The following is a 115,343-nucleotide window of genomic DNA, read 5'->3' as shown; positions in this document are numbered from 1 at the left end:
ATCGCAAAGGCCGTTTCATTTACGTTAATGCGGCCGCCATTCGTATGTTAGGTGCGACCTCAGCAGACCAACTGGTCGGTAAACCGATCACAGAAGTGATTCACCCTGACTATCAGTACATTTTGAAGAATCGTGTGCCGAGCATCGGAGAGTTGGGCGCGCCGGATCAAAGCTATGAGTTGAAATTTGTAAAATTGGATGGCTCAGCCATTGATGTCATTGGCCAGGGAACCTTGATCGAATTCGATGGCGCTCCATCGATCTACATTGCGTGGCGGGATGTCACCGAGTTTAAACGCAGCGAGGAATCGCGCCGGATTGCAGCGACTGCGTTTGAGTCGCAAGAGGGAATGTTCGTTACCGACGCAGATTGGAATATCCTTCGCACTAATCAGTCTTTTAATTTGATTACGGGCTACTCATCAGAAGAGTTGGTGGGTAAGCCACCTCATTTCTTGAACGCAGATTTCCGTCAAGATGCTCTGTTTGAAGAGATGTTACTCAGTATCTCTGATCGTGGTGCATGGCAAGGCGAAGTGATGGATAGCAGGAAAGGCGGAGGGGAATTTCACGCCTGGATTAATATTTCTAGCGTCAAAGATGAGGCGGGGTCGACCACCCATTTTGTCGGTACGTTTAATGACATCACACTACGGAAAGCAGCCGAAGATGAGATTCGTAACCTCGCTTTTTATGACCCGCTTACGCAATTACCAAATCGACGATTATTGTTAGATAGATTGGAACAAGCGCTTGCTGCCGGTAATAGGCATAAGCGGAAAGGTGCGCTTCTATTTATCGATCTCGATAACTTTAAGACGCTCAATGATACCTTGGGCCATGATCATGGCGATCTCTTATTGCAACAGGTTGCCGAGCGTATTTCGCGTTGCACTCGCGAGGGAGATACCGTAGCGCGTCTAGGCGGTGATGAGTTTGTGGTGATGTTGGAAGATTTAGAAGAAAATCCATTTGATGCTGCAAATCAAGCTGAAGTGGTTGCCATCAAAATTTTGTCTGAGTTAAACCAAACCTATTGGCTTGGCGTCAATGAACATCATAGTTCGCCTAGTATTGGCGTTACTCTGTTTGGTGAGAAAGTTGAGACCATTGCTGAACCCCTTAAACGGGCGGATTTGGCGATGTACCAAGCCAAAGCGGCGGGACGCAATACGATACGTTTCTTCGATCCCAAAATGCAGATTTTAGTGTCACAGCGTGTTGCGCTCGAAGAAGATTTGCGCGATGCGATGTTAAGTGATCAGTTTGAACTGTATTACCAGGCGCAGCTGACTGACGATGGAAAATTATTTGGTGCTGAGGTGTTGATTCGCTGGAATCATCCAAGTCGCGGCATGATATCTCCTGCTGAGTTTATTCCCTTGGCTGAAGAGACCGGCTTAATTACCATTTTAGGGTATTGGGTTTTGCATACCGCCACCAACCAAATCGCCACCTGGAAAGAGCAAGATGAGTTTAAAGATCTGGTGATTGCGGTAAATGTGAGCCCGAGCCAGTTTCATCAAAAGAATTTTGTCGAACAGGTGACCGACATACTTGATTTGACTCAGGCCAATCCTTTGCGTTTGAAGCTTGAGTTAACAGAAGGTTTCTCGATTGCAAACATTGAGGATGTCATCAAAAAAATGAGTCGACTGAAAGAGGTTGGTGTTGGTTTTTCACTCGATGATTTTGGCACTGGTTATTCTTCATTATCCTATTTGAAGCGACTCCCACTCGATCAGCTGAAGATTGATCAAAGCTTTGTGCGCGATATTTTGGTCGATCCGAATGATGCGGCGATTTCCAAAATGGTGATTGTGTTGGCTGAGAGTTTGGGCCTCGCCGTTATTGCTGAGGGAGTTGAAACTCCCGAGCAGCAAGTCTTCCTCGCAGAGCAAGGATGTCACGCCTATCAAGGCTATCTGTACAGTAAGCCATTGCCACTGGCACAATTTGAGCAATTTGCGCGCGATGTCTATCACGGTCGCGCCTAATCCATCTCCACACTTTCCGAGTTTCCATTCAATTTTGTTATTCACTGTCTCTATTTTGAGATGTGTTCTGAGAATTGAACTTATTTCCCTGACATTAGTCCTAAGAACTTAGGCCGCGGTTTAATATCCTATGGCGGTTTGATTGGTGAGTTTCATATCAAGGGTTTGCGTAAGGCTGAGGTTGAGATTTCAGTGTTTGGCTGGATCTGGCCGGTAGTCTTACGGAATCTCTCACATTACGGTGGCTTTTTCGGCCAAATCAGGAGACATGATGGAACGACGTGACTTTCTTAATTTGAGCGGTGCCGCATTAGGCACTTTCCTATTGCCAGCATATGCGCGTGCAATTACGGCAGATGAGCTATTGAAACCGGTTTCTAACCAGTTTCGTAAAGCACTTGCAGATACCGCATTGAATGCTGCCACCAGTGCTGGTGCGAGCTATTGTGACGTTCGTATTGGTCGCTATTTGAATCAATTCATTTCTACACGTGATTTGAACGTGGAAAATGTCGCTAACACAGAATCGGCGGGTGTCGGTATTCGTGTTATCGCCAAGGGCGCTTACGGTTTTTCCGCGACCAATGATATGTCTCCTGATGGCGTGGCAGCGGCCGCGCGCCAAGCTGTGGCGATTGCGATGGCGAATGCTAAGTTGCAAACGGAGCCGGTCCGCTTGGCGCCCGTTAAAGGCGTAGGTGAAGTAAGCTGGGTGACACCGATTAAGAAAGACTGGCGTACAGTACCGATCAAAGAGAAAGTCGACTTGTTGATCGCGGCCAATAATGCTGGCATGGAAGGCGGCGCGAACTTCATGCAGTCCGTCATGTTCCAAGTCAATCAACAGAAATACTTCGCTTCCACTGATGGCTCCTATATTGACCAAGATGTGCATCGTTTATGGATGCCAATCGCCGCCACTGCGGTTGATAAGAAGACTAATAAGTTCCGCACCCGCCAAGGTTTATCCGCACCAGTAGGTCGTGGCTATGAATATCTGGATGCGCGTCCTGAGGATAAAGTCAAAGCGGCAGGTGGTGTTGCTACACTCTACAAAAATTCCTACGACTTGATTGAAGACGCTCGCGCTTGCGGTAAGAGTGCTAAGCAAAAATTAACTGCCAAATCTGTTGTCCCTGGGAAGTATGATTTGGTTTTAAGTCCAGAGCATATGTGGTTGACGATTCACGAATCGGTTGGGCATCCAACTGAGCTTGATCGTGTTTTGGGATACGAAGCGAATTTCGCGGGCACTAGTTTCGCCACGATTGATAAATGGGAATCCAAAAAATTCAAGTACGGTTCCGACAAGGTGAACATCATCGCGGATAAAGTCGTACCAGGTTCCTTGGGTGCCGTAGGCTATGACGATGAAGGCGTTAAGACCAAACAATGGGACATCATTAAAGATGGTATTTTGGTCAATTACCAGGCGACCCGCGATCAAGTGCATATGATCGGTCAAAATGAATCGCACGGTTGTTCTTACGCCGATAACTGGAGCAGTGTGCAATTTCAGCGCATGCCGAATATCTCTTTGGCCGCAGGTAAAAAGCCTTTGACACCAGACGAATTAGTCAAAGATGTGAAGAAGGGTATTTACATCGTCGGTGAGGGTTCTTTCTCTATCGATCAACAACGCTACAACTTCCAGTTTGGTGGCCAAATGTTCTTTGAAATTAAGAACGGCAAAATTGGTGAACAGTTGGAAGACGTTGCTTACCAATCAAATACACAAGAATTCTGGAATGCTTGCAGCGCAACTTGTGACGAGCGTGATTGGCGCATGGGTGGTTCCTTCTTTGATGGTAAGGGCCAACCTTCTCAATCGAGCGCCGTTTCGCATGGTTCTAGTACCACGCGCTTTAACGGTATTAATGTGATCAACACTGCACGTAAAATCGGCTAAGGAAATCCATCATGAAACATTTAACGCAAGAAGAAGCAAAGAGCATCTGCGATAAAGTGATGTCGTTCTCAAAAGCAGATGAGTGTAACGTCCAAATCGGTGGTAGTCGTACAGGCAATATTCGTTTCGCTCGAAATGCGGTGTCGACTTCAGGTGTGGTCGCCGATACGCAAATGGTAGTGGCGGTTGCTTTCGGCAAGAAACAAGGGATTGCCACCATCAATGAATTTGACGATAAATCCTTGGAAAAGGTAGTGCGACGTGCTGAGGATTTGGCACGATTGGCGCCAGAAAACCCTGAGTTCATGCCAGCAGTGGGCAAACAGAGCTACAAAGAAACGCCAACTTTTATCCAAAAGACCGCTGACATCGATCCAGAATTCCGTGCACAAGTGGCGGCATATTCGATTGAAGCCTGCCGTAAGAAAAACTTGGTGGCTGCAGGTTTTTTCACAGATGTGACCTCGTTCTCGACTATCGCCAACTCTAACGGTGTATTTGGTTATCAACGCGAAACTGGCTTGGACTTTACCTGCACCGTGCGTACCGAAGATGGCCGTGGTTCAGGTTGGGTGAAACGCTCCATCGGCGATGCAAATCGTTTTGATGCACGGGAAGCGGCCGACGTCGCAATTGAAAAAGCCTTGCGTTCAATGGAAGCGAAAGCTCTCGAGCCGGGTCGTTATACCGTCATCTTAGAACCCGCGGCCACTTCTGATTTGATCGGTAATATGCTCGGTGGTTTCGATGCACGCTCAGCAGATGAAGGCCGTAGCTTTTTATCGAAAAAAGGTGGCGGTAATCGTTTGGGCGAAAAGCTTTTTGATGAACAAGTGAATATCTGGGCAGATCCTTGGAATCCAGATGTAGCGGTGTTGCCATGGGACGGCTCGATGTTGCCACGTGAGCGTACCGAAGTGATTAAGAATGGACGAGTCAATTCCCTCGAATATTCTCGTTACTGGGCGCAGAAGCAGAAAGTCGCTATGCGCGCTGGACATGGCAACATGATCATGGGCGGTACTGATAAGACTACCGCTGAGCTGATCGCCAATACCAAAAAAGGGATTTTGGTGACGCGAACTTGGTACATTCGTATGGTCGATCCACAGTCTGTCTTATTGACGGGTTTAACGCGTGACGGCACGTTCTATATCGAGAACGGCAAAATCATGTATCCGGTGAAGAACTTCCGTTTCAACGAAAGCCCTGTAACCATGCTCAATAATATTGAAGAAATTGGTAAGCCTGTGGTCATCGCTGGTGATGAAGTCCCTTATCAAATGTTGATTCCGCCAATGAAGGTCAGAGATTTCAATTTCACCTCACTGTCGGACGCTGTTTAATCGAAGAAAATAATTCAGCAAATATCTTCATGATGTTTGCTGAATTACTCGACCTTGAAATGAGATGGGCCTTACCGTGTAAAGCAAAATCAGGAGCAAAGATGGAAAGACGTGACTTTTTAAAGATCAGTAGCTATGCGGCAGGCACCTTGTTAGTGCCAGTATTTGGTAATGCAATTGCCGCTGAGGAATTGATGAATCCGGTCGCTAAAGCTTTTAAGAAATCTTTAGCAGATGCCGCAATGAACGCTGCGACCAAAGCGGGAGCGAGCTATTGTGACGTGCGCATTGGTCGCTATATCAACCAATTCATCACCACACGTGATACGCGGGTTGAGAACATCGTCAATTCTGAATCGATGGGAGTCGGTGTCCGCGTGATTGCAGGCGGTGCCTATGGTTTCGCTTCGACCAACGATATGACAGTCGATGCCGTGGCAAATATCGCTAAACAAGCAGTGGCGATCGCTAAAGCAAATGCCAAGTTGCAAACCGAACCCTTGATCTTGGCACCAGTAAAAGCTTTAGGTGAGGTGAGCTGGACTACACCGTTCACCAAAGATTGGCGCAAAATTCCAGTCAAAGAAAAAGCGGATATGTTGATCGCTGCCAATCGTGCAGGTTTAGAGGCCGGTGCCAGCTTCATGCAGTCAAACTTGTTCCAAGTGAATCAAGAAAAATATTTTGCTTCTACCGATGGTTCGTACATCGATCAAGATATCCATCGTCTGTGGGCGCCAATGACGGCGACAGCGGTCGATAAGGCGACTAATAAGTTCCGCAGTCGTGAAAGCTTATCCTCACCGGTCGGCATGGGCTTTGAATTCTTCGATGCAAATCCCAAAGATAAAGTTGCTGCGGCAGGTGGCGTCACGACCTTGTACAACCGCTCGGTTGATTTGATTGAAGAAGCGCGTGAAAGTGGGCGTCAAGCGCGTGAAAAGTTGAGCGCGAAATCAGTCGAACCTGGCAAGTATGATTTAGTCTTGAGCCCAGAGCATTTGTTCTTGACAATCCATGAATCGGTTGGCCATCCGACAGAATTGGATCGCGTACTCGGCTACGAGGCGAACTATGCGGGAACGAGTTTTGCAACGCTCGACAAATGGCGTTCTAAGAACTTTAAATTTGGGTCAGATCGCGTTAATTTCTTCGCTGATAAAACCACGACAGGTTCCTTGGGCGCGGTTGGTTATGACGATGAAGGGGTTCCTAGCAAGCGTTGGGACATTATTAAAGACGGTGTTTTGGTCAACTACCAAGCGACGCGCGATCAAGCACATTTGATTGATGAAAAAGAATCGCATGGCTGCTCCTACGCTGATAGTTGGAGTAGTGTGCAATTTCAACGTATGCCGAATGTGTCTTTGGCTGCTGGTAAAGCGCCACTGAGTCCAGACGAGATGATTAAGGATGTGAAGAAGGGTATTTACATCCTTGGACGCGGCTCTTACTCCATTGACCAACAACGTTACAACTTCCAGTTTGGTGGCCAACTGTTCTATGAAATCAAGAACGGCAAGATTATTGGTCCGGTCGAAGACGTCGCATATCAATCGAATACCCAGGAATTCTGGAATAGCTGTAGCGCAATTTGTGATGACAAAGATTGGCGCATGGGTGGTTCATTCTTTGACGGTAAAGGTCAGCCAAGTCAGGTCAGCGCAGTTTCCCATGGATCGAGCACAGCTCGCTTCAATGGCATCAATGTGATTAATACGGCGCGTAAGATTGGATGATGGTCTTTGGTCATCTGAGTTGATCTTGGGCGAATACATATGAGTTTTTCCTGTGTCGAATAATAGAAGGAAAATAAGATGAAACAAATGAGTCAAGAAGAAGCAAAACGTATCTGCGATCGCGTGATGGCGTTGTCGCGTGCGGATGAGTGTCGGGTGTCGATTCAAGGTACACGTGCTGGCAATATTCGTACTGCGCAAAACAGTGTCTCGACTGCGGGTTTGAATCAAGATACGCAGTTATCAGTAAGTGTTGCTTTTGGAAAGCGCCAAGGTACAGCCACCATCAATGAATTTGACGATAAGTCTTTGGAACGTGCAGTCCGTCGCGCCGAAGATATTGCACGCTTGGCGCCGGAAAACCCAGAGTTTATGCCAGCGGTGGGTAAGCAGGAATTCAAAGCATCGCAGACCTACTTCAAAGAAACCGCGGCGATTGACCCTGAGTATCGCGCAGAGGTTGCCGCGCAAAGTATCAGTTTAGCGAAAAAGAATAAGCTCATTACAGCAGGATTCTTCCTTGATACCGTGGGCTTTGAAGTGATTGCGAATTCGAATGGCGTGTTTGGATATCAAGAATCGACGAATCTGAGCTTCAGTTGCACCGCGCGTACCGAAGATGGTCGCGGTTCTGGTTGGGTAACGCGTTCTGCGAATGATGCGCGTTTGTTTGATCCTCGTGAAGCGTCTGAAGTGGCAATCGAAAAAGCATTGCGCTCTGTCGATGCAAAAGCATTAGAGCCAGGTCGCTATACTGTGGTGTTGGAGCCAGCCGCTTCTTCCGACATTCTCAGTTTCATGTTCAATGCTTTCGATGCGCGTTCTGCTGATGAAGGTCGTAGTTTCTTGTCCAAAAAAGGTGGTGGCAATCGTCTCGGCGAGAAAATGTTTGATGAACAAGTCAATATTTGGACTGATCCGTGGGATAAAGATGCACCAGTGGCGCCATGGGACGCTGGTTCTATGCTGCCCCGTGAAAAAATGTCCATGGTCAAGAACGGTAAGATTGAAACTCTGCAGTATTCCAACTTCTGGGCCAAAAAACAGGGCGTTGCTGCCCGCGGTCGTGCGGGGAATACCATCATGTCGGGTGGCGATAAGTCAACGGAAGAGCTGATCGCTTCGACCAAAAAAGGCATCTTGGTGACACGCACTTGGTATATCCGCTCGGTTGACCCACAGTCTTTATTGGTAACCGGTTTGACACGCGACGGCACCTTCTATATTGAGAATGGCAAAGTGAAACATCCAGTGAAGAACTTCCGTTTCAATGAAAGCCCAGTAACGATGTTGAATAATATTGAAGACCTGGGCAAGACCCAAGTCTTTGGTGACGGCCGTAAGATGGTTGTTCCAGCAATGAAACTACGTGATTTCAACTTCACTTCTTTGTCTGACGCAGTGTAATCCAAGTCGACAGGCAGACTTTATCTGCCTGTCGCAAAAATGTAAGCATGAGCCGATACGATTTTTATTTCACGCGTTTGATGTACGACTCAGGTGACTGGGATGTGGACATCCGTATGCCCAGTAATGTGCTGAACTCCTTAGTGGAGTACACGACTTTACGCGTGGATACGGTTGAGCGTGTGATCGCCCTGTCCGATCCCAAAATGCTGGAGTCGCCGTTCTGTTATTTGGCGGGACACAAGCTTGTGCAGTTCAATTCACAAGAACGTAAAAATTTGGAACGCTATGTGAAGGGCGGTGGTTTCTTGTTTGTGGACGACTGTAATCATGATATCGATGGTCTGTTTGCAAAATCGTTTGAAGCCGAGATGATCAAGATTTTTGGGATCAAAGCACTCAAGAAAATTCCTAACAATCATCCTTTGTATTCTTGTTTCTTTAAATTTGACGGCCCACCGAATACCAGCGTTGAGCTTAACGGTTGGGGTGATGATTTGGTTCACGACTATTTAAAAGCTATCGAAATCGATGGCCGTATTCGTGTCTTGTATAGCAATAAGGACTACGGTTGCGAATGGGACTATGACTTTCGCAATAAACGATTTTTGGCGATTGATAACACCCGTTTCGCCGTCAATATTATTCAGTACGCATTAGGAGCATGAACGTGCAAGCCAGTTGGAATGAACAAGAAATTGCCGACCTAGGTCAAAAACTTTCTGGCCTTACGGCCAGCATGTCTCAGGTGATCGTCGGTCAGAAAGATGTGATTGATTCCTTAGTCATTTGCCTGATTGCGGGTGGCCATGCTTTGCTTGAAGGGGTACCTGGACTCGGTAAAACTTTATTGGTGAAATCTTTGGCGCAGGCAACTGACTTACAATTTCGACGCGTTCAATTCACGCCCGACCTCATGCCTTCTGACATTGTTGGTACGGAGATATTAGAAGAAGATACGACGACACGCCAACGCGTGTTTCGTTTTCAGCCTGGGCCTGTATTCACCCAAGTGTTGTTGGCAGACGAAATTAATCGAGCTCCGCCGAAAACACAATCAGCTTTGCTTGAGGCGATGCAAGAGCGTTCGGTGACATTTGCAGGACAGACGCATCGTCTACCGCAGCCCTTCTTTGTGTTAGCCACACAAAATCCGATCGAGCAAGCTGGCACCTATCCATTGCCAGAGGCGCAGCTAGATCGATTTCTTTTACGCATCGATGTAGGATATCCCACTGAGGAAGAAGAGATTGCCATGGTCTCGCGTACCACCAACGCGGGTATCGGCGAAGCGACGGCTGCGATGGATGTCGCGAGCCTCGTGCGTTTACAGAAGCTTGTACGCGAAATCGAAATTGGCGAACATCTCTTGCGTTATGCCACGCGCTTGATTCGAGCGACACGTCCACAAGAAACTCAGGTGGAGCGTGTACGCCAGCAGGTAGGCTGGGGTGCGGGGCCACGCGCTGGGCAAGCATTGGTGTTGGCTGCAAAAGCCAGAGCCTTTATGCAAGGGCGTTTGGCGGTAACGCGTGATGACATTGGCGCCATGCTTTTGCCGGTATTAGCGCATCGAGTATTACGCAATTTTGAAGCAGAGGCAGATGGCGTTGCAATAGCCGACATTTTGCTGGCGATTCGTGAACAGATTCAAGTTGCTTAAAGTCTTTAACCGCTGAAATCGCAGCTGATAGCCTCATCCCATTATGCTTGATATCGCCACCCTCCTGGCTCACAGTAAAGATCTTGAACTCATCGTCCGTCATGTCTTGGCGGGTTTGGGTCATGGTCTGCAAGCAGGTCGCGAACGCGGTGCAGGTGTCGAGTTTTCGGAGTACCGTGCCTATGCGCCGGGCGACGAATGGCGTCGAGTCGATTGGAAGCTGCTAGCACGTAACGATCGATACTATGTGCGTGAAGCTGAGCGCGACAGCCACGTGGCGGTGTGGTTTTGGTTAGATGCTAGTGCGTCGATGAATGAATTAAGCCAGCGCTTTCCTCATGTTTCCAAGTTAGCCTATGCGCGTGCTGTAATAGCTTGTCTTGCCGCAGTGGCCCAACGACAAGGTGATGCCTTCGGTTTATTAATCGCTCATCATGGGCGTATTGATTACACTCCTGCCTCGCGTGGTCCACGCCAGTTGCAGCGCTTGATGTCACGTTTGAATCTGATCGAAGCGGGCGGTGAATTACCCGATAGCGATACGATACGTTCACATCTGCATTTTGCACGAGCACCGAGCGTAGTATTTGCTATTGGTGATTTTATCGATGCGGCTTCGGCGACCACCGAAGCACTAATGCGTTTGCGCCGGATGCAGCATGATGTGAGAGCCTTGTGCTTGCGTACCGAAGCCGAAGTTAAGGCCGATTTTTCAGGGGATATCAGTTATTGTGATCCTGAGGCGCCAGCGCATTGGGTCGCCTTTGACCGTAATGCAAAAGACGCGTATTTGCAAAGGTCTCAAGCTCACTTTGATCAATTGCGCGCGAGCTGCCGTAGCACAGACATTCCCTATTTAGAAGCCTGCATTGAAGATGATCCAGCGAAGACCATACGTGCCTTCTTACGTCGGGCGGGACGCGTATGAGTCTGCTATTTACTTGGTGGTGGGTAGGTCTTCCCTTATTGGCTTTGCCCGTTTGGTGGCATAGACAGCGTCGACAACAACTGTCGGCGAAGTTCTTGGCGACAGCACGCTTTTTGGCACAGACAGATCCGCGTCTACAAACTGTATGGCGTTGGCGTCAGCTGCTGTTATTAGCAGTGCGACTGCTGATCCTGGTATGTTTGTTAGCGCTGGTTGCAGGTATTTTTTACCGTGGTCGTAGCGATACGATTTTTATTTCACAGAACGCAGATAAGAATTGGGTGCAACAGCAATTGACCCAGTTAGCAAAGGAGGAAGGCACAAAATGGTCATCGGCCACAATTGAGAATGTTTGTTCCTCGCCTAGCTGTTCGGTTCAAACCGATCAGATACTTTCGTGGCTTGCGCTGCATCAGCACGAGTGGAAGATCGGCAGTCGTTGGCTGGTGTTGGCGAGCGCAAAAGATGGCCAAATGAGTGCGTCTTTACCAAAGTTTGAACATGCACTTGAGCTGAGAGTTGCACCAAGTTCGCGACAAGATAAATCCGCCCAAGTCACTATTCCTATCGTCGTAAAGAGTGCGCGCTTCTCTGATTGGCAGGCATGGTTCAAAGTATTTGAACAAACGCTCGACGGCCAATTGCATTTCGAGGTGCGAGAGCAATGGGATAGGAATATACCTGCAAGCCTAGTGATTTGGGAAAGCGCCTTGGCACCCACATCGGAATGGCGAGCGCCTTTGTGGTGGGTCAGTGAGGCTTCAGCATTCTCGTCATCTAGCAAAGAGGCGAAAGAGACGGAAGTGTTGAGTGAGCTAGGACTTCAAACTTTCGATAGTTCTCAAGGGCGAGTGTGGCTGAAGTCGACAAAGGTCGATTGGCCACTGTATGACATGGCTGGGGCCAAACGGTTATTTGAAGCTTGGCGCAGTTTGCAAAACCGACCTCAAGGGTTTCCCCTGCAAGCGATGTCGGTGCCTGCATCGACCGCAGAAATCAGTAGTGTGAGCGACTTTCCAGTTGAAAAGAAAGCGAATTTAGATCGTTATTGGATTTTTGCCTTGCTGAGTTTGTTTTGCTTAGAACGGATAGTGAATCATGCACGACGCACTTAAGCATCTCCGTTCATCGCTATTTTTTGCTGTGCTGCGTCAGCGTGCCTTACTGTACATCGCGTTTGCAGCTCCTTGGGTAGTGGCCCAATACTGGCCTGTGCTCGTTGCCTTGCTGGTTGGTTTTGCTATTGATGGGTGGCGATGGCATAGACATGTCGAACACCATTTGGTAAGTTTTCTGAATGCCTCGTGTGCAGAGCTTGAAGATAGTAGCCAATTACTATGGCAGGCGGAGACTAGCATCGCACGTCTGCAGCAGCAACGTTTATGGCAACGCCTAGAGAAGGTTTTGAATAAAGAACGTATTCGGCTCATGGCGCAGCAATTGCACCAATTCGGATGGACGTGGCGCATAGCCTTAGTGTTTAATTTATTGTTGGCCGGAATTGTCTGGATGCAGTTTTTCCACACGCCAGTATTTTCAAAGACTTCGACTCCAGTGCGGTCGAGTGTCGCAATTGCCCCGTCAGATTTGCGTCTGAAAGTCGTGCCGCCAGCCTACACCGGCATAGCTGCTTTCGAATCCGAAGCGAAAGAGTTGAATATTCCTGAACACAGTCTAATCACATGGTGCGTACAGCAATCGCAACTTGGAAATACATCAAGCATGAGCCAAGAAATTCGTTTGAGTGATGGACAAACGCTCAGCCTTTATCCGGAAGCAAAAGAGAAGAGCGGAAATCACTGTGTCAGTTGGGAGGCGAGCGAGAGCGTATTTTGGACGTGGAGCGGAGACCCTAAGGCGCAACGTTGGAACTTGAAAGTGAAGTTGGATCAGGCGCCTATAGTTGAGATACAAAAGCCAGTCGAGATGCTGCAAGTGCTGAGTGTCGACACTAAACAATTCACCATCGCCGTGCGCGTAGCCGATGACTATAAAATCAGTAACGCTACTTTGCATTTAACATTAGCCCGTGGAAGTGGCGAGAATATTCGCTTTAGTGATAAAGAAGTCGCCTTGCCGCAAGGGACTGATCCGCGCGTTCGAATTTGGCAGAAGCAGTGGACACTGAACGAACTTGGCATGGAAGCTGGCGATGAATTGTATTTCTTTGTGCGAGCCAGCGACAATGCGATGCCCGCGCCGCATATCACCACTTCCGCAACTTACACAGTGCGCTTACCTTCACCGGAAGCGAAAGAAGAGCAGACCTCGGTCTTGCCGATCTTGGTGAAGCCAGAATCACTGCGCAGCCAGCGACAAATTATTATCGACACTGAGCAATTGGTGGCCGATATGAAAGCTAATTCAAAGATAAATCCTGATGCCATTCGTGCTCGTAGTGAAACCATTGCAAATGATCAGGCGGCCTTGCGTCGTCGTTATGGCCGATTCTTAGGCGAAGAGTCAACTTTGTTTGGCGAAGAAGCTGAAAGTGAACACGAGGAACATGGCGATCAACATAATGCGGGTGAATATAAACCGGTCGATATGGCAGCTGCTTATGGTCATGCGCATGATCAAGCGGAAAACGCGACCTTGTTTGATGAAGCGACTAAAAAGATTTTACGGAAAGTGCTGGCAGCCATGTGGGACGCTGAAAAATCTCTACGCTCCTTAAACCCCACAACAGCCTTAGCGCCTGAGAATAAAGCTTTAGAAGGCATTAAGCAATTACAGCAAGCGGACCGCATCTATCTACATAAAGCAGCTTTTACGCCACCAGTAATTAAGGAAGAAAAACGGTTGACCGGAGATGTGCTGGAAGCGAGAAATTGGAAATCTAAGCCATCGAATCTTGTGGATCATATTCCATTAGAGATTCGCGAATTGATACAAGACCTGTCACAAGCTAAACCGTTGCCAGCTCTTTGGAGTAAAACGACAAGATCTTGGTTTGCTCAAACATTAAAAGATGAAGAGCAAAGATTGGCCGCACAAGCCGCTGTACAAGATGTACTCGATGGATGTGAGCCGTGCCGCGCACCGCTACGGGCTTGGCTACGTTTGTCTTTAGGCGAAGGGCGCTTGCTCTTGCAAGCCCCAGAGACCCTGCGTGTACTCGATGAGCAATCTGCGAACAAAAGTCGCATGCAAAAGGCATGGAAAGACTCAGGCTTATTGCTTGAATCAAACGTAGGAGCGAGCAAATGAATTGGCTCAACGGCATGCTGAGTATCATTCTGCTTGTGCTCACTGGGTGGTCGATGAGGCGCTATGTGCACTCATTGGATAGGGCATTAGTCTTGTCAGCAACTCTGTGTTTACTTGCGATATTGTGGCAAGAGCAATGGGAGCCGTGGATACAGAAGCAATTGCCACAAAGTGCGTCTACCACCTTGATTCTCGATAGCGATAAAGTATCGGAAGTAACCCCGAATTTGCTATTGCAAATCGAACACGCTCAGCAAATTCAACTGAAAGGTGAGGGCTATCGTCAAAGTCAGTGGCATGACATTCCGGCGAAGCGTTTGCAATGGCAAGTGCCCACCAATAAACCAGCATTGCAATTGGATTCCGACCCTCGTGTGGCTCTAGGCCGCGAATTCGAATTGCGTATCAAACGTGAGACAGCAAGCATGAAACCAACGGGTACTTGGCGTGCGCAACTTTTGGCAGAAAATGGAGTACTCTTAGTTGAGGAAAAAAGCCGAGAATCGAGCGTGAGCTTAAGATGGTTGGCGCCCGTTGCGGAGCGTATGGTTCTGCAAGCCAAGGTGTTTGATGAGAACGACCAACTGATCGACTCTGGGCCAATTCCTGTCGAAGTTAAGGCGCTTGATGCTTTGCAAGTATGGGGCCGTTTTGATGCATCGTCATTTGATGCTCGATCGCTACAAAATTTACTGCGGCAAAGCCAAGCCGTACTCGACTGGCAAACGCGTTTGGGTAAAGACATTCAACACATAGAAGCACCTATCGCTGATGTCACCAAGATGGACTTGATGATTACTGATGCTGCGTTTCTTGAGCAGCAAAGTGGAGCATCGCTGCAGAAAATATTGGCGCAAGTCGCACAAGGAAAGACCTTGATAGTGTTGGGCGCCAATGCGAATCAGACTAGCTTTTGGAACCAGCGTTTTGAGCTAGCCTTGCAAGCGGTAAATCAAACAAAGGATGCTGAGGTCGTGGTCGATGTGAGTGGGTTTGGCAGTATGAGCTTAAGCCCGAACGCTTTTGCGGTAACGCCAAGTGCGGCAAGCAAGCGCGCTATGTGGCAGGCATATCCGCAAACAAAGGGAAGCTCAGCTTGGCTATGGCAGCGTTCATGGCTGCGAGGGCGCATTGCTTGGATCGCCGTTAGTGATTGGCATCGTCACGCTATCGCGACACCCCAAAAATTGACAGCTTGGTGGCAGCAGGTTCTTGACCAAGTTCATCAAAGTGAAGACGAGCAAGTGCGGTGGGCATTGCATGAAAAAATGCCGATCGCCGGTGAACGACAAGTCGTTTGTGTGCAGGGAGTTAGCCAAGGAACAGTGGCAACAGCCGAGACTGAAAAGCTTGCTCTCAAAATCTACGATGGAGCGATAGATCAATTGTGCGCAGCATGGCGACCGAGCCAAGCAGGCTGGCAGGACTTCAGTCTATCAGCACCAGAATTGAAGGAAGCCAAACATAATGCATTCTATGTTTATCCAAATGAGGCTTGGCCAAGTTGGCAGCGGCAATTGAAAGTACAAGCCACACGGACATTTGCGCAGCGCCTGCCTGCAAATGCGGCATCGACTATGCCACAGGTTCCACTATGGCCTTTGTATTTACTGACTGCATTACTCTTGTTGGCACTCTGGAGGCGCGATACGCGCCGTACCTAGCTCTTGGCAATTTAACCGGCACTCATTAAATTTAATTTGCTGAAAGCGAATTCGTTAAAATTTAGTTCGAATTACTTTGATAAGATAGAGTGCTCGCTAAATAAAATTCATATTAACAAGCAAATCAGTTGTCATTTAACTACACTTGTTTTTATCATTATATCTTTGATGAAAACAGGATAAGTCCATAATAAAATTCATCGCCTAACCCAGCTGGATAAATCTTCTCTCTCTTTTTCGGTGTAAATACCCGTACCTTGAAATGCGGCAAGCTTCTTAACGATGTCTTCGCAGTTTCATGTGCGATGAACAGCTTTTCAATTCATCTCATTTCGATTCTACTCAAGCTCCGTTGGTGCGAATTCTCGAGCCAATACGTGATGCTGTGAGACGGAAAAAATTGTCCTTCTCTCCAGTATCTTTATTCTTCAGGGCCTACGTAAGAATGGGTCCGAATCTAGGAGGAAGTAACATGAATAAGAAGCTGAAAGTAGCATTGGCGTTAGTCTTTGGTTTGACTAGTGCCGCTCAAATTGCTTATGCGATGACCGTCAATTCAACCTACATCAACAATACGGGAAATGAGATCCGAGGAATTTTTGGGCGTTATTCCAATCCAACGATTTACGTGGATCGTAGAGCTTGTGGGGAATCTCAGCTGTCTGCATTTGCATGTGGACCTTATACCATCAGTGTAGGAAGTTCCTTTTTGCAAAATGCAGAGAATAACTACGGCAACTACGCAGCGAAAGCAATCTTGGGCCATGAGTGGGGGCACACGATTCAATTTACTTACAACATTAATCCAGGTCAGCCCTATATGGAGTTACAAGCAGACTGCGCTGGCGGCTCTTTCATCCGCTATGCAGTTGATAGCTTGCGTTATCCTAATTTCCTAGCAACAGCAGTCAGTACGGCGCGCGCGTATGCGGGTGGCGATCATGGCACCCCAGCTCAACGGGATTACTACACGCGATGGGGCTACACGAACGGCATTTCTAAATGCCTCAATAATTTACCGCGAGTTTAAGTCTTCAAATAGACGATGTAGGTAGATGGCGAGAACCGCTGACTCACCAGGCCTTCGGTTCTTGCTCAAGTAGAAAATTAAGAAGAATAAAGAAATCGAAAAACGAGGAGCATGACATGAATAAACTGAACATAGCACTCGCGGCGGTGGGCGTGCTCTTGGCCGGTTCAAGCTATGTGTTTTGGCAGTCGTTGAATGCCCAGGAACAACAAGAGCTTGCTGTCGCCAGCCGGAACGCCGCTACTGGGAAAGATAAAATTGAATCGCCGAGTAGCCTTATGCATGAAGCGGGAAATCATTCTCACTCACAGGGAAATTTGGCGAACCCATGGCAGGCATCGCCCTTTCAGCTTTCTGGCGACCAGGTAAAAGTCCCTGATTTCGGGCCCATAGCGAAGCTCGATCCAACGAAAGTGCCAGAACCAGAAAGAGAAGTGGTTTCAGCAGAGGAACTTGCACGGCGCAAGAAAATGTCGGATCTGGGGTACATGGTGCCAACCGATTATTACACCAAGGATCTTAAAACATTGAAGCAGTTGGCGAAGTCGGGGGATGCCTATGCCATGGTACATCTCGGCGAAAAATACTATTTTGAGTTGAATGGACAGACGAATAATCCCGAATTTGAGCAGGGTGTTGATTACCCAGCGGCCGCCAAGCAGTCGTTTAAAGATGCCCTAGTCGCAGGCAATGTGCGTTCAGCGGGCATTATCGCTGAGCTCTACTTTCAGGAGAAAAATTCGACCGAAGCTTATGCTTGGCATTTGATCTCAGATCAATTGGGCGATGACATCAGCGCCAATTGGTTTCGTCGAACCGACATGGCCCAACAAGCGACGCCACAAATAAAACAAGCCGCTGCTGCTCGTGCTGCGCAGATTATGAGTGAGTTGAAACTCACCAAAAAATCAAGCTAACTATCCAATAAAAAAGCGCGAACTTTTTAGGTTCGCGCTTCCTAGCTAGTTAGAGCTATTGCAATTCTTACTTGCCACCGCCCTTAACCACTTCGCCAGCTTTTATTACGACGGCGACATTTTCTAACAGACGCACGTCTTTACTTGGGTCACCTTTGACAGCAACCATGTCAGCAAAACGGCCCGCCTCGATAATGCCGACATCTTTGCTAGCCAATGCTTCTGCTGCGTTGATGGTAGCAGCTTGAATCGCTTGAACCGGCGTCATGCCATATTTGACCATGGTCGCGAACTGTTTCGCATTGTCACCGTGAGGATAAATGCCGGCATCGGTGCCGTACACCATTTTCACACCAGCAGCGTGGGCTTTGCGGAAGCCTTCGCGCTGAATGTCGGCAACTTCGCGGTCTTTACGCAAATTGTCTTCCAACACGCCGTTCTTTTTGCCTTCTGATTGCGTGTAGTCCGTGTTGTAGATATCCATCGACAAATAAGCGCCGTGCTTTTTGGCGAGGGCAATACCTTCGTCATCGATCAAACTTGCGTGTTCAATAGTGTCGACACCCGCACGAATCGCATCCTTAATTCCGGAACTGCCGTGAGCATGCGCTGCTACACGCAAGTCCCATTGATGTGCTTCTTCGGCAATTGCCTTCATCTCGGTCAAACTTAATTGCTGTTGACCAGGTTCCGTATTGTGTGAGAACACGCCACCAGTCGCACAAATCTTAATGACTTGCGCGCCGTACTTACGCAATTCACGTACGCGTTTGCGGCCTTCCTCTGGGCTATCTGCATTGTAAGGACTACGTTGATTCATCGAAGGCGGGAAAAACGTCGAGTCGCAATGGCCACCTGTAGCGCCGAACGAATAAGCTGCAGTGACAATACGCGGTCCGCGTACTTTACCTTCATCAATTGCTTCACGTAGGCCCACGTCATTCCAAGCGTCTGAACCCACATTGCGCACTGTGGTGAAACCTGCATCTAGAGTGCGGCTTGCGTGTGGAACAGTGATGATTGACCAGAAACGATCATTGAACTGTAGCGTGTTGTAACCGCCATAAGTTGGGTCACTATCAAGATGCACGTGCATGTCAATCAAACCAGGGACCAAGGTCATACCAGCGAGGTCGATCTTCTTGGTCTCAGCACTGACGCTTTGGGCACCCTGTTTAACGCTGACGATGCGACCATCACGCACGAGAATCTGCGGATTAGCGATCATTTTTCCAGTGCGAACATCGAGCATTTGGCTCGCTGAAATCAGCACATCGGCCGCTTGTGCGAAAGCTGAAAAACTCAAAGCTGCGGCAACCGCCGTCAAGGAAAAAGCAAACTTCATAGAAAACTCCAGTGATTAGGAAAAACTCAGCAAATGCTGAACGCCGCCCAGTATCGCGTGTGTGTGAAGTATGGTCAAACCATCGCAGCTAAATTGACGTGTGCTACCAACATTCTCATCGTAAATGAGTAAATTGAAAAGCAAAAAGCCCACCAAATGGCGGGCTTCGTGAACAACAATTAGTATAAAAAAGCATGCATCAACTTTCCATAACACCGATGCTATCTGCGAAGTGTGTCATGTGATCTCAAGCCCGTGCTATCTGCATGGTGCTCTTACAAAAGTTGATTGCGGCGGGTTCGTTCCGCTGTTCTTATTCTGTGTTGGGTGAGTCTGCCGCATCCGGTACGGCATACCGTTACACCATTTTCGCTTGCCCACACTATCTGTGTGGTGCTACACGCCGGTGAGAACGATGAGGCAAAGCCTCAATCACTTTTTCTTTGATTGCGATCTACGAACTATTGTCTTCCCAACGCTATCTGCGGAGTGGTTAACGCGAGTGCGAGATGCAATGGCGAATCTCTGTCTCAATTAAAAATTGATTACAAAACCTGAATATTGCTGGCTTTGTCGCCTTTTGGGCTGGCAGTGCGTTCAAAAGAGACGCGCTGATTTTCTGAAAGGCTTTTGAAACCATTGGATTGAATGTCCTGGAAATGGGCGAACAGATCCGCACCACCTGTATCCGGTGTAATAAAACCAAAACCTTTTGCGTCATTGAACCATTTGACGATGCCTGTTTGCTGACTCATGTTATTTCCTTCGTGTTGTCTGATCTAACTCGATTTCCTCACCGATCGAATCGGGATAGAAACAAGTTGAGATCTATTTTCTTGAAGCAAAGATGAAAAACGTTTCGCACAAAGTATGTGCGTACGAACTTCAGTTTGCCGTTGGACGAAATTGTCCGGTGGCACTGAGAACCAAGAGATGAAACCGAAGGAGAACAAACAGAACGACTAGAAGAGAACAGCCATGCGGAATTGGGACCAACAAGATTACGACCTGATACAAGTACAGGGCGGAATATACATGCCTTTGCGAAAATCACCTAATCTTTTTTAAAAATAATTGCGTGCGATGCGAAAAAAGCTATTCTCTAAGGGAGTGCCGCGCAAAAAATCTGTAGTTTTAGATAAGGCACTAATTGAAAAGTGCTGAATTAATGCTTTTTTGTTGCGATCTGACCCTAGCGATACTCTCTAAAGCGCGATTTCTTGCTGCTTTGAGTGATAATAGGCAGTAGAAAATCAGGCAATAAACATGGATTTTTTTGCCATGGCTTTGAGTGAGAATCTGAGGACCTCGATTTGAGTGATCCCCAATTAGAAATGCGAGAGACAAACAAAATGCAGGTGAAGCAAGCTTTTGTAACGGGAATGGATAAACCGCTGACTTCGGCACAGCGTTTAATTTTCTTTAAGCGTCTGCAAACTTTAACGAATAAGATCCATGCGACGAATGCGGTGGATCAGATCATGCTGGATCTCACAGCAGATATTTGTGATTTGTTTGATTGTGATCGCTTGACCATATACGCGGTAGCGCCCGATGGCAAAAATTTGATTTCAAAAGTGAAGAAAGGTCTTAACTCGTTCAAGGACATTCGCTTGCCGATTTCTGATCAGAGTATTGCTGGTTACGTTGCTGGGCACCGTGAAACTCTATGTATTCGCGACGTCTACGATGAAAATGAGTTATTACAGGTTTCTCCACAACTGCATTTCCAAAAAGCGATCGATCAAAAAACAGGGTATCGCACGCGTGAAATGCTAGTAGCGCCAATCATCGAAGCTAAGACAGGACAGCTGCTCGGTATTATTCAATTCATTAACAGCCGACATGGCGACCCATTTACGATCATTGCCCAAGAAGGCGTGAAAGAGTTATGCGAAACCTTATCGATTGCGTTTTCGCAAAAAAGTAAAAACGTTCAAATACCGCCCTCAAAACTCAATTATTTGGTCACGGAAGGCATAGTGTCGATTGCCGAGTTTGAGACAGCGATCGCCAACGCGCGACAAAAACAACTTGATCTAGAAGACGTGTTGATTGATGAGTTTCAAGTGCATCCAGAACAGATGGGTCATGCTTTAGCCAAGTTTTTTAACGTTGAATACGAGAGCTATCGTGCCGACCGGGTGGTTGATATCGAGTTGGTCAAGCGCTTAAAACGTCAATACGTGGACGAGACCGGTTGGTTGCCAATTGCCGATGAAAAGGGTGGCATGACTGTCTTGGCATTAGACCCCGAGCAGGTGAAAGCAACTCGAGTAGTGAGTATGATTTTCCCCGGCCTGCCATTGCATTTTAAGGTGACGACTAGACGCGAGTTCAAGCAAACGGTAGATCAATTTTTTGGTCAAACAGCGAATTCAGGATCGGTCGATGAACTGCTTTCGGGCTTAGAAGAAGACGATGAAGAGAGCAGCGGTACCAGCAGTAATGATGTTTCTGCTGCAGTAGAAAATGAGTTGGTCAAGTTGCTCAACAAGATTATCATCGATGCGCATCAACAAGGCGCTTCCGATATTCATATTGAGCCACGCCCCGGCAAAGAAAAAACACTGATACGCTTCCGTAAAGATGGTTCGCTGACGCCCTATATTGAGATTCCAGCCAGCTATCGCAATGCACTACTGGCGCGTATCAAGATCATGTGTGACCTCGATATTTCCGAGAAGCGCAAGCCACAAGATGGCAAAATCAAGTTTAAGAAATACGGCCCACTCGATATTGAATTACGTGTAGCAACGATTCCCTCAGCTGGTGGTATGGAAGACGTGGTTATGCGTATTTTGGCCGCGGGTGAACCTATTCCGCTCGATAAATTAGGCATCTTGCCGCACAACTTGAAGCGTCTCAAAGATGTGGTCGATAAGCCTTATGGGATTTTCTTTGTATGCGGACCGACAGGCTCGGGTAAAACCACGACCTTGCACTCGGTGTTGAATTATCTCAATCGCCCTGAAACCAAGATTTGGACGGCTGAAGATCCAGTCGAGATCACACAAAAAGGCCTACGCCAAGTTCAAGTGAATCGCAAAGCAGGGATGGATTTTGCGACAGTGATGCGCGCTTTCTTGCGTGCGGATCCTGACGTCATCATGGTCGGTGAAATGCGCGATAAAGAAACGGTATCGATTGGTCTGGAGGCTTCACTCACAGGTCATTTAGTGTTCGCGACTTTACATACGAATAGTGCGCCGGAATCGATCATCCGTTTGCTCGATATGGGCATGGACCCCTTCAATTTTGCCGATGCTTTACTCGGTATTTTGGCGCAGCGTTTAGCTAAGCGTTTATGCAGCAACTGCAAAGTCGCCTACCAACCAGGCAAAGAAGAAATCGCCAGCTTACTCAATGAGTATTGTGCAGAGCTTTTACCGACGACGGAATTCCAACAGGGACCAGATGCCGCAAAACTCAAAGTGCTCAAGCACTGGATGCGCACGTATGGCGACGAAAAAGGTCAACTCAAACTGTATCGTGCCCAAGGCTGTGACAAATGCAGCGGCGGTTATAAAGGTCGTGTCGGTTTACACGAATTGATGGTAGGAACTGATCCTGTCAAAAAACTGATCCAGGAACATGCACGTGTATCACAGTTGTTTACCGCAGCCTTAGAAGACGGCATGCTTACGTTAAAGATGGACGGTATTGAGAAAGTTTTGTCTGGAATTACGGACATGAAACAAGTGCGAGTTGTCTGTATCAAATGATGATCAAAGTGCGTTAAAGCTTTTCTTCACAAATTAACTCGGGTAGACGGTGAAGATTATTCCTCGGTTGCTGACGCAACTCTTAATGCGTTGGCATTATTGCTTTCTTCTGATATGTTTTTTTGAATTTTGATGCGTTCTCAATTGAAAATCCTTTCTTTTTTCCTCGTTCCACTACTTTTGGTATTTAGCACGATCAGTGGTGCACAAGTTATTGATCGGGCTCCACCTGCTCAATTAACGGAATCAAATACCACTACGCAAGTGCTAAGAAATTTCACAGACCTTGAACAAATGTTGGCGCAGGGCCCAAACCCCTTGGATCAACTAACCCCATACTCTCGTGAGAAAATTCTGCGAAATGTCGAGTGGCGAGATGGTCAAGTGATTCGGTTTGATTTTGCTGTGCCGATTGAGGAGTTGGAGCGCGATCAAGCCTTTCAGGTCTATAAATTGTTCGGAGTCGAGCGTTTTTTTCCTCAAAATTTTCCGATTGGCGCACCTCTTCGTTATGAAAATGTGAGCCCTGATTACGCAAGCCTAACAGAAAGTTTAAGGAAATCTTTGGATCAAGACACCGCACGTGAGAAGGATGAGAACTCTACGGCGGTGTGGAGAGAAACTGAGTCGTTTTATCGAACACAATTGTCTGCACTTTTGCAACCTTCAACCCTCGCTTCGACCAGTAAAGGTAATTTGTTATTGCTGTTTAAGATCGTTGATGAGGTCAATCTCATGACCGCAAGTTCGAGAGCATTTAGTGATTTAAAACGGCTTCACCTTGTGTTGAATCAACGTGGTATTGATACCCGAAGAAGTTTGGATGAGCGCCTCTTAAAGCATATGTTGGTTCAGCGAGATCTAGACGCGGCCCGGGCATTGGTGGCGAGTCGCCCTCACTTATCGAATGTAGCCATTCCAAAGCTAAATGAGGAAGGTCACTTTAAAACCTCGGATTTAAGTCTGATGGTCGAAAAGCGTGGCCAACTTTATCGTCAACCTATGCCGACAGTCAAAGGGAAAATTCAAGTATTACTTTTGGTGTCCGAGAACTGTGGATTCTGTCGGAAGTTGTTCGCAGATTTAGAACGAGATAGGCAACTTTATGCTCGGTTTTCAGAGGCTCATATGATTCTCATCTCCTCGCTTGAAAATGGTTTGCCAATGAATTTTGTGCGTGCTTGGAATGAGAAAAATCCGAGCCTCCCTATGTATATGCCCGGTAAAGATGAACAATGGAAAACAATCGATGCCGGCGGCTGGCCGCAATTCGTGTTCCTGAAAAACGGAAAAGTTCAAGAGCTGCTCTATGGGTGGCGTAACGATGGAAGTTCAAAGAATGCCATTTTTAGTGCGATAGAAAAAGCTGGGCTGTGATTTGCGTTGGCACATCGTTGTCTTCTCATGGATCTCGGTACGCTCGATTGACCTCGTTTCTATTGAGCGGCATTAAAAAATATAATTTTTTGGTCAAAACGTCAACCAAATCAACTACCAAGACGTTGCCAAAAGCAGCATTGGCAATTCGTATCTTATGTTGATCTATGATTGAACCTGCTTCAGTAATTCGACGAATAACAATTAACGAGAAAGAGAATACAGATGACAAAACAAGTGAAATTGGGTGAGCTGGCTCATATTAAGGCCACACCTTTGCGCGCTATCGCACAAGCAGTCTTGATTCTGGTGGCGACTCAGGCTACGCAGTTTGCGCAGGCCCAAGAGCAGGATGCCACACCAGCGAAACCAGTGACCCGTGTCGAAATCACTGGCTCTGCGATCAAACGTGTCGACAGTGAATCGGCATTGCCAGTGCAGGTGATTAGCCGTGAAGATATTCAAAAAGCGGGCGTGACCACTGCATCGGAATTGCTGTCGAAAGTGGCTGCCAATGTCGGCGGTTTGACTGATGGTATTAGCATTAACGTCGGTGGGGATCAGCGAGGCTTTAACTCCGCGAACTTGCGTGGTCTTGGTACTTCATCGACTTTGATTCTTCTCAATGGTCGCCGTATGGCGAACTTCGCGTCGCCAGGGGATGATGCAGGTGTGGATTTGAATAACATTCCTGCCGCTGCAATCGAGCGCGTTGAAGTTTTGCTCGATGGCGCTTCTTCCTTGTATGGAACAGATGCGATCGGCGGCGTCATCAACTTCATCACGCGCAAAGATTTCCAAGGGTTTGAAGCCAGCACTTATTGGGGGCGCACACAAGAAGGTGGAGCCTCTAAGCGAACCTTCACTTTGGGCGGCGGTGTTGGTGACCTACAAAAAGATGGTTATAACGTGTTTGCGGTGTTTGATAACCAGCACACGGGTAGTCTCTTTACATCGCAACGCAAGTTCATTCCTGCTTTGCAGATTCCTCAGCGATTAGGTCATCTGCTATCAAGTTACACCGATCCTGCGAATATCCGTTTAACTTCCAATCAACGTGATTACCTCCAGGAACAAGGTTTCAAAATCAACGGTAAGCCAATCACCAATCGTTTGATTAATCTCTCTGTGCCGAATTGCAAACCAGCCGCCAACTTGTATTTGCCCGCTGGTACGGGCGGTGTTGATGCCTGTACTTACGACTATATGGGTGATACGGAGCTGTACCCGAAATCTGAGAAAAGTAGCTTGTTGAGCCGTGCGATATTTCAAATTAATCCCAATCATCAGTTCTATGCAGAAGCTTCTTGGAGCCAAGCAAAGACGTATTACGTAGGTTCTTCTGCGCGCGTGACAGGCTACCTCGATTTCAAAAAAGTGCCGCAGTTGGCCAATACGGGGCTCGATACGTTAGTTGATGATGATGTTCCAGGTGAGCTGACTCTGCGTATGCGCTTGAAAGAAGCAGGCAATCGTACAAGTGAATTAACCAGTGAGGCACAACGCGTGGTCGCTGGTTTTAATGGTAATGTCGCTGGTTGGGATTACGATATCGGCCTCAACCAAAGCGTGAACACAGTGCGCGACAAAGATACGCATGGATATGTCTTATACGACAAACTGTTGAAAGGGATCGCAGATGGTTTGATCAATCCCTTTGGCCCATCAAGCGCAGCGGGCGTGGCATTGATAAACAGTATCCAAGTCAATGATGAAGTACGCCATGCACGCGGCACCATGACCAGCCTCGATTTCAAAGCCTCGCGTAGTTTGACGCGGTTGGAGGGCGGCGATATGTCACTCGCCATTGGCGGTGAATTGCGTCGTGAGCGTACGGTATTCACACCATCGGCTTTGCTGATGAGCGACAATATCAATAATGACTTCGCACCAGAAGGTGGTCGTGGTACGGACGATGCTCGCAATGTGGGCGGGATCTTTGGTGAGTTGCTGGTGCCGTTTAGCAAGCAGTGGGAAGCCCAATTGGCGGTACGTCATGACCACTATCAAGGTGTAGGCGGTGCGAATAGTCCGAAATTGGGTTTGCGTTACCAACCAAGTAAAGACTTGTTGTTCCGCGCTTCGGTGGGCAGTGGTTTCCGTGCACCATCGATGTCCGACTTGTATCGCCCATTGGTAGTCAGTTCGACTGCGACTTTGCCTGATCCTGTGAGCTGCGCGGCCAATGACAATGACTTGTCAGTTTGCGCTGATAATTGGACAACGCGTCGTTACAGCAATCCAAATTTAAAACCGGAGCGTAGTCGTCAATACACTTTGGGCATGATCTTTGAACCGAGCCGTCAATGGACCTTCAGTGCTGATTATTGGAATATCAAACGCACGGATTTGATTAGCGAAATTGGCGATGACATTATCTTGGGCAATCTCGCCAAGTACGGCAATTTGGTACATCGTAATGAAGATGGTGATATCGATTACATTGAGTTGCGCAAAGAAAACCGTGGCGCGCAAATTGCAACGGGTTTGGATCTAGCGGTCGAATTGCATGGGATTAAAACCGAGTTTGGCAAATTCAGTGCTCGTATGCTCGGTACTGTGATGCTCGATTCGAAAATTCAAACGAATCCTGGCGATAAGTATGTGAGTAACTTAGGGAAGTTTGTGACCGATGGCGTGGTACAACGTTGGCGTCATCGTTTGACCTTAGGCTGGGAGCAGGGTGATTATGGGCTGAGTCTTGGCAATACTTACTACTCGGGCTACGATGATCAAAACTCCGCGATTAATATCGACGACGGTAGCATCGTCGCTGCGAACAAGGTCAAGGCCTACTCGCTATGGGACTTGTCTGCGGCTTATAATTACAACAAATCCTTAACGGTACGTGCTGGCGTGCAAAATCTGTTGAACACGACACCACCGTTTTCAAATCAAGCGAATTTCTTTATTTCGGGGTATGACCCGAGTTATACCGACCCACGTGGGCGTTTCTTCTATGTGAGCGCGCAGTATTCGTTCAAATAGCCAGCAAGCCCACACGAGAAGCGCCTTTGCCCATGATGGGAAAGGCGCTTTTTTATTAGCACTTTGCGTGTAAAATGGCGTCCTGTCTATGTTTGCGGCGTGTTCTCATTCTGAATTGATCTATGGCTTATCTCATCTCTATTTCGCATATTCTCGCGGCTATTTTTTTTGCTATTCATGCAGTACGCAATCGTAAAGAATTGTACTGGGTGATGATTTTGATTCTGTTCCCATTGTTTGGCAGTGTGATTTATTTCTTTGCCGTTTACCTACCTGATTCAAGAATGCCTGGTCAAGTCCGTAAGGTGACCAACGCAGCGATTAATGTGCTCGATCCAGGACGCGAACTTCGTGAGGCGCAACAGGCATTTGATTTAACCCCATCAGCGCAAAATCAAATGCGTTTGGCCGCTGCCTATTTAGAGTCAGGTGATGCACAGCACGCCGCCCAATTGTATGAGGCTTGCTTACAAGGTCCATTCGCAAACGAGAAAGAAATGCTCTACGGCGCTGCGCGCGCACGTTTGCAAAATGGTCAAAGTGCGGCGGCTTTAGATTTGTTGCAAAAAATTCGGACTGCAGATGCAGGTTTTCGTAAAGAGGCAATGTATATCTTGTTTGGCAAAGCCTATGGCGCCGAGGGCAAACAAGCTGAAGCACGTATTGAGTTTGTGGAGGCGGTTTCGCAATATGGTAGTGTCGAAGCCTATGTCGAATATGCGATCTGGGCGCTAAGTGTGGGGGAGGTCGAAACTGCGCAAGCGCAACGCAGTGAAATCGAGAAGCTTAAAAAGCATTGGAATAAGCATCATCTGGCCTTTCACAAAGACAATCTACAACGTTTGGATCAAGCTTTCGTTAGTGCCAAGAAGTTAGCCTAACTCAAATAATTAAATAGAAAGGCGACCACTTGGTTATGGTCGCCTTTTTCATTCATACTCGATTAAATCCCAGTCAAGATTGCTCAACGCTTTAGTACGCCATGCAGACGTTCCGGTAAGTGGCTCGCCGGATGTTCAGCAGAAAAAACATAGTGCTCGAAAATACTGCCCCAAGCTTCACGCTGTGCGGCAGGCAAGTCTCTAAATCCTAATAAAGCTTGCATCAGCAGACCATACGGTGAGGTTTTATTCTCAGTTGAGAAGTTCGAACCACCCCACCAGTAATTCATCAAGATATTGATTTGGTCGAGCGACTCGACGTGGTGCCACCACAAATTCGGAATGAAGATCGCATCACCAGGTTCCAAAACTGCCGTTTGCGCATGTTTCAAGGCTTCTTGAAATTTGGGATAGCGTTCAACATCTGGCTCTCGTAAATTCACCATGCTAATGGGCGATGGCGTAGGCGCGAAATCGAGTGGACCAATGTACAAATTGGCGATTTGTTCAGGCGGGAACAAAACGAACTGACGTCGCCCGCTGACCACACAAGCAATGTTGTCTGACCCATCGATATGGGTCGGCGTTGTAATTTTATTACCCACCCAGATACGAGGGGTAATTTCTTCTGATAACACCGGCATGCGATGCTGTGGCAATAGACTAGGTAAGCAGTCTGACATCAATGCACTTTGCACCGCCACCGATGGCGGCGTCGGAAACTGGGCATAGCGAAATAACTGTTCGAGCACTTTTGTCAGTGGCAGACGGTTCTTAATAAAGTTAAAGCCATCGAGTGCTTCGTTATAAAACACTCGCCCCTGATGTTCAGGTCGCAACATGATGGCATCAACGTCAACGCCGCTATCGTGATCGGCCAAATATTGTAGTAGCTCTTGTGATGACCGCTTGGCTAGCTGCACTACAGGCCAGTCTTTGACTAAGCCGCGAATAATCGCTGGGCGATAAGAACTAATGACCTGTTTGACACCAATATCATCAAGCTCACTGTATTCTTTGATTGCTGAAAATTCTTGGCGCATAGGGATTTGAGTAAAAGTTTCGGTGGACTCAGACGATTGCCGTGGCACGTGATCATTCTAACCCTGCGCAAGGTAGTTAGCGCGGGTGGCTTACCAATGCTGAATGGTGTCGTGGAATTCCGACAGTGAAATCACGGAAATGTAAAATAAACTTTCGTATCTGGTATTTAAAGGCGAATCTGTTGAATCAGAATTGGTAAACCGCAAGAAATGGTCTAAAGTTTCCAATAGCTCAGTTTCGCTTATGTGATACTGTTATTTACGTGTAAAATAGTACTAGCATTTATTTCACAACAGCAATGATTTGCTGTTATAGTGAAAGTGCCTAAATTGCCGTTTTCATTGCACAAGGTGATTTTGCACAAGTTGCAATGAATGATTTGAATTATTTAAAAGCATACATTTGAGGAATTTATTATGAATACGAGCTCCAAACAACAAGGTTTTACTTTGATCGAATTGATCGTCGTGATTGTTATCCTGGGTATTTTGGCAGCGACTGCGTTGCCTAAATTTGCTGATTTTGGCTCTGACGCGCGTATTGCTTCTTTGAATGCTGCACGCGGCTCCATTTCTGCCGCTGCTGCTATGGCACATGGTAAGTATTTGGTGACAACACCGCCTCCAGCGACAACAACGATGGAAGGCGCAACAGTCACTTTCGCGACTGTGGTTGCTTCTGGATATCCGAAGGCGGATGCGGGTTTCGCAACAGCTTCCGGCCTCAATACAGCTGTCGGCGGTGACTACACCTTGATCGCTCCAGGTGCAGCTGCGACAGCCAATTCTCCAGCAACTACAGCAACTGAATTTGCGATTATCCCAAATAGCGTGGCAGGAACGACTAAAGGTCTGACGTGCTTCATCAAATATACAGAACCAACTTCTGTGACTGGTGCACCTTCCATCTCCGCAGCGCCATCTGCAGCTAGCTGCTAATGTCGATTGACGGATGACGTGTTCTGGAGTGAGTATGAAAGCGCAAGCAACTCGGCAACGAGGGTTCACATTAATTGAGCTCATCGTTGTTATCGTAATTTTAGGAATTTTGTCAGCAATTGCTCTACCAAAGTTTGCGGATTTTGGTGGGAATGCACGAATTGCCTCCCTCAAGGCAGTTCAAGGATCGCTGACAACAGTTTCTACATTGGCTAAGGGCAAGTACTTAGTTGCGAGTGCACCACCAGCAACAGTAGTTTTGGAAGGCGTCACTGTGACCTATTCGACAGCGTTTGCTTCTGGCTACCCTAAAGCGGATGCGAACTTGCCACTAGCGGCAGGTGTTGTTGTTGGTGCAACTGGGGACTACACTCTCGTCGCACCAAGTGCGGTCGCGACTGCAAACTCTCCATCAACCTCTGCCACCGAAATCGCCTTAATTCCAGCAAGTGTTGCTGGGACGATCAAGGGACTGAATTGTTACGTTCGCTACACTGAGCCGACGTCTGCAACCTCAGCCCCGACGATTGCAGTGACATCGGGCAGCTGTTAATTTTCTAATGGCCATCGTGAAAAATCCACCGCAAAGGTGGATTTTTTTGTTCAAGTGGAGAGTATTGCCCGAGGTCGCCGTTGATCTTGTTTTGAAGACCGCATTCTTTTTGAGCCCCCCTCAACAATCAAAAATTCAGTTGAAGAATTTTTGAGCTTGCTCAGCTTAAAGCTCGACACTGCTTGTGCTAAGACTTCAGCTTGTTGATGTAGGCTATCTGCCGCTGCAGCAGCTTCCTCCACCAAAGCTGCATTTTGTTGGGTAATCTCATCGAGTTGGCCAAGTGTGACATTCACCATTTGGATGCCTTCTCCTTGTTCAACGCTCGCGTGAGTAATTTCTTGCATGTTGCCTGAAACAGCGTCGATCGATAGGACAATCTTCCGCATGGTTTCTCCAGTTGCGAGTACCTGTTTATTACCCGCCTTGACCTGGTCGACGGAAGCAACGATGAGTTCCTTAATTTCTTTGGCGGCGGAAGCGGATCTCTGCGCTAGATTACGGACTTCGGTCGCAACCACAGCAAATCCACGCCCTTGTTCACCCGCCCGAGCTGCTTCGACGGCCGCATTGAGTGCAAGAATATTGGTTTGAAATGCAATGCCATCGATCACGCCGATGATGTCGTTAATTTTTTGTGAGGAGACTTGAATGGCTTCCATCATGATCACTAACTGATCGACCATTTCACCACCCTGTTTGGCAATTTCGGTCGCATTTCTAGCCTGCTTGTTTGCATCTTGTGCGCTGTTAGTATTTTGTTGAACGGTCGTCGTTAACTCCTCCATTGAATTTGAAGTTTGACCGAGTGAGTGTGCTTGTTGCTCTGTACGATTTGATAGGTCGCTGTTGCCGTTGGCGATTTCTTGCGACGCAAGCGCGATGTTACTTGTGCCGTCACGAATTTCTTCGACCAATTTTGCAAGCACAAGCCGCATTTGCTCGAACTCTCCTTGGAGTTGCGCAAGTTCATCCTTTCCGTCCGCGCTTAGGGTTTGACTCAGGTCGCCTTGGCTAATTTGGAGTGCCGCAGCACTTAGACTTCGCACCTGATTCGAAAAAGAGAAATAGAAACTCGCGAGAAGATAACTAGCAAGTATGAGCATGAGACAAATGCCCGCCACGATGGCGTTTCGGTCCCACAGATGGGCTCGCATTCTTTGTTCAAACTTGTCCTTTAAAATAACCGCCAGCGCCTCGTTTAACTGTTGCCATTCTTGGGAAACTGCAAGCCCACTTTCAAGAAAAGCGGTGCTGCTAGTTTGATTTAGAGTGTTGAGAATTTCATTCTTGGTGCGATCGAGAAAAACTTGATTGTGAGCATAGATTTCAGCACTCGCTTTGTTTAGATTCTGAAGGCTCGGCGCGACATTGATTGCTGCTTGTATTTGCGCTTGAAATCGTGGCAAGTCTCGTTGTGCCAGTAATATGTTGGCATTGATCAGGACATCTTCGTTGGCCTCCATTAAACCGGTATCAATATAGGGGGAACTTCTCGATGCTGTATCGAGGAGATTTGCGTTCAGTTCCGGAATGGTTTTGCTAAAGAGGTTGATTAGATAGTAGGTGTCTACCTGAGGATCCAAGCTTAATTTTTGGTCGTCGGCAATACGCGTGTGGAGCTTCTCTAGTTGTGTCAGCAACGCGCTGCTGGATTGGTATTGTTCGCGAGACTTTGAGTTCGGAGCAAGATTGCGAGTAGAACCCCATAGCGTGTTGACCTCAGCGAAAAGTTTCTCAATGGCTGGTGAACCTAGCGGCTTTATATTTAACTGCAAAGAAGATATTTTTTGTTCGATTTCGGTCGCGAGTTTTTGACTGCGCTCTTTTGCGTTGCCGTTGCCAGCCATGGCCAAATGCGTCCAAGCCCGGTAGGCTTGGACGCTCGATTGCAATTGCTGGACCTGAGTTAAACTCACTACACCAGCTTTCTCTTGTTCTACGAGGGTAATAGATTTGTTGAGCTCATGTACCAACAGGCCTGTAATCAAACTCGCAGGACCTGCAAATAAAACTGCCACAATTAAGAACTTGGGTAAAAGCCGGAAACGTCGAATCCAATGGATACCGGGTTGAAGTAAGGTTTGCATCGCGGTCTCGATAGTTGATTTGCGGAAAGAAGTTTTTACTTTACGCAGCATTTATGACCGGAATGTGACGCAGTCTTTGACCGTTGAATTAGTTCTTTTTGGGCTGTTTGGCTTGTGTTAATCAGTTATATCTGTCGGCTCCAGACTACAAGCGATGACCTCGGCGCCGAAAAAATCGGCTCGTAAATGGAAAGTCTTTAGTAGTCGTTGACGCCCTATCGCATCTGAGGGAAGCGCAAAGCTTACGTGCATGACCTCACGCTTACGATTTTGATGTGTAGCTGCAACTAGTGATACCGCATCGATGGCGCTATTACTCGGAGCATTGGATGCAGGGATAATCCCCAGTTTCTGCATTTCAAGCACAACTGCTGCCAATGGTATCGTCACACAGTCATGTGGCTCTAGCCAGCGCTTGGCGCCGCTAGCGGTACTCACAATCCCACCAGTCAATTCGACCGCTTGGTCAGATATGCGTTCATAGTGAAAGGCTTCCCAATCGGGGAGACCACGTTGGCGTTTCGCGATATCGGCCATAATTTGTGCAACTTGCCCACCGTGTGCGACCATGCCAACAGGTAACATTTCTGAAAAATCGAACATATGCATTCCTAATTTCTTGATTGGAGTGTGCTAACAAGCACAGCCAAGTCTTTTTGATCTTCATCCTTCGCGAGCTAGCTGCTTCTCCGAAGTGGCTAAAACTGAATGAATTTTACGTGCAATTCATAAATCACAGGTAAAATTCGCCATCGGTTTTTAAACGATTAATGTTGTCTTTTGTATTTGAGCCGCCAATGCAATATCGCGATGGCGAATGAACATAATGAAACTTAAAGGGAATACCAAGATGTTGATGAAATCTCGTGTCGTGATTGGAAGTGCAATCGCCTTGCTGGCATTGACAGCGTGTAATAAGGGCGGCGATAAGGCTGCAGATGGCGTTGAAAATGTGATCGCTGCAACCGTCAATGGTCAGCCAATCAGCAAAAAGAAAGTTGATTTCATTATCAAGCAACAAGCTGCACAAGGCATGCCTGATAATCCAGAAATGCGTAAGATGGTCATTGACAATCTGGCGCTGGAACAATTGGTTGCGCAAGAAGCGATCAAAAAAGGTTTGGATAAAAAGGGTGAAGTCGCTGACCAAATCGAAATGGCTAAACTCAGCATTTTGGCGCAAGGTTTTGTTGAAGACTATATGAAAAACAACCCAGTGACTGACGCAATGTTAGCTGCTGAGTACGACAAGATCAAAATCTCTATGGGTGGTAACGAGCTCTTAGCCCGTCATATCTTGGTTGAGAAAGAAGACGACGCGAAAGCGATTATTGCTAAATTGCAGAAAGATCCAAAACAATTCGCAGCGCTGGCTAAAGCACAATCAAAAGATCCAGGTTCGAAAGACCGCGGTGGTGATTTGGGTTGGTTTGATCCAAGCCGCATGGTGCCTGAATTCGGTGCTGCAGCAACGAAACTGGAAAAAGGAAAATTCACTGAAACACCAGTGAAATCACAATTTGGTTTCCATGTTATTTTGTTGGAAGATTCACGTGCAAAACCAGTACCAACATTGGAACAAGTGAAACCACGTTTGACACAACAAGTCCAACAACAAAGCTTGAAAAAATTGTTGGATGACTTGAAAGCAAAAGCGAAGATTGAAATCGTTGGTGCTTCAGCTCCGGCGGTATCTGCTTCTGCCCCAGCAATGTCAGTTGCACCAGCATCTGCAGCAGACAAACACTAATATGTGTTTGGCATTCGTGCCAATAAAAAAAGCCGTCTGACATTCATCAGGCGGCTTTTTTATTGTGGGTCACTTACTTATTCAGCACGAATAACTCGAGGTGGATAGTCTCGAATCAATTCCTTGCTATAGTTTTTGATATAGAACTCCAATGCATCGATATCCTGTCCAATGTCCTGACGTTCAATACCGTTTTTGAACAAAGTAAAACCATCACCTCCATCTGCGAGGAAACTATTCACAATCACAGTGTATAAGCGATCTGGAACTAAGGCTTGGCCGTTTAATTTGACATTGCTAATACGATCCGCTTCATTCGGGCTTGCTTTCCAGTGATAGCTAAAACCTGCTGAAACAAAGAGCTTCTTAGGATCAGTCAGGGTGCGACCACTCCATTGTTGTTGCAACACTTTGATGATTTGCTCTCCGCTGAGTTTCATGCGGGCAATACCATTGCCGAAGGGCTGAACTGCAAATAAATCCCCGTAGGTGAGTGTGATCGGCAACGGACGTTTACCGCTCGGTAAGTCATTGCGAATGCTACCGGAGTTCATCATGGCGATGTCTGCAGGCCCCAAGGTTTGAGCAAATTTGAGCTGGCCATCTACTGCGACGTTACCCAATAAAGAGTCCCATGTTTTTGGCAAGTATTGGCGGTTCAGAGGTGCTGGCAGCTGCGCGATCGGGCGGGATTGTACTTCGTTAGTCAGGGCAATGACCTTATCGACCAAGAGTTGTGCTTCTGGATCTGGCGTGATCTTTTCTTGATTAATAAGGTGGTTGACCGACGAGGCGTCGATCACTTTATTTTGCGCACGATCAATCTTTAGAGTCGTTTCGGTAAAGTAAGTGCCATAGCTGCGAGCTTGCACCAACAATCTACCTCCAACTTTGCATGTGTAGGCTTGATGCGTATGACCTGAAATTACCATCGTAATCGCGGGATCTAGTTTTTGCATCATGTCGACCATAGGGCCGCGCAAGCCATCACATTGATAGCTCGGATCGTTCGCCGCACCGCGGTGATTGGCGCCTTCGTGGATTAAGACAATGATGGCGGCAACCCCTTGTTGCTGCATTTCAGGAACATAGCGATTGATGGCCGTGGCCTCATCGTCAAAGCGTAGATTTTTAACGCCATCACCTGCAACCAAATGTGTGGTGTCCACTGTTAAAGCGCCGATAATCGCGATACGAACATCACCGACTTGGCGAACAATATAGGGTTTTACCCAAGGTTTGCCTGTGTCTTTATCGATCACATTGGCAGCTAGGTATTCAAACTTCGCTCCTCGGAAAGACGGATAGTGACATCCTTTCGGATCGCAAACGCCACGAATTTTGTCCATTAACGCTTTGCTGCCAATGTCGAACTCATGATTGCCGAGCGAGGTGGCGGTTAAATCGAGTTGGTTTAAGGCTTCAAACACTGGCTCGTCTTTCAGCAATGCGGAGCCAATCGGTGTGGCGCCTATCATATCGCCTGCGCCAAGCACGATACTGTGCGGCTTGGATTGGCGCGCTGCTTTGATTGCGCTACTCAAATAGGCATAACCACCAGCGGGAATGGTGCCGCCGTCTTTGCCATCTTCTGTAATCATCATTGGCACGGGTTTGCTCGCTTGCAAATGTCCGTGTAGGTCGTTAATACTGAAGATGCTAATTTCAGTTGTTTGCTGGTTCTTTGCCGTAGCTACAGGCGAGACGGTTTGCGTACTCGAACATGCGTTGAGTAGTACTGTAGAAATTATTATGCTGCTCAACAAACGCAGTTTCATATCGTTCCTTCAAAATGAAAAAATCTGCGACAGCACATGCGGCTGTCGCAGATTCGTATTAGAGCATCTAATTGCTTATATTAAAGCGATTAGAAGTCTGCGCTGAGTGTTACAGAAGTCAAACGTGGTGCACCCATATAGTAGAACACTGTGCTTGCAGCAAAACTTCCAACAGGTTTAGCGTTTGTAATGGAGTTTGAAGATGGATTACGATATTTCTCATTGAGCAAGTTGCTAATACTGAGACGCAATGTCAATTTCTTGTACCAATTGCTCTGAGGGAACTGATAACCAGCATCTAAACCAACCAGCGTATAGGCTGGTACGAGTTCGTCGTTCATCATCGTCGCTTGTTGTTCGCCAGTGTATTTAGCTTTCAAGCGTGTGTACCAGTTAGCTTGTTCGTAGCTGACCGATAAGCCATATTTCCACTTTGGTGTATTGGTCAGTTGATTGCCTGTGATAGGCAAAGTGATGACTTCACGTTTTGGAGAAGTGACCAAGAACTGCATGTTGTCACGGAATTCGCTCTTCGCATAGCCGATCGAACCATAGAAAGACCATCCATTAATAGGTTTGTTACCCGCCTCGAGTTCGAAACCTTGTGTTTTTACCTTACCGACGTTCATCAAGCTACGAGTATCAGTCACAGGGTTATACGCAGTTGCTTGACGATCACGGAAGTCCACAGAGTATAAAGTGACTTGTGAAGTCAATGCATCGCTTTGCAAGCGATAGCCAAGGTCGAGGTTGTAGGAAGTTTCAGCCTTGACGTCATTTCCTAATACAGGCGCACCATTAACAACCGGCAAAGCGGAATACACGAAGTTTGGTGGAGCTTTCATGTTTTTCGCCACGCTTGCGAACAATTGGTTGTTGTAGTCGATCTGGTAGCGTGCACCCAACTGTGGTAACACTTCGGTGTAACTACGAGAAATCTTATAATCAACGCCCGCGCCTTCGTTTGCGAAGTTTGTAAAGTCACGCTTCATCGTTGGTACACGTACACCAACGTTAATCAAAAGCTTGTCTTCCACGAAACTCATGGTGTCTTGAGCAAAGAATTGGTAAGCAGTACTGATCGTGCGCCAATTACGAGATTGGAACAAAGAGCCATCTGGACGCTTGATGCGATCAGATTCCAACCAAATGTCCGCTGCGATACCGTTGGCATCAACTGGAACCATAGGACCAAATTGTTCGTGTGTTGCACGTTCGCCCCAGAAACCGCCGAGCAAAGTGTGGTTGCCCCATTGGTGAGCGATAGATGCTGTGATACCAGGACGGTTTGTGCGTGTCACGCTGCTGTTGGCAACGATCACGCGGTCCAATGTGTCGCCGTCGCCATTCAAGTCAACTGCTGCAGTGTTTTTGCCAGTCGCAGTGTTCAAGAATGCGTTTTCTGCTTGCAAACGTTGTTGGTTGCCACCTGTACCGTAACCGAACCAGTAGTAAGGAACGATACGTACATCGGTGTTTTCGCCGATACGGAATTTACCAACGACAGACGCGATTGCATTTTCAAATGGGTTTTTGGACAAATTGAAGTAAGAGTCAGCGAATGCGACGCTTGGATCATTGTCTGCTTTACCCTTAGTTGGTGTTACATGACCTTGGAACTTAGATGCGAAGTCATAGTAGTAACCGAATTTATTCAAGTCAGCCAAGCTGAACGTTGCGAAGTTATTATTGATCGCGCGGTTGTACAACAAGGTTGCATTGATGGAGTTGAAGCGATCGAAATCAATACGGTAGCCCATGTCAACGTGGTCGCGCATCGCACGGCCTTCGCCTTTCCACTTACGAACGTTCGCATCGGAAACGGAAATGAAGAAGCGGGAGCGACCGTCAGACCACAAGCCAGTATCGTAACGTACAAAAGTTTTACGCAAGTTCAATCCACCAACGGTTTGCATGACACGAGTACGTTGAGTTTTGGATGGATCGCAAGTTGTAATACCGAAGTTACCGCCTGTTGCACCGATTTGTGGGGAGTCTACGTCAGTAGAACCTTGAGTCACGAATTGCGTACAAGTATTTTCTTGATCAACGAATTCTTGTGGGAAAACTGCGAAGTTACCAGAGTCATTGACTGGTACGCCATTGATTGTTGCACCAATCTGGTCGCTATTAAAGCCACGCAATGTCAAACCACCACCAAACAAACCTGAAGCATCATAGTTGAAGCTATTTACCGCTGGCATCAATTCCAAAGCTTCGTATGGGTTACCAGTTGGGCGTTGTTTCGCTAATTCTTCCGCAGTGATCGTGCTGCGTGCTTTTGGTGCGTTTTCTTCAACCATCAAACCCATACCGACTTTTTTGCCGGTAATAGTAATTTGGGTCGCACTGATTGGCTCAGTGGATTCAGAAGATTGCTTCTGCGTAGTTGATTGCGCGAAAGCTGCGCCGCTCAAGCAAGCTAATTGGCAAGCCATTGCAATGACGCTCAGACGGTAAGTTGTGCTCACCGTTTTAGATTGATGTTTCATTTCCCACTCCATATCCAAGTGATTTTTGTAAAATTAAATGCTCAAATTTTTGAGAACAGTGGAGTTTGCCGCCAGATTGTGACAGTTTGGTGACAAAGCGTTTTCATTATTGTGACAGACCACGATTTTATCACAGGCGACATGTCACAATTCAAAGTGCCTGGAGAGGGAAAGCCTTAATTTGCGGGGCATGGCGTTGAATAACTGGTATCGAACAGACGGGAATTATGTCATAAATTGCCGCAACGCAGCAATTAGAATGTTAACTCTAAATATGTTGTTTTTCCCGAAATTGCCAAATTTTATTGTCTTTGTTTAAAGTTTTTTGAAGATCTATTAGACAAGTGAGTGTTGACCGGTGATTGCTCTGAGGCACTGGTATGGATGGGGAATGCAGGGAGTTTGCTGTTGCCTACCCTAAAATCGATTGATTACATTGTTCCATCTGGAGGGCAATGTAATCAATCCTAGAGGCTACAATTGAAGATTAGAACTTCTTACTTTTACCGCCTTTGGCTGGTGCTTTGACGTTCTCAAAACGACTTCCGCTACCACCGCGCGCTGTGACAGGCTTCTTGGCACGAGGCGCCTCAGATTGACGATCTTTCTCTGCAACGCGGCGATTGCCACCCGTGACGCGTTCTTTCAGCGCCAATGGTGTAGTTGAATGGGCATTCACGAGCAAGCTGCTGCTGCCAATTTCTTTCATGTCGAGTTTTTTGCCACCGACCCAAACACTCTTCAAGTGCGTCAAAATCTCTTTCGGCATGCCGACCGGTAAATCGACAGTCGAGTAATCGTCAAATAAACCAATATGACCAATCAACTTTGCATCGAGACCGGCTTCGTTAGCGATGGCGCCGACGATATTGCCCGGCGTGATGCCGTTTTGTTTGCCAACTTCGATACGGAAAGTCTGCATCGGAATAGCGACCTTACCTTTAACTTCTTCGCGTTTCTTCTCTTTGCGGGCAGGTGCGGCGATCTCAGCAGCGATTTCTTCTTTACTGCTAGCAGCGCGTTGCACGACTTGGTCCAGTCGCGTGGCACTCGTTGTTCTTTCGCCGCGATCACTACGCTCAGTGCGCTCAGCGCGCTCGCGAGTCGGTTTCGCGCGGGATTCAGTGCGTGGTGCGTCGTCATGGCCGCCCGCACCCTCAGCACGAATATTCAGGGCCTGGCCTGCAACACGAACTGATTTCAGGTGCGCCAGCATATCTTTTGGCAAGTCATCGGGTAGATCTAAGACTGTGTAGTCGTCATAAATGTCGATGCGACCGATAAACTTAGATTCGATATTAGCTTCATTCGCAATCGCGCCAACAATATTGCCTGGTTTTACGCCATGATCATGACCGACTGCGATACGGAAGGTTTGCATGCCAGGCTCAGCGGTCCGAGGGCTATGCTCGCGGCGTGGGCCACGACTTTCACGTTCAGCGAAACGATCACCGCGTGCAGGACGTTCGCTGCGGCTATCGCGTCCAAAGTCACGACCACTATCGCGGCCGCTATCATTACGCCAGCTGTCGTCGGTTTTGACTTCGCGTTTATTTTTGTCGAGCAGCAGGGGTTCATCACCACGCGCCATTTTCGCGAGAGCTGCAGCGATTTCAATGGCAGGAACATTGTGTTCTTGCTCGTAAGCTTCGATCACGGACAAAAATTGTTCGAGTTCACCCTGCGCTAAAGTTTCAGTGATTTGATCTTTAAAACGTGAGATACGAACATTGTTCACAGCTTGGATCGTCGGTAATTCTAATGGTGAGACTGGCTGACGCGTAGCGCGTTCAATCGCTTTCAACAAATTTTTCTCACGTGGTGTGATGAACAAAATCGCTTCACCGCTACGACCAGCACGGCCGGTACGACCAATGCGGTGTGTATAGCTTTCAGGATCATATGGCACATCGTAGTTGACCACATGGCTGATACGTTCAACGTCCAAACCACGAGCCGCCACGTCAGTTGCTACCAAGATATCGATCTTGCCGTCTTTTAATTGCTGAATCGTGCGTTCGCGCTGCGCTTGTTGGATGTCGCCGTTGATCGCTGCTACTGAGAAACCGCGGGCAGCTAATTTTGATGCGAGTTCCTCTGTGCCCAGCTTAGTGCGCGCGAAAATAATCATGCCGTCAAAGGTTTCCGCTTCGAGAATGCGAGTTAATGCATCTAACTTGTGCATGCCGCTGACTAACCAATAGCGTTGGCGAATATTGTCAGCCGTGCCGGTCTTTGCTGCAACCGTAATTTCCGCAGGATTATTCAAATAAGTTTGTGCGATGCGCTTGATGACGGAGGGCATGGTGGCCGAGAACAAGGCAGTTTGGTGGCCATCTGGCGTTTCTTGCAAAATGCGCTCGACATCATCGATAAAGCCCATACGCAACATTTCATCGGCTTCATCGAGCACCAAAGTTTTGAGCTGAGATAAATCGAGTGAGCCTTTATCCAAATGGTCGATCACACGACCAGGGGTACCAACCACAACATGCACACCACGGCGCAAGGCAGATAATTGTGGGCCGTAACTTTGGCCACCATAGATAGGCAATACATGAAAACCTGGAATGTAACGCGCATAGGTTTGAAAGGCTTCGGCCACTTGAATTGCGAGTTCGCGCGTTGGCGCTAAGACTAACGCTTGTGGTGCTGTTTGACGAATATCGATGCGAGACAAAATTGGCAAAGCAAACGCAGCAGTCTTACCCGTGCCGGTTTGTGCTTGACCTAAGACGTCGCGATTCTCCAGCAAAGTGGGAATCGTCGCGGCTTGAATTGGCGATGGGGACTCATAGCCAACGTCGCTCAGCGCGCGTTGGATGGCATCGCTCAGTTTCAAATCAGCGAAAGTAATGTTGGGGACGAGTTTGGCTTCAGACATGGGACGGGCTCACAGGAGGGGGCGTTTTTCGCAGGATGCGAAAAAGCATAAGGCCGTAGTTTACTCTGTCGCGCCCCTTGTGGCTAATTCATTCGTTCAAAACCCGCTAAAAAGCGTTAAATCCTTTGAAATCTCCATTTTTGCGATGGTAAAAAAATAAGTTCAAGTGGATTTAACGCAGTTTTGAGTGAGTCGCTGGTCAATTGAGTTTGGTGCCTAAAGAAAACCAAGCTTCCGCTTATCGAGGTCAAAATGATGGAGGTTCGGTAATAGATCCAACAAACCAGAATCGGAGATCCCTAACCAGCTTCCTAAGGTTGCCGCATATTGATCGACCGAAGTCGTGGGTAATAAGCGACCTTGACCCACATCGTCATCACCGTTGCTGGCGACTATCGGCGCCGTACCATAGAAACGTTTGCCATTTACTGCGCCGCCCAACATGAAATGCATACTGCCCCAGCCGTGATCACTGCCGTCATTATTCCCGCTTAAGGTTCGGCCGAAATCAGAGGCGGTAAATGTGGTCACTTGATTGGCGACGCCCAGTTCGACCGTGCTGTTGTAAAAGGCAGCCATAGCATCGGCAACGGTTTTGAGCAAAGCCGGGTGGTCTGTGAGGAGCCCATCATGGTTGTCGAAGCCACCAAGCGATACAAAGAATACTTGGCGTTTAGCGCCGACCTTATTCGCCGTCGATATCATACGCGCCACCATTTTGAGCTGATCACCGAGGCTATTATCCGTCGGAAAAACAGTCTTGATTTCGGGGCCACTCGCCAAAGCAGCGCTCAGTACAGCATCGGCATCGATCGATCGCGATGTGACTCGGTTGTATTCATTTTCAAACAAGTGGCTTCGACTTTGTGTGATGATTTGGCGTAGTGCATCGGAGCATGCTGTCGAACCAAATAGAGGCGCTTTAAGTCCATTAAAAGGTACCGAACCCTTAGTCGTAATTTGGTATTGGACGGCCTGTTTTCCTGCTAGATAAACCGCGTTGCCTGAGACATTGACACAAGTGAAGGTGGCATTGCCATTTCCAGCAGCAAATAGATCGCCCATGCGACCGCCCCAACCTGATGCAGCACCTTCAGGAGAGGACGATTGCCACACTGATTGTTGATCGTTGTGTGAAAATAATTTCGGCGGCAAGGCGACACTACGATTCGTGTATTCAAGCTTCGTTGTAGGTTGAATCAGTGTCCCAAGATTGAGGACAACGCCCATCTTGCCGCTATCAAATAAAGGCAGCAATGGTGATAGTTCTGGCGCGAGTGCATATTCGTGTGCTGTACCATAACGATCCACCGGAGCAGTGATAGGTTTGAGAGCGGTTGCAGTCAGATTTGAACGTTGATAGGCTAAGCTGGGTCGCAATTGTTGGTAGGCGTTGTAGCTAGCCGTGTCGTAAGGGACAAGGGTGTTGGCATAGTCGTTTCCGCCATACAGGAATACACAAACAATGGCTTTGTAGTCGGTCGCCCCAGCAGCGGATGCCTCTGCAATAGTGGCTAGATTAAGAGCCCAAGGAGCCGCAACGCCCGACATGGAAAGTGCTGCCGCGCGTTGAAAAAAAGCACGACGAGATGCGTTCGGTTTCATATTGTTTTTCATGATCTACTCACTATTTCAAGACGATAAATTCAGGACTGGCCAACACCAGCGTTAAGGCCGCGTAGATGCGTTGGTAACGATATACGTCGCTACCACTACGCATACTATTGATGGCGTTCGCGATCAACGTGATCGACGCCGAACCAATTTGATTTGCGGCCAATAGCAAATTGAGTTCAGCGACTAAAGCATTGGCGTTATCGGCTAGCGCTAACAGCCCTTGATAATTGGCAGTGAGGTCACCTACACCCTTTGAGCCATTGATGGCTGCTTGCATGAAGTTGACGTAGCCCACCACAGAAGATTCATTGACGATTTGCATTTCGGGAGCGACCAAATTCGAATTTGCGATTGCAGTATTGGGTGGCACATAGCCAGGGCGGAAGTAATTGAAAACTGTAGGGGAGCGCAAGGGGCTTTGCCCAAGCTTTGTTCCCGCGTCACTGGTATCGCCGATGAGCCAATTATCGTTTTTCGACATAGCGGAAAAGCTTCGTGCCCATGCCAAGAAGCGCATCATGGGCTCTTTTATTTTGCCAAACTGTGGGTTATTTAAGCTGACAGTGTCGCGCGCTTCGGTATCAAGTAGGATAGCTTTGATGACCGCCTTCATATCCCCTTTGGTGCCCACGCCATTGTTATTAAAGACGGTGGCAACGCGAGCGATATAAGCAGAGCTAGGATTACTCGTGACAAAACGTTGTATCAGTTGTCGTGAAATGAAAGGCGCAACATTCGCATGGGCGAACAGGATGTCAAGACTCATACTCAAAGCGACCTCACCGCTTACACCTGCTGGAATAGTTTTACCCAGAAAGCTTGAGCTACCGAATTCGTGCTTATTAGGCACTTGGCGTAACGGACGCTTGTGATAGTCGGGCGTCGAAGTATTGCTTCCAGCGAGATCAAAGTCCCAGCCAGTGAAGACGCGGGCGAGTCCCGTGATATCGTCAAGTCCATAGGTCTCGACAGGCACCCCATGCTCTAATATTGGTGAGCCGTCCAGATTGAGTTGGATGAGACCGATGCTAAACAACTGCATGATTTCACGGGCGTAGTTCTCATCGGGTAGCGCACCAGTCGTGGGGTTGTATTTAGTATTGCCGCGATAGGTGAGATACAAACTCATCGTGGTACTTGTCGAGACCTTTTGTAAAATATCGCGATAATTCCCAAAGCAATTTGCTTCTAATAGGTCAAGATAGTTGGCAGCAGCAAAGGCTTTCCAGCCGCCTCCATTGACTAGTCCTTGTATGCTCGCCACTAATATTTCTGAAAGAGCGAGAGTGACGCGCTGTCTGAGTGTATCGGGAGAACTAATTAGTTTGCGCCACGCACAAGAATCAAAACCCGCTTGTGAGTTGCGATAATTGGACGCATTCATCCCTTTCTTTACCAGCCAATCCCAGCGCGTACCGTTTCCGGCAAAATTGAATTGCTCGTCTAGCCAGCCGCTATAACCCAAACTTTGCACACGTTGAATCTGTTCTCGTGTGACTCCCATGCTAGCTTGAAGCAAAAATCGTGCAGCCTCCGCGTCAGTGATGGCGGCTGCGGCGTTGGCAAAGGGCGCTCCAGCCATCGCGACGGGCGGTGGTGTATTGCTAGGCGGGTTCGACTCGCCGCCACAGGCACTCAGGGCAAGTGCAGTACTTGCGATACCGACCAGTGTCGTTGATTTTGTGACTAAGTTTTCATCGTGGCACGACAAAGGAATTTCTTTAGTTGGCTTTTGATCGTAAGGCATATGCACTCGCTTTCTTCATTGGTTTGCCGCGCACTGTAGGTCGTGCATGCAGCTTCACGTGGTCAATGAAGCTAGCGTAGTGAACACTGTGCACTGTGCCAAGGCAGCATTTGTAAGTAAATGTGAGCATTGAGTTTCGTTTGATGACCTCAAATAACTCGAGTAGATGTGAGTGAAAATGCGCTTGGAAAATGGGTGTTCCATTCAGAAATTTTGTTACAGTTCTTGCTTAAACACACAATTGCACGAGAAAAATAGGAAATGTAAAAGTAGGAAAAATTCAGGTTTTGCAATGCTTTGATACACGGCAAGCGCCCGATTTGAGGTATCCTTGCCAGCTTTATTGGTAAGCCAAGCAATTTGAAGCAGATCGCATGAAGTTGTATACAGAATCACAAGAGCGCGCATTAGAAGAGCAAGGGGTTGTTCAGATCCACATTCGATTTAGGCCACGTCGTCTAGTCTCGATTCTGTTCGTATTGCTTTTGCACGTCTTGTTCTTGTATCTGCTGCTCAAAATTGGAGCCGATATCAAAGATGGGCGGCCGTTGAGTAGCCCGATGGTTATGATTTTTGACAAGCTCAAACAAATCAAACAGGGTGAACCTGATGCCAAAAAGGCTGAAGTTAAGACAAAAACACCGCCTAATCCCAAAGCAATTCAAAAGCCTAAAGAAGTGCCTCCGCAACCTGTCGAAGAGCCGGCAGAGAAGCCTCCTGTAAAATACGAAGATATGCCTCCGCCTGATATGTCGGCGATGCTAAACGCTGCACGTGAACGGCGCCAAGCTGCGCGCGAAGCGGCCGCAGCGGAAAATCAGCCCGCTCAAGGTAATCGAGGCCGAAGTTCGCAAGAGATTGCTGAAGAAAATATTCGCCGCGCCATGGACCGTGCCAATGGTAAGAATGGCGAAGGTGGTTTATTTACCATTATTAATAAAGGCGTGCGCACGGCAACGTTCTCATTTCGAGGCTGGGAAGTGCGGGTCGGTAGTAATCGCCAAGTTTACGAAGTTGATGCGGGTCTCGGTGGTAATGTTGAGTTGGCAATCGTCAAGAAAATGATGGAAGTGATCCGCACTCGCTTTAAGAAACAAGCACCATGGGAATCGAATCGCCTTGGTCGTGTGATTATGATTTCCATGGCACCAGAAGACTCTGAAGAAACCGAGCGTTTCCTCATGAAAGAGATGTTCGAGTCCGATCATCCACGTCGCTAGCACTGCAGCTTACCATTAGGCTGATTGTGCTAGTGGCTGCTGTTTTGCATTAGTAGCGATTCGCCATAGACGCGCTGTGCGGCCAAGGAAGATGCCACTCAACGATCCGAAAAATAGCGTACTGCAAATGGTGAATGTAATGCTATGCGCCTGCTCTGCTTGCAAAGCTGTAAAAATCGCTAATGCATATTTGCCGATGAATATTGTCAAAATCAATACCATAGGAATCCAGCTACCTGCTACTTGAAGCGTGCCTGTGTCTCGTTTGTAGTGTGTTTTCTGATTGAGGGGAAGGCGCATGACCCAAGCAGCGACTAGTACGCAAGCAATAATCCAAGTCACGATGAGCTGAAGATGGTTGCCTTTGTTTTGCAATACGCTACTGGCAGAAAAGATGATCATGACCACAGGGAGAATCGTCGCACGCTTTAATGAAACTTCACGATCTCGTGTTTGACTCCAGCCGAGCGTCACTAAGAACGCCAACAGCGCCCAAACCCAAAGTGGTGTGTGTGTGATGATTTGTGTGAACATATGATCCTCTTGAAGGTTTGAATGTAGGCACACTATGCCGACGATCAATGCCCATATCCAGCATAAAGCGACGAAGTGTAAGCAGCTGGCGCCAATGGTTTTTTCATGGCGTCAAATGTAAATGAAGAACTCCCTGGGCCTTCAAGCGCAAAGACTTGCTGCTAAAATACATCCTCAACCAACACTCAGGCGCTAGACTTATCGTGATCAATCTGCATTTAGGAAATATTGGACAAATTATTCAATTGGCAATTGCCCCCGTATTTTTACTGACAGGTGTTGGAACGAACTTGACCGTGTTGACGAATCGTTTGGCGCGAATTATTGATCGTTCTCGGACCTTGGAAGATTTGGTCAATACGCAAGGGCAAGAAGTGTTGACGCCCAATATGCAATTGGAGTTAGATGAGCTTTATCAACGGATGCACCTAATTAATCGTGCGATTACGCTGAGCTCAACCTGCGCGCTGTTGATTTGCTTGGTGATCGCAGCTTTGTTTATGGGCGATGCGCTCGATATTCACCTCGATAAACTGATTGCGTCGATGTTTGTATTGGGTGTGTTTGCTTTAATCGGCAGCTTTATGTTCTTTTTGCGCGAGATTTTTGTGGCCACAAAAACCTTGCGTCGCCAGCGCGAACATGGTGCAAAATTCTTGCCATAGTGATATTAATTCTGTAGCGTTTTTTTGTGCCCCGCTTAGTCGTTCCTTAAATACCACGCTTCTGCGCTCTTCCACGTGAAACTCGCGTGGAACATCTTGCTTTGCTGCAAAATTGAGGCACAATGGGATGCAGCCGTATTCCCTATGTTTCGCCCAGCATAAGCTAATCAGCGTAGTGGATTGAGAGGAGTGTCCGATGATGACCGTGCCCATAATTATTGACTTTGAAGCCTCAGGCTTTGGTCAAGGCAGTTATCCGATAGAAGTCGGCTTCTCGGGGCGACATGGAGAGGGCTGGTGTTCGCTGATTCGTCCTGAAAATGATTGGACGCATTGGGATCCAGAGGCGGCTAAAGTCCATAACATCGCAAGAGAAATCTTAGTTGAGCGCGGCAATACAGCCCATTTTGTAGCCGAACAGCTCAATTTCTTTCTTGGTGGCCGCACTGTTTACACGGACGGCTGGGGGCAAGATTATGTCTGGATGGCGCGTTTGTTTGATGCCGCAGGCATCGTTCCCAAATTCAAATTAACAGATTTGTTTGAAATCATTGAAGACGAGCAAATGCCGATTTGGCAGTCGACTAAAGAACAAATCACAAAAGAGCTTTGCGTGGCTCGGCATCGTGCCAGTAGTGATGCTCGTGTGCTGCAATTGACCTGGTTGCGCACCTACGATGAAACGCGCAAGCAGACTGCATAGACTGTTTGACATCCTCCCCGCCCTACAGGACGGGGATTCCTACGGCGCTCCGCGATGATTTGCGAGTCGCTTCGGTGGGTTCCTGCTTCACTGAGCGACCTGACTGCACCGACTCTCCACAGGCTAACAAGCGGTATCCCCGCTCTAAAATATTGATCGCACCTACTACATCGGCGTGATTTTCATAGCTGCAATCGACACACAAGAATTTTGTTTGTGAGAGACGATTTTCTTTCGATACATGGCCGCAAGCTGGACACGTCAGGCTTGTATGGTGAGGCGGAACGGCCAGCAACATGCCGCCTTGCCACGCCAACTTATATGCCAGTTGCCGTCTGAATTCGCCCCAACCCTGATCTAGAATAGAACGGTTTAAGCCGGACTTCTGCGCTACTTTTTTGCCGTGCTGTTCGCTATTGCCCTTGGAAGACCTAGACATATTTTTGACCTGCAAATCCTCAATACAAACGAGCGCGTGGTTTTGGCTAATCGTCGTTGTGGTTTTGTGCAGGAAGTCTTTTCTGGCGTTAGCGATGCCCGTATGAATTTTCTGAACTTTGGCTTTCGCCTTTTTCCAGTTACTACTGAACTTCGTCTTACGGCTCATGCGGCGTTGATAGCGAGCTAGGCGTTGCTGATGCTTCTTGAAGCTGTTAAGCGGCGCGACGAAGCTACTATCGCTCATCGTAGCGAACCGTACAATGCCGACATCGATGCCGATGGCGCTTGTCGCCGTGGGTAAGGGCTGTTCAACTTCGTGCTGCGTCTGGATCGAGGCGAACCACTTGCCGCCTGATTGACTCACCGTCACATTGCGTACTTCGCCCAGTACATCACGGCTGTTGCGGTAGCGTATCCAGCCAAGTTTCGGCAGCATTATGCGATCGTTGGCCTGATCGAGCTTGATTTGTTTTGAATCTGGATAGCGGAAAGCATCGCCACTGCCTTTCTTTTTAAAACGCGGGAAGTCGGCACGTTTAGCAAAGAAGTTTGTGTAGGCTTTGTCCAAGTCTTTTAAAGCATGTTGCAATGCTTGAGAGGGTGTTTCTTTAAGCCATTCCGTATCTGATTCACGCTTCCAGATCGGCAGATTCGCCGCCATTGCCACGTAGCCGATGAACTTGCCACTTGCTTCATGATTTTCTTTTTGCAATGCTAAAGCCTTGTTATAGACGAACCTGCACGATCCAGCGAAGCGACGCATATCGCGCTGCTGTTTGCCGTCTGGCATCAGTTCGTATTTAAAGGCTTGAAGTCGTTGCATGAGTCGATCATACTCTGGCCTATGAGCGAAGACAACAACGATATTAGGACTGGAAGACACTGCGTTTTTAATTTGCACGTACATCTGGTCTTTGTAACAAAGTACCGACGCGGCGTATTTGCAAAAGAGATTCTTGATGATTTGCGCCCCATATTTGCTAGTGTCTGCAATGACTTTGAATCGGAACTGATAGAGTTTGACGGTGAGGACGATCACGTTCATCTACTGGTGAACTACCCACCGAAAGCGGCAGTGTCAAAGCTTGTGAACAGTCTCAAGGGAATATCGAATTTGATGATTCGGAAGAAAAAATATCCGAGCATTCAAAAGAAATTATGGTCAGGCGCTTTGTGGTCGCCTAGTTACTTTGCGGGAAGCTGCGGCGGTGCGCCTATCGCTGTTATTCGCAAGTACATCGAGCAGCAGCAAACGCCGCATTAAATTGAGAGTTCAAGGCAAGGAAGGCTTCGCCTTCCGCGCCTACATCCCCGCCCAGAATGGCGAGGTTCTACGCGCAAATCGGATAAAAAATCAGTTATCGCCGCTTACTGAACCTCGCTCTCCCGTATAATGACGGGATGCAAAATCTCTTACATAATCTAAATCCAGAACAGCTTGCTGCTGTTACTTTGCCACCTCAATCCGCACTCATTTTGGCGGGGGCGGGCTCCGGAAAAACTCGCGTCTTAACCACTCGCATTGCTTGGTTAATTCAGACAGGGCAAATTTCTCCAAACGGCGTTTTGGCAGTGACTTTTACGAATAAGTCTGCGAAAGAAATGCTGACGCGATTATCAGCAATGTTGCCGATCAATACGCGCGGGATGTGGATTGGTACCTTTCACGGTTTATGTAATCGTTTGTTACGTGCGCATCATCGCGATGCGGGTCTGCCACAAACGTTCCAAATTCTTGATTCGGGTGATCAACTCTCTTTTATTAAACGTCTGTTGAAAGCGAATAATATCGATGATGAGAAATACCCCGCGAAAAATTTGATGTACTTCATCAATAGCGCGAAAGACCAAGGTTTGCGTGCCGCCGCGGTCGATGCCTATGATGATTTCAATCGGAAGATGGTGGCTTTGTATGATCTGTACGATTTGCAATGCCAACGTGAAGGCGTGGTCGATTTTGCTGAGTTGTTGTTACGTACGTACGAATTGTTGAGTCGTAATCAGCCCTTGCGCGAGCACTACCAGTCGCGCTTTAAGCACATTCTTATCGACGAATTTCAAGATACCAATGACTTGCAATACAAGTGGCTGAAATTGATGGCAGGAACCCACGCTGCAGTGTTCGCGGTGGGTGATGACGACCAAAGTATCTATGCCTTCCGCGGCGCTAACGTTGGCAATATGTCTGCCTTCGAACGTGAATTTCAGGTCGAAAATCTCATTAAGCTTGAACAAAACTATCGCTCTCACGGACACATTCTTGATACCGCGAATGCCTTAATCGAACACAATAGCAAACGTCTTGGCAAGAACTTGCGTACCGATGCTGGGCATGGTGAGCCTGTACGCATTTTTGAAGCGAGTAGCGATATTCAAGAAGCGCAATGGATTACGGAAGAAGCGAAAAACTTGATACGCGACGGATCACTTCGCAGCGAAATAGCGATTCTTTACCGCTCCAATGCTCAATCACGAGTGATTGAGCATGCTTTGTTTACCGCCGGATTACCGTATCGTGTTTACGGTGGTCAGCGCTTTTTTGAGCGCGCGGAAATTAAACATGCGATAGCGTATTTGCAGTTGATGGATAATCCGCATAACGATTCAGCCTTTTTACGCGTCGTAAATTTTCCTACGCGCGGTATCGGTGCGCGTTCGATCGAACAGTTGCAAGATGCGGCACGCCAATACAATATATCCTTGTATGCCGCAGTTCCATACGTGGCAGGTAAAGCCGGTAGTTCATTGGCGTCCTTCGTTAAATTAATTGAAGCTGCGCGTTTCGAAACCCAAAACTTACCCCTGCCAGAAATGGTCCAAGTGGTGCTTGATTTGAGTACACTGATTACCCACTATCAAAACGAAAAAGAAGGTGCGGATCGCATCGAAAACTTGGAACAATTGGTGAGTGCCGCGACCCTCTTTGTTTCCGAAGAAGGATTTGGTCACGACGCGCCAGCATTGACTGGGCCCACGTCGCGACCAGCAAGCAGTCTGATTGCCAATGATCAAGGTATCGAGATTATTGATGCTGATGCGGCGTTGCCAACCGTGATGTCACCGCTGTCAGCATTCCTTTCCCATGCCTCTTTAGAGGCAGGCGATAATCAAGCGCAAGCGGGACAAGACGCTTTGCAATTAATGACTGTGCATGCGGCAAAAGGCCTGGAATTTGATTCGGTGTTTATTGGTGGATTGGAGGAAGGTTTATTCCCACACGAAAATAGTTCACAGGAAGAGTCTGGTGTAGAAGAAGAGCGCCGCCTGATGTACGTGGCGATAACTCGTGCTCGCAAACGCTTGTATATGACATTCTCGCAAACTCGCATGTTGCATGGCCAAACGCGCTACAACTTACGCTCGCGTTTCTTCGATGAGATGCCCGATGCTTCATTGAAATGGCTCTCGCCTAAGGTGCAGCCAACTTGGTTTGGTCGTACTAAATCTGCTTGGGATGACGCTCCTGAGAGTGGCGCCAATCAGATCGCACAAGGTTTCTCTAAAACGCAAACTGGCAGCGCATGGCGCATTGGAGAAAATGTCTCTCACGCAAAATTTGGTGAGGGCGTGATAGTGAATATTGAGGGCAGCGGAACGAATGCGCGTGCCCATATTAATTTCGGCAAATTCGGCATGAAGTTGCTCGATTTGGGCATCGCTAAATTAGAGCGGATGTAGAACGCATCTAGCTGCTGCCAGCGTCGAACTGCTAGCAGCTTAGCGCCTGGGATTAAACATGATAGGCTGTGCTCGTCATGACCTTCGCCATCACTTTCATCAAGCCCTTCACTGGAGCCGGTAAATCTTGTGCACCTAACTTGCTGGCAGCGTCACCGTGATTGATTTCGTCGATACGCATTTGGTCGACGATCGCTCTCGATTTTGCATCTTGCATCGGCAGTTTCTCCAAGTGGCTCTCAAGGTGTGCTTCCACCTGTTTTTCGGTTTCCACCACAAAGCCAAGGCTGACCGCATCACCGCATGCACCTGCGGCGAGTCCACATGCGTATGCTCCAACGTACCAAATTGGATTTAATATGCTTGTATGCGAATTGAGTTGCTGTAGTCGTTCGGCAGTCCAAGCTAAATGATCCTCTTCCTCGATTCCTGAATGCTTGAATTGCTCTCGCACTTTTTGATCGCGAGAAAACACGGCTTGAGAATCGTAGAGAGCTTGGGCGCAGATTTCACCAACATGGTTGACGCGCATCAAGCCCGCAGCGTGCTTTTGTTCATTTTCGGACAAAGTTGCTTCTTCAAGTGATGCAGCAGGATTGGCACGAGAGGCGCGCGCTTGGCCACTGATCACACGTAATGCGCGATCAAAGTTGCCAATGAGGATATCGATAGAGGGGGCGGTCATAAAAAGTGTCGAGAGGCCTTGAAAAGCTTATTGTAAGCCCTATATGAGGGGGCAGAGTTGTGGTATCGCAATTTCCTTATTTTCAGAAAGGTTGCTATAATTCACATTTTTGTGTGCCGATCTAGTGCTTTGTTGTTGCAATGCCACATAATCAAGAGATAGTTGCACAAAAACCGTGAATCCCTTTGCCCAAAAGGGTGCAATTTGTTCCAATGCCACTTAGTATACAAGGCAAAAAGCTGCCAAGGTTTGTTAGGTGGCAGGAACTTGGGACACCATTTTGAGTTGATATTTATATAGTAATAAAATCATTCAAGAAATTTTTTAACCTTTGGAGAGCTTTTCAATGAAAAAATCACTTATCGCTTTTGCAGTTTTGAGCGCATTCGCATCAGCAGCTTCTGCTCAGTCTTCTGTCGTTTTGTACGGTATCGTTGACGTGAACACTTCTGCTGCGACAAACCAAACAACAACAGGCGCTAAAAAAATCTCTATGGAATCAAGCGGTTTGAGCTCTGGTCGTTGGGGTTTCCGCGGTTCTGAAGATTTGGGCAATGGCTTGAAAGCAAACTTCAACTTGGAAAGCTCTTTGTCTGCTGACACAGGCGTGGCAGGTAACTTGTTTGACCGTAAAGCAACAGTAGGTTTGTCTGGCGATTTCGGTAGCTTCGAAGCTGGTCGTCAAACTAACTTGTCATACGACACATTGTCACAAGTTGATCCAATGAACTTCGCACATCCAGGCACAAATGCCAACGTGAACTTGGGTTCATTGAATAACACGACTTTGTACAGTGCACATGGTACTAGCAACGGTGTTTCATCCGCTGCTCGTGAAAACAACTCTATCAAGTACAGCGCACCAGCAATGTTTGGTGGTGTCGTTTTCTCCGCTATGTACGGTTTCGGTGAAAAAGCTGGCGACACAATGGCAAGCAGCTACGCTGGCGCATCTGCAACTTATTCACAAAATGGTATGACTGCTGTGTTCGCATACTCTCAATTGCGTGATGCTGCAAACAACTCCACTTTGCGTTCATACACTGGCGGTGGTAAATTTGTTGTTACTTCAGATTTGACAGTAAAAGTTACTTACACAGAAAACGAAGTGAACACAACAGGCCGTAACATCGGTGTAATGGGCGCTGGTTTTGACTACGCTGTTTCTCCAGCTGTGACGTTGACAGGCGGTTACTACTCTACTCACCGTTCTGGCGACTTGAAAGCAAAAGCTGACACATTCGTTGGTTTGGCTAAATATGCTTTCAGTAAGCGTACAGCTGCATATGCATCATTCACATATGCAAAAGCTGGCACAACTCAAGCTAAAGATACAGATTTGGGCTTGATCATCGGCGCAAACAACCGTTCTGCAACACGTACAGTTGTTGGTATCAACCACGCGTTCTAATTGACGGTCAGTCAATAAGTTCAAAAAAACTGCCTTCGGGCAGTTTTTTTTTGAACTAAAATTTACTACAGCGATCTATTTTGCCTACCGTCGATACAGACTAGCTTTACTGTGCTTCGCCCACCACTTGCTATTTTTTACATAAAAAGTCCCCATGAAAGTATTATTCGCCCCGTTATTTTTGAGCCTCATGTTTCTTTGTCATGATGCCAATGCTGGGTTTCAAGCGAAGCGCATAGCGGCAAGTGATGTAAAGCCAAGTATTGATGGTAAGTTGGATGAGAAGTTATGGAGTCAAACACAGCCACATGATGCTTTCTATCAAACACAACCATTTGATAAGCAAAAAGCGCATCTGAGAACTGAGGTCCGCGTTTTGTTTGATGAGAAGTATTTGTATGTCGGCATCACTGCATTTGATACCGATCCACAAGAGATCCGAGACTCTTTTGCAAGGCGCGACCGAATCACCATCGATCAAGATTTTTTTGCGCTGTATTTAGATCCCAGCAGCGCCCATAAGTCTGCGCAAATCTTTTATGTAAATGCCCGCGGTACGGTGATGGATGGCATTTATAGCGATTCTGCGGGAGAAGATTCGTCGCCAGACTATGATTTTGACGTGGCAACCGCTCGCTTCGAAGGCGGCTGGAGTGCTGAATATCGAATTCCATTTGCCTCTATTGCGTATGATAAAAATTCGACCACGCCATGGAGCTTATTGGTTTTACGAAATATGACACGCGATCAACGTTATCGCATGTATAGCGGTGGCGTCACCAGGGCGACCAATTGCAACTTGTGCTACTCCGACACGATCGATGGTTTAGTCGACTTACCTTCTGGCATGAACTGGAATTTGACGCCGCAAGTCGTGAGTCGTCGTAGCACCGATGCCGTTCAAGGCAAGCCAAGTCAGGCTATACACGCTAACCAGTTCAGTTTAGATTTTAAACTGCGCCCTGATTCGGCTACGACTTTGGATATGACATTGAATCCCGATTTTTCTCAAATTGAGCTGGATTCTCCGCAGTTGTCGGGCAACACCAGATTCAGCATATTTGTCCAGGAAAAACGTCCGTTTTTTCTGGAGGGTGCCGATATTTTGAGGACACCTTTCAACGCGATTAGTACGCGAAGTATTGCAAATCCAGATGCAGGCTTACGTTATACCCGCCGAGATGCAGAAAAAGATATCAGCTTGATCGTAGCAAAAGACGCTGCAGGCGGCTTGGTGCTGATTCCACATACTTACTACACCTCCACTGCGAATGCTAACGTAGCTTCTGTAGCAACCGATGCACGGATGAATCTGCGGTTTGGAACGATGTCCTTGGGGATGGTGGCAACCGACCGACAGTACGACGAAATTAACGCCTATAACCGAGTGTTTGGCCCCGACTTTGTGTGGCAAATAGATCGAAATCAGGGTTTACGTGCGCAACTTTTGCTGAGTAATACAACGGCGCAAGCCGACAGTCACGACAATTTAGCAAAAGGTGTATTGACCAGTGGGCATGCCTTTTATGCAGGATGGTCGAAAGGGGATGATGGTTGGGGGATAGGCTTAAGTGTGCGAGACTTAAGTAAAGACTTCCGTGACGATAACGGGTTTTTCTCCCAGGTTGGATTTCAAAGTGTGAACAATGACCTCACAAAGAAATGGGGCAAGCTGGGAATATGGAATGAATTCAACACCTACGTTTCGAGTGAATACAAGCTTGATAGTGAAGGCAATGTCTTGTCGAAGAGTATCTCACCCGGCATGAGTGTGGCTGGGGCGTATGACAGTTCTGTCTATGTCAATGTTAATCCTTCCGTACGTAGTCGCGTGAATGCAGATGGGGAGTTATATAAGCTGACGAGAGTATCGACGGGCTTTGCTCTAAGCCCAGGCAAGCGAATTGCACGCGTCAACGGCGATTTTAGTGTCGGTGATGTAATTGACGTTTCTGCTAATCGATTGGGTAAAGGCGGTTCGGCCTCTATGAGTGCTAAGCTAAGGCCGCTTGATCGTCTCGAGTTTGATTCTAGTTATGCCACTAGCTGGATTAATGCGAACGATGAGTTGCATAGCGGCGAGCGGGCATACACCGAAACAGCTTTGCAGATTAATAGCGTACTCCACCTTTCTGGTAAGGACACATTGCGTTTGATCCTTCAAGATTCTCGTACTAGTCGAAATCCTGAGCTTTACACGAGTATTGTCGCTCCCGAAAGCAGCCGGACCGTGAATTCTCTCGTCTTTACTCGAATTGCAGGGTTAGGTACCGCTAGCTATTTGGGCTGGACTATGACGAAGTCAGAAACGCCTGGCTTTGCACCAAAACGCAAACAGAGTGAAATTTTTGCCAAGTTGTCGTGGCAAATTTAACACATTAGATTTTTGTTTTGAGTTAAATCCAATTGAGCGACAGAGGATTTGCAGGCGTCATCGATTTGACGCTGAGCCCATACTTGGTTATCCTTCGCACATTGCGCCGATTTGAGATCAGCTTGCGGGCGCAGTCTGAATGTGTTTTCGAACATATTTTGACGAATAAATACGGCTAAAGCGAGCTCGAATGCTGCAATAACCCCTCCATTCAGCCCACCTTTTAGCCCCTAAGTGTATTGTGATTGTTGACGAACTTCGCGTTTGTCTCTTAAGGGAAGAACTTATGTCATCTGTTGGAATCGTTAAGCCCCAGGCTTATCGCTTTAGTGAGGCTTTGCAGCTGCAAAGCGGCGCTACCATAAGCGATTACACCCTGATGGTGGAAACTTACGGCACGTTAAATGCGGACAAATCAAACGCAGTATTGATCTGTCATGCACTGAATGCTTCGCATCATGTTGCTGGTTTTTATGAAGATCAGCCGAAGAATATTGGTTGGTGGGACAACATGGTGGGTCCCGGCAAGCCGGTAGACACGAATCGTTTCTTTGTCATTGGCATCAATAATTTGGGATCTTGTTTTGGTTCTACTGGTCCGATGCATACCAATCCCGCAACTGGGAAGCCCTATGGGGCCGATTTCCCGGTAGTTACTGTTGAAGATTGGGTACGAGCCCAAGCGCGAGTCGCCGATGAACTTGGCATCCAGCAATTTGCGGCAGTCATGGGCGGTTCGCTTGGTGGCATGCAGGCGCTGGCCTGGAGTATCTTGTTTCCTGATCGTCTACGTCATTGCGTAGTGATCGCTTCGACGCCAAAGTTATCCACGCAAAATATCGCGTTTAACGACGTGGCTCGTCAGGCGATTTTGACTGATCCTGATTTTCATGGCGGTGACTTTTACGCACACAATGTCGTACCAAGAAATGGGTTGAAAGTAGCACGCATGATTGGCCATATCACCTATTTGTCAAATGACGATATGGCTGAAAAATTTGGGCGTGAATTGAAAACCGGTGAGTACCAATTTGGTTATGGTGTCGAGTTTGAAATTGAATCTTATCTGCGCTATCAAGGCGATAAATTTTCGGATTACTTTGACGCCAATACCTATCTCTTGATTACCAAAGCGCTCGATTACTTCGATCCTGCCCGTGAATTTGACGGCGACTTGAGCAAAGCGTTAGCGGGTACAAAAGCGAAATTTTTGTTAGCCTCGTTCACCACTGATTGGCGTTTTTCGCCCGAGCGTAGCCGCGAAATTGTGAAGGCTTTGGTCGATAATAAACGCACTGTAAGTTACGCTGAAATCGATGCTCCCCATGGTCATGATGCCTTTTTGTTGGAGGATAGTCGCTACTTGAATTTTGTAGCGGCTTACTATGATCGTATTGCTAAGGAGCTGAAATGAACGTACAGGAATTAAAACAATTACGTCCCGATTTAGCGTTTATTGCAGACTGGGTAAAAGAAGAGTCACACGTGCTGGATGTTGGCTGCGGCGACGGCGTCATGCTCGATTATTTGCAAACCGATAAACAATGTAGCGGATACGGAATTGAAATTGCCGACGATAAAGTGCTGGCATGTACTGCTCGTGGTATCAATGTGATTCAGCAAGACATGGAAGACGGGCTGAAGATTTTTGGTGAAAAAGCATTTGACACCGTATTGTGTTTGTCGTCTCTACAGATGATGAAGCATGTCGAACCTTTGTTGCGTGATATTGCCCGTGTTGGCAATGAAGCGATCGTCTCTTTTCCCAATTTTGGTTATTGGCCGCATCGGACCGCACTTTTGCGTGGCAAAATGCCAGTCTCGAAATCTTTGCCTTATGAATGGTACGACACGCCAAACGTGCGATGCGCAACGATTTATGATTTCGCCGATTTGGCAGATGATGTCGGCTTAACCGTGATGGAATGCGTTGCATTACACGAAGGTAAGCAAATTCATTGGTTGCCGAATTTGCGCGGAAGTTTAGCTGTGTTTCGTTTAAAGAAACGGGCTAGTTGAAATAAGTTTAGTGTCGTTAATGGATCAACATTTATCCGCGACTTGAAATACACTAATGTGGTTTGACTTAATAACCCTCTCTAATCCGTGGTCTGAGCATTATGAAAAAAACTTTCGCTATTGGTAGTTTGCTGTTGTGCGTTACTACTTCCGGTCTTGCGTTTGCACAAGAGGCCACGTCGCAAGAAGGCGTGAAGGTCGGAAAAATGTCTCTGATGCGGAAGCTGGTGCCGACCGGTGCTCTTGAAGGACAAGCCGCCCAGCAGTATCTACAAACCATGCAAGACGCGCAGTCGAAGAAAGCCCTGGCACCAGATGATAATCCACAGGTTATCCGCTTACGTGCCATTGCAAAGAAATTGATTCCTTACGCCTTACCTTGGAATGACCGAGCTAAAGACTGGAAATGGGAAGTCAATCTTCTCGGTTCGAGTCAAATTAATGCGTACTGTATGCCAGGTGGCAAAATCGCCTTCTATACGGGAATTATCGATTCACTCAAATTAACCGATGATGAAGTCGCAATTGTGATGGGACATGAAATCGCCCATGCCTTGCGCGAGCATGGTGCTGAACGCGCAGGTAAATCAATCGCCGCAAATATTTTGGTGAAAAGCGCTGCTTTGTTCGCTGAATATAAGGGCTACGACGGACGTATGGTAGCGGGCGCAGGGAGTGCAGGTGCCAACTTAGCGATGCTCAAGTTTTCACGTGATGACGAAAGCGAAGCCGATGTCGTTGGCTTAGATATCGCTGCACGTGCCGGTTATGATCCCCGTGCTGGTGTCGCCTTGTGGCAAAAGATGGGTTACGTGAATAAAAATTCGCCGCCGAAATGGCTCTCCACGCATCCAGCCGGAACCGATCGTATTAATGAAATCCGTAAGCACTTCCCAGAAGTGATGCCCTTGTACGCCAAAGCCAAGAATGTAGATTTGGCGAGCTTGCCACCCTACAAGTCGAACGTAAAAGTGATTCCTGATGTGCGTTGATGGAGCTGACATCAACGCAATTCATAGGGAATAATTACTTATAGACGATAGTCAGAGGCGCGTGATCGCTAAAGCGCTCTTCTTTGTAAATGGCGGCACTGTGCGCCTTACTGGCGACGCCCGGTGTCGCCACATGATAGTCGATACGCCAACCGACATTGTTTGCCCAGGCTTGCCCGCGATTGCTCCACCACGTATAGGCCTCACCGGTTGTTTCTGGGTGGAGTTGGCGATACACGTCGACCCATCCCAATTCATCAAACAAATTTCCCATCCAAGTGCGCTCCTCAGGGAGGAAGCCGGAATTCTTTTGATTACTTTTCCAGTTTTTAAGATCGATTTCTTTGTGAGCGATATTCCAGTCGCCGCAAATGATTAGCTCGCGACCCTGTGCAATCAATTCCGCTAAGTGAGGGCGGAATTCATCCATAAATCGAAACTTCGCTTCTTGGCGTTCAGGTGATGATGAGCCTGAGGGGCAATATACGGAGATAATCGAGAGATTATCGAAATCGCAGCGCACATAGCGGCCTTCCGTATCAAATTCTTCGCTGCCAAAACCGATTACGACTTGGTCCGGCTTTTTCTTGCTATAAACGCCAGTCCCAGAGTAGCCTTTTTTCTCTGCATAATGAAAGTGGCCGTGATAGTCGTGTGGTCGTAAGAAGTCTTCAGTCATATCTGCTTCCTGAGCCTTGAGCTCTTGTACGCAGAGAAAATCCGGAGCTTCCTTCTTCATCCAATCGAAAAAGCCTTTTTTTGCAGCGGAACGTATGCCATTGAGATTGGCGGAGATTACTTTAATGGTCATTGTCTTCAATATAATTATTTAGGGCAAATTTTACGTAATTTTCTAGAATACCAGATGATCATCGATCAAGGTGGGGATGAATTCTTGGTTTAGCCAATTAAGCATGGTTTATACTTGCGGGTTTATTGGATGCGTGAAATTTGGTTTCTGCACTCGAATTCGTTATTGGCCGAGTCACGAGAAAACGAGATTACAACACGTGCCAGCTTTCCCCCGCAGAGAATCTATGAACGAAGAACAATTACGCGCGCAATTGAACGCGGTTTACTCGAGTACCTCTTGGCGCATTACTGCACCACTGCGTGCCATGTCTCGTATCGTTCGCGCCGGAGGAGTGTCGAAGGCGGAAGTTAAAGCACGGATAGTATCGATACTACGCTTTCTCTCAAAGTCAGATTTCATTCGGCGTACAGGGAAGCGTATTCTTAGTTATTTCCCAAGCTTGCGAGCTAAGGTTCAGGGCTTACTGCTCCAGCGTCCTTTACCTGCACCTTTCGTGAATATCGTCGCTGAACATGCTGCGACCAAGGTTTTAAGTGCCGAGACTGCGGCGATCTTAAAGCAGATTAAGATGTTGAGAAAAGAGTTTTAAGCATGCGTATTGTTTTAGACCTTCAAGCCTGCCAATCGACGGGCAGTCGACACCGCGGGATAGGACGATATTCCATGGCCTTGGCTAAGGCTATGTTGCGTAACGCGGGTTCGCATGACATTCACCTGCTACTCAGTAACGCTTTTCCGGAAACGATAGAGCCGATTCGTCGTGAATTCGCGAATTTAATTTCCCAGAATAATATTCACGTTTGGAAATTACCTTTGCCAGTTGCAGAGCTCTACCCAGAAAATGCTTGGCGTTTACGCGCTGCGCAGTTAGTGCGTGAACAAATGCTGGCTAGCTTGCGCCCAGACTACGTCCATATTACGAGTCTGTTTGAGGGCTCGGGAGATGATGCAGTCAGCAGCATTGGTTTGAATGGTGTCCATATACCAACGGCGGTTACGCTTTACGATTTGATCCCGCTTGTCTATGAAAAACAATATCTCGTCGATGAGCGCCAACGCGCTTGGTACTACCGTCGCTTACACCAGTTGAAACGGGCAGATTTGTTGTTGGCGATTTCCGAATCTTCGCGACAAGAAGGCATTCAATATCTGCAACTGGACCAAGAAAAAGTCGTCAATATTTCCTCCGCGGTGGATGAGTGTTTTCAATTATCCACGGCAAATGAATCACAAATGGCGGAACTACGTCAGCGATACCATTTGCACAAACCTTATGTGATGTACACCGGCGGCATAGACCTGCGTAAAAATATTGATGGTTTGATTGAAGCATATGCGAAATTGCCGTTGCCAGTCAGATCAACGCACCAACTTGCCATTGTGTGCAGCATTCGCCCCGAAGAGAAAGATCGTTTAAAAGCATTTGTCAAAAAAATTGGACTGGCAGAAGCCGATGTTATCTTTACTGGATTCGTGCCCGATCAAGATTTACCCTTACTTTATCAAGGCTGTAAGTTATTCGTTTTCCCATCATGGCATGAAGGTTTTGGTTTGCCCGCATTGGAAGCAATGTCCTGCGGTGTTCCCGTGATTGCTGCGAACACCAGTAGTTTGCCCGAAGTAGTTGGAAACCCAAATGCCTTGTTCGATCCACGTTCGATTACCTCGATTGCAGAGAAGATGCTTGAGGTATTGACTCAAGCGCCGTTGGCTGCCGAATTGGTCCAGCATGGTTTGGCGCAAGCGAAGCTTTTTTCTTGGGATGCTTCAGCGAAACGTGCGTTGGCGGCGATGGAGGAGTCATTCGCATCATTGGCAGAGAGATCGATGGATCAAAAGGCGAGCACGGGTAGACCGAAACTCGCCTATATTTCACCTCTGCCTCCGATAGAGTCAGGTATCGCCGATTACAGCGCAGAGCTTGTGCCCGCTCTTGATGAATTCTACGACCTGACCTTGATCGTTGAAGAGACCAAAGTCAGTGATTCCTGGCTGGCCGCCAATATGCCCATTCGGGATGCAAACTGGTTCAAGCAAAATTTGAATGACTTTGATCGGGTGGTCTTTCATTTTGGGAATTCCCCAGCGCATGCCTACATGTATGAGCTCTTTGAATGCCGACCAGGTATCGTGGTGTTGCATGATTTCTTCCTTGGTGACTCCCTCGCCTACCTCGACATGAACGGAATCCAACCGGGGATTTGGACTCATGCTCTGTACGGTGCACATGGCATATCTGCATTACTTGAGCAAAAAGAACCAAAGAATCATCCGCAATTAATTCAGCGTTTGCCCTGCAGTCCACACTATTTGCACAAGGCTGAAGGCGTGATTGTTCACTCCGAGTATTCGTTGGGACTTGCCAAAAAATGGATGGGGGAAGCAGAAACCCAAAATTGGAAATTGGTGCCTCACCTGAGGAAAAGTCCGATCATCAATGAAAAGAGTGAAGCTCGCCGCAAGCTCGGCATTGCTGATGACGAGATCTTGGTGTGTTCTTTCGGTATGTTAGGCGCCAATAAGCAAAATATCCGTCTGCTTGAGGCCTGTCTCGCCAGCGATTGGCTGAAACAGAATAAAGTTCGTTTGGTATTTGTCGGACAAAATGATGGTGGTGAGTATGGCCGCGCATTGACACAGTTGATCCAAAAAAATGATCTCCGCGAACGTGTTGTGATCACCGGATTTGCCTCTCAAGAACTGTACCGTGATTACCTCCAAGCAGCAGACCTTGCAGTCCAATTACGTACTGCATCTCGTGGCGAGAGTTCTGGAACTATTTTTGACTGTCTCTGTTACGGCTTAGCTTTGATCGCGAATAAAAATGGATCAATTGCTGAGTTGCCTGCAAATGTCGCCGTTTTGTTGGATGACGAATTTCAAACACAGCAATTGCAAGCAGCAATTCATCAGCTTTGTACTGATGCTTCTTTGCGGGCGCAGCTGTCGAAGGCGGCGCAACAATATATGTCGATCGATCGTTCGCCGCGCTATATTGCCAATCAATATTTCGAGGCGATCGAATCAATTTGTGTTACAGAACCAAATGCGATTTTACAAAGTAGCCTGCGTCAGTTGATTAAAGATTCGTCGCAAGCAAATGAAATTGATTGGTTGATGACAGCGGGTGCGATCGCAGCGAACCGTGCGCAGTTAGGCACGCCAAGCCTATATATCGATGTAACTGAACTCGTGAACACCGAATTAACGCCTTCACAGAAAAATCGTATAGCTGATGCCTTTTCTACTTTCATGAGAGAGACACCGACTCTACGCTTGGAGTTCGTGGTGCGTTCTGAGCTTGGTTTGTATTACGCACGAACATGGGCTACCCATTTCTTCGAGCTCTTGGCAGCATTTGGTGAAGATAATCGTGTCGAATTTCATGAAGGCGACTTGTATTTCTCATTAGATGCTGGGGTGAGCACGAGCCTAACAATCGAACCAACGGCTGCACCTTACCTATTGTCGATGGTCGACGACACAGAAAGTAATCGCGATCATTCAAATCGAAATGATGGGCTTCACGCTAGCTTAAGTGCGCTGCGTCAAGCAGTGGATGCCTTGCGGCGAGCTTTGTAGATCGTCAGACAAAAATCAAAAAATAAAGAACTAACATTATCAGGAAGAAAAAAATGAGTGCAAACTTAAAGCAAGAGTTTATTCAATTCGCCGTGGGTGCCCAAGTAATTCGCTTCGGTGAATTCATTACTAAGGCTGGACGGACGTCACCGTACTTCTTCAATGCTGGACTGTTCAACGACGGCGCAAATTTGGGCAAGATCGCAAACTACTATGCACAAACCTTGCTTGAGTCTGGGGTTGAGTTCGACATGTTGTTTGGCCCAGCGTACAAGGGCATTACTCTCGCATCCGCAACCGCTGTTGCCTTAGCAAACAAAGGCCGTAACGTGCCGTTTGCTTACAATCGCAAAGAAGCGAAAGATCATGGCGAGGGCGGCACTATTGTGGGAGCCAAACTGCAAGGTAAGATTGTGATCGTTGATGACGTCATTTCTGCAGGTACTTCAGTGCGTGAATCTGTCGAGTTGATTCGCGCCGCTGGAGCGATGCCAGCCGCCGTTCTGATCGCACTTGATCGCATGGAGCGAGCAGGTAAAGATGATGAGCTTTCCCCGCATTCGGCAGTGCAGGAAGTTAGTCGTTTATATGGAATTCCTGTCATCGCGATCGCCAACTTGAATGATCTTTTTGAGTGTTTGTCGAGCGCCAACGCAGATGCCTCGTTGGCTCAGTTTAAAGATGCGGTTGGAGCTTATCGCCAAAAGTATGGGGCGATTTGAAAAATCGAAGGATGAGTTTGAATCGCAAGTTTTGAAGTATTTCCTTACAAATAGATGACAAAAATTTACCGTTCATCAACTGAAGTACAGGTATACTGTCAAAATGTGATATTCATCACAGAATAAGTCGGCGCAACGTGAAAACATTCGTTATAGCGCTAAAATTAGCTAAAAATTAATATTCGCTTAGGCGAAAGGTTTTGCATGAATAAGAAAGCATTAGTCACTGGTATTACTGGACAAGACGGCGCCTATTTGGCCCAGCTTCTGTTAGAGAAGGGTTATACCGTATATGGTACGTACCGCCGCACCAGTTCTGTGAACTTTTGGCGCATTGAAGAATTAGGAATTCAAAATCATCCCCAACTGCATTTGGTGGAGTACGACCTCACCGATTTGTCTTCTAGTGTGCGTTTGATGCAGTCGACCCAAGTCGATGAGGTATATAACCTCGCGGCCCAAAGTTTCGTGGGCGTTTCCTTTGAACAGCCAGTCACAACGACAGAAATCACCGGCTTAGGTGCTTTGAATTTGCTTGAAGCGATTCGTGTGGTCAATCCTAAGATTCGCTTCTATCAAGCATCGACGTCCGAGATGTTCGGCAAAGTTCAAGCAGTTCCACAGGTTGAGACGACTCCGTTTTATCCACGTAGCCCGTATGGCGTGGCTAAGTTGTATGCCCATTGGATGACGATCAATTATCGCGAGTCTTATGGCATTTTTGCTTGCAGTGGTATTTTGTTTAACCATGAGTCACCATTGCGTGGTCGTGAGTTTGTAACCCGTAAGATTACTGATTCTGTTGCGAAGATTAAGCTGGGTAAACTGGATTGCCTTGAACTTGGCAACATGGATGCCAAGCGTGATTGGGGTTTCGCGAAAGAATACGTGGAAGGTATGTGGCGTATGCTGCAGGCCGATGAGCCTGATACTTTCGTTCTGGCGACAAATCGTACAGAAACAGTTCGTGACTTTGTGACGATGGCATTTAAGGCGGCTGGTTTCCAATTGAATTGGGAAGGCGCTGCTGAAAACGAGATCGCTCGTTGTGCTCAGACTGGCAAAGTACTGGTAAAAGTAAATCCTAAGTTCTATCGTCCAGCTGAAGTTGAATTATTGATTGGTAATCCGCAAAAAGCAAAAGATGTGCTGGGCTGGGAACCGACCACGACCTTAGAACAGCTTTGCCAAATGATGGTTGACGCAGACATTCAGCGAAATACGCATGGCAATTCCTTCTAAACATTCGCGCCCACGCGCTCTTATTACTGGCCTGCGAGGTTTTACAGGCGAGTATTTGGCGCGCGAATTGGAAGCATGTGGCTATCAGATTTTTGGGACCGCTTTTGGTAATGAACCATTAGGAGAGGGCGTTTATTACGTCGATCTATGTGACCCGGCTGCATTGCAGGCGGTGGTCAACGAAGTTCAGCCCGATATTGTGGCGCATCTAGCAGCGATCTCTTTTGTCGCGCATGGCAATGTTGAGGATATCTATCGTATTAATGTCGTTGGCACGCGAAATTTGCTTGAAGCTTTGTCGAAGTTGGAGACACCTCCGCGGTCGATTTTGGTAGCAAGTAGCGCAAACATTTACGGTAATTCAACGGCCGAAGTGATTAAAGAAACCGAAGCGCCGATGCCCGCCAATGATTACGCCATCAGTAAAATGGCGATGGAACATGTTGCTCGTTTATGGATGGATAAACTCCCTATCTTCATTACGCGGCCATTCAACTATACCGGTTTAGGGCAATCCGAAAATTTCCTTTTGCCAAAAATTGTGAGCCATTTCAAACGTGGCGCGAAGCACATCGAGTTAGGCAATCTCGACGTTGCGCGTGATTTCTCTGATGTTCGTTTCGTTGCACGTGCTTATCGCGAGTTATTGCAACTCATACCGCGTGGCGAAACCGTTAATATTTGCTCCGGAAAAGATTACACCTTGCGTGAAGTGATCGCTATGGTTGAGAGCTTAGCGGGCTACCGTATTGATGTTAAGGTGAATCCAGCGTTTGTGCGTGCCAATGAGGTGCGTAAGCTAGTTGGAGATTCCAGAAAGTTGATCGCTACCATTGGTGCTCTACCAGCTATTCCTTTGCAAGACACACTTGCATGGATGCTAGGAGAACATGTTAAGAATCCAGTTAAACAGTTGCCTAGCAAAGCAGCGCTTAAAAAGATTGAGGCGCTTGAGGTCCTGGGGTGAATGTCGTTTTATCGATTGAAGCCGTTCGCCCGCCTTTAGCTGGAATTGGTCGTTATGTCTGGGAGTTGGCCACTCGTCTGCCACACCATCAAGAAGTCGAGTCGCTCCGTTTTATTTCCGACGGTTTGTGGCGCACACTTCCAGATCTCTCTTTATCTTCTTCTCCCGTTTCGAGCGTTCGCCAAGGAATGGATTGGCGGCATGTACTCGGCAAAAATCCTTTGGTGTCCCGAGTGTATGGTGCAGTCATGCCCAAACTCGCCGCCATTCAAATAAATCGTTTGAACGATACGGTATTTCACGGGCCGAATTTTTTTGTCCCCAACGTCGGCATCCCAACGGTAGTGACGATTCACGATTTGTCAGCGTATTACCCAAGCAATTGGCATCCACAAATGCGAATTGAGCGTATGCAAACTTTGATACCGCATGCGGTGAATCGCGCCTCATTGGTCTTGACCGACTCCGAGGCAACGCGCTTGGAACTTTTGCAAGAATTTAATTTATCTGAAGATAAAGTGCAGGCTATTCCGCTAGGGGTGGATCAGGTGTATCATCCGCGTCCGCTGTCGGAATTAGAAGATGTACTTGCGCAATATGGCTTGCAAGCACAAGGCTACAGTTTGTTTGTATCCACTATCGAGCCACGTAAGAATTTAAGTAATTTGATTGCAGCGTATAGCAAACTTCCATCGGCAATGCGTCAGCGTTGGCCTTTAGTGCTGGTGGGAGGTAAAGGTTGGAATAGCGAAGAGATTCACGCGCAAATTGAGCAAGCGACAGCGCAATCTTGGTTGAAGTATTTGGGTTACGTGCCACAAGCACATTTACCTTTATTGTATGCAGGGGCGCGTTTGTTTACTTACCCATCTCTGTATGAAGGGTTTGGTTTGCCGATCGCTGAAGCGATGGCGAGTGGGGTGCCGGTATTGACTTCGAATTGCTCTTCGATGCCAGAAGTTGCTGGTACGGCAGCCTTGCTTGTAGAGCCCCGCGATGTTGATCAGATGTGTGTGGAGCTTGAGCGTGGTCTGAGCGATAACGTTTGGCGCACTTTGGCGATCCCAAAAGGTTTAGAGCGTGCATCCCAATTAACTTGGGATACTTGTGTTGATAAAACTCTGTTAGCCTATAAAATGGCGAAGTCTCTAGCAGAAAAATAAAAAGATGAAGGTTTTACACTTTTACCGAACGTACTACCCAGACAGCTTTGGTGGGGTAGAGCAAGTCATTCGACAGATGGTGGCGGGTTCTGCACGTCTCGGTATTGAGGCTGAGATTTTGACACTGACACGTGATAAGACCAAATTAGAAATCGAGTATGAAGGTCGTCCAGTGCATCGCGCCGCACTCGACCTCGAAATCGCCTCGACAGGTTTCTCTTGGTCTGCGTTAAGCCGTTTTAAACAGCTCGCTGCTGAAGCTGACATTGTGCATTATCATTTTCCTTGGCCCTTCATGGATGTGGCGCATTTTGCATGCGGCGTCAAGAAGCCAAGTGTCGTCACTTACCACTCCGATATCGTTCGTCAGAAGTATCTGTTGAAACTGTATCAGCCACTGCAAAATAAGTTTCTCAATAGTGTTGACCGCATTGTTGCCACATCGCCCAATTACTTAGCGACGAGCCCAACTTTAGGAAAGTATCGAGATAAAACCGAGATCATTACTTATGGACTCGATCGGAGTATTTATCCGCAAGCGGCAGAAGAAGATCTACAACGTTGGCGCACCCGCTTTCCGCAGCCGTTCTTTTTGTTCGTTGGTATGCTGCGCTATTACAAGGGTTTGCATGTGCTGCTTGATGCTGTGGCTGGCACACAAATACCAGTGGTCATTCTTGGTGATGGCCCAGTTGAACAAGAGTTGAAGCGTCAGGCACAGGCGCTCAATTTGCAGCACGTGCATTTCTTGGGAGCCTTACCCGAGAGCGACAAGGTCGCTCTGTTGAGTTTGTGTTATGCCTTGGCCTTTCCATCACATTTACGCTCTGAAGCCTTTGGCATTACTTTGCTCGAAGCGGCTATGTTTGGTAAGCCGATGGTCTCATGCGAAATCGGTACTGGTACGTCTTATGTCAATTTGGATCAGCATACTGGGATGGTAGTGCCAGCGAATGATCCTCAAGCATTCCGCGATGCCATGCAAAAACTGCTGTCACATCCTGAATTGGCGGCTCAGATGGGGCAAAGCGCGGCGGCACGCTATGAAGAACTCTTCACTGCTGAGCGCATGGCAAGCCGTTACCAAGCCCTGTATCAGCAACTGCTGAAATAAGTCACCTGCTTTAGTTAGATACTGTTTTCGTGTGCGATTTGTCGAGTGTGACAGCGAACGCGTTCGGTAACCACTGGCTACCAATGAAGATATTCTTATCGACATTGATCACATCAAAAACCAATAAATTATCCGACCATTCGAAGTTCTGATCGAGATGCGATTCACCGCGCGTTAATGCGGTTGTTACTGAATAAGATCCTGGTCCCAAGCGACATTCAAACGGCAGTGTATAACGTAGGCGGTCACCGGTTTCTAAATCAGTTTGTACTGCTTTGGTATGGAAGGTGTTTGAGCCCCAAATGACGCTACCTTGTTTGTCGCGCATCATCATACCGAGTACGAGCTCTGGTATCTCACCGTTGACTAGAACCTCGCAGACTAAATTCAATGCTTGTCCTACTTGGGCGGCAGCGACTTCTTCTTCGGTCTTAGCATCTTGTAACACGAGTTTGGTGACAACTGCGGTGCCAGAGCCCGAGCGGGTTTTGAGCCAACCTTGTTCATCACGCTTTTGTTCGATATTGAGTTTTTCGTTTTCTTTTTGCGCGATCATGGCATTGTAGTAATCGACTACTTCATCGGGCGCACCTTGCTTTAAGATTTGCCCTTTATCGATCAAAATCACATGGTCGCAAATTGCGCGTACATCACTCATGCCATGGGTGACGAGAATGATCGAAGTACCTTGTTCTTTGAACTGCTTAATGCGATCAAAACTACGATGTTGGAAGTAGCTGTCACCAACCGACAAAATTTCATCGACGATTAATACGTCTGGTCGCACCGCCGTGGCAACAGCAAATGCCAAGCGTGCTTGCATGCCACTTGAATAAACACGTAATGGCATTTCAAAGAAGTCGCCAATTTCAGCGAAAGCTTCAATTTCAGGCATCAAGGCATCCAGTTGTTTTTGACTGAGCCCCATTAGGCCACCAGCCATATAGGCGTTCTGACGACCCGTGAATTCAGGATTAAAGCCTAGGCCTAGCTCCAGCATTGCGCTGATGGTGCCACTCACCGCGATCGTACCCACGGTAGGGCGTACGGTACCTGTGATCATTTTCAGTAAGGTACTTTTGCCGGCGCCATTTTGCCCAATAATCGCAACCGCTTGACCACTTTGCACCGAAAAATGGATGTCTCGATTCGCCCAATATTCGGTTTTCGCGTTACTACTGAAACCTGCCCAGTGCATCAAACGCACGAAGCTACTATCAAATTTGGTATAGCATTTGCCGACACCATTAACTTGTAAGATGGTTTTACTCGGCGTAGAAGAATCGTGTGAACTCATAGGGCATCGACCAAATCAGCACTGGCGCGGCGGAAGATCCAGAAAGAAAATAAGAACAAGCTGGTTACACATATGAACGGCACGGTCAGACTGGCCCAGTCTGGAAATTTGCCATACAACAAAGCATCTTGATAAATCTTAACCAGACCCGCCATAGGATTGACCTCAGCCAAGAAGCGAAATTGTTTTGGTAGGCTCTCTGCCGTGTACACCACTGGTGTGAGCCAAAACCAAAGTTGCATCACAATGCCCAAGACTTGGCCAACATCGCGCGAGAAAACATTGAGTAGGCCGAGCAAAATACCAAGGCCAAAGGCGAACATGATGATTAAGGCCATCCCTACAGGTAACGCAAACCAGGATATTTGTGGATAGTGGTTGAAAAACAGGAACACCACACTCATCGCAATCAAAAGTAGCAGATGGTTGATGATCGCACTGCCGCCAACAATCATCGGCAAACACAAACGAGGAAAGGCGATCTTCTTTAAGGTATTCGAATAATCGATGAACACCGTTGTGCAGCGCGTGACGATTTCGGCAAACAGACCCCATGCCGCCGTTCCGGCCATTAGATAAATGGGGTAGTCTGCTTTGTTAGTGCTGTTGGGTAGGCGAGCACCGAGAAATTCGGCGAGTACGATGGCAAAAATCGTTGCTTGCGCCAAAGGATTGAGAATCATCCACAGTGCCCCCAACTTGCTGCGCGCGAAACGGCCGCGGAATTCGGCCTTGATCGACGACAGCATGAAATGCCGGAAACGCCACAGCGATAAAAGTAAAGCTTTCAATCGGATTCCTAAAGTGATCAGGCTAGCTTGCGTTCTTCTTGTTGCTCATTTTCATGGCGACCATCTTCATGGCGACCATAAATATCACCGAAGCGTACGATGTCATCTTCACCCAAATAGGTTCCTGATTGCACTTCGATCACTTCGAGGTCCACCGTGCCTGGGTTTTCTAAGCGGTGTTTCACACCCAATGGAATATAGGTCGATTCGTTGGCTTTGAGCGTCATCACGTCTTCGCCACGCGTGACACGAGCGACGCCAGTCACCACGATCCAATGTTCTGCTCGGTGCTGGTGCATTTGCATTGACAAGCTGCCGCCCGGTTTTACGACGATGCGTTTGACTTGGAAATGTTCACCTTTATCCACAGAATCGTAGTGGCCCCATGGGCGATACACTTTGCGATGGTTGTCGGTTTGCGCGTAGTTTTGATCCTTCAAACGTGTAATAACGCGTTTGATGTTGCTGGTATTCGCTTTGTTGGTAACTAAGACTGCATCCGGAGTTTCGACGACGATGACATCATCCAAACCTAAGCAGGCAACCAAGCGGCTATCCGACACCAATAGGCAGTTGCGAGAATCTTCGACGATGACGTCACCGCGCAAAGAGTTTCCATCGCCATCTTTATCTGAAACTTCCCAAACAGCATCCCACGCGCCGACGTCGGACCAACCAGCATCAAACGGGACCACGCAAGCGCTGATGTTGAGCTGCGGTGCGCTCGCTAGCTTTTCCATCACTGCATAGTCGATCGAGTCTGAAGGACATGCACTGAAATGATCTTTATGAATGCGAACAAAGTCGATATCGATGTTGGCGTTTTCAACCGATGATTTGCATGCTGAGAACATCGCTGGGTTGAAATGTTGAATCGCTTTGAGCCATACACTCGCGCGCATCATGAAGATGCCGCTGTTCCACACGTAGTTGCCACTATCAAGATAAGTTTGTGCCACCGCTGCAGATGGCTTCTCGACGAAGGTGCGTAGTTCTACTGCTTCACTATTGGCTAACTTGTCACCGACTTGGATATAGCCGTAGCCGGTGTTAGGGTGGTTCGGCACGATGCCGAATGTCACCATAGCACCATTGATGGCTTGCGGCAGACCTGTTGCGACCGCTTGATGAAATTTTGCAGTGTCAGCGATGTTATGGTCTGCCGGCATGATCAGCAATACGCTGTCTTCGTTTTTCTCCAATGCCGAGAGGGCAGCCAGGGTGACAGCTGGCGCGGTGTTGCGACCGATTGGCTCAAGCAGCAAAGTGCAGTTGTTGAAACCCACGGTTTGAAGTTGCTCTGCTGTAATAAAACGGTATTCCTCGTTACACACCACGATCAACTTGTCGCTGACTGCTACTTCGCCATGGAAGGTGCGTACCCGCGAGGCGGTTGCCTGCAGCATAGTTTCATCGTTGAACAAGGAGAGAAGTTGTTTAGGGTGTTTCTCACGCGAGAGTGGCCACAAACGAGTGCCGGAGCCACCCGAGAGAATTACGGGCTGAAGTAACATGTTGCCTTTCTTTGTAGGTCAGTTTGGGCGTAGGTGCTTGATTTACCGCGCGCTTCGTAAAGTGACCTAGTCAAGTCAAAAATCGGTACGCTGTGTATGAACTGCGCTGCACGATCTTTATTGTCTAAAAGTTGTTTATTGTACAGGGAGAATGCCCCTATGAAATCTCGAACATTGTATAAGTATTGTATTCATTTGAAAAAGAGATTGGATTTGCAAGGAAACCATGCCACATCCTTTATACTTCGTCATTCATGCTTATCGAGCAAATCCCTAGGATAGATCAAAAAAATTGCGGTAAGTAGCCCAATATGTCGTGTAGCCATGCAAAAGTAGCATAAGAAAATTGTATGAATAAGAAAATATCGCCTGAAGCGAACACTAAGCAAGCAGAACAACGTTTGCTCGAAAAAGCTTCTTCTATGCCTCGCGTGGACGCTAGTACGCAAGCTGTCAATGTCGATCGCTATCTTGGTGAGGTAGTGTCGATGGCGTCAGTCCAGGCCCATGTGCATGTGCCAGGGCCTTTGCCATTCTCTGCAGCGGCGCCAGATTTACATGTGAAGCAGGAACCGACCGAATCTGGTTCGTATATCAGTCGACGTCTGGCAGCGATTTTCCAACCGGGCATCGGCTTTAAACAAAGATTACGCGCCATTCCTTTATTGGGTTATGCGATATCAGTGGTGACTCATGTACTCCGTGCACCATTGATGCGCCAGCAACATGAGTTGCGCATACAAACGATAGAAAGTTTGCGGGCGCAGGTTGAACAATTAAACGCTGTTCTGAATCAGCGTATTAGCGCGCTTGAACCAGCCTTGCAGAAAACGGCACAGCTCAGCGATGAGAACTTTAGTGCGCTTGCTCATCGCATGCAACAGCTAGAACAGATTAATACAGAGACGCGTCTACATCCTTTAGAGATGTTGAATATTGGCCACCGTTTGATGAAACTGGAGCAGACTGAGGCCGAGCGAAAATTACGTCAATTCTCCCAGCTTCTCCAGTTTTCAGAGCGTGAAAATCTGCAATTGCGGGCACAGCTTCATGAATTAAGTAGTCAGGTACATGCCTTGACCCATGGTGGCCAACAAGCTTTATTTTTAAGCTCAGCACCGGTCGCGACCAGTAAGAAAGATGAACTTGGCGTCGACGCTTTCTTTAAAGATTTTGAAGATGCATTCCGTGGTTCTAAGGATGAAATTAAGCAGAGATTGAAAGTCTATTTGCCTTATCTGCAGTCGGCACAAATCGGATCTGCGGGGCAAGTGATTGACGTTGGATGTGGCCGTGGTGAATGGCTAGAACTTCTTGCCGAAAATCAAATTCCAGCGCTGGGCGTTGATTTGAATTTAGCCAAGGTAGAGTCATGCATCGAGCAAGGTTTAGCGGCAAAAGTGGCTGATGCAATTAGCTTCTTGCAGCAGCAAGAAGCCGGAAGTGTTGCTGCGGTGACGGGTTTTCATTTGATTGAGCATTTGCCTTTTGAAACCATGCTCGCCTTATTTGATGCCGCTTTGCATGCATTGCGTCCAGGTGGCGTTTTGATTTTTGAAACGCCGAATCCAGAAAATTTACTCGTTGGCGCGTGTAATTTTTATTTTGATCCTACCCATTTACATCCGATAGTACCGGCCGTGGCGCAATTCATTGCAACGCAAAGAGGCTTTGCGGAAGCAGAGATTTTGCGCCTGCATCCTTATCCTGATGATCATCGCACCACCGGAAATAGTGATGTTGATGTGGCCATTAATCGTTATTTCTTCGGTCCTCAAGACTACGCCCTGATAGCGCGAAAATAAGTAGTATGAATATTCATCGTATCCACCAATTTAGCTTCGCTACCAGCACCGGTAGTGGAGTGACCAATAGCCTTTTCTACACGCAAAAAATTCTGCGTGAATTGGGTTTCGAATCAGAAATATTTGCACGTGATGTCGCCCCTGAATTGCGCGAACTGGTTCGCAAAGCGAGCGAGTTGCAAGACGATCCGCATGCCCTGATCCTAGTGCATCATTGCTTAGGTTACGACGACACCGATTCGTTATTTGCCTTATCAAACCCGAAGGTGATGGTGTACCACAATATCACCCCGCCTGAATTGCTCCCCCCAAATAGCGAAATTGGTCGCTACGCAGTACTTGGGCGGGAACAATTGGCTCAATGGAATACGCGCTTTATTGGAGCGATAGGCGATTCTAAGCTGAATACGCAAGAACTTACACAGAACGCTTATCTCAATCCGGTCACAATTCCTATGCTCGTTGACTTAGAAAAGAATAGTCAACTTCGCATCTCAACTGAGACAGCCCTGCAGTGGAGTTTCTTACGTGATAGTTATAATATTTTGTTCGTCGGTCGTATTTGCGAAAATAAGAATCAAGCAGAGTTAATTGAAGTCTTGGCTCACCTGCGGACGATGGCTAGCAGTAAATGTCGTTTGATTTTGGCTGGCGAAACAACAAGTCCGGAGTATGAAGATTTCCTGCGACAAGAAGTGGCTCGTTGGAACTTGAGCGATCAGGTCGTCTTCACCGGCAAATTGAGTGAGGAGTCGTTACTGGCGCTCTACCGTCAATCCGATGTGTTCGTGTGTTTAAGTGCGCATGAGGGATTTGGTATGCCGATGATCGAGGCAATGCAGTACGGCTTGCCGGTGATCGCACGTCAAAGCAGTAGCATTGCAGATACGCTCGGTGGTGCCGGATGGTTGTTAGCGGCGGAAACGAATGCGCATCGCGTTGCTGCCGCCGTATTGACTTTGATGTCTGAGCCCGCATTGAGACGTCAATTATTGCAAACGCAAGCAACACGCTTGGCGCAATTTGCGAAAGGCGAAATCAAACGACAGTTAGCAAACTTCCTTGCTCAACTCAAGATAGCGGCGCCACAAACGGTGTCAGAAGATGCGCCGGTTTCGCATGAAGTGTGGCAAATCGAAGGACCTTTCGATTCTAGTTACAGCCTAGCGATTGTGAATCGAGAATTGGCCCGCGCTCTACATCGAGACGGCGCCTTTACAAGCTTACGTTCGCATGAAGGTCATGGCGATTTTCCTGCTAGCCCGCAGTTTCTAAGTGAAGATGCGGAATGCGCACAAATGCATGCACTGGGAGATCAGTATCTCGGCTCAGATCGCTACCCCAATGTCGCTTTACGTTTCTGCTACCCGCCCTATGCGAACGACATGCCCGCAGGCTTGCGTGCAGTACATTCTTACGGGTGGGAGGAGACCGGTTTTCCGCAAGCCTATGTTGAAGAATTTAATCGCCGCCTCGACTTGGTTACCGTCCTCTCAGAGTCGGTGGCAAAAGTCTTGCGAGATAGTGGCGTGCGTGTGCCTATCGCCGTTACAGGGGCAGGCGTCGATCATCTCTTGCATACCGCTGCAGAAGAATTACCGAACACGATCACTCAAGGGCTGAAGAAATTCCGCTTCTTACACATTTCCTCTAGCTTCCCACGTAAGGGAATCGATGTTCTTTTGCGGGCGTTTGGCCAGGCTTTTAGCGCGTCGGATGACGTCAGTTTGTTGATCAAGACTTTTCCTAATCCTCATAATCGCGTCGCCGATATGTTAGAAGAATGTCGTCGTGAGAATCCACATTATCCTCATGTTGAATTGATAAATGAAGATTGGCCGCAAGCGCGAATCGTGAGCTTGTATCGCAATAGTCATGCTTTTGTCGCACCTAGCCGTGGAGAAGGTTTTGGGCTGCCACTGGCGGAAGCCATGTTATTTAATTTGCCGGTGATTACCACAGCATGGGGCGGGCAACGCGACTTCTGCAGTGAAGAAACTGCATGGTTGTGCGACTACCAGTTTGCTAAAGCGGATACGCATTTGGGTTTAACGCATTCGTTATGGGCCGAGCCTGATGTACATCATCTGGCTGCGCAAATGAAAGAGGTATTCTCGACTGATCCGGTGCTCTATGCAGAAAAGTTGGCACGGGCAAAACGCAATATTGAGCAGAACTTTACTTGGGCAAAAACGGCGCACAAAGTGAAGTCGGCGGTGCAGGCCGTGCAAGCCCAAACGCGCTTGCGAGATGAACCAAAAATCGCATGGATTTCCACTTGGAACGCTCGTTGTGGCATCGCGAACTATTCTCAATTTCTAACACAAGCTCTGCCGCAAGATCGACTATTCGTACTGGCGAATCACATCCCAGAGCGCATGGGCATCGATCAAGATAATGTAATTCGCTGTTGGAATGCACAACAGAGTGAAGACTTTGAATATGCGTTGATGCACATTGTAGAGAAGGGTATCAAGGCGGTCGTTATTCAATATAATTTTGGGTTTTTGTCGGTTCCTAATCTGGCGGAATTTTTGAAGAAATTGAAGTCTCACGAGGTCGAAGCTTACGTCTTTTTCCACTCCACAGCGGACGTGAAAATTGGTGAGCAAATGGTGTCTTTATCGAGCATTCAATCGACGCTGTCTGAAGTAGAGCGACTGTTTGTGCATAGCGTTGACGATATGAATCGTCTGAAAGCATGGGGGTTGGTCGACAATGTTGTCTACTTCCCGCATGGTGTTGCCGCTGCACCTGAAGTGCCATTGGCGAGAGCGGAGAAATGGGCGGAATCTAAGGTGATTGCTTCCTATGGTTTTTTGTTGCCGCATAAAGGTATCCGACAACTGATTGAAGCATTTTCTCAGCTCGATCACGAGTCGCATGACTATCATTTGTTATTGGTGAATTCGATTTACCCAGACCAAGTTTCATATGCTGAGGCAAATGCTTGTCATGAATTGATTCGCGTGAAAAATCTGGGTGCTAAAGTCAGCTTTATCACTGACTTTTTATCTGACACTGAAACCCATGCTTTATTGTCGAACGCTGACTTAATCGTTTTTCCTTATCAACAGACGCAAGAGTCTTCGAGCGCTGCAGTACGTGTTGGCTTGGCGACCGGAAAGCCAGTCGCAGTGACGCCATTATCTATTTTCGATGACGTGAAAGAAGCAGTGACCTATCTCAAAGGAACTGATAGCGCCTCGATGGCGGAAAGTTTGAGGGTCTTGCTCGATACGCAGGCGAGTGCCATAGCGCTGAATGAAGAAGCCCGGGTTTGGTTTTCTGAACGCAATTGGAAAGCACTTGCGCAGCGTTTGTTAAACACCATTGATGGCATCGCAAACGATCATTGAGTTCGAACTGGTTGGCAGTGCTCGCACTACCAATCAGATCAAATCATTATTTTTTAGGAACTTCCGTATCATCAATTCCTATTGTCGCCGCTTGTTTTAGTTTTTCCGGTTGTTTGACGATCAACATCGAGCCTTGTTTTTCGATGATGTTGAGTTTCATCAGTGTGTGCAGGGCGCGTGATACGGTTTCGCGGCTGGTGTTCACCATAATCGCGATTTCGTGTTGACGTGGCAAACCTTCGATCACCGCGCCTTGATTATTGACCATCACAAAGGTTTGTAATTGCGCAAAAACACGTTGGAAAGCATTAGGAATACTGAGAAGCGTACGCTGACTCGATGCCGCACGCACGACTTGTGCAAAATGCGTCATCAGACGTTGAGCGATGGTCGGGTTGTGGAAAATCAATTCCCGCGCCTGCATATTGGGCAAGAAAGCAACTTCTGAGGTTTTAACGGAAATCACCGAGGCAGAGCGTGGTTTGCCGTCAATGACTGATAATTCGCCGAAATAGGTGCCTGGATGAATAAATTGAATACCAATTTCTCGACCATCTTCAGTGAGGTCGACCACTTGCAGCTTGCCGCTGATCAAGAAAGCTAAGTTGTCAGCACTATCACCTTTGCGAATGACTTGATCATGGCTCAAATAGATGCGACTGGTCATCAAGCCTGCAATGTGGTTCATTGTGGCTTGGTCCAAGTCCTTGAATAAAGGTATTTGTTCTACAACATTTAACGAAATCGGCATGTGTTAAACGTAATTTCTTTAATTAATTTGTAATTAAACCGCAGTTCTTGATGGAAATTTGTGATCTGTGTCACAGACATCGACATGTTGCTTATATAGTGTTAACCCTGTAAAAGTCAATAAAAAAGCAGGGCTCCGCTTGAATATCTTTATAATGGGAGCCAAATAGAAGAAGGTGCAGTGAATGCGAAGAGGCTGATTTGGCGCTGCTCGCGCTTTCTCTAGGCATCTTACCCGATAGGCGTGTATGGTTGCTCGAGTTTGGGTATGAAAGTTTTTAAGGTGGTTATCGTGAAAAAATTATTAAGTTGCGCTGTAGCGCTGTGTGTTTGGATATTAGCGAGTGGTGCCGCCTTGGCCCAAGATCTCGCTGGTTCAGTCTTGATCGTCATCGGTGATGCGCAAGTGGCAGATTCCAAAGGTGCAACGCATGCTCTGACGCGCGGCGAAAAGGTTTATGCAGGCCAGTCCATTGTGACGGGGGCGAACGGCCACGTCAATTTGCGCATGGTCGATGGTGCGGCGGTGATCGTGCGTGCTTCCTCACGTCTGAAGATCGAAGATTATTTCGTCGATACGGCCACTCCATCCAAGTCACGCATTAAGTTAAATCTCGAAAACGGTGTGGTACGCAGCATCACTGGTAAAGCGGGTGAAGCCTCTAAAGAATCGTATCGCTTGAATACCCCATTAGCAGCGATTGGTATTCGCGGCACAGACTTCGTTGTACAAGCATCCAATGACGTTACCCGTGTTTTGGTACAAAGCGGCGCGATTGTCATGACACCTTTGAACGCAGATTGCACCCGCGATACGCTGGGTCCATGTAAATCGGCGAGTTCTCGTGATTTGACAGCAGCGATGCGCAACGCCTACCTTGAATTGCGCAGCCGTGCCGATGCACCTGTATTTGTGCCAGCAGAGAAAGCGATCGAATCGCCAAACCTGATTGCACCTCCACGTCAGGATGAACCACGCGTTGGTGGCGATAAGGGCAACAAGGCAGCCGCTGTTTCAACCGATGCCTATGTTGTGGACGCAAACGGTAATTCCGCGGTGGGCAATATCAAAAATCAAGTGGCAAGTACGGTCAAACCTGAAGTGCCAGTGGTGGAGCCTGTTGTCCCACAAAAAATCTGGTGGGGTCGTTGGGAAGAGTATGCCAATGGCGATGCTCGCACCATGAAAAATGTGACCAATAGTGAACGTGAAGTTAGTTCAAGTAACCCTGTGTTTGGCTTGTTGCGTGAAAAGACGGAAGAGTTTGCATTGCCAACAGCGGGCGTTGCTTCTTTCAAATTGGCTGATTCCGAAAGTTATTTGGTTAATGTGGATAAGACCTTAACCACAGCAGCGATTACTTCACCTGCTTTGACAATCGACTTTGGCAATCGCCGCTACGACACTTCATTAACCGTGAAAGCGCCAGGCATTTCGCCTGTCGGTATTCAGTCGCAAGGAACGATTACATTCCAAGGTTATTTTATTAGCGAGTCGAATTCGCCGAACACGTTTGTGGATGGCGCCTTAAATCGAGACGGTTCACAAGCGGGTTATTTATTCCAACGTTTCCTCGAAAACGGTACTTCGGTGGTTGGTGCTACACGCTGGATACGATAAGCTTAGATTCGTTTCTGCTACACCCGCACAAAGTGAAAACTTTGGTGCGGGTTTTTAGTTTTTGATTTATGCAACGTAAAGCACAACGGGCTCTTTCCTTAATTACCGCGCTGGCCGCAGCTGTTTTTGCGCTGAAGCTTGCGCCTGCCTTTTTTGCGCCCTTAGATCACACTCTCAATGATTGGCGTACCCAGTTGGCGTTAGATTACGCTGCCATAACGCAACCATCAGCTCAGCAGGAACAGCGCGTGTTTGTGGTCGATGTCGATGAAAAAAGTTTGAGTAAAGAGGGCCCTTGGCCTTGGCCGCGTACTAAAGTTTCGGGCTTGATTGAAACTTTGATCGACCACTATGGTGCTGCTGGTGTTGCGTTAGATATCGTATTTCCTGAAGTTAAAGAAAATGATGCGGTTTTGGTTGGACAGCTGCAGCGCCCTCAAGTCACCGGTGCCGTCATTTACGATTTTCTGGGTAGAGAACAGCCAGAAGTGACGAAAGGTCTACCACCTTTCCCCACCATTGGTATGCCGTCGAAAGCCCCGCGTACACTGGGTTTGCCCGTCAGCGCTAATTATCCAGGACTGATGCCGCATCGTCTTGGACATATCACCCCCTTGTTTGACTCCGACGGATCACTACGCCATTTACCACCGTTTGCATGCCACACTGATCGCCAGAGCGAATGCCTGCCATTGCTCGGTATTTCCGCTTACATGAGTTTGCTTTCTGAGCCCACGCTCTCAATGAGTGAAGGGAAAGGCTTATTTGGCCCCGCTTGGGAAGTTGTTATCAAGGAAGGCAAGGATGTCACGATGGTGAAAGTGCCCTTGGATGAAAATGGCACTCTCACTGTTCCATATCGTCATCGCTTGAAAGACTGGTCAGCCATTTCTGCCACCGATATTTTGCAAAAGAGAATCTCGGCTGAAAAATTACGTGGCAGTTTAGTCATTATTGGCGCGACCGCGTTGGGGATGTCAGACGTGGTGGTCACGCCTATTAGTTCTGTCGCCTCTGGTCTAGAGCCGCACTCAGAAGTCATGGTTGCCTTGCTTGATAATAATTTCTTAGTGACGCCAAAATACGCTTCGTTGTTTGTTGTCGTCTTATTGCTTCCTTTGGCCTTACTGCTCTTTTTCCTCTTGAAGCGGGCCGCATCGCCAGTGCAACGCGCCTTTATCGTGCCTGCATGGATGTCGTTGAGTTGGCTGAGTATGACGGGCATCGTCATGTTGGCGTATGTGAAGTTCGACTTATTGTTGCCACTCACGCCATTTGCCTTGTTTCCTCTCTTCACCACTTTCGCCATCGGAAGTGTGGAACTCTATTTATCTGCACGCGAAAAAAATGGTGTTTCGGGTTTGCTGGCAGCCTACCTTCCAAGGCAAGTGGCAGATAAACTGACTGAGCGTAATCATCGTGACGGCAAAATGGACACCTCGGTCGACGCCAGTCGGCGTCAAATTACGGTGATGTTTGCCGATGTGCGTGGGTTTACAGGCTTAGCGGAAGGTCATCATCCAGAAGTAGTTGCGCGCCTGATGCATCGAGTGTTCAGCGAGATGGCGGCGGCCGTGGTCAGTCATGAAGGTACCATTGATAAGTTTATTGGCGATGCGGTGATGGCCTTTTGGAACGCCCCAGAAGATGATCCGCATCATGCGCTGCACGCCTTGGCCTCGGCACAAGACATGCTACGTCGCATGCATCAACTGGCAGCGTATTGCGATGAACTTGGGGTGCCGCATGTGAAGATCGGTATTGGTATTGAAACGGGGTATGCTCTGGTTGGTAATTTTGGTTCAGAACACCGGCGCACTTATACTGCCTTGGGAGAAACCGTGGTGTTAGCGAGTCGTATTGAAGGTTTAACCGGGCAATTTAATCGTTCCATTTTGATTGGTGAAGCCTGCGCAGAAGCCTTGCATGGAGAAGGTCTTGAACCCTTGGGTGAAGTGCAAATTCGCGGTAGACAACGCGTACTTGCTTTGTATTCGCCCAAGCACATGCCAAACTCGATGCTGTAGTGTGACCTCTTGCGCAGTAAGTTACGCAGTAAGTTGCGTATGGAAATTATTGTCAAGTGAGCAAAAATACTTGGCAAATCATACGAACTGGTTATAATTCGGCACCCTGAAAATTATTTTTCTTGCATGAAAAGAATCCTTTCCTCTTTGGTTTTACTGCCTTTAGTGTCGCTGCCCATGTCGCTGTGCGCACAAGTGCTAAATGTGAAGAGTGAGTCGGATGCGCCAACCGTTGCTGAAAGCCAGCAAGTCACGCAAGCACAAAAGGCACTTGATTACCAAGTCGACGTCGCCGCATTTCCTGATGTCAAAGCCTTATTAGACCAAACGAAAGTGGCAGATGCCATCTTGGCCTTGGAAAGCAAACAGCCACAGCACGAGAATAATCCACGTTTTTTTAACCTGCTCGGCGTCTTGTACTTACAGCAAAAACAGTTTGCCAGTGCGGCTGCGGCATTCGAACGTGTTGTCCTGATTCAGTCTGATAACGCAGGTGCATGGTTAGATCTCGCTATCGCCAACGCTGAAGCGGGCGAGTTCACACAAGCAAACCAGTATTTCGACTACATCGAGGCAAGCCATCGCCCGAGCGCTCAAATTCTGCGCATGATCGCCACGTATCGTGCCCGCATGCAAAAGCAAATGGACGACCACAAGCCTTGGCGCAATCAGTTTGAGTATTTTATTGGGCGCGATACCAATGCCAACAGCGGTTTGTTGGTGAGCCACATCACCGTTACCTTCGAAGGTAAGTCGATTGACCTGCTTTTGGATGAACAGTACAAAGCGCACCCAGATACCTTTCGGCAAGTTTCTAACCGTTCCCATTTTCAAAGTCGTTTGCTCGGTCAAAATTTTGGTTTCGATTTGGCATTGACCAATCGTTCCTTCACCAAAGAACACGTCTATTCTTATACCGACGCCAGTTTAGGTATGACTTTAGGGCATAACTTTGATGGCTTTGATGCCGGTATCGCCGGTTCGGTCGAGCATTTCATTTGGGGTAATCGTTCGTTACTGAATAATTCCGAAACATCACTCTTCGTTGAGAAAAACTTCGGCCCATGCCAACTCAGCTATGTGTTGGACTATGAAAGTCGCCGCTACGTTTCCACGGCGAACCTCAATGCCCGCTCGTTGTGGAGCAATATTGCAGGCTCATGCCAGCGGCATATGGGGGCGTATCAATGGGAGGCGGCTGTAGTTGCACGCCGTGCCAACGACAAGCCAGTGGTATTTCGTGCCGGTGGTGCTACTTCGCGCCAGGAAAATATTCTTCGTTTAAGTCTAAAAACACCTTCAGCCTTACGTGCCGACCTCAGTTTTAGTTTTGGCCGAGCCGCCGATGAAGAGGGTTATAGCGCTTTGCTGGAGAATAATGCGAGGCGTGTGGTACAGCGTCGTAATTATCGTTTTCAGTTGGGGTATCCTTTCGGCAAAAATTGGATGGCCTTTGCTGCCTACGAAGATAATCGCAATGACTCTAATCTAGTACTATTTAGACAACGCGGCCGCAATATTAGTGCCGGTGTGCGCCTTAACTATTAATTGCATACGATTAAGTGCCTACTATTAATACTGCCAATGTCTTGCAAAAGGCGGTTCAGCACCCATCTCGACATTTCGTGACCTACGTCAATTGATTCTTGGCATTATCACCACGTAAACCCTAGTTTCGCCCCTGATTACATAGCGAAACGTTTACATTCTGATAGGTAATTACGATAGAATCATGGACTACTGCATCTGTAGTTTTCAAACAATAAATAAGTTTGTCAGCAGTATTTTTACAGTGGGCACGTTGTTTTTGCGAAAAAAATTTAGGAATGTGATGTCCATCACGTTTTCTTTATTCGAGTGTATTTACTATACGCTCGACAAGTAGCGCTATATAGCTTGCTTGCTGTATTTTTTATAAATTTCCTTTTAGGAGTTACAAATGGCTGTTACATCAACAATGCGCACCCAGATTACTCAACTGTACGTGGCTCTGTTTGGCCGCGCACCAGAGGCTGACGGTTTTGCTTACTGGGTTGGTATGCTCGAATCCGGCAAAACATTTGCTCAAGTTGCACAATCTATGTACGACGCTCCAGCAGCAAAAGCGGTATACCCAGCTTTCCTGTTGAACGCAGAAATCATCACTAAGTTCTACACAAACGTATTGGGCCGTCAACCAGACCAAGCTGGCTTGGACTACTGGACAGCACAATTGAACACAAAAACAAAGGGTCAAGTCATCGCTGACATGATCACTGCTGTAACAACATACGCTGGTACAGACGCTGCTGCTTTGGATTCCAAAGGTTTCTTCAACGCTAAAGTTGACGCAGGTTTGACATACGTATTGGCTGGCGGCAATGACCCAGCAAATAAAGTTATCGATGCGATCTTGCCACAAGGCCCATTGGTTGACGCTGTAACTGCTGCTGCTGCTGCAACAGCTGCTAAAGCTGCTGCTGCAACAACTGCAACTGCTGCTGCTGCAACAGCGGCTGCTGCTGTTGATACAACTGCTGCTGCTGCTGCAACTGCAAAAACTAAAGCTGATGCAACTGACGCAACAGCATTGAAAGCAACTAGCGACACAGCTGCAACTGCTGCTGCTGACGCTGTGACTACAGCTGCTGCTAAAGCCGCTGCTGTAACTGCTGCTCAAACAGCATTGAACACAGCTATCGCTTCTGGCGTAGTGAACGACATCAACACAAAAAATGCTGAATTGTTGATCGCTCAAGCGGCTAAAACAACAGCTGACGCTGCTGTAACTTCTACTGCTGCTGCTGCTGCTACAGCAAAAGCTGCATCTGACGCTGCTGCTGCTGATGACGCTGCTGCTGCAACTGCTGCAACTGCTGCTGCAAACGCGGTAACTGCTGCAACAACAGCATCTGCTGCTGCTGTAACTGCTGCTGCTGATCAAGCTGCTGCTGCTGCTGCTCAAGCTGCTGCTGCTGCAAAAACATCCAACACAACTGATGACACAGCTGCTGCTGCTGCGGTAACTGCTGCTGCTACTGCAACTGCTGCTGCTGCTGCTGCAAAAGCAACTACAGACGTGATCACGTTGACAGCTGCTTACAACACAGCTAAAGCTGCTTCTGACACAGCTGCAACAACTGCTGCAACTAAGTCTACAGCTGCTACAACAGCAATCACTGGTACAACATCGTTGGCATTGGCAAACGCTGCCATCACAGCGGCTGCTGATGAAACTGCTGCTGCTGCTGCTTCCAAAACAGCTGCTGACGCAACTTTGGCTGCTGCTAACGCATTGGCTGCTGCTGCCGCGAAAACAGCGTCTACAACTGACGACACAGCTGCTGCTGCTGCTGTAACTGCTGCAACTGCACAAGTTACTGCTGCAACTTCTGCTGTGACTAAAGCTGCTACTGACACAACATCTGCTGCTGCATTGCCAGCAAACTATGTTGCTAAAGCGTTCACATTGACATCTGGTGTTGATGCGTTCACAGGCGGTGCTGGTAACGATACATTCGTTGCAAACAAAGCTGATAACTCTGCAATCACATTGACAGCATTAGACGCTATCGATGGCGGCGCAGGTGCTGGCGACGAATTGAGCATCACTTTGGTTGGTAACTTGAACACTGCAGCTGCTGGTGCAACTGTTAAAGGTGTTGAAATTGTTAAGTTGACTTCTTCTGGTACAGTTACTGCAGACGTTAGCAGCACTGGCGGCTGGACTGGCGTAACAAGCTTGACGTCAACATCTATCGGCGCAACAGCAATCACTGCTGATAAAACAACTGCAGTGACTGCAGCTGCTACAACACCAGCTGGTAACTCAACAGTTTCTGGTGGTTCCACAGTGAACTTCACATCGACTGGTTTGGCTTCTGGTAACCAAGTAACTGTAAGTGGTTCTGCTGGTGACGTATCTGTAACAACTGATACATCTACAAGCAACATCACTTTGGGTACAGTATCTGTTTCTACAGCCGGTAACGTTACAATTTCCCAAACAGCGAAAAACACCACAGTCGCTCAAACGACGACTTTGGGTCAAGTGTCTGTAACTGGTGGTGCAAACACAACTTCAGTAAGCGTAACGAACTCTAAAGCTGTAACTGCTTCTGGCACAAAAGCTGGTATCGCTACAAACAGCATCTCTATCACGGACGTGAACAACGGTAGCGCAACTAAAGCAGGTACGATCGCTTCTGTGACAGCAAGCGGCTATACAACTTTGCAGGTTAATGGCAATGCTTTGACTACATTGAACGTGACCAACGGTGCTGGCAATATCATCATCGACAACAGTGGTTTGACAACGCCAACAAACAAAACTTTGGCTGTTACAGCAAATGGTTTGACTGGCGGTACATTGGATGATGCTGATATCTACACAACATTGAATGTAACAACAGCAACTGCTGACTCTACATTGGCAAATATCACGACAGGTGCTGTTACAGCATTGACAGTGGCAGGTACAAACAAATTGACATTGACTTCAACGGCTGGCTTGACAGCATTGAAAACAGTAACAGTTTCTGGTACTGCAGGTTTGACAGCTGATGTGAGTGGTCTCGCAACTGTAACTGGTGTAAATACATCGGCTACAACTGGTAAAGCAACAGTGACTATCGCTTCTGCGACAGCAACTTACACTGGTGGTGCTGGTGTTGATGCAGTTACAACATCTGGTGCAGCGTTGTCTAAAGCAATTTCTTTGGGCGCTGGTAACGATACATTGAACATGAACTCTGTTTCTGCAACTCCAACAGCAACTGTTGCTGGTGGTGACGGTACAGATACCATCACAATGACAGCGGCATTGGCAGCAACAGCTTCTGGCTCTGCAACTTTCGCAGGTAAAGTAACTGGCTTCGAAAACTTGGTGTTGTCTGGTGCAACTAACCAAACTATCGATTTGTCCGTATTGGGCAGCTTCAAAGACGTGTCCACTTCTGGTGGTAACGGCTTGACATTGAACAACTTGCCTTCAGGCGGTAATTTGACGTTGACAGGTGCAGGTACAGCTTACACTGTTGCAAACTCAGACTTCACAAGCGCTACTGCTGACGTAATCAATGTTAAATTGGCTGATGGTAGCAATGGCGGTGTTGCATTCGCAGCTACAGGTATCACAGCTGCAAACGTAGAAACTATCGCGATCACAGTTGACGACACACAAACTGATTCTGATGGTGGCTTCTATGACACATTGACAGTCTTGGGCAACACAGTAAAAGCGATCTCAGTTACTGGCGACGCAGGTTTGACATTGACAGCAGCAAGTACAGCATTGACATCTGTTGATGCAAGTGGCATTTCTACTGCTGATGGCGTAACTGGCGGTGCAGGTTTCCAATGGACTTCTGGTGCATTGGCAGCTGCTGCAACAGTAAAAGGTAGTGTTGATGGTGCAAACACAATTACTGCAACTGCGGCAACAAAAGCAGTGACATACACTGGTGGTTCTGGCGATGATACGTTCACAGCAAGCAATGCGCAAAACAACGTATTGACTTTGGGTGACGGTGCAAATACTGCAACTCTCGGTTCAGGCAATAACACTGTAACTGGTGGCAAAGATGCTGATACAGTTACAGTAACAACTGGTAACAACACAGTGTCATTGGGTGACGGTGCAAACAGCTTCACAGCAACAACTGGTAACAACACTTACACTGGTGGTAAGAACGTTGATACGATCACTGTTGGTGGCGGTTCTAACACTATCACTACAGGCGCTGGCGCTGACGTAATCTCCTTTACAGCTGTAACTGCAAACGTGAATACGTACTCTACAATCACTGATGCAACTAAGACAGATTCCATTACCTTCGCAGACAAAGGTACTGAAACTTTCAACTCAACGAAAGTAACATTGGCTGGTACGGCTGTATTCCAAGATTACGCGAATGCAGTCATCCAAGCTGGTGGTAACGCTTCTGTCAACGGCGCGTTTGGTTGGTTCCAATTCAACGGCGATACATACTTGGTACAAAGCCGTCATGATGGTTCTGGCGCGAACGCAAGCTTCGTCAACGGTACTGATATGATCGTTAAATTGACTGGCTTGATCGATCTGAGCACAGCAACTGGCGCTGGTACAGCAACATTGACATTGGCTTAATTGTGATGGGTGTGACATCGAAAAAACTCGATGTCACTTCATGCAAGGGCTTTTTGTCTAAGTAGCTGATTACTTAGTATCAAATAAAAAACCCACCTTCTCGAAGGTGGGTTTTTTTATGTCCGCCGTTGACAATATAAAGCTCAATCATGAATGAAGTGTTGAGCCCAAGGAAAGCAAAAATCCTGCATACTACTGATCAATTAAGTACAGCAAACCGCTAACAAATGACCAAAACAATTGCCTCACAACTCTACCTCATTGATGCGCTGAACCAAGTAATTTCCGACCCTGGAAGTCGTTTTCATTGGAGGACTCTACTCAACAGATTGCTCAGTTGCCATGATAGTGAGTTACATCAACATGCCTACGAACGTATCGAGGCCGAGGTGGCAAGCGAAGGTATGGGGGGATTTCATCGAGCGATTTTTTTGGCACACGTGTTTTCTGTTGATCGCGCAATTGAAGAAGCAGCGAGGATACTTGCTGACCTTCGCCCGGTGCATGTTGACCGCATTATGGCTTTCATCAATTCGGAGTGGGCGACGAGATTAACAAAGGGGAGTGACACAATCAGCCTAGAACAACATTTTAAAAATACAAAGATTGAATCCTTACTTCAATTGGTCGCTCAACAAATCAAGATTTCCCATTTGAACACAAGAAATCGACGAAATGAGATTAAACGTGTGGCGATCTATTTACCTCAGATTAACGACAGCAATCACCCGCCGACATCACTTGCACTCCAGCATGTGAAGGTAATGCAAGAAAAGGGGTTGGAAGTCAAAGTCTTTAGTGCACAAGAACTGCAAATTCAACAGAGTCGTGAATACTTAAGTAATGATGCACATGTTCATAACGCTGCATTTGATGAGGGTCTATTAGAGGAGATGAAATTTTTTAAGCCAATAGAGGTGGTAAAGGCCACAGAAGATTTCTCGCTTGCATTGAGGTATCAAGATATCGCCAATCAAATCTCTCAATATGAACCCGATATTTTATTTTTCGTAGGGAATCATTCGCCGCTCTTGGCTGCGCTATATGAACATATGCCGATTCTCACGTTGAACGTTAATTCTCATGCACCATTAGGTAATTATGATATTTGGCTAAGTGCAAAGAAAGCTGAAGAACTACATTCGGATATTGATCGATCTCGAAGCGCTTACTATCCGTTTCGCGTGTTTAGGCAAGCCACGGCGCGTGATATGAGCTATTTTGCCTCGGAAAAGCGAAATAATGAGCTAACCTTGATTACAGTTGGAGCAAGACTTCCTGATGAGATTAAGTCTGATTGGGTGGAGCGGATTCGGCCACTGTTTGACGAATTTCCTAAGTTGAAGTGGAAGCTTATTGGTGGCAAAGGTGAATTACCGCAAGCGTTGAAAGGACTTGACGCAAACCGAATTGAAATAATAAAACATAGCGAAGATATTTTTACGCAGTTAGATACTGCGGATATCTACATTAATCCACCAAGAGTTGGTGGCGGTTTTAGTGTAGCAGAGGCGATGTCGGTAGGAGTACCGTGCTTAGCCTATTGCAATACGGATGGGGGTTCGAAGCTTTTAGAATATGCAGTACGTGACTCAAACCATTTTGTAACAGAGCTGCGAAATCTGATCAACAGCTCGGAATACAGACAGAAATGGTCGATTGCTATGATTGAGATCTTTGATAAGACCATCAATCTTGAGAACGCTGGCGAGTCATGGATGGAAGCTGCACACGCAGCACTAAGTCGATACGCAATTCGTTGTGCAGAACAACACTGAGTGACGTCCATGTGCAGAGCGGAATTTTCAAGTTAATACTAGAATAAGTAGGTCGTGCTGTGAACGCTTAGTGAGAATCTGCTGCATAGGACTTCTTAAACTTCGCCGGAATGCCGACAACCAGTACGTTCGCATCGACGTCATTGGTAACCACCGCTCCAGCACCGACCACTGCATCGTCACCTATGTTTAGTCTTTCGAGCACAGTCGCACCAATTCCTACAGTAACCCTTTTGCCAATGCAGCTTAATCCGCCCAAATTGCTCCCCGGCTGAATGCGAGAGAAAGCACCAATCTGTGTGTCGTGCCCAACGGTCACGCCACGGTTGATAAATACGTGTTGAGCTAATTGAGCGCCAGGACCAATGACACTTTTCGCACCGATAAATACACCCGGATTGATTGCAGCAAGCGGCGATACATAGGAAGTAGGGTGAATAAGCGTGGTGAATTGAATTCCAAATTTTTGTTCAAGCTCTATTGCCAATACTTCCCGCGTCGGGGTCGTCGGTCCCAATATGTAGAGATCATTCGGTTTTGGGAGAAAATCTTTTATGCCTATAATTTTTGGCATGTTCTGAAATGGACTGAGTTCTTCAGCGCGTTCAAGCACGCTTCTGTCGCGTTCACCAACAGACTCTGGTAAGTGCGACACAATTTGTGCCACCTCGAGATGATTGGCCAACGCACAATCAAAAATATCCGACAAGATATTGCTGCAGCCGAAAATAACTAAAGCTGGTTTCATGATTTACCGTTCTGTAATGCCGAGTCGCTGTCTCACCTCAGTAGGAGTCGCTATGCTCCTGCCGAGGGCTTTCGATTGTTTAACTACTCTTTCCACAAGCATCTCATTACTTGCCAAATTGGTGCGGTCATCGTCAAACCAGATATTGTCCTCGACGCCAACGCGTACGCCGTCACCGATCACGACTCCCAAAGCATTCGCAGTTTTCTGGAATCGACCAATTCCAGCAAGCGACCAGATCGAATTAGGAGGAAGTTCGTTTACGATTATCGCTATGTGTAACATATTCGCTTGCGCAGTGGATGGATTGCCCAACAGTATGTTGAAGTAATATGGCGGCGCTAATAACCCTTTTTCGATGAGGATTTTGGCAAAATTGACCATGCCAAGATCAAAAACTTCTAACTCAGGCTTGATCCCACGTTCGAGCATGATCTCAGCTAAGCGTATAATTGCTGCTGGAGAGTTGACGCTCGCATCTTTCGCAAAATTCATTGAACCTAAAGTGAGACTCGCCATATCAGGCCGCAGATCTTTGTCGAGATATAAGCTAGCGGCGCGATCTTCTACGTCCTTTACCATTCTTCCGCTAGTGGTCGCGGTAATGATTAAATCTGAATTTTTTCCGCGGATTTTGGAGATTATGTCGGCGAAGATAGAAGCACTTGTCGACGGTGTTCCATCCTCAGCACGGGCGTGAATATGTATCATGCTAGCGCCAAGCTCTGCGCACCTCAACGCTACTTCCGCAATATCTTTTGGATTGATAGGTACGTATGGTGTTTGAGTTGGCATTGGCACCATGCCAGTTGGTGCCAAGTTAATAATTAGCGGTGACATTTTTGTTTACATTAAAAATTTGTCGTCATTTTAATCGAAAAGGCTATTGCGTTTGAAATGAAGTGTAATCTGGCTTCACATTCGCGAAGCCGCACTACCGTAGTTCAATGCTGGGAAAATACCTGCACATAGCTTATTCGGCGGAAGAATTTATTAAGCTTTGATGGAATTTGGAAGGATTCTATGTTAATCTGCTTGAAAATGTGATTTGCGTCACATTTTTTAAGTGGCGTACATGTTCAACTACGCACTTTGCCGAAAATGGCATCCTTTTTCACTTTAGTGTGCAAAGCTCAAAATGATTTCTAAGTTTCAAATGCCTAAAAACGAAATAACCGATGTGTTACGTTCGTTCAAAAGTACATTTCGCACCATAGGCGTTTTCAGCGCCATTATTAATCTGCTGATGTTGGTTCCGTCCCTCTACATGCTGCAGATCTATGATCGTGTTTTACAAAGTCGCAATGAAATGACTTTGTTGATGTTGACCTTGCTCATGCTCTTGGCCTATGCCGTCATGAGCACGCTCGAATTTATTCGTAGTTTCATCTTGATTCGTGCCGGTGCGAAACTCGACATGAAGATGAATAAACGAATCTATACCGCGGCATTTGAGCAAAATTTGAAACGCGGCGGCGGTAATGCAGGCCAGGCATTGCAAGATTTAACGCAAATTCGTCAGTTCTTAACTGGCAATGGCTTGTTCGCCTTCTTCGATGCACCTTGGTTTCCATTTTACCTTGCCGTGATCTTCATGTTTGACGTCTGGCTCGGTGTATTCGCGACATGTGGCGTGATTTTGATGGTGATCTTGGCTTACGCAAATGAAGTGGTTTCAAAAAAACCTCTCAGCGAGGCGAATACGATGTCCATTATTTCTAGTAACCTCGCAACCAATAACTTGCGTAATGCTGAGGTAATCGAAGCCATGGGCATGTTGCCTAGTTTGATGAGCCGTTGGTTCAAATTACATGGTCGTTTCTTGCAACTACAGGGCGAAGCAAGTGAAAAATCCGGCATCGTTACTGCTCTGAGTAAATTTGTACGCGTTTCAATTCAGTCTCTGGTCTTAGGCTTGGGTGCCTTGCTGGTAATCGAAGGAAAGATGTCGCCAGGGATGATGATTGCGGGTTCTATTTTGCTCGGTAAAGCGACTGGCCCTATCGATCAATTGATTGGGGTATGGAAGCAGTGGAGTAGTGTGCAAAGCGCCTACAAGCGCTTAGAGGAATTATTGTCGAACAATCCACCTCGTGTTGCTGGTATGGATTTGCCAAAACCAAAAGGTGCGGTGTCTGTTGAGGCAGTTGTGGCAGCACCTCCTGGTTCGAAAGTGGCGGTTTTGAAAGGCGTAACTTTTGCCATTCCTCCAGGTGAAGTGCTAGGCATCATTGGTCCATCAGGTTCAGGTAAGTCGACTTTAGCACGCTTGTTAGTTGGCGTATGGCCCGCAGCGCAAGGCACCGTGCGTTTAGATAGTGCTGATATTTTTCAATGGAATAAAGATCAGCTCGGCTCGCATATCGGCTACCTGCCACAAGATATCGAATTATTTGCTGGCACGGTTGCGGATAATATCGCTCGTTTTGGTGAAGTCGATGCTGAGAAGGTAATTGTCGCTGCAAAGCACGCGGGCGTACACGATATGATTTTACACTTCCCTCAAGGTTACGACACCAAGCTCGGTGATGGTGGTGCAGGTTTGTCTGGCGGCCAGAAACAACGTATTGCTCTAGCACGTGCTATGTACAACGACCCGTCTCTGTTGGTGCTCGATGAACCGAATTCGAATTTGGATGATGTCGGCGAAGCAGCATTGGTTCAAGCAGTGAATTACTTGCGATCGATTGGAAAAACCATCGTGTTAATCACCCATCGCACAAGCATTTTGAGCGCAACAACGCAGCTTCTATTATTGCGTGATGGTGTGGCGCAAGCTTTCGGACCACGTGATCAAGTCATTGCCGCGCTCAATCAAGCCAACCAACAAGCACAGCAGCAAGCGGTCGCAGCACAACAAGCGGCATTGCAGGCGCAACAACAGCAACAAGCAGCAGCGCAAGGCAACGGCCCAGCGGCTGAAACTAACCCTGCTGCGGAGTAAGAATATGAATACGAAAAACGCATTAGTTAAACGCGATAACAATGTCTCGGACGTCGCAACACAAGACGTTGAAGTATTGGACGTGATTGTCGATTCCAGTAGCTATTCACGATTAGGTTGGATGATCGTGCTGTTCGGTTTTGTTGGCTTTATTTTGTGGGCTTCGTTCGCGCCGCTCGATAAGGGTGTTCCGATTCAAGGTACCTTGTCGGTATCGTCTAACCGTAAGGCAATTCAATATCCCAATAATGGCACGGTAGAAGCGGTGTTGGTGAAAGACGGTGATGTCGTCAAAGCGGGCCAAGTCTTGGTGCGCATGAACCCCATCGTATCAAAAGCCAATTTGGAAGTGGGTCGTGTGCAGCTCTATACGGCAGAGGCCACCGCAGCTCGCTTAAAAGCTGAAATTGAAAATGCACCGAATATCAATTTCCCTAAGTACTTAACTTCTGACAAGCTTGACCCACGTGTTGCTAATAACATCCTGTTACAGCAACAGTTGTTCTTGTCGCGTCGTACAGCACAACAAAATGATTTATCCTCGATCGATGAAAACATTGCTGGTCTGAAGTCGCAGTTGCGTGGTCTTGAAGATTCGATGATCAACAAAAAGCAGCAAGTTGGTTTCTTGAAAGAGCAAGTTGAAAATATGCGCGAATTAGCGAAGGAAGGTTTTGTCGCACGTAACCGTTTGCTCGATTTGGAACGCACCTATGCGCAGGTGATTGGCGCCATCTCGGAAGATACAGGCAACATCGGTCGTGTTCAACGTCAAATTACAGAACTCAATTTCCGCCGTACGCAGAGACAACAAGAGTATCAAAAAGAAGCCCGAGCGCAATTAAATGAAGCACAAAAAGATGCAGAATCCGCTCGCAGTCGTTTGCCGGCACTGGAATACGAATTTAATAACGTAGAGGTCAAGTCGCCAGTGAATGGTGTTGTGACGAGTCTCAATGTATTTACCGTGGGCGGTTTTGTCGCTCCGAATGTGAAATTGATGGAAATCGTTCCTGAATCTGATCCTTTGATCGTTGAAGGCCAAATGCCTGTGCATTTGGTTGATAAAGTACGCAAGGGTATGCCTGTTGATTTGATTTTCTCTGCATTTAACTCGAATACCACGCCACATATTCCTGGTGTGGTTACCCAAGTGGCTGCCGATCGCACGGTCGATGAGCGCACAGGCATGCCGTATTACAAAATTCGAGCAGAAGTGACTCCAGAAGGTGTGAAGAAATTGACGAAGTTAGAGTTGCGCCCAGGGATGCCGGTAGATATGTCTGTCAAAACAGGCGAACGTACTTTCATGAACTATCTCATGAAACCATTGATGGATCGAGCTAATTCTTCTTTGAGCGAAGAGTAAGGTGAAAAAGATGAACCGAACATGGAAGCGTCTTAGCGTAATCTCATTAGCTTGCTCGGCCCTATTTGCACAAGCGAATGCCTCAGCGACGGGTTTATTAGAAGCGTATCAGGCTGCTTTGAAGAACGATCCTTTGTATCGTTCTGCTCAAGCTGATAATCGCTATGGTCAACAGGCCGAAGTGCTCGGTCGAGCAGGTCTGTTGCCGCAAGTGCAGTATTCTTTCTCGAAATCGACCAATAAAGGTGAGCAAACTGCGCCGAATTTTCTCGGTAAGTTAGCGATGTCTGATCTTGATTATCAAAGCTCCAGCAAGGGCGTATCTTTACGTCAGCCATTGTTTGCACTCGATAATTATGCCCGCTTCAAGCAAGGCCAAGCGCAGACTCTGCAAAGTAACGCGCAGTTTGATGCACGCGCCAAAGATCTGATGGTAAGGGTCTTAGCAGCATATTCTGATGCGAAGTTCGGTGAGGAACAAGTGGCACTGTATACCGCACAGCGCGACTTCTTGCGTGAGCAGAAAAAAGTCAACGACTTGATGTTTTCGAAAGGCGAAGCCGCGAAAACTGATATGTTGGAAACGCAAGCCAAGTTGGATGTGGCCGAGGCAATTTTGTTAGAAGCTCAAGACAACTTGCAAAATGCTCGCACGATTTTGGCAGGTATTGTGGGGACCGACATTACTGCACTCGATTCTTTGAAAGAGGATTTTAGTGTCAGTCGTTTGATTCAAGGCGACTTGAACGAATGGAAAACCACCGCAGAAAAAAATAGCCCCGAAATTTCCGCGGCTAAGCTGAATTTGGAAATTGCCGAGCAAGAAATCGCTAAAAGCCGTGCCGGACATGCGCCGCGCGTCGACTTAAATGCGAGTTATAGCCACGGTAAGTCAGAGACAGTGACAACACAGAAGCAGGACAACAATATTCGCAGCATTGGTTTCCAAGTCGTTATTCCGATTTATTCAGGTGGTTCTTCGAGCGCAGTATCTTCGCAAGCAGTGGCGCAGAAAGATCGTGCTAGATCCGATTTAGACAGTACTCGCATCAAAGTGATGACTGAGCTGCAAAAGCAGTTTAATGCAGTACGTGTCGGGGCAATTAAGGTCGAAGCTTTCCAACGTTCAGTTGCATCGGCGCAGACCTTGGTCGAGGCGACTAAGCAAAGCATCAAAGGCGGTATTCGTATCAATTTGGATTTGCTCAATGCCCAACAGCAGCTGGTGACAGCGAAGCGTGACTTGGCTCAAGCGCGTTATAACTACTTAAGTGCATTCTTGCGGTTGAAGGTCGCTGCAGGCGTCGCTAATTATGAAGACATGCAGGTGGTTGCAGGCTTCTTCTCCGGGAACTAATCTGGGGTTTTGGGTCTGACCAAGTTTGTGAATACAAACGAAAAAGGGTGAGGAAAAATTCCTCACCCTTTTTTATTGTCGCCATCCGTTCTTTAAGCCTGAATGCCGTTCCGTTAAGCGCATGAGTTCAAGGACTATCGTTCCCGCGCAGGCGGGAATCTAGTGCCGTAAATGCCGAAAGACACTGGATCCCTGCCTTCGCAGGGATGACATGACGAATTATTCAGCTTGACTGAACGCCAATTGAACGGCTTTACTCTTTAAGCTTGCAGCTTTTTCTTCAAAAGCTCATTGACTTGCGCAGGGTTGCCTATACCTTTGGTTAGAACAGCTTCTTTACACTTTGAATAAAGTAAGTGATCTGCATATCTTGGTTTTTACTTCCGATAAGCTCGATTATTCTGGCTTGAATCTCTTTGATTTGCGCTATATACTTGTGGCATATCCCATCTGGTAGGAGCACATCATGACAATTAGCTCAGTTTTTACAAATAACCGCTCGCAGGCAGTTCGCCTACCTGCGGAATTGCGCTTGCCGGATAACGTCAAGAAGGTGGACGTACGTTCTAAGGGCAATGAACGCATTATTTCTCCAGTGGGTCATACTTGGGATAGTTTTTTCCTCAATGGTCCAAAAGTGTCTGAGGATTTTATGTCTGAGCGCGCATCACAAAGTCAAACTGATCGCGAAGCGCTATAACAATGTTGAAATATCTACTTGATACGAATATTGTCATATACGTATTAAAGCGTCGTCCAATTGAAGTATTGGAGATTTTTAACCAGCATTCTAGTCGAATGGCTATTTCAGCCATTACGTTGTCAGAGTTATTTCACGGCGCCGAAAAAAGTCAAAAAGTTAGCGAGAATCTATATGCAATTGAAGATTTTTGCAGCCGACTTGAAGTTCTTCCTTATTCTGCGAAAGCCTCTCAACACTACGGTTCCATTCGTAGTGCTCTTGAAAAAGTTGGAAAACCGATTGGCGTGAATGACATTCACATTGCAGCCAATGCTCGCAGCGAGGGGTTGATTTTGGTGACCAATAATGCCAGTGAGTTTGAGCGAGTGCCTGCATTACAGGTCGAGAACTGGGTCCCGTAACCTAGTTTGATGAATTGCTTGTTTTAGTACCATGAGAGAAAGGGTGAGGAAACATTCCTCACCCTTTTTCATTGTCGCCATCCGTTCTTTAAGCCTGAATGCCGTTCCGTTAAACGCATAAGTTCAAGGACTGTCGTTCCCGCGCAGGCGGGAATCTAGTGGCGTAAATGCCTAAAGACACTGGATCCCTGCCTTCGCAGGGATGACATGAAGAATTATTGAGCATAACTGAACTGCATTACTTTTTAAGCATGCAGCTTTTTCTTCAAAAGCTCATTGACTTGCGCAGGGTTGCCTTTACCCTTGGTCGCTTTCATCGCTTGACCAACCAAGGCGTTGAAGGCTTTCTCATTACCAGCGCGGTACGCATCGACCGATTGCTGATTTGCTGCCATCACTTCATCGATAATCTTTTCGAGCGCGCCGACATCAGAAATTTGTTTCAAGCCTTTGGCATCGATCACCGCATCTGCCAAATTGTCTTCGGCGCTTGGTGCTTGCCACATTGCTGCGAACACTTCTTTTGCAATCTTGTTGGAGATCGTACCGTCAGTAATTCGTTGTAGGAGTAAAGCGAGTTGCGCTGCTGTTACCGGAATTTGTGCAATCTCTATACCTTCACGATTGAGCGTAGAAGAGACATCACCCATTAACCAGTTGGCGATTTGTTTGGCTTGCGCTGCCTTGTCACCTGCTGGGCTTGCCGCCAGCGCTGCTTCAAAATACGCTGCCATGGCTTTCGATTGCGTGACGATCATTGCATCATAGTCAGATAAACCAAACTGCTCTGTGAAGCGCGCACGCATCGCTGTAGGCAATTCAGGCATGGTGCTGCGCACTTGCTCTACCCATTCGCGACTAATGCGCAGTGGCGGCAGATCTGGGTCTGGGAAATAGCGATAATCTTGTGAATCTTCTTTACTGCGCATGGAGCGCGTTTCTTTGCGATCAGGGTCGTATAAACGTGTTTCTTGTACGACCGTGCCGCCGTCTTCAATTAATTCAATCTGACGACGCACTTCGATATTGATGGCATCTTCCAAGAATCGGAAAGAGTTGAGATTTTTGATTTCGCAACGCGTACCAAATTCTTTTTGACCAACTGGGCGAACCGAGACGTTGGCGTCGCAACGGAAGGAACCTTCTTGCATATTGCCATCGCAAATGTCGAGCCATACGACCAGCGAGTGCAAAGCTTTAGCGTAAGCGACTGCTTCAGCCGCGCTACGCATGACGGGCTCGGTGACGATTTCAAGCAAAGGTGTGCCTGCACGATTGAGGTCGATACCCGTCATGCCTTGGTAGTCTTCGTGCAGAGATTTGCCCGCGTCTTCTTCGAGGTGAGCGCGTGTCAGTTCAATGACTTTGACTTCAGACTTGCCATCTTTCTCAACGACGCAAGTAACAGTGCCGCCTTGTACTACAGGAATTTCAAATTGACTGATCTGATAACCCTTCGGCAAATCAGGGTAGAAATAATTTTTACGCGCAAAAATCGATTCCGGGGCGATAGTCGCGCCCACTGCTAAACCAAATTGAATCGCCTTCTCAACAGCACCTTTATTCATGACCGGCAACACGCCAGGCAAGGCTAAATCGACTGGGCTGGCTTGTGTATTCGGTTCTGCACCAAACTGAATGGAAGAACCACTAAAAATTTTTGAATTCGTTTTGAGTTGGGCGTGAGTCTCAAAACCGATAACGACTTCCCATTGCATATTGCATTCCTTTTTGAATCTACTCGATTCCGCTGAATTGTTCTCTGTACACTTCTGCAGCGCGGGTTTCAACCGCCCTGCGTATTCTTTTTCTTTACGTTCTCGCCCTTCGAAACGGGAAGCGCCAACGCAAAGGACTCAACACAAAGCGCGCAATTACACAGGCGCTTTGCTGTGCCAATCGGTCGCTTGCTGGAACTGATGGGCAACGTTCAATAGCTTCGCTTCCGCAAAATAATTGCCGATGATTTGCAAGCCAACCGGGCGCTTACTATTCTTTTCACCTTGACCAAAACCACAAGGAATTGACATACCCGGCAAACCTGCCAAGCTGGTCGACAGCGTGAAAATGTCGGCCAAATAGTTAGCGACCGGATCATCCGATTTGGCACCTAAATCCCAAGCAACGGTTGGCGCTACAGGGCCCATGATGACGTCACATTGTTCGAAAGCGGCTTGGAAATCTTGGGCGATTAAGCGACGAATCTTCTGTGCTTGTAAATAGTAGGCATCGTAATAGCCATGTGATAGAACATAAGCGCCAGTCAAAATGCGGCGTTTGACTTCATCACCAAAACCTTCAGTGCGTGTCTTGCGATACATATCGTTGAGATCTTTATATTCGGTTGCGCGATGACCGTAACGCACACCATCAAAACGACTCAAGTTAGAGGAAGCTTCTGCTGGAGCGATGATGTAATACACTGGGATCGACAACTCTGTTTTTGGTAAGGAGATGTCGACTAATGTGGCGCCGAGTTTTTCGTATTCACTTAAGGCTGCACGCACCGCTTGTTCAACATCACTGGCTAGACCCGCACCAAAAAATTCTCGTGGCACGCCTATGCGTAGGCCTTTAATCGATTGATTCAAGTCGCGTGAAAAATCTTCCTTATCGCGTGTGACGCTGGTTGAATCTTTCTCATCAAAACCAACCATGGTATTCAATAATAAACTGCAGTCTTCGGCCGTTTGCGCCATCGGGCCACCCTGATCGAGCGAAGAGGCAAAGGCAATCATACCGAAGCGAGAAACACTGCCATAGGTAGGTTTGATGCCTGTGACGCCACAAAACGCTGCGGGCTGGCGAATCGAGCCGCCAGTATCCGTGCCTGTAACTGCAGGCGCTAAACGGGCGGCAATCGCAGCAGCAGAACCACCAGAAGAACCACCTGGAACAGCAGTGATATCCCATGGGTTTTTGACGGCCCCAAAGTAGGAATTTTCATTGCTCGAACCCATCGCGAATTCATCGCAATTGAGTTTGCCGAGCGTGACAGTGCCAGCGCGTTTGAAATGCTCAACCACTGTCGCATCAAATGGACTGACATAATTTTCCAGCATTTTTGAGCCTGCTGTTGAGCGCCAGTCGCGTGTCACGAAGATGTCTTTGTGGGCGATAGGAATGCCAGTCAAGGCTGTGATGTCGCCGCTAGCGATGCGCTGATCTGCAGCGGCTGCCTGCGCTAGGGTCAGTGCTGGGTCGACATGGGTGAAAGCATTTAAGGTATCTGCTTGAATACGGCCCAAATAGTGCTGTGCGAGTTCGCTCGCCGAAACTTGTTTACTCTGCAGCATGGCAGAGAGTTGCTTTAAGGTGTGCTTATGCATAATTAACTCAATGAATTCAATTTTGTGCTGCTAGATCTTGCCAGCCTAGCCTCATGTTCGGTCTATACAGTTCTCTACCATGGTAGAAATTGGCCGGCATTTGCGCGAACCACTCTGTATGTGTAGTTCAAACGATTATTCAATCACTTTCGGTACTAGGTAGAGTCCGTCTTGCGTCGCTGGCGCTACCTTTTGATATTCGTCGCGATGATTCGATTCGGTAATCGCGTCTTCGCGCAGCCTTAAAGAAAACTCAGGTAACTGTGCAGAAAGTGGATGACTTAAAGGCGCAACTCCCGATGTGTCGATCGATTTCAATTGCTCGGCGATAGAGAAAAATCCGTTGAGCTTATTGAGCGTATTATTTGCTTCTTCGTCGCTAAGTTCGAGTCGTGCCAAATTGGCGATACGTTTCACATCGTTGAGTTCTAATGACATGGTTGTTTGCACCCGTGGGGCGTTCAAAAAGTAGTGTTAAAAAAGTAGTTGAGATAGTAAAAAGCAAACTACGAGAAAAGCGATTTAGGCGGTATTTTGATGAAATATTTCCAAATTGCAACCTGCGTTTTTCTGGTTGAAAAAGCCCGCATTGAATTTGAGAGATTACCTATGATTTCTAGGATTATAAGGTAGAATGTCGGGTTAATACTCTTAAAATCGCCGAAGATGCCATGTTTGGCAAAGCCAAGCGAAGTTTAAGTTGATAAACGGAAAGAGGCTGTGTTGAAAACCTGGTTTCGCATCTGGTCTTCATTTGCATTCATTTGCTTAGACATTCATGTAAAAAGCATCAATTTCTAGCAAAAGATCCACAGTGGGCCTGATGCCAACGCTTTGTTTATCGGCGGGAGTGAAAAGATTCGGTGCGAAATCCTCGTGCCATTGGACAAATTAGTAAATTAGCGACAACAAGGATTTTATGTTCGGTTTTTTTCGTAGTTATCTTTCTAACGATTTGGCGATTGACTTAGGTACAGCCAATACTTTGATTTACGTGCGTGGCCAGGGCATCGTGTTGGACGAGCCTTCCGTTGTCGCGATTCGCCAAGAAGGCGGCCCTAACGGCAAGAAAACAATTCAAGCCGTCGGTAAAGAAGCGAAACAGATGCTGGGTAAAGTACCTGGCAACATCGAAGCGATTCGTCCGATGAAAGACGGCGTTATTGCCGACTTCACTGTGACTGAGCAAATGCTCAAGCAGTTCATCCGCATGGTGCATGACACTAAGTTCTTCAAACCATCTCCACGCATCATCATCTGCGTTCCTTGCGGTTCTACCCAAGTTGAACGTCGCGCGATTCGTGAATCTGCTTTGGGCGCTGGTGCTTCTCAAGTGTATTTGATCGAAGAGCCAATGGCAGCAGCGATCGGTGCTGGTTTGCCAGTATCTGACGCAACCGGCTCCATGGTCGTCGATATCGGTGGTGGTACTACTGAAGTGGGCGTGATCTCCTTGGGCGGTATGGTCTACAAAGGTTCTGTGCGCGTTGGTGGTGATAAGTTTGATGAAGCGATCGTTAACTACATCCGCCGTAACTACGGCATGTTGATCGGTGAACAAACTGCTGAAGCAATCAAGAAAACGATCGGTTCTGCTTTCCCTGGTTCTGAAATCAAGGAAATGGAAGTCAAAGGTCGTAACCTGTCTGAAGGTATTCCACGTTCCTTCACAATCTCTAGTAACGAGATCTTGGAAGCCTTGACTGATCCATTGAATAACATCGTTTCAGCTGTGAAAAACGCGTTGGAACAAACTCCCCCAGAACTCGGTGCTGACATCGCTGAAAAAGGCATGATGTTGACCGGCGGTGGCGCTTTGTTGCGCGACTTAGATCGTCTCTTGATGGAAGAAACTGGCTTGCCAGTGTTGGTCGCTGAAGAACCATTGACCTGCGTGGTACGTGGTTCTGGTATGGCATTAGAACGTATGGACAAATTGGGCTCTTTGTTTTCTTACGAATAATTCGTTTGAGAAACAAATGCGCAATGGACTTGCGACGTAAATACAGTGTGAAACTGAGACGTGAAATGAGTTCATGATAAGCGAATGAGATAGCTCGCTTCGCATTTGGAAGAAGTACATAAGTACAGGAATTTGAAATGAGATCAGCAATGGCGTGATCTCATTTCAGTTTTCTTATTTCAGTTGTTCTATCAATGTTCTAGGCTTAGCATCGTCACTTATGCAACATAGTCCACCACCACTGTTTAAACAAGGCGCGTCCGCACGCGTTAAGGTGGCCTTTTTCACTGTCTTTTCTATCTGCCTGTTACTGGTTGACTCTCGGATGAAGTCACTCGGTCCATTGCGTCAAGTAGTGGGTACGGCACTTTATCCTCTACAAATGCTGGCACTGGCACCGCGCGATGCGATGTCGAATATGTCGAATTATTTCGCTTCGACTAGTACGCTACAAAAAGAAGTAGAAACTTTAAAACTGCAGCAAATTAAAAACGCAGAAAGCTTGCATCAAAATGTGGCTTTGACCACAGAGAATGCACAGTTACGACGCCTGTTGGAACTGAAAACCAAGACGACTTCGAAGTCGTTGATGGCAGAAATTTTGTACGATGCACGTGATGAAGTTACCCGTAAGATTGTGTTAAATCGTGGCGCTACTCACGGTATTGCGTTGAGCCAGCCCGTGATTGATGAGCGTGGCGTGGTCGGGCAGGTCACCCGTGTTTTTCCACTCACCTGTGAAGTGACCTTGCTCTCCGATAAAAATCAAGCCATTCCAGTCATGGTCGAACGCAATGGTCTGCGTAGCGTGGTGACCGGCCGTGGCCGCTCTCCGTTTCTTGAAATGCGTGTGACGACCAACGCTGATGTGAAAATTGGTGATGTTTTGGTGACCTCAGGTATTGATGGTGTTTATCCTGAAGGTTTGCAAGTGGCGAAAGTTGCGCAAGTCGACAATAAGGCCACCACGACGTTTGAAACAGTTTTACTCTCGCCTTCGGCTGGGGTTGAGCACCATAAACAATTATTAGTGCTATTGGTTGATACGAGTTCGATTGCACCGCCCGAGTCGGAAGATGTACGCGCGAAGAAAGAGAAAATAAATCGACGCGTCACTCGTGATGCCAGTAAAGACGCCGTCAAAGAGGGTGCTCCGGTTGATTTCAAACGCGTTGAAGGCAGTGCGAGTCAAGCAGTCAGTAATGGCGCAGTAACGGCGACTCCCGCATCTGCACCCGCTTCGTCATCATTAGCCACTCCCGCAAGTACCGCGGCTGTTGCCAAACGCAAGGAGTGAGTTGATGAATCATCCTCAATACATTTTACAACCGGTCAATCCGATATTTATTATCTTTAGCCTGATAGTAGCTTTCGTCTTGAACCTATTGCCTTGGGGCTTCTCGGTTGGTATTCCCGATTTCGTGGCCTTGGTCTTGGTTTTTTGGAGTATTCACCAGCCGCGCAAAGTGGGGATAGGTATCGCCTTCACCATGGGTTTGTTGATGGACGTACACGATGCGGTCTACCTCGGTGAAAATGCACTCGCTTACACCTTACTTTCCTACTTTGCGATTTCGATTCATCGTCGCGTGTTGTGGTTCCCACCTTTGGTGCAGAGCTTTCAAGTATTCCCGCTCTTCCTCGGTATTTTGGTGATTAAGCTTGGCGTGCGCCTTGTGATTTCTTCAGATTCGCATTTTCCCGGTTGGCTCTATTTCTTGGAATGTGCGGTGACCACTGCGTTATGGCCAATTGCCACATGGTTACTGTTAGCACCACAACGCCGTCCAGTCGATAAAGACGAAACACGCCCAATCTAGTCACTCTTTTGCACTGAATGTTTCCATGACTGAGTTAAAAAATACCGAACGTGAACTGTATTTGTTCCGCATGCGCCTGTTGGTGATCGGTATTTTCGCGACGGTTTGTTTTTCGGTCTTGATCGGTCGATACGTTTGGCTGCAAATTGTTAAACACGAGGTATATGCGACCAAAGCTAACGAAAATCGTATTTCGGTCGTTCCTATCGTCCCCAATCGAGGTTTGATTCTTGACCGTAATGGTGTGGTCTTGGCACGTAACTTTTCCGCTTACACTTTGGAAATTACGCCGTCAAAAATTACCAAAGACATGGATGTACTAATCGACGAGCTCTCTGCCTTGGTCGATATTCAACCCAAGCATCGTAAGCGTCTGCGCAAACTGATGGAAGAATCAAAGAGTTTCGAGAGCTTGCCGATTCGTACTCGTTTGTCCGATGAAGAAGTAGCGCGCTTCACGGCGCAACGTTTTCGCTTTCCTGGCGTTGAAATTCAAGCACGTTTGTTCCGTCAATATCCTTTGGGTGAAACGGCATCGCATGTGATCGGCTACATCGGTCGTATCAATAAGAAAGAAGCTGAAAATCTTGACGATAGCGAAGATGCCGCCAACTACAAAGGTACGCTGTATATCGGTAAAGAAGGTTTAGAGAAAAGTTACGAAAAGATGTTGCATGGTGTGACCGGTGTGGAGGAGGTTGAAATCTCTGCTGGAGGTCGAGCTGTCAGAACACTTTCGCGTACGGCACCAAACTCCGGCAAGAATCTTATTCTTTCGGTCGATATCGAATTGCAGAAAGTGATCGAAGAAGCGTTTGGGGATAGGCGTGGTGCAATGGTGGCGATTGAGCCAGAAACGGGCGATGTCTTAGCTTTCGTGTCCAAACCCACCTTTGATCCTAACTTGTTCGTTGAAGGCATTGACCAGCAAAGCTGGCATGAGCTCAATACCTCAGAAGACATTCCCCTCTTAAATCGCCCACTAACAGGCGCATACGCACCGGGCTCAACTTATAAACCCTTCATGGCGCTGTTAGCGCTTGAATCAGGTAAGCGCACGGCAGCACAAGCGATTTCGGATCCAGGATATTTTGTTTTCGGTAATCACACGTTTAACGACGATAAAGTCGGCGGCCACGGCATGGTGGATATGTATCGCGCGGTGGTGCATTCCTGCGATACGTATTTTTATCAATTAGCGAATGATCTTGGCGTCGACGTGATGCATGACTTCATGAAGCAATTTGGTCTGGGCCAGATCACTGGCATTGATTTGGAAAATGAACGTCGTGGCCTATTACCGTCGAGTGAATGGAAACGCAAAGCCTTCAAAAAGCCCGCGCAACAACGGTGGATTTTGGGTGACACGATTTCTTTGGGGATCGGACAAGGACAGAACACTTTTACGCCTTTGCAGATGGCACATGCGATGGCGACTCTCGTAAATGGCGGCATCGTGATGAAGCCACATCTGGTCAAGATTATCGAAGACCCACATTCGAAAGAGCGCGTGTTGACGGTACCAAAAGAGAGTGCACGTATCCCGCTCAAACCAGAGAATATCGAAATCATTAAACATGCGATGGTCGGTGTGTCGAAAGAGGGTACCGGGCGTACTGCCTTTTTAAATGCTGAATATGTGGCCGGAGGTAAGACTGGAACTGCGCAGGTTATTGGTATGAAAAAGGGTGAAAAATACGATGCCAGCAAAATCGCGGAGCGTTATCGTGATCATGCTTGGTACATTTCATTTGCGCCGGCTGACAAACCTAAAATCGCTGTCGCCATTATTGTTGAAAATGGCGGTAAAGGTGCTGCGGCTGCTGCGCCTATCGTGCGTAAGGCATTTGACTACTTCTTATTGGGCAAACGTCCAGACGATAAAGCGAAAGCGATGGCAGCCGCTCAGGCGGCCGCCGCTGTAGAAAATGATGAAATTGATGATGCTTTGCCACCGAGTAAATTAGTTACACCACCAGCGTCTGCCCCAGCGACCTCTGCTTCCCTGCCGATGGCTGCACCAGCAACACCAGCCTCGGTTCCAGCAACGAATCCTGTAAAGAGGAAGTGACATGGAAAATAAATCCGTCTACTGGCAACGCTTTCGTGCTTACTTTATGGTGTTTGATGTGCCACTGGCGATCTTGATTTTCTTGATTGTCAGCACGGGTATTGTGACCATGTATTCGGCTGGTATCGATTTTCCTGGACGTCTCGAAAATCATCTACGCAATATTGTGATCGCCTTCTTTGTGATGTGGTTTATTGCGAACGTGCCACCACAAACCTTGATGCGTTTTGCCATCCCTATTTATGCAGTGGGTGTTTCCTTGCTGATTGCTGTTGCGTTGTTTGGAGTCATTAAAAAAGGTGCGCGTCGTTGGTTGCATATTGGTTTTGATATTCAACCGTCTGAGATTCTGAAGATCGCGGTACCTCTGATGTTGGCGTGGTATTTTCAAAAACGCGAAGGTACTTTGCGCTGGAAGGATTTCGGTGTAGCTGCGTTGATATTGGCGATTCCGCTTGGCTTAATCGTGAAGCAGCCAGACCTAGGGACGGCATTATTGGTCGGTGCGGTCGGCTTCACCGTGATTTTTTTAGCGGGCCTATCATGGCGCTTGTTGATTGGTTTATTTCTCGCGGCGTTGATCCTTGTCCCAACTGTGGTTTGGCCACGCTTACATGATTATCAAAAAGATCGTGTCATGATTATGCTCGACCCCACCAAAGATGCGCTTGGTAAAGGCTTTCATATCATCCAGTCGATTATTGCTGTCGGTTCGGGTGGAACGACAGGGAAGGGTTGGAAGAATGGGACCCAGTCGCATCTTGAATTCATTCCCGAACATACGACCGATTTTATTTCGGCGGTTTATCTCGAAGAGTTTGGTTTTTTCGGTAGTCTATTTCTGGTGACACTGTATTTCTTGGTGGTGGTGCGCGGCCTGATGATCGCCGCCAACGCGCCGACCATGTTTGCACGCCTGATGGCGGGCGCCGTCACAGCAATTTTCTTCACCTATGCCTTCGTGAATTTGGGCATGGTGGTTGGCATCTTACCGGTGGTGGGTGTGCCATTACCTTTTGTGAGTTTTGGCGGTACAGCGATGATGACCTTAGGCATGGGACTCGGTATTTTGATGAGCGTGCAGCATCATCGAGGATTGATGAAGTCTTGATGCAATTCATTTGTCGATTATCTGCTGTTGCATTAGTATTGGCTCTGGGCGCGTGTTCAAGTGCGCCGAAAGTCGCCCCTAAGCCTGCTGGCAAACCAATTGCGAGTAAGCCTGACAGTAGTTCTGTTGCAGGTGAAAAACCCGCTAGTCCGAATAGCAGCCCTAGCCGTGGTGGATACTATCAAGACGATGGTCCCGGTGAAAATATACCCGCTAATTTAGATAAAACGCCCGACCCAGTGCCGACGCTTGAGCCTTATTCTCGGACCGGCAATAAACCGTATCAAGTGTTCGGTAAAACCTATACACCGCTAAATGACAATATCACGCCGTTCAAGCAACGCGGTATCGCTAGTTGGTATGGTAAGAAGTTTCATGGCAAGCGAACCTCATCAGGTGAACCTTATGATATGTTTAAGATCACCGCTGCGCATCCTATTTTGCCTATACCCTCGTATGCACGCGTCACTAATGTCGCCAACGGTAAGCAGATTATTGTGCGCATCAATGATCGTGGCCCTTTCCATTCTAATCGTGTCATGGACTTGTCTTACACAGCCGCACTCAAATTAGGCTACATCGGCAAGGGAAGTAGCGAGATTGAGATCGAACGCCTATTGCCCGAAGATATCGCGCGTATGGCGGAGAATCGCAAGAATCAAATCGCCCAAACAGAGCAGAGTGCGGCGGACAATTCTTTGGCCGCAGATAAAGCCGTCGAGCGTGAGCGTCAGGTTCTCATCGACAAAGCGAAGTTGGATAAGAATCTCAATTCAAAGATTGCCGAGAAAAGTGTTTCGGGTAATGAAATGCAAGCAAATGCGAACTCAGTGATTTCGCAGACCAAGCCAGTTGAGGCTGCTTCCGCTTTCTATTTGCAATTTGCTGCTTTTGGTATCCGTGCCAATGCAGAAATGAGCCGAGATCAACTCCAACAGAAAATCCGAGACCAGATCGGTTCGCTCGATTTAGTCTTCGAGATCATTCAGCAGGGGAATCTCTATCGCTTACAAGCCGGACCTTTTGCAAATCGTATTGATGCGCAAACCATGTTGGAAAAAATTGGCAATGCAGTGGCCAAGCCAATTATTGTGCAGCGCTAAGTTAAGTTTTGTTTACTCTTCGTCTGCCTTCATGTCTAAGGCAATTTGATACAGAGCATTTTTCTTTTTGCCTGTGATTTGCGCCGCTAGATTGGCAGCTTGTTTGACGGAGAGTTCCTCAAGAAGTATGGTCAGTACCCGTTTTGCCTCAAGTAGATCGTCGGCATCGGCCTCTGGCATACCTTCCACCAACACCACATATTCACCTTTTTCGCGGTGCGCATCTTGCGCCAACCAGTCGGCTGCTTCACCTAGGCTGCAGCGATGAATTTCCTCAAATAACTTGGTGACTTCACGGGCAAACACGATGCGTCGGTCGGGACCAAAGTTTTCTAATAACGCTTTCGTACTTTCCATAATACGATGCGGTGCTTCGTAAAAAATCAGTGTCGCAGGGATGGCGACCAAAGATTGTAAACAAGTGTCGCGCTGTCCAGCTTTGCTTGGGAGAAAACCGACGAAGTAGAAGCGATCATTAATTAAGCCGCTGGCGGAGAGGGCGCTAATCGCTGCAGATGCGCCTGGTAATGGTGAGACTCGTAAACCTGCCTTGCGTACGGCATCCACAATGATGGCACCTGGATCCGATACCGCCGGTGTTCCCGCATCCGATACTAGTGCGATACGTTCACCCGCTTCTAGTCTTTGAATTATTTTCTCCGCTACTTCATGCTCATTATGCATATGCGCTGCGATCAGCGGTTTATGCAGACCATAGCGTGTTAGCAGTTGCGCGGTATTGCGTGTATCTTCGCAAGCGACAGCATCAGCGATCTGCAAAACATGCAAAGCGCGTAAAGAGATATCCGCACTATTGCCAATAGGTGTTGCAATAATATACAGAGTCGCGTTAGGATAAGTCTGCTGATGGACAGACTCAAACAGAGCACTAGGATTAAACGTCGCAGCAGATTCTTGGCTCATGACGGGAGATGAATGATGAAGATCAAAGATTCAGGGATTGTACGCTATGCCAGAGTCAAATTGGCTGACTAAACGCTTAGCAGCGATTCGCACCCCCAAACAGCGTAGTGGAGATGCCGCTGAAGAGCGCGCTTTGGTGTATTTACAAGCGCAGGGTTTGCAATTGGTGCAACGTAGTTTTCTCTGCAAGGGCGGAGAAATTGATCTGATCATGCGGGATGCAGGCTTCTTAGTCTTTGTTGAGGTCAGACAGCGGGCAGATGCTCGTTTTGGAGGCGCTATTGCTAGTGTTACTGCAGCAAAACAGAAACGCTTGATTCATGCAGCTCAAATCTATTTGCAAGGGCTACGAACTCAACCCCCATGTCGCTTTGATCTCGTCGCCATCGAAGGCGAACAGCTACAATGGCTGAAAAATATCATTTCAGCTTAGAAACTGCTGTTTTACAGTAAAATCAAGGCATGAAGCCTGCAAATCTGCAAATAACACTTTCCACATCGCATGGTAATTTCGTGAATTTATTACCTGCGGCGTTTCCGCTTAATTTACCCATCCTCACGCTATAATCCGCGCACTATGAAAAACCAACGCATCCTCTCGCACTTTCAGGAAAGTGCTGAATTAAAAATGATTTCTGCTGAATTGCTAGCGGAGCCGATTGAACAAGCAGTGGAATTGATGTTCACTGCACTCTCCAACGGTAACAAGATTTTAGCCTGTGGGAATGGCGGTTCCGCTGCTGACTGTCAGCACTTCGCTGCCGAATTGGTTGGACGTTTCGAACGCGAGCGTTTGCCACTACCCGCGATGGCGCTGACAGTAGACTCTTCGATATTAACTGCAGTCGCTAACGACTATAGCTTTCAAGAAGTCTTCGCCAAGCAAGTGCAAGCGTTTGGGCAGGCTGGAGACGTATTATTGGCGATTACGACATCGGGAAATTCAGTGAGTGTCTTGAATGCAGTGAATTCAGCATTAGAACGCGATATGCGCGTGATTGCGCTGACCGGTAAAGGCGGTGGTGAGATGAATGAGTTACTGACCGAAGCTGATGTGCATATTTGTGTACCCCATGATCGCACTGCGCGTATCCAAGAGGTACATCTGTTAACGATACATTGTTTGTGTGACGGCATTGATGCCGCTTTATTTGGAGGTGATACAGATGAATAAATCTGTGACGAAGTCTTTTGCATTGAAATCGCTAGCGAAGCCCGTACTCGTAATTAGTTTGTCTTGCGCTGCTCTGGTCAGTTTGCAAGGTTGTGTGGCGATGTTTGTCGGTGGTGCGGTAGTCGGAACGATTGCTGCAATTGATCGCCGTACACTTGGTGCGCAAACGGAAGACAAGGCTATCCTTTTAAAGGGCGAGTCTGCGATCAAGCGTGCATTAAGTGACGCGGCTCATGTCAATGTCACCAGCTATAACCGTCGCGTTTTATTAACGGGTGAAGTCCCAGACGAAGCGGCAAAGGCGACGGCAGAACGCGAAGTTCGTGCAGTCCAAGGTGTGACAGCAGTCTTGAATGAATTGGTGATTGGTAGCGCATCGAGCATCTCGTCACGTTCCAACGATGCACTGATCACGACCAAGATCAAAGCTTCTCTGGTTGACACCAAAGGGATCAATGAAAGTGCGTTCAAGGTGGTAACCGAAACCGGCAATGTTTATTTGATGGGGCGTGTCACGCAAGGCGAAGGCACAACAGCAGCGAATGTGGCAGCAGGTGTAAGTGGTGTGAAGAAAGTAACGAAGATGTTTGAATACATCACCGAAGCTGAACTCAAAGCCTTGCAGACCACCAAGAGTAAGATTGACTTGAACGAAGAACAGAAATAATTCCGAATCATTCAAGACCGTCTCAATATAAAAAGTGCGACGGTCTTTTTTTTCCAATAGGAGAATTTAACATGGGACTTATCATTACTTTAGTCGTCATTGCCGGCGTGATTTTTTGGGCAATATCCACCTATAACAGCATGGTGGCAGGGCGCAATCGTTTTAAAAATGGTTACGCACAAATCGATGTGCAACTGAAACGTCGCTATGACTTGATCCCGAATTTGGTCGAGGTCGCCAAAGGCTATATGAAGCATGAGCGCGAAACCTTGGAAGCCGTTATCCAAGCACGCAACCAAGCGGTGACAGCCAATGCGCAAGTTTCTGCCGATCCAAGCGATGCGACCGCAGTACAAGCTTTGTCTCGTTCCGAGGGGGCATTGGCATCTTCACTGGGCAAGATGTTTGCGTTGTCTGAGGCCTACCCAGATCTCAAAGCGAACGAAAACATGTTGCAGTTGACCGAAGAGTTAACCAGCACAGAAAACAAAATTTCTTTCGCACGTCAAGCTTACAACGACAGCGTAATGCAGTACAACACCTCGATCGAGCAGTTCCCGGGTAATATTTTTGCAGGCATGTTCGGTTTCAAAGCCGGTGAATTATTGCAGGCGACTGAAGCACCTGAAGAACGTAAAGCCGTTAAAGTATCTTTCTAAGAACCTGGTAAGTATCTGTCCAAGCCGAGGCCACGATGAATTTTTTCGAGCACCAAGATCAAGCACACCGTGAAAGCAAGAAACTTTTGTTCTTGTTTTTGTTAGCGGTCGTCGCCATCGTGGTCGCCGTGAATTTCGTCGCAGCCGGCTTGTGGATTTGGACCAAGGGCGGTGGACATTTTGCCGCGGTACATGTTTATCCCAAGGGATATTTTCTTGCCATTTCGATCGTGACGATCTTGGTTATTGCCGGTGGTAGTTTATTCCAGATGGCACAACTCAAGGACGGCGGTGACGCCGTTGCTGAGATGGCCGGTGGGCGTTTAGTTGATCCTAATTCGCGTGATCGACAAGAGCGCCGTTTGCTGAATATCGTAGAAGAAATGGCTTTGGCTTCAGGGATTGCCTGCCCTAAGGTTTATATTCTTGATCAAGAGGAAGCGATTAATGCTTTCGCTGCGGGCTATCATCAAAATGAAGCTGTCGTTGCAGTCACGCGCGGCACTTTGAATCGCCTCAATCGTGATGAATTACAAGGCGTGATTGGTCACGAGTTTAGCCATATTATGAATGGCGATATGCGTATGAACGTCAAGCTGATTGGCGTTTTGTTCGGCATACAGATGATCGCTGGTTTAGGCGAAATTTTGCTCAATTGGGGAGCGCGTTTTGGTTCATCTCGGAGTCGCGATGAGAAAGGCCCTTCGATCCAGTTATTAATGATCGCGCTCGGTGCAGCTTTGTTTGCGATCGGCTATATCGGCATTTTCTGCGGCCGTTTGATTAAATCGGCAGTTTCTCGTCAACGTGAATATTTGGCCGATGCGAGTGCGGTACAGTTCACTCGCAATCCAGATGGCATTGGCGGCGCTCTGAAAAAAATTGGTGGGCTGACGAAAGTTAACCAATGTGGTTCACGCATTCAAAATCCAAATGCAGAGCAGTTGTCCCACATGTTTTTGGGGGCAGCGAAACCGAGTTTGTTGTCTGGTATGTTTGCGACCCATCCACCGATTGAAACACGCTTAGAGCGTTTGTACGGCCGCCCCGTTGATTTCTTAAATGCTGATGTCATCGCTCAAGAGAGTGAGGCTGGGCAGGAAGACATGTCAAATGCGATGGGGTTTGCGGCAAATCCTATTCCGTGGACGGGTGGATCAGCTAAAGCTGAAGGAATCAATGCATCGAATCTAGCGGGCGATGTTTCCAATAGTGCGATGGCATTTCATCCTCAATTTGGCTATCAAGCGCCAGATCAAAAAATGCCAGCAGCTGAGGCTCCTAAGACTACGATTCCACAAGATATTCGTGGTGCTGCGCGCGATCCGCAAGCGGCGAGTGCTTTGGTCTATGCGCTTTTGTTAGATCGTGCTGACGCAAAAGCCTATCAAGTTCAGATCGACGTGCTGAACCGATCAGTGCCACATCTGTGTGCCATGACTACCTTGTTTTTGGAGCAGACAGAAACCTTATCCCGCGCGACGCGCTTACCCATACTCGACCTAGCGACGCCAGCCTTGCGCTCTTTGGATATTGATCAGAAAAAACAGATGATGGCTGTGGTTAGTCGTTTGATTATAGCTGATCAGACGGTCACGCAAGCAGAGTTCGTACTGCAAACGATTTTGGAACGTCGCTTGAGTGAAACGAGTGGACGTGTCGTTCCTTTACGCTACGGAAAGCTCGCAGAGTTGCCATCACAAACGGCACTGATACTGTCCTTGATGGCGCATACGCATGGAGAGCGAGCGCAGGCGGTCTTTAGTGAGGTGGCGAATCGTTTGCAAGAAGTCAGTTTGCAATCATCGGACTTCGTCGCTAAGCAAGGCATTGACTACTTTCAAGTAAAACAGTCACTAGCTCAACTTAATCAATTAGCGCCTTTGGCTAAGCCTTTTCTCATTCGAGCATTGTTACAAGTAGCTGGTGAACAATTTGAGGTTGATGCGGTTGATCTCATTAAAACCATTTGCGCCGCGATTGACTCTCCTGTACCTGAACAGGTTAATCAACAATATCCGGTGAATTAATTCGACGCAGTTATCACTCAGCGGTGGGACATAAAAAAAGGAAGATTCTGAACTGACCCCAAAAAGTTGGACAGTTTGTTAGTTATACATAGGAGGGCTGATTTCTGTATTGAACAGGACTCAGCCCTTTCAGTTTTAGTTTGATTCGCTCGTGATTATAGTAGTGAATGTATTCTTTGATGCCACGTTCAAGTTGTTCGACACTTGTGAATTTATTGAGATAAAAAAATTCCGTCTTTAAAACGGCAAAGAAACTCTCCATCGCGGCATTATCGAGACAATTACCTTTGCGCGACATACTTTGGACAAGACCCCGTGATGCTAGTGATGTTTGATATGCTTGCATGCGATACTGCCATCCTTGGTCAGAGTGCAAAATCGGTTGATCTTTTGGCGATAGCCGTTTAAAAGCCTTTTTAAGCATCGTATCAATCATTTTATAAACGGGTTTTTTTGCGGTTTCAAAGGCGATGATCTCGCCGTTAAACAGATCTAAAATGGGTGATAGATAAAGCTTCTCACCAGCGACATTAAACTCCGTCACATCCGTCGACCACTTCTGGTTCGCCACTGTTGC

General features: G+C 47.4%; 85 protein-coding genes (1 of these 85 running past the window's edge). 60 read left to right on the top strand and 25 right to left on the bottom strand.

The window, feature by feature from the left end; all coding sequences use genetic code 11:
- The 13 genes from H8K36_RS10390 to H8K36_RS10330 all read left to right on the top strand — a co-directional run.
- Positions 1–1,997, top strand: partial view of an EAL domain-containing protein gene (locus H8K36_RS10390; protein WP_186916551.1) — the 3' portion only. It extends 1,585 nt beyond the left edge of the window; the window shows 1,997 of its 3,582 coding nt (coding positions 1,586–3,582); its start codon lies beyond the left edge, outside the window; it ends in the stop codon at positions 1,995–1,997.
- A 271-nt stretch (positions 1,998–2,268) separates the two neighbouring features.
- Positions 2,269–3,906 (top strand): TldD/PmbA family protein, encoded by a 1,638-nt coding sequence (locus tag H8K36_RS10385; RefSeq protein ID WP_186916639.1) that lies wholly within the window; start codon positions 2,269–2,271, stop codon positions 3,904–3,906.
- 11 nt (positions 3,907–3,917) lie between these two features.
- Positions 3,918–5,252: a TldD/PmbA family protein gene (locus tag H8K36_RS10380; RefSeq protein ID WP_186916552.1), complete on the top strand. Its 1,335-nt coding sequence runs from the start codon at positions 3,918–3,920 to the stop codon at positions 5,250–5,252.
- A 101-nt stretch (positions 5,253–5,353) separates the two neighbouring features.
- On the top strand, positions 5,354–6,991 hold the full coding sequence (locus H8K36_RS10375) for a TldD/PmbA family protein (protein WP_186916553.1): 1,638 nt from the start codon (positions 5,354–5,356) through the stop codon (positions 6,989–6,991).
- 78 nt (positions 6,992–7,069) lie between these two features.
- Positions 7,070–8,398 carry a TldD/PmbA family protein gene (locus H8K36_RS10370; RefSeq protein ID WP_186916554.1) on the top strand — a complete coding sequence of 443 codons (1,329 nt, stop codon included), beginning with the start codon at positions 7,070–7,072 and terminating at the stop codon, positions 8,396–8,398.
- A 47-nt stretch (positions 8,399–8,445) separates the two neighbouring features.
- Positions 8,446–9,066, top strand: coding sequence for a DUF4159 domain-containing protein (locus H8K36_RS10365; protein WP_186916555.1), 621 nt, complete (start codon positions 8,446–8,448; stop codon positions 9,064–9,066).
- A gap of 2 nt (positions 9,067–9,068) precedes the next feature.
- Positions 9,069–10,061 (top strand): AAA family ATPase, encoded by a 993-nt coding sequence (locus tag H8K36_RS10360; protein ID WP_408058393.1) that lies wholly within the window; start codon positions 9,069–9,071, stop codon positions 10,059–10,061.
- Positions 10,062–10,104: 43 nt separating this feature from the next.
- Entirely contained in the window at positions 10,105–10,989 is an 885-nt protein-coding gene (locus tag H8K36_RS10355; RefSeq protein WP_186916557.1) for a DUF58 domain-containing protein, read from the top strand.
- Positions 10,986–12,104 (top strand): hypothetical protein, encoded by a 1,119-nt coding sequence (locus H8K36_RS10350; protein ID WP_186916558.1) that lies wholly within the window; start codon positions 10,986–10,988, stop codon positions 12,102–12,104. Before H8K36_RS10355 ends, H8K36_RS10350 begins: the two co-directional genes overlap by 4 nt.
- Positions 12,088–14,199, top strand: a complete 2,112-nt coding sequence (locus H8K36_RS10345; protein ID WP_186916559.1) for a hypothetical protein — start codon at positions 12,088–12,090, stop codon at positions 14,197–14,199. Before H8K36_RS10350 ends, H8K36_RS10345 begins: the two co-directional genes overlap by 17 nt.
- A complete protein-coding gene (locus H8K36_RS10340; RefSeq protein ID WP_186916560.1) occupies positions 14,196–15,863 on the top strand; it encodes a hypothetical protein in 1,668 nt (555 codons plus the stop codon). Before H8K36_RS10345 ends, H8K36_RS10340 begins: the two co-directional genes overlap by 4 nt.
- Positions 15,864–16,335: 472 nt before the next feature.
- Positions 16,336–16,893: a neutral zinc metallopeptidase gene (locus tag H8K36_RS10335; RefSeq protein WP_186916561.1), complete on the top strand. Its 558-nt coding sequence runs from the start codon at positions 16,336–16,338 to the stop codon at positions 16,891–16,893.
- A 116-nt stretch (positions 16,894–17,009) separates the two neighbouring features.
- On the top strand, positions 17,010–17,810 hold the full coding sequence (locus H8K36_RS10330) for an SEL1-like repeat protein (RefSeq protein ID WP_186916562.1): 801 nt from the start codon (positions 17,010–17,012) through the stop codon (positions 17,808–17,810).
- Positions 17,811–17,877: 67 nt separating this feature from the next.
- On the opposite strand, the gene H8K36_RS10325 is transcribed toward H8K36_RS10330, so the two are convergent.
- Entirely contained in the window at positions 17,878–19,155 is a 1,278-nt protein-coding gene (locus H8K36_RS10325; RefSeq protein WP_186916563.1) for a Xaa-Pro dipeptidase, read from the bottom strand.
- Between the two features lie 545 nt (positions 19,156–19,700).
- Positions 19,701–19,910 (bottom strand): cold-shock protein, encoded by a 210-nt coding sequence (locus tag H8K36_RS10320; RefSeq protein ID WP_186916564.1) that lies wholly within the window; start codon positions 19,908–19,910, stop codon positions 19,701–19,703.
- Positions 19,911–20,468: 558 nt separating this feature from the next.
- Here H8K36_RS10320 and H8K36_RS10315 point away from each other — a divergent pair.
- The 4 genes from H8K36_RS10315 to H8K36_RS10300 all read left to right on the top strand — a co-directional run bounded on the left by H8K36_RS10315 (position 20,469) and on the right by H8K36_RS10300 (position 28,126).
- Positions 20,469–22,880: a GspE/PulE family protein gene (locus H8K36_RS10315; protein ID WP_230404524.1), complete on the top strand. Its 2,412-nt coding sequence runs from the start codon at positions 20,469–20,471 to the stop codon at positions 22,878–22,880.
- Positions 22,881–23,012: 132 nt separating this feature from the next.
- Positions 23,013–24,257, top strand: a complete 1,245-nt coding sequence (locus H8K36_RS10310) for a hypothetical protein (protein WP_186916565.1) — start codon at positions 23,013–23,015, stop codon at positions 24,255–24,257.
- Between the two features lie 225 nt (positions 24,258–24,482).
- Positions 24,483–27,245 (top strand): TonB-dependent receptor, encoded by a 2,763-nt coding sequence (locus tag H8K36_RS10305; RefSeq protein WP_186916566.1) that lies wholly within the window; start codon positions 24,483–24,485, stop codon positions 27,243–27,245.
- A gap of 122 nt (positions 27,246–27,367) precedes the next feature.
- Positions 27,368–28,126 carry a hypothetical protein gene (locus H8K36_RS10300; RefSeq protein ID WP_186916567.1) on the top strand — a complete coding sequence of 253 codons (759 nt, stop codon included), beginning with the start codon at positions 27,368–27,370 and terminating at the stop codon, positions 28,124–28,126.
- A gap of 83 nt (positions 28,127–28,209) precedes the next feature.
- Here H8K36_RS10300 and H8K36_RS10295 read toward each other — a convergent pair whose 3' ends face one another.
- Positions 28,210–29,169, bottom strand: coding sequence for a cupin-like domain-containing protein (locus H8K36_RS10295; protein WP_186916568.1), 960 nt, complete (start codon positions 29,167–29,169; stop codon positions 28,210–28,212).
- A gap of 417 nt (positions 29,170–29,586) precedes the next feature.
- On the opposite strand from H8K36_RS10295, the gene H8K36_RS19615 reads away from it, so the two are divergent.
- Positions 29,587–30,108: a prepilin-type N-terminal cleavage/methylation domain-containing protein gene (locus H8K36_RS19615; protein ID WP_186916569.1), complete on the top strand. Its 522-nt coding sequence runs from the start codon at positions 29,587–29,589 to the stop codon at positions 30,106–30,108.
- A gap of 34 nt (positions 30,109–30,142) precedes the next feature.
- Positions 30,143–30,661, top strand: a complete 519-nt coding sequence (locus H8K36_RS19505) for a type II secretion system protein (RefSeq protein WP_186916570.1) — start codon at positions 30,143–30,145, stop codon at positions 30,659–30,661.
- Between the two features lie 50 nt (positions 30,662–30,711).
- Here H8K36_RS19505 and H8K36_RS19610 read toward each other — a convergent pair whose 3' ends face one another.
- Positions 30,712–32,751 (bottom strand): methyl-accepting chemotaxis protein, encoded by a 2,040-nt coding sequence (locus H8K36_RS19610; RefSeq protein WP_186916571.1) that lies wholly within the window; start codon positions 32,749–32,751, stop codon positions 30,712–30,714.
- Between the two features lie 117 nt (positions 32,752–32,868).
- Complete coding sequence (locus H8K36_RS10275; protein ID WP_186916572.1) at positions 32,869–33,354, bottom strand: hypothetical protein; 486 nt, start codon at positions 33,352–33,354, stop codon at positions 32,869–32,871.
- A gap of 247 nt (positions 33,355–33,601) precedes the next feature.
- Between H8K36_RS10275 and H8K36_RS10270 the strand changes: the two genes are divergently transcribed.
- Positions 33,602–34,501 (top strand): peptidylprolyl isomerase, encoded by a 900-nt coding sequence (locus tag H8K36_RS10270; protein ID WP_186916573.1) that lies wholly within the window; start codon positions 33,602–33,604, stop codon positions 34,499–34,501.
- Positions 34,502–34,578: 77 nt separating this feature from the next.
- On the opposite strand, the gene H8K36_RS10265 is transcribed toward H8K36_RS10270, so the two are convergent.
- The 5 genes from H8K36_RS10265 to H8K36_RS10245 all read right to left on the bottom strand — a co-directional run bounded on the left by H8K36_RS10265 (position 34,579) and on the right by H8K36_RS10245 (position 45,019).
- Positions 34,579–36,279, bottom strand: a complete 1,701-nt coding sequence (locus H8K36_RS10265) for a bifunctional metallophosphatase/5'-nucleotidase (RefSeq protein ID WP_186916574.1) — start codon at positions 36,277–36,279, stop codon at positions 34,579–34,581.
- 89 nt (positions 36,280–36,368) lie between these two features.
- A complete protein-coding gene (locus H8K36_RS10260; protein WP_186916575.1) occupies positions 36,369–38,771 on the bottom strand; it encodes a TonB-dependent receptor in 2,403 nt (800 codons plus the stop codon).
- Positions 38,772–39,258: 487 nt separating this feature from the next.
- A complete protein-coding gene (locus H8K36_RS10255; protein ID WP_186916576.1) occupies positions 39,259–41,655 on the bottom strand; it encodes a DEAD/DEAH box helicase in 2,397 nt (798 codons plus the stop codon).
- A 216-nt stretch (positions 41,656–41,871) separates the two neighbouring features.
- Positions 41,872–43,272 carry a DUF1501 domain-containing protein gene (locus H8K36_RS10250; protein WP_230404523.1) on the bottom strand — a complete coding sequence of 467 codons (1,401 nt, stop codon included), beginning with the start codon at positions 43,270–43,272 and terminating at the stop codon, positions 41,872–41,874.
- A gap of 10 nt (positions 43,273–43,282) precedes the next feature.
- Positions 43,283–45,019: a DUF1800 domain-containing protein gene (locus tag H8K36_RS10245; RefSeq protein WP_230404522.1), complete on the bottom strand. Its 1,737-nt coding sequence runs from the start codon at positions 45,017–45,019 to the stop codon at positions 43,283–43,285.
- 374 nt (positions 45,020–45,393) lie between these two features.
- On the opposite strand from H8K36_RS10245, the gene H8K36_RS10240 reads away from it, so the two are divergent.
- Complete coding sequence (locus H8K36_RS10240; protein WP_186916577.1) at positions 45,394–46,239, top strand: hypothetical protein; 846 nt, start codon at positions 45,394–45,396, stop codon at positions 46,237–46,239.
- Positions 46,240–46,254: 15 nt separating this feature from the next.
- On the opposite strand, the gene H8K36_RS10235 is transcribed toward H8K36_RS10240, so the two are convergent.
- Positions 46,255–46,806, bottom strand: coding sequence for a DUF6622 family protein (locus tag H8K36_RS10235; protein ID WP_329604223.1), 552 nt, complete (start codon positions 46,804–46,806; stop codon positions 46,255–46,257).
- Positions 46,807–46,979: 173 nt separating this feature from the next.
- Here H8K36_RS10235 and H8K36_RS10230 point away from each other — a divergent pair, with 173 nt between their 5' ends.
- Positions 46,980–47,438: a DUF2721 domain-containing protein gene (locus H8K36_RS10230; protein ID WP_186916643.1), complete on the top strand. Its 459-nt coding sequence runs from the start codon at positions 46,980–46,982 to the stop codon at positions 47,436–47,438.
- 196 nt (positions 47,439–47,634) lie between these two features.
- Positions 47,635–48,141, top strand: a complete 507-nt coding sequence (locus tag H8K36_RS10225; RefSeq protein ID WP_230404520.1) for a 3'-5' exonuclease — start codon at positions 47,635–47,637, stop codon at positions 48,139–48,141.
- A 22-nt stretch (positions 48,142–48,163) separates the two neighbouring features.
- On the opposite strand, the gene H8K36_RS10220 is transcribed toward H8K36_RS10225, so the two are convergent.
- Positions 48,164–49,405 carry an RNA-guided endonuclease InsQ/TnpB family protein gene (locus tag H8K36_RS10220; RefSeq protein WP_186916579.1) on the bottom strand — a complete coding sequence of 414 codons (1,242 nt, stop codon included), beginning with the start codon at positions 49,403–49,405 and terminating at the stop codon, positions 48,164–48,166.
- A gap of 21 nt (positions 49,406–49,426) precedes the next feature.
- Between H8K36_RS10220 and tnpA the strand changes: the two genes are divergently transcribed.
- Complete coding sequence (gene tnpA, locus H8K36_RS10215) at positions 49,427–49,846, top strand: IS200/IS605 family transposase (RefSeq protein ID WP_186916580.1); 420 nt, start codon at positions 49,427–49,429, stop codon at positions 49,844–49,846.
- 137 nt (positions 49,847–49,983) lie between these two features.
- Positions 49,984–52,260 (top strand): UvrD-helicase domain-containing protein, encoded by a 2,277-nt coding sequence (locus H8K36_RS10210; RefSeq protein WP_186916581.1) that lies wholly within the window; start codon positions 49,984–49,986, stop codon positions 52,258–52,260.
- A gap of 52 nt (positions 52,261–52,312) precedes the next feature.
- On the opposite strand, the gene coq7 is transcribed toward H8K36_RS10210, so the two are convergent.
- Positions 52,313–52,945 carry a 2-polyprenyl-3-methyl-6-methoxy-1,4-benzoquinone monooxygenase gene (coq7, locus tag H8K36_RS10205; RefSeq protein ID WP_186916582.1) on the bottom strand — a complete coding sequence of 211 codons (633 nt, stop codon included), beginning with the start codon at positions 52,943–52,945 and terminating at the stop codon, positions 52,313–52,315.
- A 346-nt stretch (positions 52,946–53,291) separates the two neighbouring features.
- Between coq7 and H8K36_RS10200 the strand changes: the two genes are divergently transcribed.
- From H8K36_RS10200 to H8K36_RS10180, 5 genes are all read left to right on the top strand, one after another.
- Positions 53,292–54,356 carry a porin gene (locus H8K36_RS10200; RefSeq protein WP_186916583.1) on the top strand — a complete coding sequence of 355 codons (1,065 nt, stop codon included), beginning with the start codon at positions 53,292–53,294 and terminating at the stop codon, positions 54,354–54,356.
- Positions 54,357–54,546: 190 nt separating this feature from the next.
- Positions 54,547–56,730 carry a carbohydrate binding family 9 domain-containing protein gene (locus H8K36_RS10195; protein ID WP_186916584.1) on the top strand — a complete coding sequence of 728 codons (2,184 nt, stop codon included), beginning with the start codon at positions 54,547–54,549 and terminating at the stop codon, positions 56,728–56,730.
- Between the two features lie 286 nt (positions 56,731–57,016).
- The gene (metX, locus tag H8K36_RS10190) at positions 57,017–58,144 is read left to right on the top strand and encodes a homoserine O-succinyltransferase MetX (protein WP_186916585.1); all 1,128 of its coding nucleotides are present in this window, start codon (positions 57,017–57,019) and stop codon (positions 58,142–58,144) included.
- A complete protein-coding gene (gene metW, locus H8K36_RS10185; RefSeq protein WP_186916586.1) occupies positions 58,141–58,749 on the top strand; it encodes a methionine biosynthesis protein MetW in 609 nt (202 codons plus the stop codon). The genes metX and metW overlap by 4 nt, the downstream gene beginning before the upstream one ends.
- A gap of 101 nt (positions 58,750–58,850) precedes the next feature.
- The gene (locus H8K36_RS10180) at positions 58,851–59,741 is read left to right on the top strand and encodes a M48 family metallopeptidase (RefSeq protein ID WP_186916587.1); all 891 of its coding nucleotides are present in this window, start codon (positions 58,851–58,853) and stop codon (positions 59,739–59,741) included.
- A 34-nt stretch (positions 59,742–59,775) separates the two neighbouring features.
- On the opposite strand, the gene H8K36_RS10175 is transcribed toward H8K36_RS10180, so the two are convergent.
- Positions 59,776–60,552 (bottom strand): exodeoxyribonuclease III, encoded by a 777-nt coding sequence (locus H8K36_RS10175; protein WP_186916588.1) that lies wholly within the window; start codon positions 60,550–60,552, stop codon positions 59,776–59,778.
- A 226-nt stretch (positions 60,553–60,778) separates the two neighbouring features.
- On the opposite strand from H8K36_RS10175, the gene H8K36_RS10170 reads away from it, so the two are divergent.
- From H8K36_RS10170 to H8K36_RS10140, 7 genes are all read left to right on the top strand, one after another.
- Positions 60,779–61,144, top strand: a complete 366-nt coding sequence (locus H8K36_RS10170) for a hypothetical protein (protein WP_186916589.1) — start codon at positions 60,779–60,781, stop codon at positions 61,142–61,144.
- A gap of 2 nt (positions 61,145–61,146) precedes the next feature.
- Entirely contained in the window at positions 61,147–64,137 is a 2,991-nt protein-coding gene (locus H8K36_RS10165) for a glycosyltransferase (protein ID WP_186916590.1), read from the top strand.
- 53 nt (positions 64,138–64,190) lie between these two features.
- A complete protein-coding gene (gene pyrE, locus H8K36_RS10160; RefSeq protein WP_186916591.1) occupies positions 64,191–64,859 on the top strand; it encodes an orotate phosphoribosyltransferase in 669 nt (222 codons plus the stop codon).
- A gap of 204 nt (positions 64,860–65,063) precedes the next feature.
- Positions 65,064–66,101, top strand: a complete 1,038-nt coding sequence (gmd, locus tag H8K36_RS10155; protein WP_186916592.1) for a GDP-mannose 4,6-dehydratase — start codon at positions 65,064–65,066, stop codon at positions 66,099–66,101.
- Complete coding sequence (locus tag H8K36_RS10150) at positions 66,085–67,068, top strand: GDP-mannose 4,6-dehydratase (protein ID WP_186916593.1); 984 nt, start codon at positions 66,085–66,087, stop codon at positions 67,066–67,068. Before gmd ends, H8K36_RS10150 begins: the two co-directional genes overlap by 17 nt.
- Positions 67,065–68,231 (top strand): glycosyltransferase family 4 protein, encoded by a 1,167-nt coding sequence (locus tag H8K36_RS19605; RefSeq protein WP_186916594.1) that lies wholly within the window; start codon positions 67,065–67,067, stop codon positions 68,229–68,231. The genes H8K36_RS10150 and H8K36_RS19605 overlap by 4 nt, the downstream gene beginning before the upstream one ends.
- Positions 68,232–68,235: 4 nt before the next feature.
- Entirely contained in the window at positions 68,236–69,345 is a 1,110-nt protein-coding gene (locus H8K36_RS10140; protein ID WP_186916595.1) for a glycosyltransferase family 4 protein, read from the top strand.
- Between the two features lie 10 nt (positions 69,346–69,355).
- Here H8K36_RS10140 and H8K36_RS10135 read toward each other — a convergent pair whose 3' ends face one another.
- From H8K36_RS10135 to H8K36_RS10125, 3 genes are read right to left on the bottom strand one after another with little or no spacing between them, the layout of a single operon-like run.
- Entirely contained in the window at positions 69,356–70,642 is a 1,287-nt protein-coding gene (locus tag H8K36_RS10135) for an ABC transporter ATP-binding protein (RefSeq protein WP_186916596.1), read from the bottom strand.
- Positions 70,639–71,433, bottom strand: coding sequence for an ABC transporter permease (locus H8K36_RS10130; protein WP_222611199.1), 795 nt, complete (start codon positions 71,431–71,433; stop codon positions 70,639–70,641). The genes H8K36_RS10135 and H8K36_RS10130 overlap by 4 nt, the downstream gene beginning before the upstream one ends.
- A 17-nt stretch (positions 71,434–71,450) precedes the next feature.
- The gene (locus H8K36_RS10125) at positions 71,451–72,947 is read right to left on the bottom strand and encodes a mannose-1-phosphate guanylyltransferase/mannose-6-phosphate isomerase (protein WP_186916597.1); all 1,497 of its coding nucleotides are present in this window, start codon (positions 72,945–72,947) and stop codon (positions 71,451–71,453) included.
- Positions 72,948–73,297: 350 nt separating this feature from the next.
- Between H8K36_RS10125 and H8K36_RS10120 the strand changes: the two genes are divergently transcribed.
- Both H8K36_RS10120 and H8K36_RS10115 read left to right on the top strand, forming a co-directional pair.
- Positions 73,298–74,752: a class I SAM-dependent methyltransferase gene (locus H8K36_RS10120; protein WP_186916598.1), complete on the top strand. Its 1,455-nt coding sequence runs from the start codon at positions 73,298–73,300 to the stop codon at positions 74,750–74,752.
- 5 nt (positions 74,753–74,757) lie between these two features.
- The gene (locus tag H8K36_RS10115) at positions 74,758–78,111 is read left to right on the top strand and encodes a glycosyltransferase (RefSeq protein ID WP_186916599.1); all 3,354 of its coding nucleotides are present in this window, start codon (positions 74,758–74,760) and stop codon (positions 78,109–78,111) included.
- A 46-nt stretch (positions 78,112–78,157) separates the two neighbouring features.
- Here the strand turns inward: H8K36_RS10115 and H8K36_RS10110 are convergent, their stop codons facing one another.
- Positions 78,158–78,799 carry a Crp/Fnr family transcriptional regulator gene (locus H8K36_RS10110; RefSeq protein ID WP_186916600.1) on the bottom strand — a complete coding sequence of 214 codons (642 nt, stop codon included), beginning with the start codon at positions 78,797–78,799 and terminating at the stop codon, positions 78,158–78,160.
- Positions 78,800–79,129: 330 nt separating this feature from the next.
- Between H8K36_RS10110 and H8K36_RS10105 the strand changes: the two genes are divergently transcribed.
- The 5 genes from H8K36_RS10105 to H8K36_RS10085 all read left to right on the top strand — a co-directional run bounded on the left by H8K36_RS10105 (position 79,130) and on the right by H8K36_RS10085 (position 90,393).
- Entirely contained in the window at positions 79,130–80,482 is a 1,353-nt protein-coding gene (locus tag H8K36_RS10105; RefSeq protein WP_186920447.1) for a FecR family protein, read from the top strand.
- A gap of 68 nt (positions 80,483–80,550) precedes the next feature.
- Entirely contained in the window at positions 80,551–82,509 is a 1,959-nt protein-coding gene (locus H8K36_RS10100) for an adenylate/guanylate cyclase domain-containing protein (protein WP_186916602.1), read from the top strand.
- A 126-nt stretch (positions 82,510–82,635) separates the two neighbouring features.
- Entirely contained in the window at positions 82,636–84,057 is a 1,422-nt protein-coding gene (locus H8K36_RS10095) for a tetratricopeptide repeat protein (RefSeq protein WP_186916603.1), read from the top strand.
- Between the two features lie 391 nt (positions 84,058–84,448).
- Positions 84,449–88,615 carry a DUF4214 domain-containing protein gene (locus H8K36_RS10090; RefSeq protein ID WP_186916604.1) on the top strand — a complete coding sequence of 1,389 codons (4,167 nt, stop codon included), beginning with the start codon at positions 84,449–84,451 and terminating at the stop codon, positions 88,613–88,615.
- 227 nt (positions 88,616–88,842) lie between these two features.
- The gene (locus tag H8K36_RS10085) at positions 88,843–90,393 is read left to right on the top strand and encodes a glycosyltransferase (protein WP_186916605.1); all 1,551 of its coding nucleotides are present in this window, start codon (positions 88,843–88,845) and stop codon (positions 90,391–90,393) included.
- 67 nt (positions 90,394–90,460) lie between these two features.
- Here the strand turns inward: H8K36_RS10085 and H8K36_RS10080 are convergent, their stop codons facing one another.
- Both H8K36_RS10080 and H8K36_RS10075 read right to left on the bottom strand, forming a co-directional pair.
- A complete protein-coding gene (locus H8K36_RS10080; protein ID WP_186916606.1) occupies positions 90,461–91,141 on the bottom strand; it encodes an acetyltransferase in 681 nt (226 codons plus the stop codon).
- A 3-nt stretch (positions 91,142–91,144) separates the two neighbouring features.
- Complete coding sequence (locus H8K36_RS10075; protein WP_186916607.1) at positions 91,145–91,981, bottom strand: beta-keto acid cleavage family enzyme; 837 nt, start codon at positions 91,979–91,981, stop codon at positions 91,145–91,147.
- Between the two features lie 316 nt (positions 91,982–92,297).
- On the opposite strand from H8K36_RS10075, the gene H8K36_RS10070 reads away from it, so the two are divergent.
- The 5 genes from H8K36_RS10070 (at position 92,298) to vapC (ending at position 97,915) form a co-directional block, all read left to right on the top strand.
- The gene (locus H8K36_RS10070) at positions 92,298–94,085 is read left to right on the top strand and encodes a type I secretion system permease/ATPase (RefSeq protein ID WP_230404518.1); all 1,788 of its coding nucleotides are present in this window, start codon (positions 92,298–92,300) and stop codon (positions 94,083–94,085) included.
- 4 nt (positions 94,086–94,089) lie between these two features.
- Positions 94,090–95,454 (top strand): HlyD family type I secretion periplasmic adaptor subunit, encoded by a 1,365-nt coding sequence (locus H8K36_RS10065; RefSeq protein WP_186916609.1) that lies wholly within the window; start codon positions 94,090–94,092, stop codon positions 95,452–95,454.
- A 10-nt stretch (positions 95,455–95,464) separates the two neighbouring features.
- The gene (locus H8K36_RS10060) at positions 95,465–96,811 is read left to right on the top strand and encodes a TolC family outer membrane protein (RefSeq protein ID WP_186916610.1); all 1,347 of its coding nucleotides are present in this window, start codon (positions 95,465–95,467) and stop codon (positions 96,809–96,811) included.
- 466 nt (positions 96,812–97,277) lie between these two features.
- The gene (vapB, locus tag H8K36_RS10055) at positions 97,278–97,511 is read left to right on the top strand and encodes a type II toxin-antitoxin system VapB family antitoxin (protein ID WP_186916611.1); all 234 of its coding nucleotides are present in this window, start codon (positions 97,278–97,280) and stop codon (positions 97,509–97,511) included.
- Positions 97,512–97,513: 2 nt separating this feature from the next.
- Entirely contained in the window at positions 97,514–97,915 is a 402-nt protein-coding gene (gene vapC, locus H8K36_RS10050) for a type II toxin-antitoxin system tRNA(fMet)-specific endonuclease VapC (RefSeq protein ID WP_186916612.1), read from the top strand.
- A gap of 245 nt (positions 97,916–98,160) precedes the next feature.
- Here vapC and gatB read toward each other — a convergent pair whose 3' ends face one another.
- The 3 genes from gatB to gatC all read right to left on the bottom strand — a co-directional run bounded on the left by gatB (position 98,161) and on the right by gatC (position 101,682).
- Positions 98,161–99,693 (bottom strand): Asp-tRNA(Asn)/Glu-tRNA(Gln) amidotransferase subunit GatB, encoded by a 1,533-nt coding sequence (gene gatB / locus H8K36_RS10045; protein WP_255423135.1) that lies wholly within the window; start codon positions 99,691–99,693, stop codon positions 98,161–98,163.
- Between the two features lie 96 nt (positions 99,694–99,789).
- A complete protein-coding gene (gatA, locus tag H8K36_RS10040; protein WP_186916614.1) occupies positions 99,790–101,244 on the bottom strand; it encodes an Asp-tRNA(Asn)/Glu-tRNA(Gln) amidotransferase subunit GatA in 1,455 nt (484 codons plus the stop codon).
- 135 nt (positions 101,245–101,379) lie between these two features.
- Positions 101,380–101,682 (bottom strand): Asp-tRNA(Asn)/Glu-tRNA(Gln) amidotransferase subunit GatC, encoded by a 303-nt coding sequence (gene gatC, locus H8K36_RS10035; protein ID WP_186916615.1) that lies wholly within the window; start codon positions 101,680–101,682, stop codon positions 101,380–101,382.
- Between the two features lie 481 nt (positions 101,683–102,163).
- Between gatC and H8K36_RS10030 the strand changes: the two genes are divergently transcribed.
- From H8K36_RS10030 to H8K36_RS10005, 6 genes are all read left to right on the top strand, one after another.
- Positions 102,164–103,207: a rod shape-determining protein gene (locus H8K36_RS10030; RefSeq protein ID WP_186916616.1), complete on the top strand. Its 1,044-nt coding sequence runs from the start codon at positions 102,164–102,166 to the stop codon at positions 103,205–103,207.
- 220 nt (positions 103,208–103,427) lie between these two features.
- Positions 103,428–104,504 (top strand): rod shape-determining protein MreC, encoded by a 1,077-nt coding sequence (mreC, locus tag H8K36_RS10025; RefSeq protein WP_186916617.1) that lies wholly within the window; start codon positions 103,428–103,430, stop codon positions 104,502–104,504.
- Between the two features lie 4 nt (positions 104,505–104,508).
- A complete protein-coding gene (gene mreD / locus H8K36_RS10020) occupies positions 104,509–105,027 on the top strand; it encodes a rod shape-determining protein MreD (RefSeq protein WP_186916618.1) in 519 nt (172 codons plus the stop codon).
- 25 nt (positions 105,028–105,052) lie between these two features.
- Positions 105,053–107,098 (top strand): penicillin-binding protein 2, encoded by a 2,046-nt coding sequence (gene mrdA / locus H8K36_RS10015; RefSeq protein WP_186916619.1) that lies wholly within the window; start codon positions 105,053–105,055, stop codon positions 107,096–107,098.
- 1 nt (position 107,099) lies between these two features.
- On the top strand, positions 107,100–108,209 hold the full coding sequence (gene rodA / locus H8K36_RS10010; RefSeq protein ID WP_186916620.1) for a rod shape-determining protein RodA: 1,110 nt from the start codon (positions 107,100–107,102) through the stop codon (positions 108,207–108,209).
- Positions 108,209–109,312: a septal ring lytic transglycosylase RlpA family protein gene (locus H8K36_RS10005; protein ID WP_186916621.1), complete on the top strand. Its 1,104-nt coding sequence runs from the start codon at positions 108,209–108,211 to the stop codon at positions 109,310–109,312. Before rodA ends, H8K36_RS10005 begins: the two co-directional genes overlap by 1 nt.
- 12 nt (positions 109,313–109,324) lie before the next feature.
- Here H8K36_RS10005 and rsmI read toward each other — a convergent pair whose 3' ends face one another.
- Entirely contained in the window at positions 109,325–110,236 is a 912-nt protein-coding gene (rsmI, locus tag H8K36_RS10000) for a 16S rRNA (cytidine(1402)-2'-O)-methyltransferase (protein ID WP_186916622.1), read from the bottom strand.
- 46 nt (positions 110,237–110,282) lie between these two features.
- On the opposite strand from rsmI, the gene H8K36_RS09995 reads away from it, so the two are divergent.
- The 5 genes from H8K36_RS09995 (at position 110,283) to H8K36_RS09975 (ending at position 114,766) form a co-directional block, all read left to right on the top strand.
- On the top strand, positions 110,283–110,669 hold the full coding sequence (locus H8K36_RS09995) for a YraN family protein (protein WP_186916623.1): 387 nt from the start codon (positions 110,283–110,285) through the stop codon (positions 110,667–110,669).
- A gap of 144 nt (positions 110,670–110,813) precedes the next feature.
- Positions 110,814–111,410, top strand: a complete 597-nt coding sequence (locus H8K36_RS09990) for a phosphoheptose isomerase (protein ID WP_186916624.1) — start codon at positions 110,814–110,816, stop codon at positions 111,408–111,410.
- Positions 111,403–112,077, top strand: coding sequence for a BON domain-containing protein (locus H8K36_RS09985; protein WP_186916625.1), 675 nt, complete (start codon positions 111,403–111,405; stop codon positions 112,075–112,077). The genes H8K36_RS09990 and H8K36_RS09985 overlap by 8 nt, the downstream gene beginning before the upstream one ends.
- A 71-nt stretch (positions 112,078–112,148) precedes the next feature.
- Positions 112,149–112,736 (top strand): LemA family protein, encoded by a 588-nt coding sequence (locus tag H8K36_RS09980; protein ID WP_186916626.1) that lies wholly within the window; start codon positions 112,149–112,151, stop codon positions 112,734–112,736.
- A 35-nt stretch (positions 112,737–112,771) separates the two neighbouring features.
- On the top strand, positions 112,772–114,766 hold the full coding sequence (locus H8K36_RS09975; protein ID WP_186916627.1) for a M48 family metallopeptidase: 1,995 nt from the start codon (positions 112,772–112,774) through the stop codon (positions 114,764–114,766).
- Positions 114,767–114,848: 82 nt separating this feature from the next.
- Here the strand turns inward: H8K36_RS09975 and H8K36_RS09970 are convergent.
- The coding region (locus H8K36_RS09970) for an IS3 family transposase (RefSeq protein WP_186920446.1) at positions 114,849–115,343 on the bottom strand (495 nt) is incomplete at its 5' end.

This window comes from Affinundibacterium nitidum, from assembly GCF_014284155.1.
Lineage (GTDB): Bacteria > Pseudomonadota > Gammaproteobacteria > Burkholderiales > Burkholderiaceae_D > Undibacterium > Undibacterium nitidum.
Note: the sequence above shows the minus strand (reverse complement) of the source record. Positions and strands in the feature narration are given on the sequence as shown.

Coding starts and splice junctions, on each gene's coding strand:
- H8K36_RS10385 (WP_186916639.1), top strand. CDS start 2,269: ATGGAACGACGTGACTTTCTTAATTTGAGCGGTGCCGCATTAGGCACT.
- H8K36_RS10380 (WP_186916552.1), top strand. CDS start 3,918: ATGAAACATTTAACGCAAGAAGAAGCAAAGAGCATCTGCGATAAAGTG.
- H8K36_RS10375 (WP_186916553.1), top strand. CDS start 5,354: ATGGAAAGACGTGACTTTTTAAAGATCAGTAGCTATGCGGCAGGCACC.
- H8K36_RS10370 (WP_186916554.1), top strand. CDS start 7,070: ATGAAACAAATGAGTCAAGAAGAAGCAAAACGTATCTGCGATCGCGTG.
- H8K36_RS10365 (WP_186916555.1), top strand. CDS start 8,446: ATGAGCCGATACGATTTTTATTTCACGCGTTTGATGTACGACTCAGGT.
- H8K36_RS10355 (WP_186916557.1), top strand. CDS start 10,105: ATGCTTGATATCGCCACCCTCCTGGCTCACAGTAAAGATCTTGAACTC.
- H8K36_RS10350 (WP_186916558.1), top strand. CDS start 10,986: ATGAGTCTGCTATTTACTTGGTGGTGGGTAGGTCTTCCCTTATTGGCT.
- H8K36_RS10345 (WP_186916559.1), top strand. CDS start 12,088: ATGCACGACGCACTTAAGCATCTCCGTTCATCGCTATTTTTTGCTGTG.
- H8K36_RS10340 (WP_186916560.1), top strand. CDS start 14,196: ATGAATTGGCTCAACGGCATGCTGAGTATCATTCTGCTTGTGCTCACT.
- H8K36_RS10335 (WP_186916561.1), top strand. CDS start 16,336: ATGAATAAGAAGCTGAAAGTAGCATTGGCGTTAGTCTTTGGTTTGACT.
- H8K36_RS10330 (WP_186916562.1), top strand. CDS start 17,010: ATGAATAAACTGAACATAGCACTCGCGGCGGTGGGCGTGCTCTTGGCC.
- H8K36_RS10325 (WP_186916563.1), bottom strand. CDS start 19,155: ATGAAGTTTGCTTTTTCCTTGACGGCGGTTGCCGCAGCTTTGAGTTTT.
- H8K36_RS10320 (WP_186916564.1), bottom strand. CDS start 19,910: ATGAGTCAGCAAACAGGCATCGTCAAATGGTTCAATGACGCAAAAGGT.
- H8K36_RS10310 (WP_186916565.1), top strand. CDS start 23,013: ATGCGTTCTCAATTGAAAATCCTTTCTTTTTTCCTCGTTCCACTACTT.
- H8K36_RS10305 (WP_186916566.1), top strand. CDS start 24,483: ATGACAAAACAAGTGAAATTGGGTGAGCTGGCTCATATTAAGGCCACA.
- H8K36_RS10300 (WP_186916567.1), top strand. CDS start 27,368: ATGGCTTATCTCATCTCTATTTCGCATATTCTCGCGGCTATTTTTTTT.
- H8K36_RS10295 (WP_186916568.1), bottom strand. CDS start 29,169: ATGCGCCAAGAATTTTCAGCAATCAAAGAATACAGTGAGCTTGATGAT.
- H8K36_RS19615 (WP_186916569.1), top strand. CDS start 29,587: ATGAATACGAGCTCCAAACAACAAGGTTTTACTTTGATCGAATTGATC.
- H8K36_RS19505 (WP_186916570.1), top strand. CDS start 30,143: ATGAAAGCGCAAGCAACTCGGCAACGAGGGTTCACATTAATTGAGCTC.
- H8K36_RS19610 (WP_186916571.1), bottom strand. CDS start 32,751: ATGCAAACCTTACTTCAACCCGGTATCCATTGGATTCGACGTTTCCGG.
- H8K36_RS10275 (WP_186916572.1), bottom strand. CDS start 33,354: ATGTTCGATTTTTCAGAAATGTTACCTGTTGGCATGGTCGCACACGGT.
- H8K36_RS10270 (WP_186916573.1), top strand. CDS start 33,602: ATGTTGATGAAATCTCGTGTCGTGATTGGAAGTGCAATCGCCTTGCTG.
- H8K36_RS10265 (WP_186916574.1), bottom strand. CDS start 36,279: ATGAAACTGCGTTTGTTGAGCAGCATAATAATTTCTACAGTACTACTC.
- H8K36_RS10260 (WP_186916575.1), bottom strand. CDS start 38,771: ATGAAACATCAATCTAAAACGGTGAGCACAACTTACCGTCTGAGCGTC.
- H8K36_RS10255 (WP_186916576.1), bottom strand. CDS start 41,655: ATGTCTGAAGCCAAACTCGTCCCCAACATTACTTTCGCTGATTTGAAA.
- H8K36_RS10250 (WP_230404523.1), bottom strand. CDS start 43,272: ATGAAAAACAATATGAAACCGAACGCATCTCGTCGTGCTTTTTTTCAA.
- H8K36_RS10245 (WP_230404522.1), bottom strand. CDS start 45,019: ATGCCTTACGATCAAAAGCCAACTAAAGAAATTCCTTTGTCGTGCCAC.
- H8K36_RS10240 (WP_186916577.1), top strand. CDS start 45,394: ATGAAGTTGTATACAGAATCACAAGAGCGCGCATTAGAAGAGCAAGGG.
- H8K36_RS10225 (WP_230404520.1), top strand. CDS start 47,635: ATGATGACCGTGCCCATAATTATTGACTTTGAAGCCTCAGGCTTTGGT.
- H8K36_RS10220 (WP_186916579.1), bottom strand. CDS start 49,405: ATGCAACGACTTCAAGCCTTTAAATACGAACTGATGCCAGACGGCAAA.
- tnpA (WP_186916580.1), top strand. CDS start 49,427: ATGAGCGAAGACAACAACGATATTAGGACTGGAAGACACTGCGTTTTT.
- H8K36_RS10210 (WP_186916581.1), top strand. CDS start 49,984: ATGCAAAATCTCTTACATAATCTAAATCCAGAACAGCTTGCTGCTGTT.
- coq7 (WP_186916582.1), bottom strand. CDS start 52,945: ATGACCGCCCCCTCTATCGATATCCTCATTGGCAACTTTGATCGCGCA.
- H8K36_RS10200 (WP_186916583.1), top strand. CDS start 53,292: ATGAAAAAATCACTTATCGCTTTTGCAGTTTTGAGCGCATTCGCATCA.
- H8K36_RS10195 (WP_186916584.1), top strand. CDS start 54,547: ATGTTTCTTTGTCATGATGCCAATGCTGGGTTTCAAGCGAAGCGCATA.
- metX (WP_186916585.1), top strand. CDS start 57,017: ATGTCATCTGTTGGAATCGTTAAGCCCCAGGCTTATCGCTTTAGTGAG.
- metW (WP_186916586.1), top strand. CDS start 58,141: ATGAACGTACAGGAATTAAAACAATTACGTCCCGATTTAGCGTTTATT.
- H8K36_RS10180 (WP_186916587.1), top strand. CDS start 58,851: ATGAAAAAAACTTTCGCTATTGGTAGTTTGCTGTTGTGCGTTACTACT.
- H8K36_RS10175 (WP_186916588.1), bottom strand. CDS start 60,552: ATGACCATTAAAGTAATCTCCGCCAATCTCAATGGCATACGTTCCGCT.
- H8K36_RS10170 (WP_186916589.1), top strand. CDS start 60,779: ATGAACGAAGAACAATTACGCGCGCAATTGAACGCGGTTTACTCGAGT.
- H8K36_RS10165 (WP_186916590.1), top strand. CDS start 61,147: ATGCGTATTGTTTTAGACCTTCAAGCCTGCCAATCGACGGGCAGTCGA.
- pyrE (WP_186916591.1), top strand. CDS start 64,191: ATGAGTGCAAACTTAAAGCAAGAGTTTATTCAATTCGCCGTGGGTGCC.
- gmd (WP_186916592.1), top strand. CDS start 65,064: ATGAATAAGAAAGCATTAGTCACTGGTATTACTGGACAAGACGGCGCC.
- H8K36_RS10150 (WP_186916593.1), top strand. CDS start 66,085: ATGGCAATTCCTTCTAAACATTCGCGCCCACGCGCTCTTATTACTGGC.
- H8K36_RS10140 (WP_186916595.1), top strand. CDS start 68,236: ATGAAGGTTTTACACTTTTACCGAACGTACTACCCAGACAGCTTTGGT.
- H8K36_RS10135 (WP_186916596.1), bottom strand. CDS start 70,642: ATGAGTTCACACGATTCTTCTACGCCGAGTAAAACCATCTTACAAGTT.
- H8K36_RS10125 (WP_186916597.1), bottom strand. CDS start 72,947: ATGTTACTTCAGCCCGTAATTCTCTCGGGTGGCTCCGGCACTCGTTTG.
- H8K36_RS10120 (WP_186916598.1), top strand. CDS start 73,298: ATGAATAAGAAAATATCGCCTGAAGCGAACACTAAGCAAGCAGAACAA.
- H8K36_RS10115 (WP_186916599.1), top strand. CDS start 74,758: ATGAATATTCATCGTATCCACCAATTTAGCTTCGCTACCAGCACCGGT.
- H8K36_RS10110 (WP_186916600.1), bottom strand. CDS start 78,799: ATGAACCACATTGCAGGCTTGATGACCAGTCGCATCTATTTGAGCCAT.
- H8K36_RS10105 (WP_186920447.1), top strand. CDS start 79,130: ATGAAAGTTTTTAAGGTGGTTATCGTGAAAAAATTATTAAGTTGCGCT.
- H8K36_RS10100 (WP_186916602.1), top strand. CDS start 80,551: ATGCAACGTAAAGCACAACGGGCTCTTTCCTTAATTACCGCGCTGGCC.
- H8K36_RS10095 (WP_186916603.1), top strand. CDS start 82,636: ATGAAAAGAATCCTTTCCTCTTTGGTTTTACTGCCTTTAGTGTCGCTG.
- H8K36_RS10090 (WP_186916604.1), top strand. CDS start 84,449: ATGGCTGTTACATCAACAATGCGCACCCAGATTACTCAACTGTACGTG.
- H8K36_RS10085 (WP_186916605.1), top strand. CDS start 88,843: ATGACCAAAACAATTGCCTCACAACTCTACCTCATTGATGCGCTGAAC.
- H8K36_RS10080 (WP_186916606.1), bottom strand. CDS start 91,141: ATGAAACCAGCTTTAGTTATTTTCGGCTGCAGCAATATCTTGTCGGAT.
- H8K36_RS10075 (WP_186916607.1), bottom strand. CDS start 91,981: ATGTCACCGCTAATTATTAACTTGGCACCAACTGGCATGGTGCCAATG.
- H8K36_RS10070 (WP_230404518.1), top strand. CDS start 92,298: ATGCCTAAAAACGAAATAACCGATGTGTTACGTTCGTTCAAAAGTACA.
- H8K36_RS10065 (WP_186916609.1), top strand. CDS start 94,090: ATGAATACGAAAAACGCATTAGTTAAACGCGATAACAATGTCTCGGAC.
- H8K36_RS10060 (WP_186916610.1), top strand. CDS start 95,465: ATGAACCGAACATGGAAGCGTCTTAGCGTAATCTCATTAGCTTGCTCG.
- vapB (WP_186916611.1), top strand. CDS start 97,278: ATGACAATTAGCTCAGTTTTTACAAATAACCGCTCGCAGGCAGTTCGC.
- vapC (WP_186916612.1), top strand. CDS start 97,514: ATGTTGAAATATCTACTTGATACGAATATTGTCATATACGTATTAAAG.
- gatA (WP_186916614.1), bottom strand. CDS start 101,244: ATGCATAAGCACACCTTAAAGCAACTCTCTGCCATGCTGCAGAGTAAA.
- gatC (WP_186916615.1), bottom strand. CDS start 101,682: ATGTCATTAGAACTCAACGATGTGAAACGTATCGCCAATTTGGCACGA.
- H8K36_RS10030 (WP_186916616.1), top strand. CDS start 102,164: ATGTTCGGTTTTTTTCGTAGTTATCTTTCTAACGATTTGGCGATTGAC.
- mreC (WP_186916617.1), top strand. CDS start 103,428: ATGCAACATAGTCCACCACCACTGTTTAAACAAGGCGCGTCCGCACGC.
- mreD (WP_186916618.1), top strand. CDS start 104,509: ATGAATCATCCTCAATACATTTTACAACCGGTCAATCCGATATTTATT.
- mrdA (WP_186916619.1), top strand. CDS start 105,053: ATGACTGAGTTAAAAAATACCGAACGTGAACTGTATTTGTTCCGCATG.
- rodA (WP_186916620.1), top strand. CDS start 107,100: ATGGAAAATAAATCCGTCTACTGGCAACGCTTTCGTGCTTACTTTATG.
- H8K36_RS10005 (WP_186916621.1), top strand. CDS start 108,209: ATGCAATTCATTTGTCGATTATCTGCTGTTGCATTAGTATTGGCTCTG.
- rsmI (WP_186916622.1), bottom strand. CDS start 110,236: ATGAGCCAAGAATCTGCTGCGACGTTTAATCCTAGTGCTCTGTTTGAG.
- H8K36_RS09995 (WP_186916623.1), top strand. CDS start 110,283: ATGCCAGAGTCAAATTGGCTGACTAAACGCTTAGCAGCGATTCGCACC.
- H8K36_RS09990 (WP_186916624.1), top strand. CDS start 110,814: ATGAAAAACCAACGCATCCTCTCGCACTTTCAGGAAAGTGCTGAATTA.
- H8K36_RS09985 (WP_186916625.1), top strand. CDS start 111,403: ATGAATAAATCTGTGACGAAGTCTTTTGCATTGAAATCGCTAGCGAAG.
- H8K36_RS09980 (WP_186916626.1), top strand. CDS start 112,149: ATGGGACTTATCATTACTTTAGTCGTCATTGCCGGCGTGATTTTTTGG.
- H8K36_RS09975 (WP_186916627.1), top strand. CDS start 112,772: ATGAATTTTTTCGAGCACCAAGATCAAGCACACCGTGAAAGCAAGAAA.